Origin of the sequence: Oceanospirillum sediminis (assembly GCF_014164585.1) — a bacterium.
GTDB classification, from domain to species: domain Bacteria; phylum Pseudomonadota; class Gammaproteobacteria; order Pseudomonadales; family Halomonadaceae; genus Oceanospirillum; species Oceanospirillum sediminis.
The window spans coordinates 1-105605 of record NZ_JACJFM010000006.1; the positions used below are offsets into that span (position 1 = coordinate 1).

Below are 105605 nucleotides of genomic sequence, written 5' to 3' on the forward strand. Positions count from 1 at the left end.
CGATCAGTACCGCAAACAGCATAGCCGAGGTGCGAGCTGTATCCGTCAGGATGTCGAACAGGCTGCCAAAGGTCAGACTTTTACGTGCCAGGGCGATAACAAAGGCACCACCAGCGCCGATACCGGCTGCTTCCGTTGGAGTGAAAATCCCCAGATAGATGCCTCCCATCACAATGGTAAATAGGATCAGCACGCCCCAGACACCATTCAGCGCCTTAAGCCGCTCTGGCCAGGACAGCTTCTCACCGCATGGACCGGCCTCAGGGGTGCGCCACACGACATAGCGAACAGCCCCCAGATACAGCAGAATACCCAGAAATCCCGGAATAAAGCCTGCGGCAAACAGCTCACGGATACTGGTTTCGGTCAGCAGACCGTAAATGACCAGGATCACACTGGGTGGAATCAGAATCCCCAGAGTGCCGCCCGCCGCAATAGATGCGGTTGCCAGAGAGTCTGAGTAGCCGTATTTACGCATCGGTGGCATGGCCACTTTAGCCATAGTCGCGGATGTAGCCAGACTGGAACCACAGATTGCGGAGAAGCCACCACAGGCCACAACGGTAGCCATCGATAAACCGCCCTTTTTATGGCCAAGGAAGGCGTTGGAGGCGCGGTATAACTCATGAGACAGCCCGGATTTGGTGACCAGGTTGCCCATCAGAATAAACAGTGGGATCACCGACAGGCTGTACTCCTGTGCAGTATCCACGACGCGTTTTGCCGCCATAGACAGAGCCCCTGCCCAGCGGAAATCCATAAAGTTATCAAAGCTCAGCCCCTGCATAAATGCGAAACCAAAGAAGCCTACGATCCCCATTGCGAAAGCAATAGGCACACGTAACACTACGATGATCAGCAGCAGAATCGCAAAGCCGGTTAATGCAGTAATCATTGGAAATACCTGTGATTTATATCCGTATTTTAATCTTTTGCCAGATTAATCCCGGGATAGAAACAGCAGTCGATATATGCCATAGGTAATCATGGCTCCCGCTGTAATCCAGCTCATAATTGCGATGTATTCAACAATATGACCAACGGGAATTTGTAAATACTCGGTGACTTCGCCTCTGCGCAAAGCGCGTGCTGCCAGATAGTAGATACGATCTGCCAGGAAATAGAGAGACGATGCGATCAGAAATGCAGATAACAGTCCGAGTGCTTTAATCAGAGTGTTGCTCATCCAGCGATCCAGAATATCTACCACCACATGGCCAGCGCGCCAGGTGATTACAGGCATTTCAGCAAAGACAAGAATAGCAATCCCCATCTCTGTCAGCTCTGTTGTGCCGTCGACAGCGTTATCCAGAAAATAACGACCAAATACATCGGCACAGGTCAGTAGCATCAGAAAAAACAGGGTTACAGCAGCGATTAACTCAAGAAAAAAGGCCAGCCACGCGACCGGCCCTTTTTCTTCGTAGTGCGCTGTCAGCCAGGCACTGAAGGTCATAGCCGAAGCTCCTTATTTATCGTAGCTGCGGGCGATCTGACGCAGTTCAGCCAGAGCAGCTTCAGCGTCAACGTTGCGATCCGCAACAGATTTCAGGAAAGCTTCATCCATACCCTTTGTCAGTGCAACAAACTCATTTGCCAGAGCGTCGCCAGTCTTCACTTCTGTAATGTTTACACCCGCATCTTTAGCCGCAGCCAGACCAGCTCCATCGGCTTCATCCCAGGCCTTACCTGCCATAGCCGATAGTTTCTCACCAGATACCCCCATAATTGCCTTACGATCTTTATCGCTCAGATCCGCCAGGAAATCCGGGTTCATAAACATTGCAAAGCTGCCCAGGTACATACCACCAGGCAGAACAATCACATTCTTAGCTACTTCTTTCAGGCGGAGTGTTTTCTGTTCACCCATTGGGATGAATACACCATCAATAACACCCTGCTGCATCATTTCATATACTTTAGGAGCTGGAGCACCGACAGCGGTTACGCCCAAACGATGACCGATTTCACCCTGAACACCACCACCCAGACGGATCTTCTTACCTTCCAGCTCGGCCAGAGATTTAATCGGTTCTGCCATGTGGATCTGGCCTGGTCCGTGGGTAAACAGGCCAATCACTTCCAGGCCATCATGTTCTTGAGCTTTAGCAAAATACTTCTCAAATACACGCCAGTGAGCAACAGAAGCGGCTTCTGCAGATGCCCCCAGCAATGGCTGCTCTACTGCCTGAGTCAGTTTAAAGCGGCCTGGTACATAGCCGTGATAGCTGAAAGACGCATCAACAACACCGTCTTCTACCAGTTCAAACATAGTTTTCGGGTGACCCAGACCGTATTCAACTTCTACTTTTACACGACCTTCTGTGGCTTCTTCTACCCACTTAGACCAGGTGGGCCACACTACAGAATTCTGAGGATGGTTAGGCGGCAGCCAGCTACCGACGCGCAGTGTAGTTTGTGCGCTGGCTGTTAAAGCAACTGAGGTCAGTAATACGCCGGATAGCGTTAACTGTAGCTTTTTGAGCAGTCTGCTTTTCATTTTGGTTCTCCGTCTTGCCTTTAGGGTTTAGTTGTTTTTGTAAGTGTCTGGCGCTTTATCGGAATGGTCATTCCTGATTTGAAAACTCAGCAGTGCTGTCCTGTTTTAACCGGTTCTCTGTTTTAACCGGTTCTTTTCTGAAACCGTAGCTCCGTTTTATCGTTCTCATTATCAAAATTAACATGGACGTAAACGTCAATGGTGCGCCTTGCCTTCACGAATATATTACAAAAAAAAATATATTCAAAGGATTAACGTACCATATTGAGAGGGAGGTAGACGTCAGAATGCGTCCTGAGCCAGGTTAGCGGAAAATGATCTGAGGCAAGAATCAGTATAATTTAATGATAAATGTAGCAGGAATTCTGTGAACTGATGCTTGTGTAGGTCTAATTACTTAATTTGTATATTTCTATAGTGATAAAAACTTAATTTTCTCTTTTGAGCTTGAAGGAACATAAAACTGTTGATTTCAGTTATAAAAAAAATGCTGTGATAACTATTTTAACTATGACAGATGTGTGGTTTGGCTGAGGTTGATCTCCCCCCTGAATAGGGGGGTAAAGTCAGTCAGATTTACACCGTATGATCTGCAAATTAGCTGATTTTATGCTTGTTCTGTTCCGGAGTTCCTTATGCTGACACTGAAATCCTGTATCAATATTGATGACCTTGGCCGGTTAGCGGCCTGGAAAGTTCCATTTCCTGTTAATGATTATGTTGAAGGTGGAGCAGATGACGAAGTCACGCTAAGACGTAATCGTGAAGGATTCGGAGATTACCAGATTGTGCCTCAGGGATTGCAGGATGTCAGTCAGATTTCTACTCACACCCGGATCATGGGGTGTGATTCTGCTTTACCTTTCTATATCTCGGCGACAGGGTTTTCAGGGATGATGTGCCCGAAAGAAGCTGAGCTGGCTGGAGTAAGAGCGGCTGCAAAATTTGCAGTGCCCTATACTGCATCGACTTTTTCAAATCGTTCCCTGGAAGAGATTTCACAGGCTTCAGCAGGCGATAAATTATTTCAGGTCTATGTACTGGACGATGAAAAACTGGCAGCAGAGCTGAATCAGCGAGCCAGACAAGCTGGTTTTAAAGGTATGGTGCTGACCATTGATACCATTGTTGGTGGAAACAGGGAAAGGGACGCTCGTAGTGGCTTAACCATCCCGCCTAAACTCACCATGAAGTCTGTAATGCAGTATATGCTCCGTCCCTGGTGGTTGATCGGTTATCTGCAAAGCGATGGTGCCAGTATGGGGAATTTCCCTCACATGCCAAAGGTATCTCTGAAAGACTCCCAGGCTTTTGTGATCGCTATGAGCAAGCTGTTTAAGAAAGATCTGACCTGGTCTGATGCTGAAGATATGATTCAGAAGTGGGGAGGGCCATTTGCCGTCAAAGGCATTATGTCTGCTTCTGATGCGGTCAGAGCCTGTCAGGCTGGTGCCAGTACCATTATTCTGTCAAATCATGGTGGCAGGCAGCTTGATGGCGTGCCATCTCCTATAGAGCTGGTAGAAGAAGTCAGAGCCGCTGTCGGACCGGATGTTGAAATTATTGTAGATGGGGGCATCCGCCGGGGAACGGATGTTTTTAAGGCGCTGGCATTAGGGGCAAACAGTTGTAGCCTGGGCAGAGCTTATGTCAGAGGTCTGTCAGCAGGAGGTCAGGCGGGTGTAGAAAAAGCACTGTCTATTCTGAAAGCAGAGTTTGAGCGTTGTATGATTCTGGCCGGATGCTCTTCAATTGATCAGATTGGGCCTGAACATATTCGCCGGATCCGATAATTTATACTGATCATATATGTGGTTTGCCAAAAAACTGTCCTGTGTTTTTTGGCAATTACCCGAATAACAACAATTAACGATAACGGGAAGGGTACATACCAACCTTATCCAGGAAGGCCGCCTGTAAACTCTGTATATTCTTAAACCCTGTTTCATCTGCAACCTGCTTCAGGCTGCATAATGTCTCTTCCAGCAAATATTGTGCATGATTCAGACGCGCTTTCTCATGATACTCTTCAGGAGAAAGTCCGAGGTAGTCCATAAATAACCGAGTCAGTTCTTCAGATGTAGTTTCATAAGTAAGAGCCAGCTTTTCCAGATTGATCTCGTCTACGGAACTGGCTTTAATTTGTGCAGCAATATTCCGAAGAATATCAGGGAGCTGAGAATCTATATGCCATGGAATATCCCGATTGATATGACCTGTAGTATTAGCCAGATCAGCATAATCAGGTTGGAGGGGGGGATTATCTGAAAAGCTTGCCATGATATGAACTCCTTTTCTGTAAGCTTCAATTGTTATAACAATATTTTATAGCGCCTTTCATGCTGTTAACAAGATTTCTGACCTGATGATATTTCAGGAGAAAATGAATAAATATGTGAAATGTTTATTTTTAGTCATTATTTGTTGCAATCAGGTAAGCAGTATAATCAATGCTATTTTTCTGTTTACTGTATCAGGATCTGTTTCACATAATTCGTTTTGTTTTACTCCCCATAACTCTCTGAATTAAATACAATAGCGGTTAAATAAACCGGGACGGATGAGAAAACACCCCATGAGCAGAACAGATACTACATACGCTGAAGTCGTTGCAGCAGCAGAAATGCTGATGGCGGATGGAAAGATGCCTGGTGCTAAGCAGGTGTTTCAGCAGTTAGGCAAAAAAACATGTTTAGGTTCAGTCCAGAAACATATGATTTCCTGGCGTGAGGCAAAAGACAACTCTGAACAGGCTGTGGCTATTGAATTATCCCCGGAATTAAAAGCCGCCTGGATAAAAGAAGTTGAAGGGCAGTTGCTTTCAGCCAGAAGAGATATTGCAGATAAGGTTAATTTTTTTGAAGGTGAGCTGAATGATTTGTCAGTTGAACTGGAAGAAAGGAGTCTCCATGAAGAAGAGCTGGCCGCTCAGAATCAGATTCTGGAAGAGCAGCAAAGCCAGTTAAAAGAGCTTCTGGCTGAAAAAGAAAACGATAACGAACGTTTGCAGAATGAACTGGAGCAACAGCGCCAGGCAAATGAAAATTATCGGGTTGAACTGGCCCGTGAACAGCTGAAAATGGATAATCTGAAAGAACTGCTGGAACGTTCAAAAGAAGATCTGCGTGATGCAGAAAGTCAGATTACCGCGGCAGAGAGTGCGCGAAATGATATAAGTCGCAAGCTGAACGAATCTGAAAAGCATCTGGCGGTTGAAGAGGGTCGGGTTCAATCTCTGAATGAGCAGAATAGCTTTAAGGCAGAGCGTGTTAAGCGCCTTGAGGAAGAAAAAGAAGAATTGAAGCAGCAACTCAAAACAATAACAAATGAGCTGAAAGATGCGATGCAGGCTCAGAAATCAGCAGAGATTCAATCTGCTGCCAGTGACGCCAGAGTTAAACACCTGACTGAAGTTCAGGATGAGTTGATTCAGACTAAAAATGAATTGCGCGACCTCAAAAAAGATAATCAAAAACTAAGAGATACGCTGACAGCTCGTTTCAGTTGATTGTTGATGTTGCTATAGAAGGCTTTGCTTATATAAGGCAAGGCCTGTTCTGATATGCCTGCTGAATAGCTTCCGGCGAGTTGCCCTGATTACCATGTATCTATTACGATACTCCGTAAATGTCTTGTATGACTTTTCTGATGTAAATAGTTTTATATGACTTCCAGGGGAGGTCGAATGGCAATGATAAAAAGTGTCGGATGCTGTTTGTAAGGTTAATAGACAGAGTTGTTTACAGGTATGATTTATAGTTAGTGACCGCAGATGTTACCGGTAATTAAATGATGGCAAAAAACAGAATAGCCTTTTCAAGCAGATCGCTTTGTGCAGCATTAAGCTGCACATTGTTGACCTGTGTTAGTAATATCTATCGCCAGATCCATAGCCAGCTGTTCTGATTCAGTATTCAGAATCTCGCGGGCATCAGGCACACACATGCCGCAGCTTATCGCCACGCCCAACTTTTTCCGTAGCGCTTTTAAATCTGTATCACCCGCTGCAATTGCATCACGAATTTGTTGGTCAGTTACGCCAGAGCAAAGACATACGTACATATTGGATCTTCCAGAACAGGTCTTTATTTTTCAATCAATATTAATGATAAGATTTATCATTTGCAAGCGTATTTGCAGATAGAAATGGGTTGCGAGTTGAAAGTTTTTCAGTTTTCAACGCTGAATCACTAAAATAATTGGGCAATGGCTTTTTGTCTGGTCACCGCCCAGAGGTAAAAAGATGCTGTTAAATGTTGTCTGGATCAGATAGCAAGCCTGCCTGGTGTGGTTTGTTAGCCCGTTGCAGTACTTCTTTAACATCAGAGGACTATCCTGGCTCAGAACAGAGCGATATCCATCTCTAATGTACTGTTTGCTCCGTTATTTATTATTTCTGCGTGGGTCAGGTAGCGAGGCAAAACCTGATCCAGATAAAAGCGACAAGTCCGGGTTTTGGCCTGATAGAAATCTGACTCAGGGTTTTCAGTCAGATGACGCCCTGCAATATCAGCAGCCTTAAGCATCTGCCATCCGGTGATGACATAAGACATCATCATCAGATAATCCATGGCCAGTGCGTTCTGAATGGAGCTGTCTTCACAATTCAGCAGAATGCGAGAACAGGTACGCAGCGTCAGAACACTATCGTTAACCCGTTTCAACTGAGCAGCAGACACCTGATCAGAGCTATGCATCTCTGCCAGAGAGGCATCCACATCATCCAGCAGTTCAGATAAACCAAGACCTTTATCGAATACCAGCTTACGGCCGATCAGGTCCATCGCCTGGATACCATTGGTTCCTTCATAAATTGGCAGAATACGGGCGTCCCGATAGAGTTGGGCTGCGCCGGTCTCTTCGATAAAGCCCATGCCACCATGAATCTGTACATTCAGAGAGGTGACTTCCTGAGCGATTTCTGTACACCATGCCTTTACCAGTGGTGTGAGCAGAGCCTGACGGCGTTTATGGCGCATTTTTTCGCCGTCGGTTAACTGACTGGCTTCAGCCATATCGACTTCCCGGCAACCCAGATAAGCCAGTGCACGGGCAGCTTCCGTCAGGCTGCGCATTGTCATCAGCATACGGCGGACATCCGGGTGATGGATGATCGGGCCCGGTGTTTTCAGACCTGGCGTGATGCCCTGTACCCTGTCCCTGGCATAAAGCCGGGCTTGCTGGTAGGCCCTGTCTGCGACAGATACCCCCTGTAAACCAACCGTCAGGCGGGCGTTGTTCATCATCGTGAACATGCAGGCCAGCCCACGATGCTCTTCACCAATGAGATAACCAATCGCACCGTCGTTATCGCCATAACTCATCACACAGGTCGGACTGGCATGGATGCCCAGTTTATGCTCCAGAGAAATGGCCCGGCAGTCATTACGTTGGCCCGGAGAGCCATCATCATTCAGCAGGAACTTTGGTACCAGGAATAATGAAATGCCTTTTACACCTGCCGGTGCATCCGGTAAGCGGGCCAGTACCAGGTGAATGATATTTTCAGCCATGCTGTGTTCACCCCAGGTGATAAAGATCTTCTGGCCGCTGATACGGTAATGATCTCCTTCTGGTACGGCTTTGGCTGTAATGGCAGCAAGATCTGAACCCGCCTGAGGTTCGGTCAGGTTCATGGTGCCGCTCCACTGACCACTGATCAGGCCGGGCAGATAACGGGCTTTCAGGCTTTCGCTGGCGTTAACTGAAATAGCCTCTACTGCGCCCTGGGTCAGTAATGGGCACAGTCCCCAGGACATATTGGCAGCATGCCACATCTCCTGTACCGGAATAGCCAGCGCAAAAGGCAGTCCCTGACCACCGTATTCCGGATCAAACTGCAAAGACCCCCAGCCACCCTTTGCATAGGCCTGCCAGGCTTGTTTGAAGCCATCCGGGGCGATGACATCATGTTGTTCCGTTAATGTAAGCCCAGTCTGATCTCCGCTGCGATTCAAAGGGGCTATCACTTCTGAGGCCAGTTTCCCGGCTTCTTCCAGGATGGCATTAACCAGATCCGGGCTGGCATCCTGACAGTCTGTTCTGGCAATGACCTCAGGTAGCCCTGACAGTTCATTCAGTACAAAAGTCATATCCTGAATCGGTGCAGTGTAATCCGTCATTCTGATCTCCTTGCGGCAGAGGATATTGGCCCTTCATCACTGGTCTGCAGAGAAGGGAGCCCGGCCAGCAGGCCGGGACAGAAGTAAAACATCTGATGAATGGTGGTTATCTGATACTTTGCCGGAACGCAGGAGCTGATATCAGCTCATGTATTGTCCGCCATTGATGGACAGGTTGGTTCCGGTAATGAAACCTGATGCCTCATCAGTCAGAAATGCCACTGCACGGGCAATCTCTTCAGGCTGACCCAGTCGACCTACAGGAATCCCTTCAATAATACTATTCAGTACTTTTTCGGGGACCTGACGTACCATAGGTGTATCAATGTATCCCGGAGATATGGCATTAACCGTAACTCCCTTACGGGCACCTTCCTGAGCGATAGAGCGGGTAAAGCCATAAATTCCGGCTTTTGCGGCAGCGTAGTTAGCCTGACCAAACTGGCCTTTTTCACCATTCAGAGAAGAGATATTAACGATTCGGCCCCAGCCTCTTTCGCACATGCCTTCGAATACCAGCTTACTCATGTTGAAAACAGAGCTCAGATTGGTATCAATAACTGCTTGCCACTGATCGGCTTCCATACGCTTAATCGGTGCGTCACGGGTAATGCCGGCGTTATTGACCAGAATATCTATAGGCCCCAGATCTGTTTCCAGCTGACTGACAAAAGCCTGACAGCCCGCAAAATCAGTGACATCCAGCGGATACAGGGTAATGTCATAGCCCGAGGTCTGTAAGGAAGCCTGTTTATCTTCTGCATAGGCTTTCATCTCATCAGATGGGTAGTAGGTGGCAATGACTTTATGTCCCTGGTCGCACATCGCCTGACACATAGAAATACCCAGACCACCAGTGCCTCCGGTGACAACCGCAATTTTCTGACTCATGTTAATAAGCTCCATATTATTTTTGTTGTGCTGTTCTTGTATGGTTTATTGTTCTGATCAGGCTACAGGTTCAGCCCTTTCAATTGTTTTTTCAGTCGCGGTGACAGGCTGATCTCTCCGAAATCACTGTACTGACGGCTGTTATGTTCTATTTCTGCCAGTTCGTAGAGATAATTCACCATCAATCCTGCCGATTGTTGCAGACCTTTATCTGAGTTATCTGCCCGCCAGTTCAGACGTTCAATGCGAGCACCATTGCTGAGGTGAAAATGAGCTACAGGATTAAGCGCATATTCACTATGATGACGTTTTTCTCTGGCCAGATAATGCAGGGCCAGATCTTCTACAAACGTCTGCTGGTGCTGATCAAACTGCATATACTGAAACTCTGTATCCAGTGTTGATTGCAGCCAGACAGGCAGAGTGATCCCTTCTTGCTCCGGATCGGCCTCTTTCAGTTGTTTCAGCCATTGGCAGAAGCCCGGAACAGGTGACAGAGTTGAAAACTGTTTCAGTTGTGGAAATTCGCTCTGTAGCTCTCTTACAACGCGTTTAATCAGAAAATTTCCGAAACTGATGCCGGCCAGCCCTTTCTGAGCGTTAGATATTGAGTAAAAAATAGCCGTATCTGCCTGACTGATATCCAGTACCGGGACGTCTTCGTCCAGCAGGTGTTGTACATTACCTGCCAGCCCATTCACCAGAGCAACTTCAACAAAAATCAGGGGTTCATCCGGCATGTTCGGGTGGAAAAAGGCAAAGCACCGGCGGTCGGAATCCAGTCGGTTTTTCAGGTCATTCCAGCTTTTGATCTCATGCACGGCTTCATAAGCGATCAGTTTTTCCAGTAACGAGGCTTTTGAGTTCCAGCTGATACGTTCAAGATGCAACAAGCCGACATCGAACCAGGCACTGAGCAGACGTCTCAGATCGCTTTCCAGCGGCTTCAGCTGAGGGTGCTGTTTTCTCAGTGCCAGCAAATCTGCCCGCATATCAACCAGGAACTTAATGCCTTCTGGCAGTTCATTAAACTGGGTTAACAGTTTCATGCGAGCCGGTTCCAGCGCTTCTCTCAGCTGGCTGGCAATGTGCGCCCGTTTTTCCCCTTTGCTGTTTTGCCAGTGCTCGATCAGTTGAGCAATACTGACTTCGTCCGCGCCATAATTTTCAGATAGTAATGTCAGAAAGCGAAGGCGCCCCAGATCATTCAGTTCCATAAAGCTGCGTCCCAGAGCGGCAGCCCGCATACGAGCGGCCACTTCTCCGCCATGATCTGACAGGCAGGCGTCCATCCAGTGTTTCAGTTGTTCGGCATCACCATCATTCAGATCCGGAGTCAGGGATAATTTATCCAGAGAGCGTCGGCCACTGTAGATCTCTCCCCACAGAGGCAAAAGGCGGCTCAGGGTTTTATCCAGAAGACTGCTGGCTTGTTCCTGCATAGTGATTTCTCCGTGGATTTACTATCAATGAATCAGTGTTACTGCTCTTGTTCTACGATGATCCGGCAAAATCAGGTTAACAAAGCTATTTTTAAAAACCAAGGGTTTGTACTTGGTTTTTTGTTTGTTTATATCTATATTGTCTCAACGGTCTGATCACAGGCCTATCTGAATCGGGTGAATCACCACGCCGGAAATCGTCACATAAATAAGGATAAGACAATGACTAATGATCAGATTGAAGCGTTGCATGGTTACTATCTGGAGGATCTGGAACCAGGTATGCAGGCTTGCTATGCAAAAACGGTCACAGAGGCGGATGTCATTCTGTTTGCCGGGGTAACCGGGGATGATAATCCGGTACATATCAATGCTGAATATGCTGAAACCACTATGTTTGAACAGCGGATAGTGCACGGCATGTTCAGTGCTGGATTGATTTCAGCAGTACTGGGCACACGTATGCCCGGACCTGGCGCTATCTATATCGATCAGCAATTATCGTTCAAAGCTCCGGTGCATATTGGTGATACAGTTGTCGCGACAGCAACCGTTCTGGAGGTGGATGAGAAACGTCGCCGGGTTAAGCTGGAAACTGTCTGCCGGGTAAAAGATAAGGTCGTGGCAGAAGGGGTCGCTACCAATATGGTGGATCGTCGCCCTGTTGCTAAGTAAAGACTATCTGTCAATTTTTAAGCAAGGGTTTATACCTGGTTTTAATCTGTTTGCCAGGGATCGTCTGTTTAAAGCTTCTGACTATAGACTTTGCTTAATCACAACTATCTGAATGTTACGACTAAAAGGATTCTTTTATGCTGATCAGCGCTGAAAACTCCGCTTTGCTATTGATTGATGTGCAGGAAAAACTGCTGCCTGGTGTACATAACAGCGAGGCATTAACAGAGAGCTGCCGCTGGCTGATCGAAATGGCAAAGCTGATGCAGGTACCTGTACTGGCTTCAGAGCAATACCCTCAGGGGGTTGGACCAACAACAGGTACTTTAAAGGAATTACTGCCTGAGGCGTGCTTTACGGGTAAAACCGTTTTCTCCTGCGCTGATTCTGAAGAGTGCATGCAGCAAATTACAGCTGCGGACAGAGAGGTTATCGTTATCTGTGGAATGGAAGCTCATGTCTGTGTGCTGCAAACCGCGTTGGGATTGAAGGAAAAGGGGTATAAAGTATTTGTGGTGGCCGACGCCATTTCTGCCCGTAACCCGGTTGATACTGTGTATGCCATTGAGCGCATGCGCGAAGAGGGTATACGGGTTGTGACCAGAGAGATGGTGGGCTTTGAGTGGATTCGTCGCTCTGATGCACCTGAATTCCGTACCTTTAGTAAAGAGTTTCTGCAGCCGGGTTAATCCGGTTATGCCGGAACTGTCAGATCTGTCTTCTCCAGTCTGATCTGATCGTTCCAGGTAAAACGGCCATGGAATACGGGTCAGAGATTTCAGACGCCTGCCGGATAAGATTTTAAGGCGTCTTAATCCCGGGCCTGTGCACTAAGCAGAGGACCAGATATATGAATCACCCGCTATCCCCTGAGTATCAGGGGCAGGACGATGCAATTGATACGCCGGGCAGTGACCAGAGCTATAGCCCTTATGAACAGCTGGCTAAAGTTCCGGCCAATCATATTGCCTTAAGCCCGGTCAATTTCATTACCCGCACTGCAGAAGTATACCCTGATCACACTGCTGTCATTTATCAGGATATTCAGCGAAGCTGGTCGGCTACTTATCAGCGATGCCTGCAATTAGCCTGTGCATTACGGCAAAGAGGTATTGGCAAAAATGATACCGTAGCCGCTATTTTGCCAAATATTCCGGAAATGCTGGAACTGCACTTTGCTGTACCTATGACGGGTGCTGTGCTGAACGCTCAGAACACCCGGCTGGATGCTGAAACCATTGCTTTTATGCTTAATCACAGCAAGGCCCGGATATTATTCACCGATAAAGAACTCTCTGGCCTGGTATCTGAAGCACTGGCGTTATGTGATGCCCGACCTCTGGTGATTGATGTCGATGATCCATATGCAGAGGGGGATTGTATCGGAGAGCTGAACTTTGAGGATTTACTGGCAGAAGGTCTGGATACCGCTCAAAGTTATCTGCCTGAGCCGCCAGAAGATGAGTGGCAGGCGATTACCCTGAATTATACCTCGGGCACAACCGGTAACCCGAAAGGTGTGGTGTATCACCACCGGGGGGCTTATCTGAATGCCATGAGTAATATTATGGGGCAGGGATTGCCCCAGCATGCGGTCTATTTATGGACTCTGCCGATGTTTCACTGTAACGGCTGGTGTTATCCATGGGCTGTCACTGCTGTTGCCGGAACCCATGTCTGTTTGCGTCATGTCAGGCCGGATCAGATTTTTTCTGCTATTAAACGTTTCGGTGTCACTCATTTCTGTGGTGCGCCTGTGGTGCTGAATATGCTGATCAATGCTCCGGAAGAGCAACAATACCGGGCCAGTCATAAAGTCACCGTTACAACCGGTGGTGCCGCGCCTCCGGCGAGTATTATTGAAGGCATGGAAAATCTCGGGGTTCAGGTTGTTCATGCTTATGGGCTGACCGAAACTTACGGTCCCAGTGTGTTCTGTGATCCGCAACAAAGCTGGTCAGAACTGCCATTGGATGAACGTGCCGGAAAGATGGCCCGTCAGGGAGTTCGGGCTCCCGGAGTATACGGCATGATGGTGGCTGATATGGCCAGTGGTCAGGCTGTGGCTAAGGATGGCGTAACCCAGGGGGAAGTGCTGATTCGCAGTAACACCGTGATGAAAGGCTATCTGAGTAATCCAGAGGCGACACAGGAGGCATTTAAAGATGGCTGGTTCCACACCGGAGATATAGCCGTCTGGCATCCCGATGGCTATATCGAAGTAAAAGACCGCTTTAAGGATATTATTATTTCAGGTGGTGAAAATATTTCGACCATTGAAGTAGAAGCGGTTCTGTTCCGTCATCCTGCCATACTGGAGGCTGCCGTTGTTGCCAGAGCAGATGATTTCTGGGGAGAGATACCCTGTGCAGTGGTCACCCTGAAAGAAGGAGTGAATGCTTCAGAACAGGAAATTATCGATTTCTGTCGCGAACATCTGGCTCATTTCAAATGCCCGAAAAAAGTATGTTTTGCTGCTTTACCCAAAACCTCAACCGGTAAAATTCAGAAATTTGCCCTGCGGGATATGGTCCGGCAACTGACCGACTGACCGTTTGTTTACTGAACTTGGGACTGTATGAGGAATCGTGTATGCTGCTGAGCCAGAATCCGGATACAGAACAGATGCTTATGAATCATCAGTCCCAGCCTGATGCCCGATCAGACCCCTTGTCTTCTGAGGCATCAGAACAGCAGTATTCCCCTGTTCTGCAGGCCCAGGATGCTGAACGCTATCGTTTGCTGGCCGAAATGGCAGAACAGTCTACGGATATGATCTCCCGCCATACACCCGGAGACTGGCGTTTTATCTACGCTTCTCCGGCTGTGACGCATCTTCTGGGCTATGATGTGGAAGAAATCATCGGTCTGTCAGCTTATGATTTGTACCATCCGGATGATGTGGCTGACTTTGATAATCGCAGCCCCAGCGTGAGCTATGAACGGGGGTTGTACACTCATACCTATCGTTTTCGCTGTAAAAATGGCCATTACACCTGGCTGGAAAGTACCAGTCGAAGTTTGCGTGATCCGGATACCGGTGAACTGCAGGAAATTCTGGTGGTATCCAGAGATGCTTCCCGACGTATTGAGACGGAGCAGGCGAATCAGCGTCTGGCACGGGTACTGGAGCGTAGCAGTGATCTGGTGATTTTTGTTGACCCGGAAAAGAATGTCACCTATCTGAACGAAGCAGCTCGCAATAACCTGATGTCAGATCATCAGACGCTGGCCGATATTTCTTTGTCGCAACTACTGAGTGCTAATGATTATCAGCGCCTGATGGACGAGGGGTTTACTGCAGTTCATGATGGCCTGCGCTGGCATCAGGAGCTGGAAATGCAGGGAGCTGAGCGAAAAATTCCGGTGTTGCTGGAATTACTGGCCCATCAGTCTTTACCTGAAAAACAGGAATATTATTCTCTGGTCGCCAGAGACCTGAGTGAAATAAGAGCCGCTCAGGCTGAACTGAAGCGCTATCAGGCTGAAATCAGTCATGCCTCTCGCCTGATTGCAATGGGAGAGCTGGCTTCCAGCCTGGCCCATGAACTGAATCAGCCGCTTACTGCCATTGTGAATTACATTGGTGGGATTCGTCGGCGTTTTTCCGGGCAGGCTCAGTTAAGCTGGAAGGATTTACAATTCCCGATGGAGAAGATTGACGGTACAGCCATGCGTGCGGGACAGCTGATTCGTAGCATGATGGACTTTACCCGCAAGCAGGAAGTGCGCAAACAGAGCCTGATACTGAAGGATGTGGTACAGGATCTGATGGAATTTTGCCAGGCCAGTGCAGATAAGCACCATGTGACTCTGCTTAATGAAATAAAAGATCCGGACTGGGTTGTGATGGCTGATCGGATTCAGCTGGAGCAGATTCTGTTGAATCTGGTGATGAATGGTATTGAGGCTTGCAGTCAGCTGAATAACACTTCTGCTCAGGATTCGGTTCCCGCTTCTTATGATGCCCCGGTTTCTGATGGTTCTGATATTGATCATCAGTGTATTAAGTCTGAACCGAAAGCTCAGGTGGTACTCAGTGCTCAGGCTGCCGGTGGTGTGCTGGAGATCTCTGTCTCGGATCTGGGACCCGGATTACCGGTAGATAATCCGGATCAGTTGTTTGAACATTTCTTTACCACTAAGGAAAAAGGGCTGGGCATGGGGCTGGCCATCAGTCGCTCGCTGGCAGAGGCTCAGGGGGGACAATTGACAGCAGAGAACAGAGCAGAGAGAGGGGCCTGTTTCCGGTTTTCTCTGCCGTTATCATCCTGAGCAATAAACAGGTGTGAATAATGGTGCTGAAAACCCGAATAATGTGTCTCATTATTCTCCTGCTAACAGCCGGAGAAGATGGCCGTTTTTAGCAGGAGAACTTTGATTCAGGTGCTCAGGTGTGTTCGTTCAGACCCTGAAGCGATTCATATGACCGGATAGCGCACCTGTAGAATGATGCAGTGAGTTCCCACTGGTTTTTGTTTTTGCAGCCAGGCGGTTAAGTGCTTCGGTATGTTTATTCACATCACTGACGGTTTCACTCATATGCAATGCCACTGAAGACTGCTCTTCTGTAGCGGCAGCGATCTGAGTCGACATATCATTAATACGATTAACACCCTGTACAATTCTGTCCAATGCTTCTGATGCACTTTCAGAACGGGTAACCGTTTCTGCTACCTCACTGTTTGCTTTTTGCATCGCAGATACTGCATTGTTTACACCAGCCTGAAGCCGGTCGATCATTTCCTGGATATCCTGCGTTGATTGCTGGGTTTTGGAAGCCAGGGTTCTGACTTCATCGGCAACAACAGCAAAGCCACGACCTGCTTCTCCGGCTCGTGCCGCTTCAATAGCTGCATTCAATGCCAGTAAGTTGGTCTGTTCTGCAATACCACCAATAACGTCAAGTACAGAAACAATATTCGTGCTTTCTTTTTCCAGTTCACTGATCAGAGCCACTACATTCTGCATATCATCAGACAATGTTGTGATTTGACTGGATGCAGCATGGATAGCCTGGCCAGATGCGCTCACATCCTGGTGAACCTGATTGGCTTCGTTAGAGGATTGCATAGCGTTATCAGCGATTTCGTTAATGGCGTTCTGAAGCTCTGTCACTGCAGTATGTATCTGATTCACCGACTGCTGCTGGTGTTCGGCGCTTTGACTGGTTTCTTCTGCACCCTTGCAGAGATCGTCAACGACGGAATGCATTTCATGGGTATGTATACGGGCTTCTGCGATCATGGTCTGCAGAAACTCAATAAAGCGATTGACCTGCATTGCCAGACTGGCAATCTCATTATCGCCTTCTGCGGGGATACGCTGGGTCAGATCTCCGCCGCCATCAGCCAGGGCTGATAACATCCTTTCCAGCTGTTTAATGGCACTTACAACCATGCGAGGAATATAGATTACGACCAGTAATGATAATACTGAAGCCAGAATCAGGATTGCGACTATTTTAGTCATTTCCTTGTTTTGGGTTGATATTATATTGTCTGCGATTCGTGAAGACTGTTTATCGATACTCTCCCCAAGGGCATCATACTGATCCCTTAAGGCTCCGAAGAGTTTCCCCTCTTCCGTGCGTATGAGAGCCAGAGCATCGGATATTTTTCCCTGATCTGCCAGAGTAAAAACCTGCTGAGCTTTGGTTTTCCATTGGGAAAAATCTGTTCTGAATTGGTTTTCATCTACCATCTCTACACCGACAGACGCTACCAGCTGACGAGCTTTCATCATGCGATCAAATGCCTGTTTAGCATTGTCATCAAAGTCCTGTCTGCTGGCCTGCCTGTCTTCTGACATACTGACATAATCCCTCATGGCCGTTGTAGCCTGATACAGATCACGGTCTGCATTCAGTATGGCGCTGGTGGCCGGTGTCAGGTGACGGGCCATAATGTCGGACTGCTGACTGACGGCTGTAATTCCCAGATAGCCTGACCCCCCCAGGATAACGATAAATATACTCAGTAAAAATACCGGAATGGATATTTGCCAGCGAAGACTCAGGTGTGAATAGCTGTTCATGTATTAATCTCCGGGAAATGAAGCCGTATTAAAAACAGAGCCGGTCCGTTTCAGGTTGTATTTTGTTGGCTCTGATAAAACAATTGTTAATTTAAGTATAAGCATTGTTTCGGCTTTTTGGCTATACGTCCGAAGCCTTGGGTAGGAGATTAATTAGTAGAAAGTGTATTATCAATCTCTTTTGGTTAGGGTATCTTCGTAAATGGCTGATTTGCTGGCATAATCGAAAAGGTTTGTTTTATAAAAAGGCTTGTCTGGTGATGTCTGCTAATCAAAGTTTACCTGTTATATCGGCTTCATCGATGAGGGATGATGTCCGGTCTGAATCTGTTGTCTTTGTCATTGATGATGATCCGGATGTCCGGGATTCACTACAGTGGTTACTGGAATCTGTAGGGCTGGAGGTGATGTGCTTTAATAGTGCCCTGGCTTTCCTGAATGAGGTAAATGAAAAACTCCTTCAGGAGGAAGCCGCCTGCATTGTAATGGATGTGCGTATGCCTGGTTTAAGTGGCATCAATGCTCAGCAAAAGTTTACTGAAGCCCGAATTGATTTACCGGTTATTATGATTTCAGCTCATGGTAATATTGATATGGCAGTAACTGCGATGACGCAAGGGGCAGTTACATTTCTTGAAAAACCTTTTGATGATCAGCGCCTGATAGATCATGTGCAGAGGACTCTGGATAAACAGCGGAGCCAGCAGGCCCGTGAGCGCAAGTTGCAGATATATCAACAGCGCTATGACAGTCTGACACGACGGGAGCGGCAGGTATTTGAACAGGTTGTTAAAGGGCTATCTAATCAGGAAATAGCGGATACGATAGGTATCAATAAAAAAACTGTCGAAGGACACAGGGCCAATATGATGGCGAAAATGTCGGTAGGATCTCTTTCGGAGCTGGTTCAACTGGCAATTGCCATCAGCGTGACGGAAGGGTTGGTTTAAGGGCTGAACAAACGGGTTCCCTGGAAGTTATTGTATTGGCCAGCTTTTGGCTGCAGAGCAAAGCAATACCCAGGTTCAGTTATATAATCTCAGATATACCCGATTTTAAGGCTGAAAGGCCTCATGTTTAGCGCATGGAGTGACCGGGCAAGAGGTAAACTTCCCTTACCCGATAAACTAGATCAGATCAGGCCGGCAAGTTCCAGTGCTGCCTTAACGCGTGCTTTTCCAGCTTCAGACATTTCAACAATTGGCAGACGGGCCTCTTCATCACATAGACCCAGCAGTGAGGCGGCATATTTAACACCTGCAGGGCTTGGTTCTGAGAACAGAGCATTATGCAGAGGTGCCAGTCTGTCCTGAATCTCCAGTGCTGTTGCAAAGTCACCCCGGTCACAGGCTTCGTGTAGTTGAGCGCACAGTGCTGGTGCGACGTTAGCCGTTACAGAGATACAGCCGTGTCCGCCATTAGCGCGGTAAGCCATTGCGGTCAGATCTTCGCCAGACAGGTAGCTGAACTCACCTTTAACAACCAGGCGCTCGTTGCTGATGCGGGATAGATCACCCGTTGCATCTTTCACGCCGCTGATACGAGGCAGTTCTGCCAGGCGAGCCATAGTATCCGGTACTACATCAACGATAGCGCGAGGAGGAATATTGTAAATGATCACCGGAATTTCAATGGCATCATGGATCATTTTAAACTGCTGATACAAACCTTCCTGGTTAGGACGGTTGTAATAACCGGCAACGCTTAATACTGCATCAGCACCAGCTGCCTGAGCATGACGCGAGTACTCAACGGCTTCTGTCGGGTTGTTTGAGCCTGCTCCAGCGACGACAGGGACTCTTCCGGCAGCTTCTTCTACTACAATTTCAATAACCCGCTTATGCTCATTCTCATTCAGTGTAGGGGACTCTCCGGTTGTACCAACAGGTACCAGGCCGTGGGTGCCACTTTCGATTTGCCAGTTAACCATCTTACGCAGTGCTGCTTCATCCAGTTCTCCATTAGCAAAAGGGGTAATCAGAGCGACATAGGATCCGCGGAACATCATGAGTTAACTCCTTAAAAACAATAAAAAACCCGGAAGCATATTCTGCGACCGGGTTTGAAAGATTCTTTAGTAATAAGTATCAGCTACAGGCTACAAACCGGGTCAGTGTGCAGGATTTCGATTGACCTGCTTTCTGTTTAATGAGTTTCACACCGTAGTTCATCTGTCTGTACTTACTTATTCTGGGCGTAATTTCTGAGAAATCTGAAACTTACAGGAAAAATACTATGCACCTGGTTCAGTGTTTCTTGATGACAGGGGTAATCTATAGAATAAAATTTTCTATATCAATATTTTTTTGAATAAAATTCTTAAAAAAATATCAAAACAGAATTATATTTCTGTTCTATGAAATATTATTCTGATAAAACCGAATATTCTTCAAATACTATCCCTCTGAAAATCTGAATAGGCATGTCTCTGTTAAGAGTTGCTGTATTCTCCAGCGGCGGACAGAAAATTTTTTTGCCGGTAATGGCAGATGGATTTTTCGAATTATGGCTGATTATTATTTTTTCTTCTGGTTTATCCTTTTTAATATTGTAGATTTGTCTGATGTGTGACTTTTTTGTGGATTTTTAACCTGCTTTTTGTGTCTTTTTATGGTTGTTGTTCCGGTTTTTTTATACCGATAAGGAGGTATATGTCGGGTATATCCTCTGAAACATCATCATTTTGCTGTAAATTAAGAGTTGTATGGTGAATAGTTCTGATATTTTGTTTTTATAAAGTTACAAATTTTGCTTTTTGGTGTTTAGTATAGCTTTTCTATTGGCTAGTCAGACTCTGGCTAGATGATTTTTCTGTCATAACAATAAAATTGGGGCAGGTTTAGCTATGAAGATTCTGATTCTTGGAAGTGGTGTTATTGGAGTGACTTCAGCCTGGTATCTGGCGCAACAAGGGCATGAAGTAACCGTGGTGGACCGGCAGAGTTCACCGGCTATGGAAACCAGTCATGCTAATGCCGGTCAGGTATCTTTTGGTTATTCATCACCCTGGGCAGCTCCCGGAGTGCCCTTTAAAGCGATGAAATGGCTGACACAAACGCATGCTCCACTCAAGCTGAAACCGACAGCTGATATCCATCAGTGGGGCTGGATGAGTCAGATGCTGGCTAACTGCACTGAAGGCCGTTATGCCGTTAATAAAGCGCGTATGGTAAGGATTTCTGAATATTCCCGAGTCAGTATTGATGAGCTTCGTCAGCAGACGGGTATTCAGTATGAAGACCGGCAGAAGGGTACCCTGCAATTATTCCGTACTCAGCAGCAGGTTGATGCTGTTGATAAAGACATTGAAGTGCTGAAGCAGTTTGATATGAAGTATGAGCAGCTGGATATGGCGGGCTGTATTGCGGCAGAGCCTGCACTGTCCAGAGTGAAGGACAAGTTTGTGGGTGGCTTAAGGCTGCCGGATGATCAGACCGGAGATTGCTTTGCTTTTACCAATAAGCTGGCAGACCTGTGTAAAGAACAGGGTGTTCGCTTTTTGTTTGATACCCACATTCACGGTCTGGAAGATAGCGCAGGCCGGATAACCGGTGTAAAAACCAGCGCAGGCACACTGAAGGCAGATCATTATGTTGTGGCGATGGGAAGTTTCTCCCGTGATCTTTTAAAGCAGATTGGCATGGATGTACCTATTTATCCTGTGAAAGGTTATTCGCTGACTGTGCCGGTTAAAAATGCTGAGGCATCTCCTGTTTCTACCGTTATGGATGAAACTTACAAAGTGGCGATTACCCGCTTTGATGATCGGATCCGGGTCGCCGGAACGGCTGAACTGGCCGGTTTTAATCTGGATCTTCTGCAAAAGCGCAGAGATACCATTTCTATGGTGGTATCTGATGTGTTTCCTGATGGTGGCAATGTTGAAGAGGCAGAATTCTGGACAGGTCTGAGGCCTATGACGCCGGATGGTACCCCGGTTATTGGTAAAACCCGTTTTGATAATTTATCTCTGAATACTGGTCATGGCACCCTGGGCTGGACAATGGCCTGTGGCTCTGGCCGTTTATTGGCCGATCTGGTTAGCGGCAGAAAGCCGGATATTGACCCTTCGGGTCTGGATATCTCTCGTTATCACTGATTTTTCATGCCGTTTCCGATGTATATGGGGAAGCACCTTTAGCCGGCTATATATCTGAAAATCAGATGAGTATTGTCCGGTCTCTGGCCGGATAATATTATTACTGTCAGCACAGATAGTTTCGTTCCTGTATTTGATTGGTGTGCTATTAACACCGCATTATGTCTTTTATTTTGATTCGGCATGTATCAGTGGCACACCGACGGTACAGGTACTCAGCTGTAATCTGTGCTGATCCGTATCTGATCTGACCGGTACAATAAACCCCATCTGTAAGGGTGGGGTTTATTTTTTCCGGTTGCTATACCTGTCCAGCTATTATGATACTTTTATTGGTATACATCTTTGCTGGATAAGGTCTTCTGGCTACATGCCAGCCTTCAGCTTTTGCCAGTATTCTGTCATCAGCTTCATGGCATCATCGCCAATATCGTGGTGGAATTCACCTCTGGCAATATCATCCTGCGATGGGAATACTGCCGGGTTTTTGCGTACATCTTCGTCCATCAGAGGCAGAGCTGCACTATTCGGTGAGGCATAACCTACATATTCTGCGTTGGTTTTTGCTACTTCAGCACGCAGCATAAAGTCGATAAATTTATGAGCATTGTCGATGTTGGCTGCACCGGATGGGATAACAAAACTATCCACCCAGAATACTGCACCTTCTTTCGGGTAAACGTATTTCAGATTCGCACCTTCCTGCTGAGCCATATAGACTTCACCATTCCAGTTCATGCCCAGAGAAACGTCACCAGACAGGAAAGGCTCCCGTGGTGCTTCAGAGTTAAACACCAGTACATTGGGCATCAGGCTTTTCAGGGTTTCGTAGGCCTGTTTAATCTCTTCCGGGTTTTTGCTGTTACCACTATGGCCATTCAGTGTCAGAGCCATATGGAAAACCTCGCGAATATCATCCGTCAGTAACAGCTGTCCTTTCCATTTCGGGTCCCACAGATCTTTCCATGATGTGATTTCTCCCTCTGACAGGGTATCTGCGTCGTAACTGATAGCCGTGCTGCCCCAGAAATAAGGTACGCTGTACTGATTACCTTTATCGTAATCTTTATCCAGCAGATCCACATTCAGATTGCCGAAGTGGCTCAGCTTAGTTTTATCAATGGGTTGCAACATGCCTTCACGGGCCATTTTAGACACGTAATAGGTAGAGGGCACGGCAATATCGTAGCCTTTGCCTTTTTGCAGCTTCAGCTTGGAATACATCACCTCATTGCTGTCAAAAGTGGCATATTCCACTTCGATCCCTGTCTCTTTAGTAAACTGTTCTACCACAGATTCGTCGATATACTCCGACCAGTTGTAAACCACTACCTTTTCCTGGGCCAGAGCCAGATTGGATGCCAGAGCCAGACCGGCTACCAGTAGTTTTTTCATTGGCTTTTTCCTTTTTTCAGTATCAGTTGTGCCAACACAACCAGGGCAACAGAGAAGATCAGCAGGCCTGTAGCCAGCGCATTCACTTCAGGGGACACACCAACCCGTACCATTGAGAAAACACGGATTGGCAGAATTTCATAACCAGGACCTGTGACAAATGAGCTGACGATGACGTCATCCAGAGACAGGGTAAAACTGAGCAGCCAGCCAGATATAATCGCTGGCATCGACATAGGCACGACAACACTGAAAAATGTCCGGGTTTCACTGGCTCCAAGATCTCTGGCCGCTTCAATCAGGTTACCATCAAAACCATTCAATCGGGCATAGACAGTAATGACCACAAAGGGCAAGCAGAATGTCAGGTGGGCAATTAACAGAGACCAGAACCCCAGATGAATACCCAGTGCCATAAAAATCACCAGAAACGTAATCGCCAGTACAATATCCGGTGACATCATCACCACAAACAGTAAACCGCTGGTGGCTTTTTTCAGAGCAAATTTATACCGGTATAAGGCATAGGCCATGAAGGTGCCCAACATGGTCGCAAGAGTTGCTGCAAGTAAGCCAATGGTTAGTGAATGCCAGAAAGCATCCATCAAGTTACCGTTGTTTAGAAGCTTTTCGTACCATTTCCAGGTGAAGCCCCGCCAGCTATGGCCGTATTTGGATGAATTAAATGAATTAACCACCAGCACAGCGATAGGAGCGTACAGATACGCCAGCACGGCGCTAATAAATAAAACGCTGCCCAGTTTTTTAATAGCAGAGCCTTGATAACCTGAGTGATCAGAGGTTTTCATCGTTTAAACCTCCTTTTTTACTGACCAGTTTATTAGCCTGAGCATACATCAGTAGCAATAACGCCATCATCAGCATCATGATGACACTGAACGCTGCTCCCATAGGCCAGTCTCTGGCTACCAGGAACAGGTTTTTAACAACGTTACCCAGCAGCAGGTTTTTTGCCCCACCCAGCAGATCAGCAATATAAAACATACCCATAGCAGGCAGAAAAACGATCAGGCAGCCAGAAATAATCCCTGGCATTGTCAGAGGCAGAATAATGTGCCGGAAGCGCTGAAGTGCGTTGGCTCCCAGATCTTTCCCGGCTTCCAGTAAACTGGTATCCATCTTGTCAAAGCTGGAATATAACGGCAGAACCATAAAGGGCAATAACAGATACACCAGACCAAAAATAACAGCAAACTCGGTGTAAAGTAATTGCACCGGTTCATCGAGAATGCCCATGCTGACCAGAGCAGAATTGATCAGACCTTTTTTACCCAGAATGATTTTAATGGCGTAAGTACGAATCAGACTGTTGGTCCAGAAGGGTAGTATCAGTAAAAACAGTAAAATGGCCTGAGTCCGTTGCTTAAATCCGGATAATAGCCAGGCGAAAGGGTAGGCAACTAATAAACAAACCAGGGTTGCAATGGCCGCCAGCTCCAGACTATGCCAGAACACAGTAAAGTAGACCGGGGTAAAAACTTTCTCAAAATTGGCCAGAGTCGTTGGCCAGACAACCAGATGGTCCGCATCAGGCGACATAAAGCTGGTGCCCACCAGCAGCATGTGAGGCAGAAAAACGAATACCGTCAGCCAGGCCAGGGTGACAGAGATAATCAGACGGCGGAAATCCATCAGCCTGCTACCTCTGGTGAATTGATTAAGTCAGCATCTGTGCCATCTGCCTGCATATCACTGGCTTTGATGACATGCTCCCAGCCATGAACCCAATCTATCCAGACTTTCTGGTTGATCTGGTAATCAAAGTCCGGGTCATCCTCATTAAAAAACTCACTGGTGAGTATTGTCTGGCCATTTGCCAGCTGAATCAGAGAGTCCAGTGTTTTTCCCTTGTAGTTACGTTCCAGTACTTCACCAACAAAACCGGGGCGTTCCGGAGCATCTTCAAGGTATTCCACTCTGAGGTCTTCAGGACGAAGCAGCACTTTAATTTTATCACCGACATTCAGAGTAATATCCGATGTTATTTCTCTGAGGCAGTCATTCAGAGCAAAGCGTACCTGATACCTCAGGGATTGATTATTTCTGGTATCGGAGCGGACTTCAGACAGTGGCTGTTCAACAATGGCATCAAATACATTGATCTCACCAATAAAACGAGCGACAAACTCATTAACCGGTGACTCATAGATATCACGAGGGGCGCCAACCTGCTGGGCCTGGCCATGATTCATCACCAGGATGCGATCCGACATGGAAAGAGCTTCTTCCTGATCGTGTGTTACATAGACAAAGGTAATGCCCAGTTTTCTCTGAATACGTTTTAGCTCAATCTGCATCTGCTGGCGCAGTTTATAATCCAGTGCACTGAGTGATTCGTCCAGCAGTAACAGACGAGGGCGGTTTACTACAGCTCGGGCAATAGCGACTCGTTGTTTCTGGCCGCCAGATAGCTGAGAGGGTTTCCGATTAGCAAACTCAGCGAGCTGTACCATATCCAGGGCTTCATGAACTCGTTGTCTGATATCTGATTTTTCAGTACCTGACATTTTCAGGCCAAAAGCCACATTTTCTGCTACGGTCAGATGTGGGAATAATGCATAGCTCTGAAACACTGTGTTAATTGGACGTTTTTCAGCTGGCAGATCAGCAATATTTTTCCCATCCAGCAGGATTTCACCTTCATCAGCCTGCTCGAAACCGGCAATCAAACGCAGTACTGTCGTTTTGCCACAGCCTGATGGACCCAGCAGAGTAAAAAACTCGCCATCTTTTATTTCCAGGTTAAAGCCTGCCAGTACTTCCTGAGTATCAAACTTCAGGCTGACCCGACGGAATTTCATCAGCGTTTCGGCCAATATATGTCCTTCCCTTTGTGAAAAAATAATAAACAATGATTCGGGGCGTTAGTAAGCCAGTCCGACTCTGAAGGTTACTGCCAGTCGGCAGGTGTTTTCAGAGGCTGTCAGAACGCTGAATGTACAAAAAGCCGACAGCTGATGCCAGAAAAAAAACACGAAAAAATCAATTCGATCTATCCGACGGAAACAGACTGAATATATACTGCTGCTCCTTAATCTTGAAATAACCGGGTTCAGCACCTGAACAAAAGTTTCTTCTTATACTCAGGCATTTTTTGCTAAAAAGCTTTGCCGGTTCTCTATAGTCATTCAGGAGAATGAAATGGCGTACATCTGGTTAATGGTAGCCATTGTTGCAGAGGTGATTGCAACCAGTGCTCTGAAGGCGTCTGAGGGATTCACCCGATTATGGCCGAGTTTACTGACGGTGGTCGGATACGCGATAGCTTTCTATGGGCTTTCAGTTGTGCTCAGAACGATTCCAGTGGGGGTTGCCTATGCTATCTGGTCAGGGGTTGGGGTTGCTCTGATTGCGATTGTTGGCGTAGTAGTCTTCAGACAGAGTCTGGATATGCCAGCTATTATAGGTATTCTGCTGATTGTTTCCGGAGTGATTGTTCTGAACCTGTTTTCCGGGAGTAGTGGCCACTGATACTGAATTCTGTATCTGAAAATAAGAACCGGAGCGAACTCCGGTTTTATATTGCAGTAATACGCAGGATTAAACGGCAGTGCTTACTGACTATCAGTTGCCTGAATTCTGCATATGTGACTGGATATAGTTCTCAATACCTACCATATCAATCAGACGTAGTTGCTGCTCCAGCCAGTAAGCATGATCCATTTCGGTATCATCCAGCAGTTTAACCAGAACCTGACGTGTCACGTAATCCTGTTCTTCTTCACATACGGCAATTGCTTCTTTCAGTGCTGCATCAACGGCATACTCGACAGCCAGATCATTTTTGAACATGGAGACAACATCGGAACCGACATTGCTGTCTTCATGACCATTCATATCTGGTTTAGCTTCCAGGAACAGCATGCGCTCCATCAGAGCTTCAGCGTGCTCCGTTTCCTCTTCCATTTCGTGATGAAGACGTTCGTGTAGCTTATGCAGTCCCCAGTCTTTGAATATATTAGAGTGTGCCAGATACTGGTCTCTGGCCATCAGTTCGTTATTCAGCAGTTTTTGCAGATGCTCAAGAACCTTAGCATTACCTTTCATGTTCTTTCTCCTTAATCTTCCATCCGGGCAGCCAGGTAATTCTGCAGACCACTGTTATCAATCAGCCACTGCTGAGTCTCAATCCAGTCAATCTGCTCTTCTGTTTCTTCCAGCACTTCTGTCAGCATATCGCGGCTGACATAGTCCTGAGCTTTTTCACAGACATCAATAGCGCCGACTAATTGCTGGCGAACCTCCATATGTACAGACATATCACCGGCAAAGACTTCAGGGATATTTTCTCCAATTTGCAGGCGGTTCAGTGCCTGCATACCTGGCAGAGCTTCCAGGAACAGAATACGTTCAATCAGGTCATCAGCCATTTTCATAGCTTTGATGGAGGCTTTGTATTCGTGCTCATTCAGCTCTTCCAGTCCCCAGTTTTTAGCCATACGAGCATGCAGGAAAGTCTGGTTGATAACCGTAAGCTGGCCCTTCAGTGCAGCATTCAGTTCTGTAATGACAGCGCTATCGGCTTTCATTGGTCAATTCCTCGTCAGATTCACAGTTAATTTCTGTACTTGTAATTATGGCGTTTACTTATATCTCGTTATTGTTGATCAGTTGTTACTATTTTTCCAGTTTTATTGGTCTAATAGTATTAATCGAAAATAGTAATGCTTCTTGTTTGTTTGTATTGTCCTGATGCTTTTTTTGTGCTGTTTTACTTTGTAAAAATAAAATGGGTCATAATGATAAGGGTTTGCAATATCATCTTTGTTTGTCTGGATAAAATATTTTATATCAGCATGTTACCAGTATCTCTGACTTTGTTGTCTGAATGTGGTGTGTGAATAAATACCCGGATAGAGTACGAGGTCTTAAGGTTAGGGGGACGCTAATAATACACTTGATGGCAATAACCTGATGATTATGCAGGATAAATAATCATTTGATAAAAGTATTCAGGGTATGGCGCAACAGGTATTATATTTCCATGCGCCACCCTGTTTATATGATGGATATGTGTAGAAGCCCGCATAGAAAGCACGTTGCTATTTTACATAGTAAAGAGGAGACAGACACTGACAGATAGATTTTTAACTATCGTATTCAGTATGGTTGTTTGGGGGGATGCAAGTCAGTTTGCGACAAGAGGCAGGGAAGGTTGTTGATATTCTGAAAAAACGCACCCTTCCGGCATCATTTCTGAGTCGTAGTATATGCATTGGCTGCTGATAAATTGTGCAAGCTTGCAACATTTCGGCATAAACTTACCAGAAGCTGTGTTTGATAAGGTACATTGTTTTGATTAGCCTGATTTTGATCCTTACAGCCGGATAACAAGGGGTAGTTGATGCGGTTAATGAGTAAAGTCATTCTGACCGGGACTCTTTCCGTGCTCCTTATTATAGGAGCGCTGAGCTATTTTTTGTTGTCTGGTATCGAAAAAACACTGTCAGAAGAGTTGGACAACCAGCTGAATGGCAGCCTTAAACTGGCCGCTTCAAAAATTGAGCAGCAGCAGAATGATATTCTGCGTATTAGTTCGCTGGCTTCAAAAAACAGAGGTTTTTCCCGGGCGCTGGATTTGTATGAAAGTCGCGGAGTGAATCAGATACTGAATAACTTGCCCCAGGTTTATCCCTTTATCCATTATGCTCTGATTACGGAACCCGATGGCAGTATTTTCGCTTCCAGTACCAGAAGCCATTCAGGAGATAAACTGGCTGGAGAGCAGTTACTACTGAAAAATGCGTTTGAGAACCCTCGTTTTATTTTACCGATTGGCAGTCATCCTGTTGCAGGTCATTACGGCACCGATACGTTTTTGCAGACAATTGGGTTACAGGCCAGGCTAAGTCAGTGGCTGGTAGCTCCCTTGACTCGCAAGGATCAGACAATAGGTTATCTTATTCTGGCTGTGGACTGGCGAGTGATTCAGCATAATATTCTTAAAACAATTGTAACAGATCTTTTACTGGAGGGGCGCGCCGTAGAAGCGGTGTTGTTGACGGATCAGTCCTATCGGGTAGAGGTCAGCCATTATGCAACGGGTATGGATGGTTCTGAATGGCGACCCTATTTAGTAAAAGAGGGGCAACAGTTTTTTTTTCGGCCAGGAGATGATCTGGTCTGGAAGCACTCTTCTCTTTATGACGGTGATGATACGGTTAAGCTGGTGGTTATTTATAACCAGGAAAGGGCCTTCCGTTTGCTGGGGGCTGCCCGTCAAACCATTATTGAAGGCAGCTTGCTCTGTTTACTGGTACTGATTGGTGTATTTATTGTACTGGTAAGGCTGGGGCTGGTTGCCCGTCTGGAAATTCTGTACCAGGGGGCTGAGAAGATCGGTCAGGGTGACCTGGAACAGCGTTTACCTGAATTAGGTAAAGATGAGATTGGCAATCTGGCGGTTGCTATGAACCGTATGGCCAGCAATCTGCAGAAAACAACGGCTTCCAGAGAACAGCTGGATCATCAGGTACATGAAAAACAGCGTGCTTTATCAGATCTGGCGGATCGGCAGTTTGCCCTGGATCAGCATGCCATTGTGGCGATTACCGATGTCAAAGGTACCATTACTTATGTTAATAAAAAGTTCTGTACTATCAGCGGTTATCACCAGAAAGAACTGGTAGGTCAGAATCACAGAATCCTGAATTCCGGTTATCATGATAGTGAATTCTTTAAAGAGATGTATCGCACCATCGCCAGGGGAGATGTCTGGCATGGGGAGTTAAGAAATAGAAATAAGTCGGGCGAGTTTTACTGGGTTGATACGACTATCGTCCCCTTAATGGGCAGTAATAGTAAACCGATCAGTTATATTTCTATTCGAACGGATATTACTTCCAGAAAACAGGCTGAACTGGCTCAGAAAGAAAGTGCCAGACAGCTGGAGTTAGTGATTGCTTCGACGGAAGTAGGCATGTGGGACTGGAAGGTGCAGACCGGGCAGGTCATCTTTAATGAACGCTGGGCCAATATTATCGGTTATACACTGGCTGAACTGGAACCTGTTTCCATTGATACATGGATGCAATTTGCCCATCCGGATGATCTGGAAGAGTCCGGACGCTTGCTTGAAGCGCACTGGCAAGGAGAATCAGAAAGCTACTGTTTTGAAGCGCGGATGAAACATAAAACCGGGCACTGGGTCTGGGTGCTGGATACCGGTCGAGTGGTGGAATGGGAGGCTGATGGCAAACCCCGGCGTATGATAGGCACTCATCTGGACATCAGCGAACAAAAGGAAGCGGAACAGCGTATCAGAAAAAATATGGCGTTACAGGAGTCTATCCTGAACTCTACTGATAACGGTATTCTGGTGACTGATCTTCAGGGAAACATTATCCGCTTTAACCAGCAGTTTATTCATTTATGGCAGATTCCGGATGACCTGCAACAGGAGAAAAATTTTAAGGCTGTTACCCGGCATGCAAGAAAGCAGCTGAAAACCCCTGAGCTGTTTGAAAATAGCCTGCATAACAAAAAGCAGACCCATGATGCTTCATTTGATATCCTGGAATTTAATGATGGCAGGGTTTATGAGCAGGTTGCCATGCCTATGATGATGGATAATATGCTGACAGGCTGGGTCTGGAGCTTCCGGGATGAAACTGAGCGTATTAAAGCCCAGAACGCCTTGATTCATGCGAAAGAGGCTGCAGAGGCAGCCACCAGGGCTAAGAGTGAGTTCCTCGCCAGTATGAGCCATGAAATTCGCACACCGATGAATGGTGTGATCGGTATGCTGGGGTTGCTGTTAAATACCAATTTGACGGAAGACCAGCAACACAGAGCAAGAATAGCCCAATCCAGTGCCCATTCATTGCTCACTCTGATTAACGATATTCTGGATTATTCTAAAGCTGAAGCAGGTCGTATTGATTTGGAATGTATCGACTTCAATCTGACCAGTATGTTGAGTGAGTTTGCAGAGAGTATGGCTTTTCAGGCTCAGGGCAAAGAGCTGGAGTTGGTACTGGATGCCGGGGAGGTGGAATATGCCGTGGTCAGAGGTGATCCGGAACGCCTGCGCCAAATCCTGACGAACCTGGTCAGTAATGCCATCAAGTTTACTCAGAAAGGTGAAGTAATTATTCGGGCAGGTTTACACGACCATAGTTCCAGTCAGTGGCGTTTTACCTGCGCGGTGATTGATAGTGGTATTGGTATTCCGGCAGATAAACAGGGTGCTCTGTTTGATTCCTTCAGCCAGGTTGATTCTTCCACCACCCGACAATACGGGGGGACAGGACTCGGGCTGGCGATTGTGCGCAAACTCTGTCACCTGATGCAGGGAGAGGTCAGTGTCGACAGTCAGCCGGGACAGGGAAGTTGCTTCGAAATTAATGTGCTATTGGAGAAGAGCGATCTCAGACAAAGAGTGATTCCGGATGTGGATATCAGTCAGCTTGAGCTGCTGATTGTTGATGATAACCCTGTTAACAGAGAAGTACTGACAGGGCAACTGCAACACTGGGGTGCCCATGTGAGTGAAGCGGAAAATGCCCAGCAGGCACTGGCGTTGTGTCAGAAGAAAGCGGAAATCTCAAAGTGTCCGCCTTTTGATGCCGCCTTTCTGGATATGCAGATGCCAGAAATGGATGGTGCCGAGTTAGGTCATATCTTGCAACAGGATGACAGATACCGTGCCATGAAGCTGGTGATGATGACGTCTATGGCACAAAAAGGGGATGCAGAACATTTTCAGAGGCTAGGATTCAGTGGCTATTTCCCAAAACCGGCAACGCCATCTGACCTGATTAATGCGCTGAAACTGATTGTGACAGGGAGCACAGATGCTTCTGATTCTCCGGCGATGTTGACCCGTCATTACGTTCAGTCCATGCCTCAGCCCCGTCTGCATAATGAAACCCTGCTGCTGGTAGAGGATAATCATGTGAATCAGCTGGTCGTGACCGGTATTCTGGAGGAACTGGGCTATCACATTATCACGGCAGGAAATGGGCTTGAGGCGATTGAAACGCTGAATCAGTATGACGATGGCTATTTTGCTCTGATTCTGATGGATTGCCAGATGCCGGAAATGGATGGGTATGAGGCTTGTCGGCAGGTTAGATCTGGTGTGTGTGGTGATCTGGTGGCTGGTTTGCCAATTGTGGCGCTGACCGCTAATGCTATGACCGGAGATAAAGAAAAGTGCCTGGCGGCGGGCATGGATGATTATCTGGCTAAACCCATTGTGCCTGAAGATCTGATCAGCAAGCTGAACCACTGGTTGCCCGAAGCATCCCTGAGTGTTTCTGAAACGACGCTTGCTGAATTTTCTGGCGCTGCGGAAAATACTGATATCAGCGGGTATCGTGTTTTTTCAGATGATGACAAAACAGAGAGCTATCCGATCTGGGACCGTGCTGATTTTGAAAAACGTATTCTGGGTATTGAGTCGGTTTTTAATGAGCTGATAGAAACCTTTCTTGAAGAGCTGCCGGGGAAAATTGCTGAGTTCAGCCAGGTTTACCAGCAACAGGATTTTTATCAGTTAAGAAATCTGGCTCATGCTCTGAAGGGAGAGGCCTCTAATTTAAGTGCCTGCCGTTTACAGCATCTGGCCTATTGTGTGGAGAAAACATCGGAGAGCGTTAATGCTGAGCAAACAGAGAAGGCTCTCGAAGAGCTTCAGGAGGTTGCACAGCAGACCATTTTGCATCTGAATCATATTCTGGAAAAGAATCTCTGATAAAGATGATATTTTCTTGCTGCTGGTTAGCTATTTTCTGGTGACTTTTCAGGTATGTATTATCTGAAATCGTGTTTTTCTTTTATAAGAAAAATCAATACTGATACAACTGACGTAGCAGTTCATATAGCTTCAATAAAAAAAATTGCGCTTTTAATCGAGGACCTCCGTAATGACCCTGAACAGAAAGATTCAGCTTCTGGGTGTCAGCTTGCTCGCTACCGCATTTCTGACCATTTATCTGGTAATGACACTGATTGCTCATCCGGAGCTGGAGCAAGAGGCTATTTCCAGTGCTGAACAGACCGTAGAAAACACCCGGAGTCGTATTGAGACGGCGCTGACTGAAGCGGCTGTTCTGACAAAGGCTCTGGCTGTTTTATCCGAAACACTGGAGTTGGATAAAGCTCAGTTTATTAAAGAACTGGCACCGATTGTAAACGATTATGGCAATACTCTGATTGCCGGGGGCGGTGTCTGGCCTGAGCCTGGAAAACTGTCTTCAGGCGTTAATCGGGATTCTCTGTTCTGGGCGCGAAATGCTCAGGGCAGTCTGGATCTGCTGGACGATTATAATGATCCGAATGGTTCGGGTTACCATAATGAAGGCTGGTATACCGTAGGACGCAATCTGTCACCGGGACAATGTGCCTGGTCTGAAGCTTATGAAGATGCTGTTTCCGGTACCCCAATGGTGACTTGTACCGTAGCGATTCGCCGGGATGGCGCTTTCTGGGGGGTGGCGACCATTGATCTGATGCTGGCTGGTCTTAACAGTCTGTTGGAAAGTCAGAACAGTGCGACTGGTGGTTATAGTCTGGTTGTTGATCAGACAGGGCGTATTGTGTCTTTTCCTGATATCCGTCCACAAAATCTGAATATGAAAACTCTGGAGGAAGTCGTCGGACAAGATCGAAGTCTGGCATCGCTTCAGAATGCATTGAATGATTCCGGGCAGGCTTATTTGCCTCGTGGCGTCGTTGAAGGTGATCGCTCTGTTCTGGTGAAAACACATCTTGAGCAGCAGAACTGGACAGTGGCGATGATTTTGCCTGAATCAGTAGCGTTGGGCGTTTTAAATCGTGTCAGTACGGGGCTGTATATGACTTTACTGCCTTTAATGATGCTGTTTGCTTGCGCGGTGATTCTTTTAGGGCGTAGTCTGCTGAAAAGCATACGAGAAACAACTCAGCAAGTGGAGAGCCTGAGTCATGGTCAGCCAGGTAGTAAGCTGAAAATTGTGCGCCAGGATGAAGTCGGTGAGCTGAGACGGGCCGTCAATCAATATGGGGACCATCTGGTAGGTATTCTGGACCGGATTGCTACGGAGGCGAACAGTGTGAAAGGTGGCGCTGATAATCTGCATGTCCTGAGTGATACGCTGAATAACCGGGCCAGTGATCAGATGAATGAAAATATGACGCTGGCAGCGGCCATTAATGAAATGTCTGCCAGTGCTGCGGAGGTTTCCAATAATACTCATACGGCGGCTGATACAGCTGAACAGGCCACAAATCTGGTTCATCAGGGGCATAAAGTGGTCAGCGAAAATGGTGATGCGATTCGCCAGCTGGCAGAAGCGCTGAGCGAGGCTTCTGCCGTAATGGATAAGCTGGCTGCGGATTCTGAACAGGTGGGTTCTGTGCTGGAGGTCATTAAAGCTATTTCCGAGCAGACCAACTTACTGGCGTTGAATGCGGCGATTGAAGCAGCCCGAGCTGGTGAACAGGGGCGTGGTTTTGCGGTAGTTGCCGACGAAGTACGTTCCCTGGCAGTGAAAACTCAGGAATCGGCTGATGAGATTGATGGTATGATTCATCAGCTACAGGATGCTGCACGTAAAGGTGTAAAAGTGATCGATTCCAGCCGGAGCCTGTCTGATGCCTCTGTTGAAAGAGCGGATCAGGCCCGTGAAAGTTTTGAGCATATTGTTCGTGCATTCGACAATATCAAGGAGCGTACTGTCAGTATTGCCGCCGCTGCGGAGGAGCAGGCTCGGGTGACGGATGAGATCAGTATGCTGGCTGAGCGTATCAGGGGAATTTCTGAACTGAATGCGCAGGATGCCTCAGAGCTGAGAAGCATGAGTTCTGTCTCAACAGAGCTGGCTCAGCGTCTGCTGGATATCAGTAAACACTGATCTGCTTCGGTTCAGAGAGTTATCTCTGGACAACTCATTTATCCGTAAAACTGAATAAGAGTATTCTGATATTCTCCGGCCAGTGGCTGGAGAATACAGTGCTTTCAGTGATTGCTCCCCGCCCGCATTGGGCGAGAGTTTACGTGGTTTTTTCCTCAGGCGCTTTTTCATTTTCTTCGGATTCTTCGTGTTGTTTTACCTTTATCTGCAATGATGACTTTTCTCATTATCGGAAAATATAGTTGATAGGCGTATACTTCAACTTCATGGCTGGTATCCGGTTATCTGATATTCTCTGTCAGTTGCCGTCAGTGATTATGTAAAGGTTGTGCCTGTGTTACAGATTTCCAATCAAGTGTTTATTCCTGATGATGAGCTGGAACTGAATGCGATCCGCTCTCAGGGGGCGGGTGGGCAGAATGTTAATAAAGTATCTTCAGCGATTCATCTGAGATTTGATATTCCGGGATCTTCTCTGCCTGATTTTTATAAAGAGCGTTTACTGGCTCTGAAAGATTCCCGAATCAATAAAGATGGTGTGCTGATCATTAAAGCACAGCAATACCGTACCCAGGAGCAGAACCGGGAAGATGCTCTTGAACGGCTGACACTGCTGATCAGGCAGGCCGGAGTGGTTCAGAAAACCCGCAAAGCAACGCGCCCTACCAGAAATTCTCAGAAAAAGCGTATGGATAAAAAAACTCAGCGTGGGCAGATCAAATCACTACGCGGGCGAGTCCGGGATTAAGATGCACAATCTGAATCTTAATTTGCTCAGGGCGCTGGCTGTTTTACTGGAAACACGTAATGTCTCTCAGTCGGCAGAACGCCTGCATCTTACCCAATCGGCAATGAGCCGCCAGTTAAGTCAGCTCAGAGATTATTTTGATGATCCCTTGCTGATTCGGGAAGGTAATGATTACCTGCTCAGTGCCAGAGCCCGTCTGTTAAGTCCCAGAATTCAGCAGATTCTGGTGGCGATTGATGGTCTGAAGGATGATGAGGGTTTTGATCCTCAGGCCTGCCAGAGGCGTTTTCGTTTTGCCTGTACGGATTATGTCGCACAGCTTATTTTTCCTGAAGTGCTGAATATGTTGCAACAAAAAGCACCCCGTGTGGATATTGTTTATCAGCTGTGGCAGCCTCAGTGGCTGAACCAGATGGCACAGTTACCACTGGATTTCGCATCAACTATGACGCGATCGGTTCCGGAGAATATCAGAAGTATCTGTATGGGACAGGACCGGAGTGTTTGCCTGATGCGTAGCCAGCATCCGCTGGTGTCAGAAAAGGCTCCCGATCTGAAGGCGTTACTGAAGTATTCCTTTGTCCATCTGAACAGTGGAGGGGATAAAGATTCATTTTTTGATAAAGCACTGACTGACAGGAAATTAAAACGACGTATTCTGTTTGAAGTCCCTTTCTTCTCAGCGGCTTTTCAGGTGGTGAGTCAGAGTGATGCCTTGCTGATTGTGCCTGAGCATATCGCTCGTAATGCCGGGCGGTATTATGATCTGAGTTATTGCCCGCTGCCGATTGAATCTCCCGAAAACCATTATCATTTCTGCTGGCATGATATCCATGATGCAGACCCGGCCCATCAGTGGATCAGGGAATGTATTGCGGCTGTTATCGGTGAATCAATCTACTCTCCTCGGGGTATGCAATAAAATCATACCTTAGAATATAAGTTTGCATTTCTATCATGCTGAATTAATCCATAAAATAGCATCAGATTTTTATGTTTCATCCTGAATATCCGGGGATTAAGTATGACTTTGACCGTCTGGTTATCATTAGTTGTTATCTGCTGTTTTGGCGCCATCTCTCCAGGTCCCAGTCTGGCGGTTGTGTTGCGTCACACCGTTGTTAATGGTCGTTTGCACGGTATTTTTACCGCAATAAGCCATGCCGCAGGTGTAGGGTTATGGGCTTTACTGACAATCTGGGGGCTGGCACTTCTGGTAACGGAGTCTCCGTTTATTTACCAGATTATTACCTGGGCGGGAGCGGCTTATCTGGCGTGGATGGGCTGGAAAGCCATACGTTCAACAGGAGGTAGCCAATTAAACCTGAATGCAACCAAAGCGCCACTGATGAATGCTGCTCGTGATGGTTTAATGATCTCTTTGTTAAACCCTAAGCTGGCAGTGTTTTTTCTGGCATTGTTTTCTCAGTTTATTTCAGCGGAGCAAACGCTGACCGATCAGATGATTATGCTGGCGACTGTTGCAGGAATCGATGGCCTATGGTACTGCATTGTTGCAATTGTTCTATCTCATTCCGGCATTATGGATAAGCTACAACAGAGATCAGCACTGATTGATAAAATCAGCGGAGCTATTTTTATTCTGTTAGCGGTACGGGTTGTAACGCTCTGAATCTGTCAACTGATCTGAACGTCAACGACTCCTCTCCTGCTGGTTTTGGCAGGTTGTACTGACCTGCTATCAGTCAATGATATATGACGTTGAGCCGTTGATGGTTTCCAGGGCATCTGGATATACCGGAGCAGCGGCGGGCAGGCCAGGTGCGACTTGTCCATTTTTCAGAAAATACGGTATGCCCGCCGAGCCACCTGCTGCTTTACTTTACTCTGGATCAGAGGCTTTTCTGTTGAGGTGGGTGGGTTATCGGAACAGACAGAGTCAGAGACTGCTCAACTGTTTTATGCTTTTCAGTATGGGTGTGAGTACCCGGACTAAAACAAAGTAGCAGGATAAACAGCAGCAAAAGATTACGTACTGAGAAGCGTCTAACCGGAGTTTCATCCATTAATATCAGATTAGAAGCAGGCATAAGTATCACCTTTTAAATAAAGTGTAAAAAATACATCAAAAGGCTTGAACATAGCACGTCATATATCAGACTACGACAAACCGGAAAATAGCAAATCCTCAGTGTTTATTGTACTTTTATTTCCTGCCTATTCTGAGAAAAGCGTCATACTTTAACCTTTTAGATCATGTACCTTTTTAAATTATATTTAATATTAGTATGTCTTAATAATAGATGTATTTCATTGGAAGAAAAAATATACATATCTGGCAATAAGGAATGATTATGATCCCGGTTTTGATTAAAGCAGATTCTCAGGTTTATTCATCTGCGTTGATTCAGCAGTGCATGTCTTCATGGTACCAGCAATATCAGATGATCTGGGATGAAAGGCAATTTGAGGAAAACTGGGCTGAATGTGATAACTATGAGATATTCATCCAGCAGCAGAGGGTTGGCATATGCCGATTATATTATGACCAGAAATACTGCTACCTGAGAGATTTACACATTGAGACTGAATACAGAAATCAGGGTATTGGGGAACAGGTACTGGGTCTGATTTCCAATCTTTGCCTGGGCAAGGGATTAGACGCGCTCAGACTGCGGGTATTTCTGGATAATCCGGCCAGTCGCCTTTACCTGAGATACGGTTTTATGCCGTTGAAAGCAGACCATAGCACTCGTTATATGGAATACCAGATCCGGTGAGCCTGACATCCCTGTACCGCTTGATTGTACCGGTATGAGTTCTGTAAAAGATCCTCTACCAGGCGCTGCCGTATTTTTCAGCCACTGGCCGAACAATATGGCAGTGTTCTGGCCCAGATATACCCAGCAGAATTACCCCTGGTCGCAAGATTAGTGTCAATATTCTGGAAAGAACAAATAGTGTCGCCTACACTCAAAGGCGTTACGTGAAACGTTCTCACCAGAGGCTGGGTGATTATGAAAATAAGAACAAAGCTTGCGCTGATTATAGCGCTTACGATTATTATGCCGACATTAATCATCTCTTCATATTTTATTTTTGAATCGAGAGATGTAGCCGTTAATCATTTCGATAATATTGCCAGTAGGGAAATCACTCAGATTGATAAAACTTTTACTCTATTTTTTGATAACCTGGAAGAGAATATTAATTATATTTCCGCCAATCCTGTTTTAGCTGGCATTATTCCGGATGCCCCCAAATTTCTGAATGGAGATAAAGACTTCGCTGGTTGGGATAAAATCACCGGACAAACAAAAGAAATACATGATTTTTATAAGCGCTTTGGCGAAAGCCATCCTGGGCTGGCTTATATCTATAGTGGCCGTGAAGATGGCAGTATGATTGAGTGGCCGGGCAGTGCTTATGCTGACCCGTATGATCCCAGATTACGTCCCTGGTATAAGCTGGCGATGGCTAATCCGGGTAAAGCCGTGCGAACGAATGCTTACTACTGGTCTGGCGATGATTCAACTTATGTCGGTACAGCAAAAACCATCACGGATAGAAATAATAATATTATCGGTGTTCAGTCTATGGATGTGACGGTAAAACAACTGACAGAGATTGTGCAGAGAATCAAAATTGGCGAAAGTGGGCATATTGTCCTGATTGAGGATAATAATAATGTTCTGGTTGACCCTTTGATACCCGATAACAATTTTAAACAAGTCGGTGATTTAAAAGTTCCTTTATATAATACCCTGGGTTCTGTCAGTACATCTTTGTTTACGACGGAAAGGCAAGGTGAAGCTTATATGGGGAAAATTTTTCAGTCTCAAAGTCTGGGCTGGCGTTTTGTTGCTTTGGTGCCCGAAAAAGAAGTGTTTGCGGCGGCAAATAAGCAAGCCTGGATTACGGTACTGATTACACTGTGTCTGGTGGTATTGTTTACTCTGATTGGTACTTTCTTCTCTCGTATTATTACGCGGCCAATGGATAAGGTAACTCAGGCTTTGCAGCAAATATCGGTAGGTGAAGGTGATTTGACTGCCAGACTGAGTATCGAGTCAAAAGATGAACTGGGTGTATTGTCTGAGTCTTTTAATGGTTTTGTGGAGAAGCTGCAGAACATCATTCGCGAAGTGGTTAAGTTGAGTGAGCAGCTAAAAGAAACTTCCAGTATTACAGCGCAGAGAGCCCGTGAGTCTCATGATGAAGTGAATCAGCAGCTGGATCAGATCACCCTGGTGGTGACATCTGTGGATGAGATGTCTACTGCCACTGAAGAAATTGCCAGGAATGCGGAGCAGGCTGCAGGCGTTGCAGGCAATAGTGCCGATGCCAGTCTGCAAGGACAAACCGTGGTAGAAGAAACCTGCCTGGCTATTGGTAAACTGGCCGATGAAGTGGGTGAAGCCTCTCTGGTGATTGATCAGCTGGAAAGCAGTACACAGCAGATTAACTCTATTCTGACCACCATTCAGGGTATTGCAGAACAGACCAATTTGCTGGCGTTAAATGCGGCTATTGAAGCGGCCAGGGCGGGAGAGCATGGTAGGGGTTTTGCCGTTGTTGCCGATGAAGTACGTAACTTGTCTCATAAAACATCACTTTCTACAGAAGAAATTCAGCAGATGATAGCTGAGTTGCAGCAAACCTCTCAGAAAGCTGTCGATATTATGCAGCGCAGCCAGGATATGGCGGGTTCTACTGTAGAGCAGGCTAATCAGGCCAGTGAAAGCCTGGGGTTGATTACCGAATCTGTGAATCATATTCGTGATATGGCCGCCCAGATTGCAACCGCCACGGAAGAGCAGAGTTCTGTAACAGCAGGGATTACTGATAATACCACCCGGATCAGCCAGATTGCTTCTCAGATGGCCGCTGATGCCGATCAGCGTCTGGAAAGATCACAGAAGCTAAGTCAGTTGTCCGATAATATGCATAATCTTGTCGGACGCTTTAAAATTTAATCGAATGAGCTGTATTGATTTTATCCGACAGATCGCCCCGGCTCAGGTTATAAACTGAGCCTGGGCTGAATAAAATCAAGAAATGCTGTGATGCGGGCAGCAACAGAAGTATTCCGGTAATACACCGCTTGTACCTGTTCCCTTCTGTTTGGCGATACCAGTTGTTCCTGCATGACAGAAATCAGTCGTCCTTTCTGTATATCTTCAGTTACCATAAAATTAGATAACAATGCCAGTCCATGCCCCTGTAAACATAACTGACGTACCACTTCACCATTACTGGAGCTGATAGCTGGTGTGATTCGCAGTGCTGCCTTAAATGGCCAGAGATTCAGGTGAGGTGAATCTGAGAAGCCGATCAGTTGGTGCCTGGTCAGTGTTTGTGGGGTTTCAGGAATACCATAGTTGTCCAGGTATTCAGGGCTGGCGACAATATGCAAACGACCCCGCCCCAGCATTCGGGCATGAAGATTTGAATCCTCCAGTTCTCCGATACGAATGGCGATATCCGTACGCTTTTCTATAAGATCAATGATCGCCTCGTTGGCAATTAACTCTGGCTGGATAGACGGATAGAGTTGCCGAAACTCAGTCATCAGTGGTACCAGCTGATGAATAATAAAAGGGGAAGCAGCATCTATTCTGAGTCGCCCGGATGGTGCTTCCCGAGCCAGTTTCAGACTTTCTTCCGCCGCAGCCAACTGCTGTAAACTGCTTCTGACCTGTTCGGTAAAAAGTTTTCCTTCCTCGGTTAGTTGCAGGCGACGTGTGGTACGGTTCATCAGGGTTGCATTAAGCTCATGTTCCAGACGACTGATCGCCCGAGAAACTTTCGCGACTTGTATATCCAGTTGACGAGCTGCCGCTGAAAAACCACCACAGTCCACAACCGCCAGTAAAATTTCCAGATCTTCTGTACGAGAGACTATTGTCATTTTTGTAAAAGTAATTTGTTTTTAATACTGTTTTTGCAAAAGATAGCAGGGAGCATACTGCGCGGCAACTGAATCTGTACTGAAATTACTCTGAGGTTGTTTTATGCCTATTGCTCTTTTTGCGCTGACACTCAGCGCATTTGCTATCGGGACAACGGAGTTTGTGATTGTGGGTCTGGTGCCTGTGATTGCTGCTGATTTGTCTGTGTCTTTACCCTCTGCCGGGTTGCTGGTCAGTTTGTATGCGTTGGGAGTGGCGATTGGTGCTCCTGTATTAACCGCGTTGACGGGGCGCTGGCAGCGTAAGCGGGTTTTGCTGACCATTATGGCACTCTTTGTTATTGGCAATCTGCTGGCCTGGGCCTCACCGGATTACAACACATTGATTGCGGCACGTATCCTGACAGGGTTGGCCCATGGCGTGTTCTTTTCTATCGGCTCTACCATTGCCACCAGTCTGGTCTCAAAAGAAAAAGAAGCCAGTGCCATTGCGATTATGTTCACTGGACTAACTGTTGCCCTGGTGACAGGAGTACCTCTGGGGACCTGGATTGGTCAGAACTTTGGCTGGAGAGCGACCTTCATGGTCGTTGCCGGGTTAGGTTTACTGGCACTGGTTGGCAGTGCTTTACTGGTGCCGGACAATCTTAAACAATCCACTCCGGCCAGATTGTCTCAGCAGCTGAGTGTACTGACTCAACCCCGTTTATTGCTGATATATGCTACGACGGCAGTGGGTTATGGCGGAACGTTTGTGGCTTTCACTTTTCTGGCTCCGATTCTGCAACAGGTTTCTGGTTTTGAGTCCGGCTCTGTAGGCCTGATTATGCTGGTCTATGGTGTTTCTGTGGCTGTCGGAAATATCTGGGGAGGACGTCTGGCTGATCGTATGGGGCCGGTAAAAGCGCTGCATATTATTTTTACTCTGTTGGCACTGGTGCTGCTGACTTTTACCTTTACAGCGGGTAATCCGGTGACGGCGGTACTGACAGTGTTAATCTGGGGCGCTTTTGCCTTTGGTAATGTGCCGGGCTTACAGGTCTATGTGGTTCAACTGGCCGAGAAATATGCCCCTCATGCTGTTGATGTGGCTTCAGGACTCAATATTGCAGCGTTTAATGTGGGTATTGCTCTGGGAGCAATTCTGGGGGGCTTTGTCGTAGAGAGTATGTCATTAACGGATCTGCCCTGGATTGGGGCTGTTATTGTGGTGATGGCGCTGCTAATGACGAGGTTGTCCGGTTTTCTGGACCAGAGAGATCAGGTGGCTGAACTGAGTGAGAATGCCTGACGCTGTTGTCTTCTGATGTACTGGCAGCCTGTTTGCGGGCTGCCAGTCCCCGGATTGTGTTTACTGAGACGCTGATTCTGCCGGATGAGGACGCCAGCTGGCGGAGTAATTCAGAAAATTGGCCAGAGGATCATCCCAGCGTTGCTGGTGCTCATCCTGCCATTGGCACAGTGCACGGTGAACCTGTCGGATATCAGGGCTATCATCATAATCCAGCGCTTTCTGGTAATTTTCCAGCAGCTCCAGAAAGGTTTCATGTTGCTGACGATGGCCTTCATAGTTTTCATAATCTGTCATCTGCATAAAGCGCTCTTCCTGATTGAAGTGCTCCTGAGCTTCTTTACGCAGGTTATTGAGTAGTTCAGGGATGGCTGTTTCAGACGCCAGTGGCAGAGCACCCAGAATTGCAGTAAATCTGTGATGTGCTTTATCCATTGCTGGTTGATCGTAATGCTGAATGCGCAGGGCAGATGTCATATCTGTCATGGCTATCTCCTTTATTTCTTATAGACGACTCTGGGGTCGCTTTATGCTGACACGGTAGATTGCTGTAAGCGTTATTGTCAGTAGCAAAAAAGCATTGTATGCCTTGTTGAGAAGCCGATTTTTGTTCTTTGTCAGTGATTGGTACACATTAAGTGTAGTATGGCTGGTAAAAGTGCTTGTGCTGAACTCAGATCTGTCTTGCAGGCAAGGAGTGTGTATCCGAATTTAAGTATTATGGGGCAGGGAACGTCTCACGATCAAACCAGTTTAATAAAAATGTACGGGTTTGCTGAACCGCACTATTTTTGTTATCAGACCGGCGAAACAGAAGATACCAGGTCAGTGGCAGGCCATTTGGTATAACCGGCGTCGCTGTGACCAGTTGCTGGCTCAGAGGGCGTGTTAATGCCCAGCGGGACAGAATACTGACCCCCAGATCAACAGCGATCATTTCGGTAATGGCATCGGTCATTTCAACGATCTGAATATGACGCAGACGAATGCCGGATGGTCGGATAAAGCGTTCATATTCAAAGCCCGGCAGAGTATCCAGACTGTAGGTCAGATAATGCTCATTGACCAGATCCTGCGCCTCAATATGCTCTTTACCGGCTAATGGATGCTGAGGATGAGTGATCAGCATCAGCTCGTCCTGCATTAAAGGCGAAGATATCAGAGCCGGGTGCTCAATATTAAACGGAGAAAGCAGCAGATCTGTCATACCTGATAACAGAGCATGTTCTGCATTCTGAGTGGCAGCGGCTACCAGGTCGATCTGCAGCTTTTCACGTTGCAAGGGTAAAGATTGCAGAAAACCGGGCAGCCAGTGGTAAGCGCTGAAGGCGGCAACACCGATGCGTACCAGATAACTGGCATTGGCGGCGGTGCGTTCAAAATCCTGCTCCGCCCGATGTAATTCTGGCAGAATGCTCTGTGCGGTATCGAGTAATATCTGTCCGGCTGGTGTCGGTTTCAGCCGACGGCCTTCCCTTTCAAAAATAGCATCTCCCAGCCGCCTTTCAGCTTCTGCCAACCGATGACTCAGAGCGGATTGGGTAACGCCAATGGCTTCCGCAGCTTGTCCCAGGCTACCGTGACGTGCAATCGCTTCCAGTAATTGCCAGTGTTTTATATCCAGACGCATAACATATATGAGAGTTATTAATGAACAGGTCGTATTATTCATTAAATATTCTGACATTGTCTCGCTATTATGCACGCAGAATTTTATTAATCGTCTGAATCGGTGATCAGAATAGTGAAGGAGGGAATCGTCTGGGTAATATGATGATGCTGGGTGCTGCTATAGGGTTCGGGTCAGGCCCTGTGTTGTCTCAGTTACTCTTATTGCAAGAGTTCTCTCCTGAAATTATTGCTTTGTACCGTTTTGCCATTCCTGCATTACTGGTTTTACCCTGGTTAGCAAGTTTCAGGTCTTATCCGGCAGAATATCTGAGATGTATGGCGTTAGGGATATTCTCCGCACTGGGTATGCTGGCCTTTCTGTATAGTTTCTCCTGGTTGCCTGCAACCACCGTTATTCTGACGTATTACACCTATCCTCTGTTTGCTATGCTGATTGGCTGGGTATTTTTTGACCATGTTCTGACTCGCAATCGCTTAATTGCCGGAGCCCTGATCGTGCTGGCAGTGGCTATTATGCAAAAGCCAGAGGTTGCCGGGCGCTTATCCTGGCAGGCATTACTGCTCTGTTTTATGGCGCCTGTATCTTATGCGCTGCTGATCAATTATGTTGCCCGTCCGGTGCAGGTGCTGAAAGTGAGTGAACGCATGTCTGCCATACTGGCAGGACATTTGATCATACTGGTTCCGCTATCATTCTGGCAGTTACCGGTTATCTTCATTCCTCAATCTTCCGAGCAGTTGTGGCTTATTCTGGCGCTGGGCATTCTGTCTGCGGCTTTGCCACAATATCTGTTTGCCAGAGGTACGGCCCTGGCAGGAATGGAGCGGTCAGTAATGATCAGTACCTGTGAGGTTGTTTTTGCACTGATTTTTGCTGCTGTGTTACTACAGCAGGATGTGAGTCGTCTGGAGGTGATTGCCTCTGTTCTGATATTGGTATCAGGTCTGATTCGGCCAGAACCGGATCAGCAAAACTCCGGTAATTCAGATAGTCAGAGTAGCCCTGCTGACTCTTTAATTCAGCTGAGTCCTTCTGATTTAAAGAATCAGCTGGATCCTGCTGATAGCAGAACCCCCGTGGTTGCCAGAGACAGAGGTTAATAAGAGCTCTGGCTGTCCTTTACTGCCTGGCGAAAACAGCGAACCAGATGTTCTACTGTGGTTTCATCAATACCTTCGGCATTAATCAGGCACATTTTCAGGACCTGATGACTGCTCAGCATAGTATTGGCGATCATACGTGTCCGGTTATTTCTGATCAGAGATTCAGGTAACAGAGAGATCGCAAAACCCTGTTCAACCGCAGTGGCCAGGTTTTCCATAACCGGGCTGCCAAATACAACCTTATACCTGTGTCCGGTTCTCTTCAGTTCTTCCAGGCAAAGATCCCGGACAATACAGTTATCTTCATACAGGGCGACAGGCAGAGGTGTCTGATCTTCCAGCCGGATAGCACAAGGGGCTGACCAGATCAGCTGTTCTGTCCAGACAACCCGCTCGGTTGAGGAATCAGATTCTGCTGCAACAATGGCCAGATCCAGCTCTCCGGCTGTCAGTCTCTGGCGCAAATTACGACTGCGATCACAGATAATTCGGGTTTCCAGCCCGGGCAGGGTATCGTGTAGGGCGGGCATAAAGTAACTGAGAAAATCCTGCGCGTAATCCGTGGGAATACCTACACTCAGTTTGCCGGTCAGTTCATGGGTAGATAATGCCGAGATCGCGCTCTGGCTGAGCTGAAGCATCTGTTCCCCATAAATAAGCAACGTTTCCCCTGCTTCGGTTAACTGTATGCCACGATTGTTACGTTCCATCAATCGGCTTCCGGTTTGCTCCTCCAGACGTTTAATCTGCATGCTGACCGCGCCCTGTGAGCGACAGACAATTTCAGCTGTTTTTTTAAATTCGCCAGTACGCGCTACGGTAACGAAGGTACGCAGTAAATCCAGATCAAGAACAGGAGGCATTATCACTCCAGAAAATTGGCATAATTCAGATATTCTGAACTATATATTAAGTTTTATTCGTTTGTCTGAATTATGAGGTTCTCATACAGTAAAGTACATCCTGATAACACGAACTATAGATCAGGCTTTGTAATGTTTAATAGCTGAACTCTGACTGTCGCAATGGTTAATTCATATAGGGGAAAACCGATGACGTTCTCAAATCTGCCTGAACAGATGTATGGTGTTGTACTGACCGGCCATGGTGGTCTGGATAAGCTGGAATACCGCACAGATCTGACTGTGCCGCAGCCTCAGTCAGGTGAAGTAGTGATTCAGGTTGCAGCCAGTGGTGTGAATAACACCGATATTAATACCCGAATTGGCTGGTACTCCAAAAGTGTTACCGGTCAGACCAATGCCGGTGCTGAAAGCGGCTTTGATGACTTTAACGATGATGATGCCAGCTAGTCAGGTGAAGCATTGCAGTTTCCGCGTATTCAGGGGGCGGATTGTTGTGGTGAGATTGTCGCTACCGGAGAAGGTGTTGATCTCTCTCGGAGCGGAGAGCGAGTACTGGTGCGGACAATGCAGGGGGTATCGGACGACGATGATTATCGCTGCATCACTATGGGATCAGAGATGGATGGCGGTTTTGCCCAGTATGTTGTTGTTCGCGCCAGTGAAGCTTTTGCTGTACAGAGCGATATGACAGATGCAGAGCTGGCTTCTTTTCCCTGTGCCTATTCAACGGCAGAAAATATGGTAGATCGTGCCGGAGTTAAAGCAGGTGAAACGGTTCTGATTACCGGGGCTTCAGGTGGTGTAGGCTCTGCTGCGGTACAGCTGGTAAAACGGCGTGGTGCCCGGGTGATTGCAGTATGCAGCAAAGATAAAATCCCTCAATTGCTGGAGCTGGGAGCAGATCAGGCTGTTGATCGCAAGCGATCACTAATGGCTGCTCTGGAGTCTTCCAGTGTGGATGTCGTCATTGATCTGGTTGCGGGTGAGCAATGGCGCGAATTACCTGATCTGCTGCGTTATGGCGGACGTTACGCGGTAGCGGGAGCGATCGGTGGTCCTATTGTTGAGATGGATGTGCGCACCCTGTATCTCAAAGATCTGACCTTTCTGGGGTGTACATATCAGCCACGGCATGTGTTTGAAAACCTGATTCGTTATATCGAAGCGGGGGAGTTAAAACCTCTGGTATCAAAAACCTATCCTTTACGTGATATTCGACAGGCACAACAGGACTTTATGGCAAAACAGTTTACCGGCAAGTTAGTGCTGATTAATCGCTGACGCTGTGTGTGAGGTTCTGCCCGGTGTTAAAGCGCTGACGGTATTCGCTGGCTGTTAAGCCCATGATTTTCTGGAAAACTCGTCGAAAAGCGCTACTGTCTTTATAACCGGTTTTCCAGGCTATCTCATCAATACTATTGTTGCTTTGCTCCAGGTATTCTCTGGCCCGGGCAATGCGCAGGTGTTGCAGGTATTCTTTAGGTGTCAGTCCGGTAGCTTGTTTAAAGCGGCGTAAAAAAGTTCTTTCCCCTGAATGTGCCTGCTGAGCCATCTGGCTGACGGTTACTGCTTCATGGTAATGGGCCTGCAGCCAGTGCTGTACCTTCAGGACTGCGCTGTCACCATGTTTTAACGATGGAGAGAACAGGCTGTAAAAGCGCTGCTCTCGTCCACCGGGATCAACCAGAAAATAGCGAGCCAGATGCAGCATCAGGCTGGGGCCCAGAAAACGGGATACCAGACGAAGCCCCAGGTCTGTCCAGGCCATAATGCCTCCGGCGGTAATAATATCGCCGTCATCAATCAGAATTTTATCTGCATCCAGCTGTACTGCAGAAAAGCGTGCCCGGAATTTATCGGCCAGCGCCCAGTGTGTAGTGGCGGCGCGATTGTTTAACAGACCGGCTTCAGCCAGCCAGAAAGCCCCGGCACAAACAGAACACAGTAAAGTCCCCTGTTGATGCTGGTGTCTGAGCCAGGCATATATTCTGGTTTGAGTGTCTGGAGAGGGTAGTGGCTGCAAACTGGATGGCAGAATAATAGCTGAAAAAGTCAGTCCATCATCAATCTCATCAAAGACCATAACTCGAATTTGTGGAGTATCTGGCAGAGGTGCATCAGTATGGTTCTGGTCAGCGGTCTTATCCTGATGATCTGAGTACTCCGGTTGCAAACGTGCAGCAGTATTAAACAGGTCCTGCAGACCATACACCGTTGCAGCCTGTGCCCCCGGATAATTGAAGATACCTATGGTGTAGCCAGCTTCAGTATTTAGTCTGCTATTTTCGTTGTGGAATGACATTTGTCGGATTTGGCCCTTAAAGTGTCAAATTTGCCAATACGATGTTACACAGAATCTTTTTAATCTGTCTACCACGGATTGAGACATGCCGTAAGCGGTATCAATCCTGAAACCTGCATTAAAAACAGTATGGAGACAGACAATGAGTAAACATGCTCTGGTCGTAATTGACATTCAGAATGATTATTTTCCGGATGGGAAATGGCCGCTGTATCAGATTGAACAGGCCGCAGCCAATGCCAGACAGGTGCTGAACTGGTTTCGTCAACAAGCTTTACCTGTCGTTCATGTTTACCATGAATTTGAGACGACAGAAGCCCCGTTTTTTGTTCCCGGCAGTAAAGGGGCTGAAATTCATCCGGATATGGCGCCGGTGGACGGCGAGCACACCGTTCTGAAGCATAAAGTGAACGCGTTTCTTAACACTGAATTGCATGAGTTGTTACAGCAGCAACAGGTTGAAGAGATTACCCTGATAGGGGCCATGAGTCATATGTGTATTGATGGTGCTGCTCGTGCTGCCGCGGATCTGGGGTATAAAGTCAATGTGGTGCAGGATGCCTGTGCATCCCGAGATCTGGAATTGAATGGTAAAGTAGTTCCGGCTGAGCAGGTGCACACTGCCTATATGTCTGCTCTGGGTTTTGCCTATGCTGAGCTGAAAGTTGCTGAGGACTATCAGTAATATTGCGCCAGAGTATCTCCGCCCTTCTATAACGGAGCAGGGATACTCGTCTTAATCCAGTATCATTATTACAGATCAGCCATAATGGGTGGATCAGAAATACCGGATTCTTTCATCGCTTACATCAGGAACTGTCTGGCTTTGATGTTGTTTGGTTGGATGTTCTTGCCTGACTGGTGGGATGGGTGTGATATAAGCCGATATCGCAGAGAAAGGGCGGGTAAATCACGAGTAGAATATAGTGCCTGATACAAGAGATTTCAGGTACAGACCGGGCGGCTTCTGTTATTGAATATCCGCCCTGCTGTTAATGCTTGCGATTGACAAGTTGCTGCTTTCTGAGTTGATTATTTCGGACTCAGTCAGCACTGACCACAAAGGGCTTATCAACGGGCAAGCTGCCTGAATCAACCACTTTGACTTCTTTCAAAGGAGCATCTCTGCGATTAGTCTGGACTTTTTCAATCTTTCTCACCACATCCATACCCTCAATTACTTTACCAAAAACGGTGTGGCGTCCGTCCAGCCATGGCGTAGGAACAAAGGTAATGAAGAACTGGGAGCCGTTGGTATCCGGACCGGCATTAGCCATAGATAAGAAGCCAGGGCCTGTGTGTGGGATGAGGAAGTTTTCATCCGGGAAGGTACGGCCGTAAATAGACTTTCCACCTGTGCCGTTGTAGTTGGTGAAATCACCGCCCTGCATCATAAATTGAGGAATAACCCGGTGAAATAAGGAACCTTTATAGCCAAAGCCCTTTTCATGAGTCGACAGAGCGTGGAAGTTTGCAACGGTTTTGGGCGCTGTTTTACCAAATAAACCAATGACGATTCGTCCTTCAGGTTGACCGCCAATCGAAATATCCATATAGGTTTTTTGGGTAACCAGTAAAAGGTCGTTAGCAAAAGCAGTAGACAGGCTCATGATGAGTGCAAACATCAGGGCTATATGTTTTTTCACTATTGGTTTTCCTTTCTGTTATTACATTTTAATCCTGATAGCGGAGCTACCAGTGTTCATTTTGCTTTTGAATCATCCGGCAGAGATATAGCGTACTTTGTGATTGAATCAAAGATAAAAAGCCATAAAGGTCACATTGAATGGCAGATGAGGAAACTGTTTGTGTCCCGTTGCTTTAAAGCCAAGTTTCAGATACCAGTCTCGCAATGCCCCATGCTCAGCAATGATTCCTATGCTGACAACAGAAATATCTCTGGATTTTGCATAATCAAGGATGAAGTTGACCAGTGCTTCGCCAATACCTTGTTTCTGATGTCGCGGCAGTACTGACAATCTGTTCAGATAACCGGTACCTTTATCTGAAATCTCAAAAGCGACACAGCCAACAGTCTGATTTTCTTGCTGACAAATAAAATATTCTTCGCCACGCTCAAAATCAGATTGAGTCCATTGCTCATTGTAGAAAGAGGGATGTTTAGGATTATTGTCCTGATTGATGCTGAACTGTTTAGCGACAGGTATATTGGCCTGGCTAATAATGTCTGCCAGTAGTAATGAATGCTCTGAATTAGCCTTAACTATTTGCATTGTGAAGTCCTTTGTCATTTTAGTTTCCGTATAACATTGGGTTCCCTTGTGGTTAAAAAGGGGAAGTGGACGGGATCTGATGATTAACACTTCGGACCTATCAGACTGCATAAATAGCGTCAATGGATTAGTGCCGGGCGCATAAATCATCAGATCCGTTCCATTAACTATAATAATGCCAGATGTTTTGCCAGTATTCTTGTGTCAGCTATTGCCTTAGCTCTGGACTCTTCATGTCGTGAATCTCCGAACTCCTGATACTCCGATGCAATTTCATAAAATGCATCAGCTCCGAGATAAGGAGAGAGTTGTTCAATATGGCTGGATAAATGATTAAAAGCGTATTTGGTTTCACCCTTCCTGAAGTTAAATTCTCCCCAGGAGGCCAGCAAAACAAGATGTTTACCACTGAGTACAGGTGCCAGGGGTTCATCACCTCGTGACAAGTCAAAAGAGAAGGTTTTTCCAATGCGAATAATCTGATCAAACCAGGCTTTTAGCACCGCTGGCATTCCGTAGTTATACATAGGGCTTGCCAGGACAATAACGTCGGCTTGTTCAACCTCATTAATTAATAAGTCAGATTCAGTCAGCGCGGCTTGCTGTGCCTGATTCAACTCTCCCTGAGCAAATGATGCTGCAATGAACTCCTGATCAATATAGGCTGGAGGCGATATCGAAAGATCTCTACAGATTACCTCTGTTTGTTTATGATGTTGCTTGAATTCGTGCATGAATGACTCGCCCAGCATTCTTGAAATTGATTGATGCTGTTGTTGATCAGGATGATATTTTCTTGCGCTGGAAATAATATATAAGACAGTTTTCATGATGAGTATACTCCTCAGCAGGTGATTAACTGCCTGTTATTGTTGAGTGTTCAGTGATGACTGACAATTGAGTTCTTTTAGTCTATAGATTAGAAAATATGAACTATCTGGTTGAGAAAAAGAGCCTTTGCTTCAGCTACTGGCTGGAACATATCGAATGCTTCTATTCAGGTATATATTGATATGCTGGAACAAATATCCTCGTTAAATCATCTGAGAACGTTTACTCTGGCTGCACGTTATCTGAGCTTTAAGGATGCAGCCACTGCTCTGAATATCAGTCCAGCTGCGGTATCGCATCAGATAAAAGCTCTGGAATCTCAATTGCGATTATCATTGTTTGAACGACATACCAGGGCAATCAGTCTGACAGCGGCAGGAGCAAAGCTGGCTGAAGCCTGTGAAACTCATTTTTCCCAATTGGATTATGTCTTGTCTGAGCTACGGCAGCCCAGAACAGATATCAATATTTCTTGTTGTAACTCGTTTGCAGCGTTATGGCTAACACCAAGAAGCGGGCAGATAAACGACGCATTTCCGGCTAATGGACTGAAAACCTGTGCCAGTGACAGCCTGGTGGATTTAACTCGCGATAAGCATATTGATTTAGCTCTGCGTTACGGACGGGATGAAAAAATGGATGATGAAACCCTGTTATGTACAGAGAAGATTGCGCTATATCGGACACCGGGTTTTATGCCTGATACAAATAAGAAGCCGGTGTTGTTCGTGACTGAATGGCCTGAAAATGAGCTGTTGGGGAATATCGACTGGCGATCAGAAATCGATATATCGCATTATACGGTCAGAACCTTTCAACAGGAATACTTTGTATTACAGGCGATTATGACGGGCCAGGGGTATGGCTTGTTAAGTAATGTGCTTAGTGCCAGTGCTGTGGAGCAAGGCTGGATTGTAAGAGATCACTCCTTTACACCTTTTAATGGTTATAGCTACTGGATGAGGCTGAACCCTGAACGAAAAGATATTGGCCTGATTCAAAGGTTCAGTCACTGGTTGACACAGGAGTTTTCTCAGTATCGTGTGCAGGGGCTACTCTGATCCAGAGATACCATGTATTCATGACTGTAGCTATAAAAATATCCTGTATTGCACTTATGTTTCATGTATAAAAAAACGGTCAGCCCATGCAAGGCACTGACCGTAAAAACAGTATTCAGGAAATTTCAGAAGCCGATAAAACGGGCCTCTTTTATGGGATATTAACGCTCACTGATATTCCGTGGCAGGAAAGCGTGTTTCTCCCAGATATCATAGCCTTCACGGAAGGCCTTCAGATCGCTCCAGACCTTGTTAAAGAAAGAATCTTTTGCGCTCTGTTCCTCAACCACTTCATTCCAGGTTGTCTGGTACGCGGTAAGGATTTCGTCGCTCCAGTAGCGGATTTCAACACCCCGGTCTTTGGCTGCTGCCAGTACTTCAAACTGGTTGGCTTCACCTTCAGCCAGAGTGTCAGCCACTACAGACTTACAGGCCGTTTCTACCAGTGCCTGTTGCTGTTCGGTCATTTTTTCCCAGGTTCCTTTATTGATCAGGAGTTCCTGCATAGAGGTCTGCTGGTGCCAGCCCGGGAAGTAGTTGTATTTAACAATTTTGTTAAAGCCCAGCATCTGATCAACCTGCGGCAGGGAGAACTCTGCCGCATCAATGGCACCTTTCTCCAGGGCCGGGAAGATTTCTGCGGCTGGCAGCTGAACCGTACCCACGCCCAGCTTATCCATTACGCGGGCACCCAGACCATAAAAGCGCATATTCAGGCCTTTAAGGTCATCGACTGTTTCAATGGGTTTTGCGAACCAGCCGGAGGTTTCTGGCGGAATCATTCCGCACGGAATTGCTTTTACGTTGTAGCCTGATTCATCGTACATTTCCTGATGAAGTTTTCGGCCATTGCCGTAGTACATCCATGCCAGAAATTCACTGGCTTCAGGGCCAAAAGGAACCGAAGTAAAGAAGGCTGCCGCTGGCATTTTGCCCTGCCAGTTGGCTGAAGCAGCGAAGCCTGAGTTCACTTTTCCTGCTGATACTGCATCCAGAATTTCAGAAGGGGCGATCAGCTTGCCCGGATCATACACTTTCATTTTTATTGCGCCGCCACTGGTCTTGTTCAGTGTGTCGGCCAGTTTAGTTACCGGTGTGCCTACTGCAGGCAATTTACTTGGAAAAGCCGTCGGGGTTTTCAGTAGCAGCCTGTCAGCTGCCTGCGCACCTGCAGCGCTGACCAGTGCGATTGCCATAGCGACTGGTGTTAGTGTGGCACTCAGGTTCCTTTTGTTCAGTAACGTCATAGGGTCTCCAGCGTTTTTTTGTTCCGGGTGCTTCATCAGGATGCAGTCCGGAATGCTCTTATATGAATCTGCTTATTCGTTTTGTTATTCAGGTATACCGATCTGTGTCGGCTCCGTGCTTAATCTGTCCGATACTTTCTTTTGATGAGATCAGTCAAACACTTTGCCCGGATTCATAATACAATTCGGGTCCAGTGCTGTTTTAAGAGTCCTCATCAGCTCAACAGCTTCGCCGTGTTCCTGCAGCAGATAATCTTTTTTACCAAAGCCGATGCCATGTTCACCCGTACAGGTTCCACCGGCTTCCAGCGCTTTGCTGACCAGAGTTCTGGACAGTTGTTTAGCCGTGTTTTTTTGTGCTGTGTTGTCTTCATCAAACAGAATCAGCATGTGGAAGTTGCCATCACCAACATGACCAACAATCGGGCATGTCAGCCCGCTGTCTGTAGCGGCTTGCTCAGCAGATAAAATAGCCTCAGCCAGATGGGATACCGGGACACAGACATCTGTGGTCAGAGCTGATGCGCCAGGTTGCAGAGCCAGCGCCGCGAAGTAGGCCTGATGACGGGCTGTCCATAGTGCATTTCTGTCTTCTGTGGTTTCTGCCCAGTTAAAGTGGCTGCTGCCAAGGGAGTCAGCAATTTCCTGCACCATCTCAATTTGTTCCGCGACAGAGGATTCCGTGCCGTGAAATTCAAAAAACAGTGTTGGAACAGGATCGAATCCTTCCAGTTTTGAATAATCAATACAGGCCTGCATCTGAAGATGGTTAAGCAGTTCAATGCGAGCAACAGGAATCGCACATTGCATCACTGAAATAACGGTATCGATGGCACTGGCCAGGTCCTGGAACTGACAGGTTGCGGCTTTAATTACACCCGGAATAGGATGCAATTTAAGATGGACTTCAGTAATAATGCCCAGAGTGCCTTCTGAACCGACATAAAGCCGGGTCAGGTCATAACCGGCGGAGCTTTTCCGGGCCCGTCCACCGGTTTTGATAATGCGTCCATCCGGTGTGACAACCGTCAGGCCGATCACGTTATCTTTCATAGTGCCGTAGCGTACCGCATTGGTACCTGAGGCGCGGGTAGCGCTCATACCGCCAATACTGGCGTTAGCTCCAGGATCTATCGGAAAAAACAGACCTTGGTAGCGCAGTTCCTGATTCAGATATTCACGGGTGACGCCGCTCTGAACCCGACAATCCATATCTTCAGCGTTAATCTCCAGTACCTGATTCATTTCGGACAGATCCAGAGATATCCCACCATGCAAAGCCAGGAGCTGGCCTTCTACTGAGCTGCCTGCACCATAAGGAATCACTGGAACACGAAACTCATTACACAGTCTGACGACTTCAGCTACTTCAACTGTGCTGTGCAGATACGCCACGGCATCAGGCGGGTAGCAACCATAGCTGTCTTCGCCCTGACCATGCTGTTCCCTCATAGGCAAGGATGTATGCAAACGCTCACCCAGAAGGTTTTTCAATAGCTCAATCAGGCGTGCTCTTTCTTCCGCACTGGCATAAATCGCGTCAGAGTCTGTGGCTCCGCTCAGGTTTGTCATTGTGTGCTCCGGTATTGTTGTTATCAGAAAATGACGCTCTGTGAGATGCAGGAAGGTCTTTTCTGTTCAGACATCGGATGATGCACTGAAGTAATGCACCCGATAATAGAGTTTGTTAAAGCGGCAAAAAAATTATTTTTCTGAATCCTATCATTCTTAATTTGAATAATGAGATGTAACTATTTGAGTTTTAAAAAAGAATAAATCACTATAATTCCATGTTTGTGACTAAATATGACGCTAAAATCAGAAAAAATGACTTTTTGATGTGCAAAATATGACAGGCTCCTTTATAGTGCGTTATTCAAAAAAATAATTACTCTGTTAGCGGAACAACGACCTGTCATGAAAGAGAGCCATCCACTCAGTCAGCGTTTAAGCAGGATTAACCTGAATTTACTGGTGGCTTTTCACGCGCTGTATCAGCAAAGACATCTGACAAGAGCAGCAGAGCAGGTGAACCTGAGTCAGCCTGCGATGAGTCATGCGCTGAAAAAACTGAGGTTTCAGTTTGAAGATGAACTGTTTGTTAAGACCGCAGAAGGCATGCAGCCTACCCCTATGGCAGACCGGGTGTTTCAGTTAATAGAGCAAGGGTTATTGCAGCTGGATCAGGCGCTGGCCAGTACGCATAGTTTTGAACCGGAAAAAGCCGTGCGTGAATTCCGGGTGGGCATTATGGACTTTATGATTCATGAACTGGTGCCTCAGCTGGTGAAAACAGTGAATCAGACCGCTCCGGGCATCAGCTTTAATATTCTGTATGCCAAAATATCAAATCCGGATATGGCATATAAGCTATTGCAGGAACAGGAGCTGGATCTGGCGCTGACTCAGTTTGAATATCTGCCTTGTTCCGAATTCTGCGAGCACCTGTATACCGATAATCTGGTATGTGTGGCAGATAAAGATTACTACGGAGATAAGCCTGCTCTGACGCTGGATGAGTTTCTCGATCCCCCTCATGTGGCTCTGTCCCATAGGGAGGATGAGCCTATCCTGGTCAATAAACGTCTGGCAGAGTTGGGCTTTACCCGCAAGGTGATAGTGAAAACCCCCTATGTCACAACATTGCCGACGCTGTTATGCGGCACCAATATGGTGACTGTCATTAATCAGTATGCGGCTGACTTTATTTGTCCGGGCAGTAATCTGCAGGCTTATCAGTTACCGGTAGATTTCTGCACCCTGAAAATTTGCCAGATCTGGGAGGAGCGCAAGGATCATGATCCGGGCATCCGCTGGTTAAGGGAAGTGATTCAGCAAAGTATACGTCAGAACCTGACACAGCAACGGCAGCATGCCCGTAGTGTTCTATCTGGTGACTGACAACCGTTTTCAAAGCAGATGACCTGATATTGAACTGAGTAACTCTATGACAACAATATTATCCGACAGGCGCTTTGACTGGGATAGCCTGGAAAATATCGAACAGTTAAATCAGGCTCTGGATCAGCTGTTAAATAAAATTGGTTATGATACCGGCAGCTTTATTTATGCGCCTGTGGGTGAGCTGCCTAACCGAACGCCAGGTAAGGTATTTGCCTTACTGAACCGGGGGTTCAGGCATGAAACCCTGATCCGTGCCTGGAGTGCAGAAGCCGATCCTGAAGATAACCCACTGAGTCACACGATTTCTCCTACCTGGCGGATGATGCTTAATCAGACATTACCACAGCAGTTTTTTCTGGAGGAGATGCTGGTTTCTGACACCTGTCACTCGATAGCAGAGAAGCGCTGGCTGAAGGCACTGATTGATTTGGGGTTCAGCGAACTTTGTGTGACGCCGGTGCATGCCTCAGATAAAAGCTATTTTGCTCTGTCCTGCCTTAAACGCAGTGACAGTCCGATTGAACGGCAGTACTTTTCTGCTCAGACCCAGGCCAGTCTGCTTTATATGAGTCATCAGTTTGCTCGTATCTGTCAGCAAAGAGATCTGCTGGAGCAGTCCGGTAAACAGAAGAAAATTCTTTCTCCCAGAGAAAGTGAGTGCCTGCTCTGGTCCGCTAAAGGAAAATCAGCGGCTGAAATTGCTGATATTCTCAGCCTGCAGACAGAAACAATTCGTAGTTATATTAAATCTATGCTGAAAAAGCTGAATGCTGATAATAAAGCCCAGGCCATTGCCATTGGCTATGAACTGGGCTTATTGGGAGGCAAGAGCCGTCAGTATGGCCGTTAGCCTGATCTTTTATATCGTAAGATCTTAGCAGGGATCGTCCCTGAACTCTTTTTCAATCTGTCTGGCATAACCTTTTGGTGGCGGTACCCAACCGTGTTCGCTACGGGTATGGCGATCGTAGCGGTCATAGTTTATTGCTTCAGACAGGGCTTTCTCCAGTTCAATAAACAGCCGGGTATACTGATGTGAGAACTTAATATCCTCATCAATCTTCTTCCAGGCTTCATACATCTCTGCCTCGTGACGTTGCTCTTTCTCCAGCATGGCCGCTTTCATCTGCTCGACCCTGAAGGGATGCAGTCCCATAGATTTCAGGGCTTCACCGCCCATTTCAAGTGCTGAGTGATAGGTTTCACTGACAATCCAGTCGGCCCCGGCACGTTTCAGTTCGTAATTGTGGCCCCGGTCAAAGGCCCTGGCCAGAATCTGTACATGAGGGTAGGCTTTTTTCACATGGCGAACCAGAGATATCGCTTTTTCTTTGTCATCGATGGTGACCACCAGCAAGCGGGCGCTTTCGATACCGGCGGTGTGTAACAGGTCGGGACGGGTGGAATCACCGAAGAAGCTTTTAATCTCGAACTGGCGCACGGTTTCTACCTGCGACAGGTTATGGTCCAGGATTACGGTCTGATAGCCATTGGCTGTCAGCATACGGTTGACAATCTGGCCGAAACGTCCGATTCCGGAGATAATCACAGGCCCCTGCTGGTCAATGTCATCTTCCTTTTGCTGCTGATTATTTTTCTGAGTGAATCTGGGTACAATAATCCGGTCAAACAGGATAAACAGTCCCGGAGTCAGGAACATCGAGATTGCGACAACCATTGATAGTATTTGAGCCAGTTCTGTTGGCAGTACGTGATTCTGAGTACTGTAGCCTAACAGAACAAAGCCGAATTCACCGGCCTGAGCCAGACTGAGGGTCAGCAGCCAGCGGTCTGTGCCACGTATTCTGAATATCAGTGCCAGTCCATAGAGTACAGCCGCTTTGAGATGCATGACACAAAGCGTCAGTGCAAGGATGGTTCCGGCATGTTCCAGGAGTAAGCTGAAGCTGATACCTGCACCTACTGTGATAAAGAACAGCCCCAGTAGCAGGCCTTTAAAAGGCTCTATGGTAGATTCCAGTTCATGACGGAATTCACTGTTAGCCAGCACAACACCTGCCAGAAATGCACCCAGGGCCGGGGATAACCCTACCAGACTCATCAGGGCTGCAATACCAATGACCAGCATCAGTGCTGTTGCTGTAAAAACCTCTCGCAGACCGGATTTCACTACATAGCGGAATAATGGATGTGCCAGGTAATGCCCTCCGGCAATCACTCCTACAATGGCTGCAATTACAACAACAGCATGGGTCCAGCCTGACAGGTTAGCCACCAGAGAGAGTTCATCATGGTGCCCGGAGCTATGCGCTGCTCCGGTGTTCACCAGTTCTGGCAGTGCCAGTAGAGGGATGAGAGCCAGCATTGGGATAACGGCAATATCCTGAAACAACAGGATAGAAAATGCGCTGCGACCGCCTTCGGTACGTGATAACTGCTTTTCCTGAAAGGTCTGCAGCACAATGGCTGTTGAAGATAGAGCAAAGATGAGCCCGATAGCCAGTGCAATTGACCAGACCTGTCCCATTGTAATGGCAGCCCAGGCAATCAGAGCCGTAGTAATGGCCACCTGAGCACCGCCTAGCCCTAACAGGCGCGCTTTCATATTCCAGAGCATTTGCGGTTCAAGTTCCATACCGACCACAAACAACATCATCACAACACCAAATTCAGCAAAGTGCTGAATAGTGGCCGTTTCCTGCCCCACCAGGCCCGTTACGGGTCCAATGATCACGCCTGCGACCAGGTAGCCAAGAACAGAGCCCAGCCCCAGGCGTTTTGCCAACGGTACAGCAATGACCGCAGCACACAGATAAATAAAGGCCTGAATAAAATAGGCGGTCATATATCAGCCTCCTGTGAACGAACAAATTCATTCAGTGTGATGAAGTCAGCGGTGCTGATATGGTCGATTTCCCCTGCTTTAAAGTCATCCAGTAACTGAATAAAGCCGGAGATATGCTGATCCAGTCGCTGTTCTTCGACAGCGGTTCTGGCTCCGAACAGGGCATAAGGAGGCAGATAGCGCATACGGGTAATATTAGCCATCTGTTCCATTGGGGAGAGCAGCTCGCGGATCGTAAAGTGATTGTACCCCTCGTGCTGATAACCTTTTTCAGCACCGCCTGCCGTCAGAGCGCAGAAAAACAGTTTGTCCTGCAAGGCTTTTCCTTTTGAGCCGTAGGCAAAGTCATGTTCCAGTACCAGGTCCTGCCATTCTTTAAGCAGTGAAGGCGTTGAATACCAGTACAACGGAAACATAAACACCACTACATCATGGTTTACCAGTCGCTGTTGCTCACGGGATATATCGATATTAAATGTGGGATATTCAGCATAGAGATCAACACAGGTAATGCCAGGGGTATCTTCGCATGCCTGGAATAGCGGCAGATTCACTTCAGAACGGTGAGGGGAGGGGTGGGCAAACAGAATCAGAATGTTTTTCATCAGATATCCTTTTATCCGGGCTCTGTTTTAATTTTTCGTAATAGTCTCAGTATGATGGGATAGCAGCCAATTTTAAATCCCTGAGAGCTATACCAAATCAGGGTAAATACCAGGGCTGAGTCTTTTCGGTCAGCTGGTTATTCCCATAGCTCGGCTATTGGGGTATCAGGGGTGTACCTGTCTGCCACCTGGGCCATGAGTAACTCTGCCGTGGCAAGAGCATCTGTCAGTGCATGATGGGGCGTATAAAACGGCAGGTTATAGCGGGCTCGGCTATCGGCGAGGCGCACGGATGCCGGTTTTTTACCCAGAATCTGACTCCACAGGCTCATAGGTTTACGTCGGTGAATTCTGGCTTCCAGGCCCAGGGTGTCTACCAGTGGAAAGTGAATACCTTCCCCCAGACGTTTTTTCAGCGCCTGATCCAGAAATGGCCTTTCTATTGCCTGGTAATGGACAACAGCTACCCTGCCAGATAATGCTTCCAGCAGAGGCTGAAGTATCCTGGTCAGATCCGGTGCTGAATCCAGATCTGCATGGGTAATCTGATGGATGATAACAGAGGCTGATTTCAGAGGTACGTCCGGTTTTAGCAGCCAGTGGCGCGCTTCCCGGCAGCGAATCCGATTAAGAGTAAAAGGTACCAGGCCAATACTGATAATATCATCCCGTTGAGGGTCCAGGCCTGTGGTTTCAAAATCAATGGCCAGAAACTCAATCTCTGATAACGGGGTCACGGAGGAGGGTATGCCGCTTTGGTAATAGTGTTTCAGTAAAGGGTTCTGGCAGGATATAGACTGTTTCTGGAAGCGATCTGGCCAGTCGATGGGAGCAGACATAGAAGGCATGTCTGTTAAACGGGGAAATAACATAATAGCAACGCCAGTTAACGCCTTGCGAAAATATGACTATGCATACGGACCAGATGTCTGGTCCGTATGGTTTTCCTGAGTAGATTGTTATCCGGTTGAAGTGTTTCAGATAACTACCTGGGTTCTGATGCCAGGCCTTTCAACAAGGATACACTGGCTACCAGCAAAACAATAGTAAATGGAAAGCCCGTTGAAACGGCCATTGCCTGAAGGGCAGCCAGACCACCTCCCAGCATCAGAGCAATGGCAATCAGGCCTTCAAATGTACACCAGAAAATACGTTGTGGTTTAGGTGCATCGACTTTACCTCCGGCAGCGATAGCATCAATAACCAGAGAGCCTGAGTCTGAAGAGGTGATAAAGAATACGACTACCAGCACAATCGCAATCAGAGAGGTGATTTCAGACAATGGTAATGCATCCAGCATCGTAAATAATTTCAGTGGCAAAGTAGACTCAGTAACAGCCTTATAGCCATCATTGACCAGTTGATCAATGGCGGTGCCACCAAAAGTAGTCATCCAGAGTACGCAAGCCAGAGAGGGTACCAGCAGTACAGAGATCATAAACTCTCGCACTGTGCGGCCTCTTGAAACCCTGGCGATAAACATACCGACAAAAGGAGACCAGGAGATCCACCAGGCCCAGTAGAACGCAGTCCAGCCTGAAGCAAAGTTCGTATCCTCCCGGTTAATCGGTACTGATAACGCAGGCAGATACTGGATGTAAGCCCCCAGGTTACTGAAAAAACCAGATATAATCGCCAGCGTCGGGCCGACCAGAATCACAAATATCAGCAGTAATAACGCCAGCGCCATATTGATTTCTGACAGACGTTTCACACCTGAATCCATACCTGCCAGAACAGATATGAGCGCAACGGCAGTAATCGCCAGCACCAGGATAATTTCTGTGGTTGTCCCTGAGGGAATGCCAAACAGATAATTAAGCCCTGCACCAGCCTGGGATGCGCCAATGCCTAATGAGGTTGCCAGACCAAACAGGGTGGAAAAGATCGCCAGGATATCAATGATATGACCTGGCCAGCCCCAGACGCGTTCACCCAGCAAAGGGTAGAATACTGAACGCATAGTCAGAGGCAGACCTTTATTAAAGGCAAATAAAGCCAGCCCCAGAGCCAGTACTGCATAAATAGCCCAGGGATGAAGGCCCCAATGGTAGATAGTGGCTGCCATACCTAAGCGCATGGCGGTTTCTGTATCTCCGGCAGCACCGCCCAGAGGGGCCCAGTCGGTGCGGACTCCTGCCTCTGTACTGGTGCCTGCTAATGAGCTGGAAAAGTGCGACAGGGGTTCTGATACGCCGTAGAACATCAGACCAATTCCCATTCCAGCTGCAAATAGCATGGAGAACCAACCGGCATAAGAGTAGTCGGGTGTTGCTTCCGTGCCACCAATTCGGACTTTGCCCAGCGGGGAGAAAATCAGGAACAGGCAGATCAGTACAAAGATATTTCCAGCACTAAGAAAAAACCAGTCCAGGTTGGTTGTCAGCCAGGATCTCAGATCCCCGAATAGAGGTCCCATATGGTTCTGGAAAGCGAGGGTCAGGAAAACAAAAGCGACGACGGTGAGGCCTGAGATCAAAAATACCCGATTATGGATATCAAGCCCAAAAGGGCCGATTTGAAAAGCGACATTGTCCTGGCCAATCTGGTAATCCGTATTAATCGGATTAACCTGACCGTCCGGTGACATAATGTCGTTATTACTGCTCATAAAAGCAACTCCTGCTGATTCAGGTAAATCATTAACACCATAGATATAATAGCCGGAGCTTCTTACCTGTGTATTGATATTGCAGCGACATATCTGAATGCAGGTATTTCGATATTCACCGGATGGTGGATATGGAATCTATTAGCAGATCAGCTTTTTCAGATATCTATGGGGTTAATGAATTAGCTGAATTTGTTTAGTTATCTTAAGATTGTAGCACGTTTTTAAAGTATTAATCCTTTGTGTTAGAGGTTTTTAAGGTTTTTTTTGCTTATAAGACTAATTATTTTGTTGAAGAGGGCTTTGTGTGCCGGATGATTGAGTCGGCGTATGAGGTGCTGAATCTGGAAACCGGTTGCACATAGCAAACAACCATTTTTTGTAATTGAGGTGATGGTATACGTGTCATAAATGATTCTCTTCCCTGATGCGGTACCAGAGTTTAGCCAGCAGCTGATTAAACTGAATCGCGTCTTTTAAACCGGGAATAAATTCTTCATAGGATAATTCAGAAAAGATGGGTAATGCGGACAAATCACTGGCTGATATTTCAAATTCTGTATACAGCATAGCGATATCAAACCAGGGGTTACCAACACCGGCATATTCCCAGTCAATAATTTTCAGACTGAGTTCATCGCTGTCATCGATCAGCAGATTACCTTTATGCAGGTCGTGATGCACCAGGCAAAAAGAGATGTCGGGTAATTTGCGATACAGTGCCACCAGTTGGTCCAGCTGATTCAGCCAGTAGGCGGCTTCAGGTAGCAGGTTCAGTCTCTGCTGATAAAGGATAAACAGGTCAGGGTAGCTGAATCGCTGAGGGGAGACGATCAGCTGAAAATCTTCTGCCATACTTAACAGGCGATTTTGCAGCAGGCTATGGTGGTGATGTAGTTGCTTATTACTGATAGGCTCGCCATGATCTTTCATCACGCACCAGCCCGCATCCGGGTCGCAGCCCAGTACCTGCATTGACCAGTTAAAAGGCTGAATTGCGGTCAGGACAGAGTGCTCTCTGTACCGATCTGTACCAAAGGTGAGCTCTGATGCACCATTAATGCGAAGAATTAGTGGCATATCATGCCGCATTCCGTGATAAATGTAATTGCTGGTTCCGCCATTTGAGACAGGTGACCAGCGAATATTATCGTGCAGATGCATATTGACCCGTTGAAAAATATCTTCATGCATAGCAGCTTCTCCGGCTTTTAGATATTATGCAGCGCACTTTTTATAGTATTGAGCAAAATTGCCGGGAAATACTGCCAGATTATTAGTTCAGATCACAGTTCCGGCTGCTTAAATGACTGGCATTGTTATTAAAATTGTCCTGATCAGCATATCGAACGGGTTGGGCGGTGTGCTCGTATACACCGATGAAAAATGCCCCGGATTTTCTCCTGTAACAGGCTGGCGCACAGCAACTTCTGTCCAGATATGTTCCCCTGTGACAGGGAGAACATTTTTGGATTACACAGATTAAGTCGGGTGATGTAACAATGACTGCGATTCAGAAACCAAAGGTCGTAATGATGGATTGGAAAAATAAACTGCTATTGTCACTGGCTACGGGCCTGCTGTTGTTCAATAATCTCACTTATGCCGGGATAAAAACGCTTAATATCTATACTTACGACTCTTTCGTTTCAGAGTGGGGGCCAGGACCTCAACTGGAAAAGGCATTTGAGGCTCAGTGTCAGTGTGATATTAAATTTGTGGCAGCAGAAGATGGTGTCAGTATTCTGAATCGCATGCGTATTGAGGGCAAAAAAAGCAAAGCCGATGTATTGCTTGGGCTGGACAATGGGCTGATGGAAGAAACCCGTAGGCTGGGGTTTGTTAAAACCCATGAACTGCCCCTGGATCATCTTAAAGCAGAGCTGAACTGGCAGGATAAGCAGTTTATGCCGTTTGATTACGGTTATTTTGCTTTTATCTATGACAGCCGAAAGATCAGCCAGCCAGCAAATTCTTTATCGGAGCTGATTAACTCTGATGTTCAGGTGATCTATCAGGATCCAAGAACCAGTACGCCTGGACAGGGGCTGATGACCTGGATGAAGGCGGTATACGGCGATAAAACTGCGGAGCAGTGGCAACAGCTAGCGGGGCATACTGTGACGGTCACCAAAGGCTGGTGGGAAGCTTATAGTATGTTTCTGGAAGGTGGCAGTGATTATGTATTAAGTTATACCACATCCCCTGCTTACCATGCTGTGGTTGAAGGACATAACCATTACAAAGCGGCTTTGTTCAGTGAGGGGCATGTGACTCAGACAGAAGTTGCAGCTATCGCTCATACCAGCCAGCAACCAGAGCTGGCACGGGAGTTTATTCGTTTTCTGACCTCTGAAGCAGCTCAGAAAATTATTCCTGTGACCAACTGGATGCTGCCGGTTATCGATCAGGTGGAATTGCCGGATGCATTTGATCAGTTGATCCAGCCTGAACAGATCGGTTTCTCTCCGGCGGAGATTGCTCAACAACGCAAGCAATGGCTGCGTGAGTGGCGTCGTTCCGCCAGTCAGTAAGTTGTTTGTTTCGCCTGTGATGGACCTGCTCGCTTATTGAGCAGGTCTGGCTCTTGTTCTTTACCTTTCAGTCTTCTTCATTGTTAAAAATCGTTTTATGCGCCGGAACCAGGGTTTCTGTGCAGAACCTTGCCATATTATCTGGTTACAGGTTGGCGAATATCGAAATACTTTTGTTCAGGTATGTATTGCGTGAAACCCGGCTCTCTTTTCTTGATCTTTCTGGCATATGGCCTGGTAATGGGGATTACCGGGTTGGCGTTCTACGGACTGGCTGGCTTCAGTCAGGGAGGTACAGATACGCTGATAACACCTGATCTGCAGTTATTGAATGATCCTTATATTATTCAGATTCTGCTGTTTTCCATAAAACAGGCAGGATTAAGTGCTTTACTTTCAGTGTTACTGGCCATTCCTCTGGCACGAGCGATTTACTTTCTGCCCCGGTTGGCCGGGCGTACACTGTTTCTTAAGCTATGCTTACTCAGCTTTGTTATGCCAACTCTGGTGCTGATTACCGGGCTGGTGGCTCTGAGTGGACGTTCCGGATTACTGACCCCCTGGCTGGGAGAGGACTGGAATCTGTATGGTTTACAAGGCATCTTGCTGGCACATATTTATCTGAATATGCCGCTGGCTGTCAGGGTGTTATGTCAGCAACTGAATCATATACCTGATACCAGCTGGCGCCTGGCGCAGCAATTAAAGTTTAATCGCTGGCAGCTGTTTTATCGGGTGGAATGGCCTGCTGTGCAGCAGACTATCTGGCTGTTGCTGGCATTTATCTTTGTACTCTGTTTTAACAGTTTTGCCGTTGTTCTGGCACTGGGTGGCGGCCCTGCATCAACGACACTGGAAGTGGCTATTTATCAGGCACTGAAGTATGACTTTAACCTGAGTGAAGCCCTGACGCTGGCCTGGTTACAGTTTCTGATTGCCGGGCTGATTTTCCTGGTGATGGCACGTATGGGTAAAGTACGCTGGCTGAGTGCTGACACCCATAGCCAGCGTTGGCAACCTCAATGGCCGGTATGGCAGCGGCACGTTTATTCTGCGGGCTATTATCTGAGCTGGCTGGTGCTGTTATTGCCAATGATCGCTTTGCTGCCTTCCGTGATAGATGCCCGTGTTGAGCAAATCTCGCTGGCTGTTATGCTGGACAGTACGCTTTACTCTCTGCTGCTGGCATCGGGCAGCGCCATACTGGCAACCTTACTGGCCTGGTGGCTGTTATTAGCGGTCAGGCATGCTGTGAATGTCCATAAGCCTGGCTGGCGAGTGCTGTTTCAATGGTTAGCGACCCATACTCTGGTGGCTCCGGCGATGGTGCTGTCAACAGGATTGTATATTCTGCTGTTGCCTTTAATTGACCTTGAGCGTTGGGGCATTACCTGGTTGTTGTTGCTGAACAGCGTATTGTTGCTGCCCTTCGTGGTATCCCAGATTCAGCCTCGATTACTGCAGTTTGATCAGCAGTATCATTATCTGGCACAGAACCTGAAGCTGTCGCCTGTTCAGTCTGTACAGGTGATCTGGCCATTTGTCAGGCCTGTGATCAGCAGTGCGTTCTCCCTGGCACTATTGCTGGCTTTAGGGGATGTGGCTGTTTTCTCTATTTTTGGCGGCAGTGAACGTATGACACTGCCGTGGCTGATTTACAGTTATGCCGGAAGTTACCGTATTGCTGAGGCTGCGCTGGTGTCTCTGCTCCTTCTGGCCTTGTGCGCTATTCTGGTCTGGCTGTTTGAGCGCAGCTATCATCGCCCTGTAAAGGGCACAGCGGCTGCGCCTCGTAACTCCACTTCTGAATACAATAAACAGGAAACATGATGTCTGAAGGCCTACTGATTAACCGGCTTATTGTCAACTATGGTGTATCTGACCTGCACTATCAGTTAAACGTTGAGCCTGGAGAGTGCCTGGCGATTCAGGGAGAGAGTGGTGTTGGCAAAACAACCCTGCTATATGTGATTGCCGGATTTCAGGCGGCCTGTCAGGGTGAAGTGCTCTGGCAGGGCAGAGATATACTGATGCTTCAGGCTGATCAGCGACCGGTCAGCATGCTGTTTCAGGAGTATAATTTATTTGAGCATCTTACTGTCTGGCAGAACCTGATATTAGGGTTTCATGATTCCGTACCTGAGCAGGCGCTCAGACAGGCTGCAGAACAATTACTGGTAGCAGAACAATTGAATAAGTTGCCGGGTGAGTTATCTGGAGGGCAACGCCAGCGTATCGGTCTGATACGTACTTTATTACGGCCGGAACCGTTGATTTTACTGGATGAACCGTTTGCGGAGCTGGATGCTAAGACTCGACAGCTAGCGGCTCAGTGGGTGCGTGAAGTGGCGCTTAAAGAGAATAAAACACTTTTGCTAGTTACACACCATCAGGAAGATGTAGAGATCGTAGCGGATCGAAAATGGGTGCTAACGGGTGAAAGCTTCTGAACAAGACAGAGTTGTGTTCCATCATCTGAACAGACCGCCTGAGGCCCCAGGCTTGTCTGATCAGAATAGATTGCTATGGGATAACCAGATTTAATCCGTATTGATAGAACACTGAGGTTCACTGAACAGATAGCCCTGAGAGTAATTGATTCCCAGTGACTCTACCACTTCCTGAACGGCTTCGGAGTGAACAAACTCAGCGACTACCGGAATACCTGCATTCTGGGCAAAGAACACAATGGCCCGTGCAATCTCATAGCTGGTCTTATCCCGGTCAATATTCTTAATGTACTTTGCATCAATTTTTATGCTGTCGACATCCAGTTCCAGAATACGCTCAAAATTAGAGTATTCGGTGCCAAAATCATCAATGGCCAGCTTGTAACCCAGCTGTTTCAGTTCAGTCAGCTGGTCGACATTGTTATCCTTTCCGGATGAGCTGACCCCTTCCAGGATCTCCAGAGTAACCCGGTTAGGCTCGATACCATACTGAGCTGATTTTTTACCCAGATAATCAATCAGAAACTGCTGACTAAGGTCATCTTCGGTAATATTGATGGAGAAAGTGCAGTCATGTCGGGACATGACTTCAAAACTACGATCAATCATCAGGCGCGTAAGAGCGGGTAATAAACCGCTGAGCTTGGCGGCATTCAGGAACTGGAATGGGCCATAAACCTTATCGTCAATGTGCATACGAATCAGGGTTTCGTAGTGGCGAATTTTCCCACTGTGGTTGTCCCGTATACCCTGGAAATAAGGCACCAGGCAGTTCTCATTTAATGCGCGATACAGCAGGGCGTTCCAGTGCATGTATTCCAGACGCTGGTTCTGTTCCACTTCATCGCTTTCATGGGAATAGAGATGGAAGCGTCCGCGGCCAGCCAGTTTAGCCTGTTTGATAGCCAGCAGCGACTTACGCATCAGATCACTGCATCCGTTAGCTCCACCGAAGGTAAAGCTGATATTAAAGCTCAGATCATCTACCTTAATCTGATTCAGGAAAAAGTATTGTCTGACCCGTTTAAACGTTTCGTCCAGAGCGACGTCGCTAAGATAGTGAGCGGCAAATTCGTCAGCGTTAAGGCGATACAACTGCGCGCCTGGCAGTAATACTTTCAGCTGTACAGTAATGGCAACCAGCAGGCGGTCGGCAAAGTCCAGCCCATAAGCAGAGTTGATCAGACTGAAATTATTAACATTCAATACCAGTAACGAGCACTTTTTGTCGCAGCCTGATAAGGCTTCCTGCAAAGCGCTCTTATTGGGTAATCCTGTCAGGCTATCCAACCCCAGAGAGCGTAGCCGTTTGTCCCGCTCTCTTTTCAGTTCGGACAGATCATTAAAAACAGCCACATAGTTCTGTATTTTACCATCCGCGTTACGAATGATACTCAGGCTGAGCCATTGGTGCAGTAGTGATCCATCTTTGCGTCGGTTAACAATTTCGCCACTCCAGGTATCCTGGCTGGATAACTCCTGCCACATCCGCTGATAGAAATTCTTATCCTGCAACCCGGATGAAAAGTGGCTTGGGTTTTTGCCTTCAACATCATCAAAGCAGTAACCCGTTGCTTGTTCAAAATAGCGGTTTACTTCAACAATGCGATTATCCGCATCGGTGATAACCATGCCCTCTGAGGCATTTTCAATGGCTATTCCCAGCAGTTGTAAGCGTTTCTTCTGCTTTTTATACGCACTGATCTGCTTTTGTCTGGACAGAACAATGCTGACAATATCAGATGAAATACCCATTACGCGTTTATGGAATGCAGAAGGTTCTCTGTGTTCAAACGAAGACAGCGCGAATGAGCCTATAGCCTGACCCTCAGAGTCTTTTACTGGCACTGACCAGCAAGAACACAGATTAAAGTCATAGGCAATATCACGCATCTGGCTCCAGCGCTCGTCGGTGTATGTATCTGTGACATAGACGGCTTTATTATGGTAGACCGCAGTGCCGCAGGAGCCCGCTTTGGGACTCGGCACCAGACCATTCAGAGCCTGATGGCCCTCTGTCGGAACAGACGGTGCAGAAAGGACATTCATATTTCCGGTGTCTTTATTCAGCAGCATGATAGAGGCTACTGAGTTGGGCAGGAGTTTTTCTGCCATCTGACAAAGACGATCCAGCACTTCGGTATAGGGACTGTTCTGAGCAACCATGCCGAAAATGGTCTGCTGAATTTCCAGTATCTGTTCCTGCTGATCGGTTGTGACTGGCACATTATTAGCGCTGCTCACGGATTGGTCTGCAGAGTGTCCGGATGCTGAAGAATCAGAGAAGTGCTGAGTTTGAACACCAGAATCAGAAGCCATTAAGTCGTCTTACCTCAGATATGTGCCATTATCCGGAAAATAGTCATCCGGAAATCATAATACTGTCGCAGAAATATACGGCTAATAGTACCACTATACCAGCTGTTAAAGCTCTGGAAAAACTTCGGGTTATGCGAAAAAAGACGTTATTCAGACAAAGAATTCACACTTTGTGGAACATGTCTCATCAATGATCATCGGTTAATTACTGATTTCTGAAAAGGCAAGAGATGTCAATTTTTGTGACTTTTCCTGCATCTTTAGTCTTCTGATTAATATGATATTACAAAATTGTTAAAACAAGCGCTGGACAAAACCATACGAATAGTGAGAACTTTCTGAATATCAACTGGTTACCCGAATGGAGGCATGGGAAGCTCGGGGGCAGTCGTTCTCCCTGTTGTTTTCTGCACTATCTGCATGGTTAAAAAACTTATTTTACCTACAATTTTTGCCTTTCTGGCTTATGGCTTCTGGATCAGCTCAGACTTTAAAGAAATTGCGGCGGGGGTGGCTATTTTCCTGTTCGGAATGCTGGCACTGGAAGAAGGTTTTAAGGCCTTTACCGGAGGTTTGCTGGAAAAAATCCTGAAACGCACTACTGATAAACTCTGGAAAAGCCTGAGCTTTGGTGTCATCAGTACAACGATTATGCAATCCAGTTCTCTGGTTTCCGTAATTACTATTTCGTTTCTTTCTGCCGGATTAATCTCTTTGGCCGCAGGCGTAGGGATCATTTTTGGGGCGAATCTGGGAACTACCACGGGGGCCTGGCTGGTAGCGGGCCTGGGCCTGAAAGTGAAAATATCAACATACGCTATGCCCATGCTGGTGTTTGGTATTATCCTGGTTTTTCAGAAAACCAAAGAGCTTAAGGGCATTGGTTATGTACTGGCCGGTCTGGGTTTTCTTTTTCTGGGTATCCATCACATGAAAGAAGGCTTTGAGGCCTTTAAGGATACCATTGATCTGACCGCTTACGCTGTAGAAGGCTATGCCGGAGTTCTGCTGTTCACGGTTATTGGTTTATTTGCCACTGTGGTGATGCAATCCAGTCATGCGACTCTGGTACTGATCATTACCGCGTTGAGTGCTCAGCAGATAACTTATGAGAATGCGCTGGCATTAGCAATTGGTGCGAATATCGGTACGACCATTACTGCTATTCTGGGGTCTATCAGCGCTAATATTGAAGGAAAACGTCTGGCGGGTGCTCACCTGATTTTTAATATGGCGACCGGTTTTGTTGCCATTGCATTTATCTGGCAACTGACGGGACTGGTTGATAGTGTTAGCGCCTGGCTGGGTATTGCCGACGATAATTACACTCTGAAACTGGCCGTCTTTCATACCATCTTTAATGCTATCGGTGTGGTATTGATGCTGCCGTTTATCGGGCCTATGGTAACGTTCCTGAAGACACGTCTGCCATCTCCTCCTGCTCCTCATGTTTCTGAACCTCGTTATCTGAATCGGGCCGCGTTTGAGATGCCGGATACTATGCTGGCTGCCGTTCGTCAGGAAACTCTGCATCTGTATGATAATGCAGCGAAAATTATTGCCGGAGGACTAAGCCTTAACCTGCAGGATATTCGGGGCGAAAAACCACTGGAAGAGGTGATCCATCAGTCTCGTAGTGTGATTCCAACGGATATTGATCGTCAGTATGAAGATAGCGTCAAAAGCCTGTATGGCAGCATCGTTGATTTTATCAGTAAGGCCCAGGGACGCATGTCATTGTCGCCGGATCATTCTGATGAGTTATTCCGTCTGAGGGCAGCGGGCAGGGATATCGTCGAAGCCATTAAGGATACCAAGCATTTGCAGAAGAATATGTCACAGTATATTCTGGCTGATAATCCTTATATTCAGAGTGAGTACGACACTATTCGTCTTAGGCTGGCTTCGGTGCTGAGAGAGCTTTACAAGGTTAATCTTCAGGGGGATAACTCTGCCATAATTCTGTCACTGGATCGTCTTAAACTGGATATGCAAGAGTACGATCACAGCCTGAATAATAACCTGGGTAGCCTGATTCGCCATGACAGAATCAGCCCTGCCATGTCAGTTTCTTTGATGAATGACAGTGGTTATGCTTATGATGTGACCCGGAATCTGGTACAGATGGGAGAAGTACTCTTCTCCAGTGGTGAACTGAGACTGAAAGCGGCAGAACGCAGCCTGCGGCTGGACGAAGATGAGGTCAGCGCAGTTGCTGAGCAGTAGAGTCAAAGGGATTAATAGATGAATCTGAGAAAACTGATTAACCGCACGGATGAATATCTTCGCACGGAAGAACGCAAACGAAAAGAGAAGAGAAAGTATCTGAAGCAGGTCACCCGTAAGCTCAGAGAGCATGAGAAAAGCCTGAAAGCTCAGCTGGAAGATTGCTCAGATTCAGAGCTTAAAAAGCGACTGAATAAGGAGATTATGCTGGCTCATGCGCAGCGTAAAAAGGGCGTCAAGCTGATTAAATCGCTGAAAAAGAAAAAGTCGAAAAGTAAAACAGAAAAAAACTGATTTGTTGTATCTATCCGGAGCAAAAATAAACAGGTTCGGGTGCGTTGTGTCAGTTCAGATATAAGTGCAGAAGGGGCTGGTTATCAGCCCCTTTTTTTATCTGCCTGATCAGTAGCCGTTTTCAGGTCAATGGTGATCAATCTTCGTCAGAGAATTCCTGCTCATGTAACCAGGCGGCGTGTTTGGGAGCTCGTTTGGTGACAGACCACTCTTCCAGCATCAGAGGAGCCACCTCTTTCAGTTTCTTCATCTGCTCATCTGTGCCATCACGATACGTCAGCTCCAGACGATGACCGTTCGGGTCAAAGAAATAGATTGAGTGGATAATTTCGTGATTAGTCACGCCAATGACATCAATGCCTCGGGCTTCCAGTTCTGCTTTTGCCGATATCAGGGCTTCGCGATCTTCAACTTCGAAAGCGATATGCTGACACCAGGCCGGGGTGTTAGGGTCTTTACCCATTTCTGGCTGAGTCGGTAATTCAAAAAATGCCAGAATATTACCCATACCGGCATCCAGGAAAACGTGCATGTAAGGGTCAGGCTCTTTTGTGGACGGTACCTGATCTTCAGCAATGGCTACCAGAAACTCCATGTTCAGAACATCACGATAAAACTCAACGGTTTCTTTGGCGTCTTTGCAGCGGTATGCCACGTGATGGATCTGTTTGATATTGATCATTGGTGTTCACCTTTCCTGTTTGTCAGCCGCATTCCGGGATCTGTTTGCAACAGAAATGCGGTGGTATTTTCTTGTTTTAACCCGCTTGACCAGAGAGCGCTAATCTCATCCCGTGGATCAGGTTTTATGTTACAGCTTAATAGTAACAAATGTTACCAAATTCAGATTAGTATCATTTGTTACTATTGTCAATTCGTTTTATTATTCGATTGCTGATGTCTTGCATCAGCGCGTATTTTTATGAGTTTCATTCAGGACCAGGTGTTATGAATAATGGCAGGGCAGACAGTGGCAACGCTGGCGATATTCTTGATTTAAGCCATTTTTTTCCGTTTCGTTTATCGATCCTGGAGAAGAGAGTCAGTGAGTCTGTTGCTCAGTATTATGCAGCGCGTTTTAATCTGACGCGTTATGAATGGCGGGTGATGGCGACTCTGGCTATGCATCGGAGTATGTCGGCTAAAGAGGTCGCTAATTTTACCGGGCTGGACAAAATGCAGGTCAGTCGGGCTATCAGTGGGCTTAAGCAGGCTGAGCTGATTAATCAGAGTAAGAGTGAACGGGATCGCAGGACATCGGTGCTAACGCTGACGATACAGGGCGTTGAATTATATAATCAGATTGTACCTCAGGTGATGGCGCAGGAGCAGAAACTGCTGCAGGTACTGTCTGCCGAAGATCAGCAAACACTGCACCGGTTGATGGAAACTCTGAGCAGCCATGCTGAAAGTCTGATAGAGGATTGATTGCTCGTTGCTGCACAGAAACGCTTCTGTATTCTTTGTCTGGCTTGCAATCATTTGAATACTGGCGTTCAACAATGTAGTAATGGGCTATTACCTGGTGAAGGTTTTCTGTCGTTACACTGCTTAAACACTACAAAGACAAGAAAATGTGTTGATACGACAGGAGTGCTACAGATGAGTTCTGCGAAAAAAATTCTGATGCTGGTGGGTGACTTTGCTGAAGATTATGAAACTATGGTGCCCTTCCAGGCGATGATTATGCTGGGTTATCAGGTTGATGCGGTATGTCCGGATAAAAAGGCCGGTGATCAGGTGCGTACCGCAATACACGATTTTGAAGGCGATCAGACCTACACCGAAAAACCCGGACATAACTTTACCCTGAATGCTGCATTTGATGAGATTGATCCGGCTGAATATGCAGGGTTGATTATTCCGGGTGGTCGTGCCCCGGAATATCTGCGGTTGAATGAGAAGGTACTGGATCTGATACGGTACTTTATTGATCAGAGCAAGCCGGTTGCCGCTATTTGTCATGGCGCTCAGTTGCTGGCTGCAGCCGGTGTGATCGAAGGCAAAAATATCTCAGCTTATCCGGCTTGTGCTCCGGAAGTGCAATTTGCTGGTGGTCATTATCAGGATATTGCCCTGGATCAGGCCGTGACGGATGGTAATCTGATTACTGCTCCGGCGTGGCCTGCACATCCTGCCTGGCTGGCACAATTTGCCCGTGCTCTGGGAGCAGAAATTAGTATCTGACAGAGTGTGTTCCGGGAAACGGAATAACTATCCAGAAGCGATGATTTTACATCTTCTGCCGTGATATTTGTCAGAGAGAATCAAATAGAAAATGCTGGTACGGATTATTCTGTATCAGCATTTTCTATTTTATATGAGCGTTAAGCTTCAGCCTGTCTGGCTAAATTTCCAGCTTTTTCATCTTCTCGTATAATGTCGCTCTGGATATGCCCAGTGCTTCAGCCGCTTTAGCTTTATGCCCACTGGTATAGTGGATAGCCTGCTTAATGGCCGCTTTCTCTGCTTCAGCAAGCTGCTGGCTTAATGGAATAGGAGGCAGATCTGATCTGTTGTGCTGTTGTACTGTCTCTGATATGTCGGATCTGGTTTGTGGCCAGAATGTTTCCATAACCGACTCAGATGATGACGGAATACAGACCGTTCCCAGGTCATTATGTAATAAACCGGTTAACAACTGAGCACTGATTTCAACATGATCCTCGGCCATAATCACGGCTCTTTCCAGTACATTCTGCAGCTCTCTGACGTTGCCGGGCCATTGGTAACTACGAAGTACGGGTAAAGCTCCTGTGCTCAGATATTTAGGGGCGATATTCAGACGAGCGCAGGTTTCGTCCAGAATACGTTCAGCGATCAGGTCGATGTCGTCCAGGCGCTGACGTAGTGGTGGCAGGTGTATCGGCATGCCATTCAGACGATAATACAGATCAGCCCTGAACTCGCCGTCCTCAATCATCTGTACCAGATTACGACTGGTTGCAGCGACAATGCGAATATCCGTTTTTTTAATGGTGTCAGAACCCACTGCTTCAAACTCTTTTTCCTGAAGTACTCTGAGTAGTTTGCCCTGAACTTCTAAAGGCATATCGCCGATTTCGTCCAGAAACAGTGTGCCCGTATTAGCCAGTTCCAGTTTGCCTTTTCGTCCTTGTTTACTGGCACCGGTATAGGCTCCTGGTGCAACCCCGAAAAATTCAGCTTCGATCAGATTATCCGGAATCGCTGCTACATTGAGTGAAATAAAAGGCTTGTCTGATCGTGAGGACAGATCATGCAAAGCATGGGCAAACAGCTCTTTACCAGTGCCTGTTTCACCGGTGATGAGCACTGAGATATCAAAACGGGCAGCCTGGCGTACCTGGTTTTTAATTGCCAGTAATTGCTCACTACGCCCTGATATGTGAGATAAACCATATTTGTTCTTACGTGCCTGATTCAGCTGGCTGGTGACACAATCCAGCTGCTGCTGCAGCTTATTGACCCGGTTGGTCAGTGAACTGAATTCTTTCTGATTATCCAGCGCCACAAAGCCAAAAGCGCCAATGATCTCTCCCTCATCAGACTGAAGAGGTATCACACTAACCAGTATCCATCTTTTCTGTAGCCAGAGCAGATCCAGTAGAATTGGTTCACCGGTATCAGCCACTTTAGGCAGATAGCTATTCTGGATATAGCGCGTTATCGGTTGTCCGGCCGGATCGTGGTCAATACCCAGAAATTTTCTGTAACCATCACTAATCCAGGTAATTTTGTGTGTTGTGTCTATGGCGATAGCGTTGCCATAAAAGGTTTCAAAGGAATCAGCCAGTACCTTAAAGGCGTGTTTCCTCGCCAGGTCTGCTGTGGGAGCGGCTTGTTTCATGAGGCTCTCTCTGTGCTGCCTGTCAGTCTCCGTACAGGCATTTTCTTATTGTAAACAGACTTATAACACGAGGAAGAAAGGGATGTGTACTGTTCAATTGTCTGAATTATCAGACAAAAAATTAATAGTATGACAAATTAGCCCGGCCGTCAGGCATATTCTGAATTCAGAAACAGGGACTGCTGAGTAGAAGCATTTTTATACTCTTCCACCTGTTTTGGGTTACAGATAAACGTATTCTCCGATGATTATGCCTGCAGGAGTTCCGGTTTTAACCGGAACTCCCGTGATGAAGGATCATTCAGCTATCCAGTGTCTGATGAGGGCCGAAGGTCTCGTAGTAGATGTGCTCCTGACTGACACCAAGTTGTAGTAGTTGCCGATAAGCAAATTGCATAAAGCCAATTGGGCCGCAAAGATAAAAATCCCCTGTTGTGACCGGGAGCTGCTCCCGAAGGGGTTCAAGGTTCATCAGTCCTGCGTTATAACAAGCCCGGCCTGTACTGTTATTCATGGCTTCTGTTGCAGAGGTTTGCTGGTTATACCAGGTATACTGTTGCAGCGACAGGCATTCAGATAATTCGTGAATACGTCTCTGGAAAGAATGCTGCTGCTGGTTTTCGCAGGCATGTAACCAGAACACTGGCTGAGTTGTTTTCTGGTCAGCCAGTGTTTCCAGCATTGACATCATCGGAGTCAGTCCAACACCGGCGGATATCAGAACGATCGGGCGCTCAGACGGTTGCAGGAAGAATTCTCCAGTAGGGGCAAATAATTCAATCTCATCACCGGGATTCAGCTGATCATGCAGATAGTTTGATACCAGACCTGGTGATTGGCTATTATCGGAGATGGCCTCTCGTTTAACTGAAATTCGGTAAGTACTGCCATTAGGTTTGTCTGAGATAGAATACTGGCGAATGGCTCTGTCATATTCCCCCTGAGGAGTTTCAATGCGCACACCGATATACTGGCCGGGCTGAAAACTGGCGATGGCTGAGTCGTCAACCGGAGCCAGAATCAGGCTGGTTACCAGTTCAGATTCAACATGCTTTTCAAGCAGACGGAAGTTTCTGGCACCACGCCATCCACCTGTCTGTTGGGCGTTGTGGTCATAGATCTGCTTTTCACGTTGAATAAAAACGCTGGCCAGCTGCTGATAAGCGGCCCGCCAGGCATCTTCTACATCCGGTGTGAATTCATTCGGAGCCAGTTCCTTCAGGGTTTCTATCAGGTGATGGCCTACAATATCGTATTGTTCCGGCTGAATATCCATACTGGCGTGTTTTTGTGCAATGCGCTCGACGGCCTGCTGTAGTACCGGCAGGTTATCAATATGTGTGGCATAAGCGGCCAGGGCATTAAACAGAGCCAGTGGCTGTCTGCCTGAGCGCTGATTGCTCATATTAAAAATATTTTTCAGTTCAGGATGCTGGTTGAACATCCTGTTGTAAAAGTAATCCGTCACGTCACGTCCCGCTTCGGATAGTAAAGGCAGAGTACTTTTAACCAGAGAGATCTGTTCAGCAGTTAACATCAGATTTCCTTTTATATTTTCAGTGCGGTACACAAGTACCTGAACAACGTTTCTCTATAAAAAATTGCGGTATTTCTCCTGTTGTTACAGAGGTATATCGCTTTTTCTTTTTAAGACGCTTTTATTCAGATGTTTTGATGTGAGTGGCCGGGTCAATATATGAAGCCGGCATTATGTTGATCTTTATCCGATCTGCTCTAGTGTTAGCATAGAGCGTGCCCGTGTTTTAAAGTTTTTTAAAATCAATTAGTTACGTGTTTTTTGTGGATAAAATATGTCTTAATGACTCTTTTGATTAAATGTCTTTTTGACACGTTAAGGTCTTTTGAACATGATAGGGAGTTATGAAATTTATCTCCCATAATGCTCTGATACAGCTGGCAATTGATATGGCGGACAGCCTGAGTGACCGGGATCGATTTGATCGGCTGTTAACAACGGTACGTAGTCTGATTCCCTGCGATGCGGTTGCCTTGCTGGCTGTTTCTGGTGATACGCTGAAACCTCTGGCCCATAAAGGCCTGAGTGCAGATCTGGATGGCCGTCGCTTTATAACGTCCGAGCACCCCAGGTTCTGGCAGATCTGCCGTTCTGATATTCCTGTCATTTTTCCAGAAGATTCCCGGTTGCCTGATCCTTATGATGGGCTGGTACAAGGGCAGCGGGGGGATTTGCCTGTGCACTCCTGTATGGGAATTCCCCTGCGGGCTGATGATCATCTGATTGGTGTCCTGACGCTGGATAGTCTGGTACCGGGCATGTTTGATGAGATTGAGCCTCATACTCTGGAGCTGATGGCTGCGATGTCAGCCGCATCTCTGAAAACTGCGATCCGGTTGCAACAGCTGGAAGAAGACAGTCACCACTCTCATAGTGTGATTTCCGAGCTGACTCAGGAAGCGTTGTATCGGGACGGCGGAGAAATTATTGGTGATAGTCCTGTCATGCAGAAGCTCAGGCAAGAGCTGAAACTGGTTGCACCCTCTGATTACACGGTATTAGTCGAAGGAGAAACGGGTACCGGTAAGGAGCTGGTGGCGCGTAAATTACATGAATGGTCCCGGCGTTCTGAAGGCCCCCTGGTTTATATCAACTGTGCTGCTATCCCGGAAAATCTGGTTGAAAGCGAATTATTTGGCCATGTAAAAGGTGCTTTTACCGGGGCAGATAAAAAGCGGGAAGGTAAATTCAGTCTGGCGGATGGTGGTACTTTGTTTCTTGATGAAATTGGAGAATTACCTCTTACGATACAAAGTAAGCTATTAAGGGCGTTACAGAGCCAGGAGATTCAGCCCGTGGGGCAGGATAATGTGCGTCATGTCGATGTACGTGTCGTTGCCGCGACGAATCGTTTGTTAAACGATGAAGTGGCAAAAGGCTTATTTCGCGCAGATCTGTACCACAGATTAAGCGTATATCCGGTGCAGGTTCCGCCATTAAGGCAAAGAGAAGGTGATATTACTGTATTAGCCGGCTATTTTGCCGAGCAGGTACGCCGCAGGCTTGGGCTGGCTCAGCTGGTGCTGGATGACCAGGCGATCAGAAAACTGAATCTGTATCACTGGCCGGGAAATGTCCGGGAGCTGGAGCATGTCATCAGCCGGGCAGCATTATTAGCACAAAGCGGTTTGGACGGCTTTCGTTCCGTCAGGTTAAGAGCAGACCATAGAGCCGTCATCCGCATCAAGGCCAGTCACCTGATGGGGCTGGCTTTGACCGATGAGGTCCGACAGGTATCGGGCAACAGGACATTATCGACACATTTGCCGGAACAGATAATACCGCTTCCCGGAATGCAGAACGCTTCTGGGAGGCTGAGCCTTAAGGCTGAAACAGAGCAGTTCCAGAAACAGCTTATTCTTAATACTTTGCAGGATCAGGGGATGAACTGGGCGGCAACTGCTCGTTATCTGGGCACTGATCGGGCAAACCTGGTACGCCTGGCTCGTCGTCTGGGCATTAAGACCGAAAAAAAGATCCGTACTCAGCACTGAGTCTCTTCAAAATCCTATGGAGTCGTTATGACCTCTTCTGTCTCTGATGAATTGCCCGGTGAATGGCGGGTAGTGATTCTGGTCACCCTGATGCAGTTTATTAATATTATTGATTTTATGATGGTGATGCCACTGGGACCTGACTTTGCTCAGGCTCTGGATATTCCTATGTCTGAACTGGGCCTGATTGGTGGCAGCTATACGTTTGCCGCCGCAGCCTCTGGCTTTTTTCTCAGTAAATACCTGGACCGTTTTGATCGACGCTCTGTGGCCATTGTCGCCATGGCTGGTTTATCCCTGAGTACCTTTGCTGCCACTCTGGCTACGGATCAGTTAACGCTTCTGATGGCCAGAGTCTGTGCTGGTTTTTTTGGTGGTCCGGCTGCAGCGATCGGTATGGCTATGATTATCGATGTGGTACCGGAGCAGCGCCGTGGCAGAGCGATGGCAATTGCGATGGGCTCGTTTTCGGTCGCTGCGATTGCAGGTATTCCATTCGGGATGGAGCTGGCAGCATGGTCGGGTTGGCAAGCCCCTTTCAAGGCCATTGCACTGGCCAGTCTGGGGCTTCTTATTGCTTTGTGGTTTTTACTCCCTGTAATGAACAGTCATAAAAACAGGCATAAGGGCAGCCCGGCGACGGGTATTATTCCTCTGCTGAAAGCCCCTCTGACTCGTATGGCGCTGATATTGGTCGTTGTTTCTATGTTTGGTAATTTTTTACTGATTCCGAATCTGTCTGCTTATGTGCAGTTTAATCTGGGCTTCCCTCGGGAGCGCGTTGGCGAGCTTTATATGCTGGGAGGTGTGGTGTCGTTAGTCGGGATGCAGCTGACCGGTTATCTGTCCGATAAATTTGGCAGTGTGCTGACAGGTACGCTGACCTGTTCCGGATTAGCTCTGGTGTTATGGAGTGGTTTTCTGAATACGCCTGAGCTGGCGATGGTCCCCTGGGTTTTTGCCGGATTCATGCTGTTCTCTTCAGCCCGAAGGGTAGCGCAGAATGCCCTGACCAGTCAGACGCCAGAACCTCACGAAAGAGCGGCATATGCTTCGGCGCAATCGGCTTTTCAGCATGTAGCTACAGGCGTCGCAGCTACGGGGAGTTCGTGGTTTCTTACAGCAGATGACCAGGGAGTACTGGATGGTATGACGGCTCTGAGTGTGGTGACATTGCTTTTTGTTCTGGCCCAGCCTGTCATCATGCTGATTCTGAAAAAACGTTTACACTTAAAACGATAAATTGAGTAAATACTTTATGGATACCCCGCATTTTTCCGATTCATTTCAGTCAACAGAGCAAGGAACTTCGGATATGTTGCTGGCAAAATTAGACAGGCAGAAAATTTTGCCTGTACTGGTACTGGAGTCTCAGGAACAGGCTTTACCTCTGGCAGAGTGCATGCTGGAGTTTGATTTTCGGGTGCTGGAGATTACCCTGAGAACCGCGAATGCTCTTGATATTATTCATCTGCTTCATGAGCGATACCCGGAGCTGACTCTTGGTGCTGGGACTGTTTTATGTGCCACTCAGCTGAAGCAAGCTGCTCAGGCCGGAGCTGATTTTGCTGTCTCTCCCGGTGCTACAGAGGCATTGCTGATGGCGGGCGGGCAATCCGAGATTAACTTTATTCCCGGAGTGATGACACCTTCAGAGGTGATGAGAGCACGAGAGTACGGGTTTCGGTTTCAGAAGTTTTTTCCTGCCGGAGTTGCAGGCGGTGTCGCTATGTTAAAAGCGATGTCAGGCCCTTTGTCTGAATTGAACTTTTGTCCAACCGGGGGTATCTCACTGAATAATATGAGAGACTATCTGCAATTAGGTAATGTGCCTGTTGCCGGTGGTACCTGGCTGGCGCCGTCGAACTGCATCCGACAAAGGGATTGGGAGGCTATCAGACAAAACCTGGCTTTACTGCAACAGCACCTGGATGAATTCAGAACGTAGGGTAAACAATGTACAGTAATAACGATCAGTTTAAAGAAAGGCGCATCCGGGCTGTTAAAGAAGATGTGCGCAAGGGAGGTAGTGAGTTGTCCCGCAGTGCGCTGGAGGATCTGCTGGATTATGCTGAGGCCTGTGATGTTGCTGATACCAATGAGCTGAAAAGTGAATTACTGGATCTGGCTATGCAGATGCAATTAGCTCGTCCGAGTATGCTGGTATTGTGGAATATTCTGCAGCGCTGGATTGAGCGTATGTCCGGGATGCCGATGGGTGACCTGGCTGAGGCCCGCCAGTTTGCAGCTGCACAAGCAAGAGATCTGGCCACCAGTTCTGTACAGGCAGTGAAAAAGATTACTCAGCAGGTCAGTCCGCAGATTGTACCGGGCTCAATAATTATGGTGCACAGCTACAGCACTACTGTGATGCAGATTCTGGAGTCTATCGAGGGAATTGAATGTAAAGTGATCATGACAGAATCCCGGCCTGGCATTGAAGGTCGGCGTATGGCCAGGACTTTATCTGAGCTGAAGATTCCGACAACTTATATTACTGAAGCCCAGATCGGAAACTTTATCTATAAAGCTGATCTGGTGCTGATGGGCGCTGATAGCGTACTGGTTGATGGTTCTGTGATTAATAAAGCGGGTACTTACCTGATGGCACTGGCAGCACGGGAAGTCAGAGTGCCTTTCTGGGTGGTTGCTGAGAGTTATAAACACAGCTCCAGAACGGTTAGTGAAACTGAGCTTGAGGAGATGGAGGCCGATGAACTTCAGTTACCTTCCATTGATTTCGTCACGCCCAGAAATGTCTACTTTGATGTGACACCGGCAGAGCTGGTGTCGGCCTGGGTCGATGAAAATGGATACCGTACCAGTTACTCTAAACCATCTGAGCCTATGCCAGCCGGGCTATTGAAAGAGACGTGAACCAATATAACTCAGTATGATTCTGACAGATTACGCCAGTAAGTACCTGTACAACCGTTTTCGATATTTATGCCTTTTCCTCTCCGGCCACTGGCCGTAGAGGAAAGAAATATTGATGCTGAGATTGTTTCTTTGCTGCCAGGCTGAAGGTTATGTACTACTCAGATTTCAGGCAGATAGTTTTCTGGTGGTAAAGGTGTACCTCTGTCTCTGAACTGAAAATGCAGAGCATATCTATTGATCAGAGTGTTAAAGCCGACAGTACCGATAATTTGCCGCTGCTGGACTTTATCTCCTGCTTTTACCTTCAGGGTTTCACAGCTGGCATAAACGGTTTGCTGTTCATCTGCATGTTCAATAATGACGACTTTTCCCAGACTTCTCATTTCCCCGGCAAAACTGACTGTTCCGCCTTTAGAGGCCAGAACTGATTGCCCTTTCTTTGCCGCCAGGTTAACGCCTTTCTGCAGCCCCCAGTCTTTTTTACCAAACCCGTTAAAGATCCTGGGGTTCTGCAGTGGCCAGTTAAAGCCTGTGACTGTCCTTTCTCTGACGGGTATCCATATTTTCTGACCAGGCTTCAGGCGATTGTAATCAATACCGGGGTTGCTGACTTTAAGAGCACTCAGACTGACAGCAAAGTGATTGGCCAGTTTACTCAGCGTGTCTCCTTTCTGAACAGTGTAAGGCACTCTGTCTGCAGCGACTTCTTTTTTGTTTACCGGAATACTCAGCTCTGTCCCTGCTTGTAATCGATGAGGTACGACACGAGGATTATAGCGGGCCAGCAACGGAACACTGACGCCATATTTTCTGGCGATGCCGTAGAAGGTTTCTCCTCTCTGAACAACATGACGGTCACTGACAGAAGGGGGAGAGGCCGGAGTGGTGCTACAAGCTCCCAAAAGGAGTACAAAGCACAGGATAAATGCGGAAGGAAGGCGTTTTAGCATGGCTGAAATTTGTGTCCGGAACTGAAAACATAATCTGATGATGGAATACAGGCCGGTCAGAATAGATAAAAGTGTAAGGTAATTCAAAGTAAATCTATCGATTGTATAGCTGAATACAAAGTATTTCGATATTTTCCTGTCGGTGCTCTGGAGATACATTTATTTTTTGCAGAGATGTTTTTACCCGGCTATCTGAACACAGATCCGGATTTGCCTATTGCTTCATTATTTCGCAAAATTCTCCGGATAAAGCAGATACAGTTCTTTAATTGATTCGGAGTATTTTATGATACAGGATGGCTTGAAATCAGCCGGTGAACTGGTATCGCCTGAAGCATGTGTAATCTGGTTACACGGTTTAGGCGCTACCGCAGATGATTTTGTACCGGCTGTACCCTATCTTAATATTCCGGCTGATCTGAAAGTGAAATTCTTATTTCCTCAGGCTCCTGTCAGACCGGTAACAATTAATGCGGGCTGGGAGATGCCTGCCTGGTATGACATTCTGGAGATGCTGCCAGAAAGAAAAATTGTGCAGGAACATCTGGAAGGTGCTGCGCGTGACCTTCATCGCCTGACACAGGAGCAAATTGCATCAGGGATTCCAGCGTGCCGGATTTTCTGGGCTGGCTTCTCTCAGGGTGGTGCTGTTGTGCTGGAGGCTGCTGTAAATAAAGCAAAATACCCTGATTCAGTGTTACCCGATACCATTTTTGCGTTATCTACCTATCAGGCTTTGCCCGTTGAGCGTTCGTCTGATTTGAGTGGCCTGAATTTCTGGCATGCTCATGGCAGTTATGATGATGTCGTGCCTTTCGGTATGGGTAAAAAAGCTTTTGAGAGTACGGAGGCTATCAGTGGTGAGAGTCAGTGGCATGTCTGGCCTATGAGTCATGAAGTTTGCCTGGCAGAACTGGAGGCGATGGGGCGTTATATGACAGATCGAATCGGATCTGCTGAGAAGGTGGGTTGATACTGTTTTTCTGATACAGAAAAATGGTGAAATACCTGTGTATATGAATAATTATTCATTTTTTTGATGTCGGTCATAAGTCAGATGAGCTTCTGCTAATAAATTTGATCTGGCTCAGGGTTTTCCCCCTGATGGCTTGTTAACCTGTCATCAGTTAATCGGTTTATAACCCGGGTGAGGTGAGAGTCATGTACGTAGATGATGCTGTAATTGCAGGTTTACTGGTTGTTGGTGGTGCTATTGCTTTCTTTGTAGGGCTTGGTTATTTCATCATTAATGACAAGTCAAAGAACTGATCGTTTTCCGGGAATGCTTTCCCGGATTAAAGAAAAGAGCTATATTGAACCCATACCTGTGCCAGTTGTCATAATTGGTATTCGTATGGGTTCAGTCGTCTTTGACTGAATGAATCCCTGGATAGCCTTAAATTTGACTGGAGGTTCGTTATGCCTGAAGCCCTTTCGTCGCAAGCCACTCTGGTGAACCGCCAGCTTGCTGGTACTAATAATGTGGCGCAGCAGAGAACAGACGCTCGTAGTAATACCCGTCGGGAAGAAGCCGGTGATTCTCAGCCTACCTCAACCGCTGGAGTTAATGGACAGAACGCTTTGCAGGATCGGGTGGCGATCAGCTCGCAGCCAACAGATCAGGTCAATCGCACGGCTGAGACGACTGAACGTGCTCCGACCAGAAATACAATCGGAGATATTCCTGATTTGAATGAGAGTCAGTCCAGTGAACTGGCCCGTCGTCAGGCTGAAGTCAGAACCAATCAGGAGTCTCTGGGCAATGTTCTGGATATTGATGCCTGATTAGTTTGCCATTTATTATACTGAAAGGAAGGTCGGTGTTACCTTCCTTTTTTATTCTTTAAAAAATAAAACAAACGTTTGTATTTTTTGGTTTGTTCATCATAATGCCATCCCGGAGAGGGATAGTCATCTGTTTCTGTCCGGAGTAACTGATGGCTACTGCATCTGCGGTTACTGTCTGCTATTCATCAGAGTGTTTAAAGATTAAATCGGGATCAACTATGAGTTTCAGAGCCAGATTGATTAAATGGGGTATTGCTCTGTGGCCTCCTCTGTTGGGGGCTGGAGTGAAAGTAGAGCAGCTGGACAGTGATTTTAGTTATACCCGTGTGCGTATGAAATTGCGCTGGTATAACCGTAATTATATGGGCGTTCATTTTGGCGGCTCGTTATATGCCATGACAGACCCTTTTTATGTGCTGATGCTGGCGGAGAGCCTGGGGAAGGATTTCGTCGTCTGGGATAAATCAGCAACTATTGAGTATATAAAGCCTGGTGAGTCTACTGTCTGGGCTGAGTTTACACTGCCTCAGGGATTTCTGGAAAAAGTACATCAGAAAACCCGTGATGGTTCGAAATTCTTGCCTGAATTCGATGTATTTATAAAAAATGCTGAGGGTGAGGTCGTAGCACGGGTTCGAAGAACATTATATATTCGCCGCAAGCAGAAAGCGGTTTCGCTTTTAGCTGACGATAAAAAAGCAGACACGGCGGTCTGAATGGATGGCCGCCGGTGTGAGAGACTCCAGTATAGTCGGGCCAGAGCGGCCCGGCAAATATGTCGTTTATACTGAAACAGGGTTATCTTTTACATTATTATTAAACAGGATCAGGTGATCCGCTTTGACTTCAATTCGTACCGGGTCACCAATATCATATTCAGCGTGACTATTGAACATGGATTCTACAATCAGTCCTGAAGGCAAGCGCAGACGATAATGGGTAGCTGATCCGGCAAAAGTATACTGATCGACGATTGCTGTAATACTGCCAGACGGATTCTCAATAATATCATCAGGACGCAGAAGCACATCGACATCCGTACCATCAGCCCAGGGGTAGGCTCTGTTACCTTCGATTATTCCCACTTCGGTGCTGACCTTATTATGATCCTGAAGCTGGCCCGGTATCAGGTAACCCTGGCCGACAAAGTTAGCGACAAACTGATTGGCGGGTTCGTGATAAAGATTATATGGCGTATCCCACTGTTGCATACGTCCCTGATTCAGTACACCAACATAGTCTGCCATTGCAAAGGCTTCTGTCTGGTCATGGGTGACCAGAACGCCACTGATATTCTGTGACTTCAGAATCCGGCGTACTTCCAGACCCAGGTGTTTGCGCAGCTCTGAGTCCAGATTAGAGAAGGGTTCATCCAGCAGTATCATCTGGGGGCGAGGGGCAAGGGCTCTTGCCAGAGCAACCCTTTGCTGCTGACCTCCGGAAAGCTCATGAGGGTAACGGTCAATCAAATCTCTCATGTTGACCAGATCCAGCATTTCGGTAACCCGCTCGCCTTTTTCTTGTTTGCTGAGCTTTCTGAGACCAAATGCAATATTTTCCCTGATGGTCAGGTGTGGAAATAAAGCATAATCCTGAAATACCATGCCGATACGGCGTTCTTCTGGTTCAATCAGAGTATCTGGTGAAGATATAATCGATCCATTCAGAGAGATGCTTCCTGAATACACAGGATCGAACCCGGCGATGGTTCTGAGTAGCGTTGTCTTTCCACATCCGCTGGGACCCAGTAAACAGCAGATATCTCCCTGGTTTAAAGAGAAAGATATATCCCGGGTGATCACCAGCTGGTCATAGCGGCATTCAATAGCGTCAACCTGCAGTAATGTGCTCATTCAGAAAGTCCTTATGCCAGATATAAAAAAGCCCAGACAAGCTGGGCTTTATACAACCTTTTAAGATTAATTCTCAATTCTGCCCAGAATCAGGAATTCTAGCAAGGCTTTCTGTGCATGAAGGCGATTTCCAGCTTCCTGCCAGACGACGGAGCGTTCATCGTCCAGCATATCTTCGCTGATTTCCTCTCCACGGTGTGCTGGCAGACAATGCATAAACAGAGCGTCATCTGCTGCAGTGTTCATCAGTGCCGGGCTGATCTGATAGCCGTCAAAGGCTTTTTCTCTTTCAGCCTGTTCTTCTTCATGACCCATTGATGCCCATACATCGGTAACGACCAGGTGAGCGCCTTTTACAGCTTCTTCTGGTGAGCGCACCAGAGTAATACGGTCTTTGTTCGCTTCCATCAGTTCGGCTGCCGGATCAAAACCTTCCGGGCAGGCAATATTGAGATGAAAATCAAACTGACGTGCTGCATTGATATAGGAGTGGCACATGTTGTTTCCATCACCTACCCAGGCCACAGTCTTACCCTTAATGCTTCCGCGTTGCTCAACAAATGTCTGTACATCTGCCAGTAACTGGCAAGGATGGTAGTCATCTGTCAGAGCATTGATGACAGGGACTGAAGAGTACTCGGCAAACCGCTCTATTGTGGCGTGATCGAATGTTCGTATCATCACGGCATCAACCATTTCAGACAGTACACGAGCGCTATCTTCTACGGGCTCACCACGCCCCAGCTGGGTATCGCGAGGAGACAGAAAAATAGCACTGCCACCAAACTGAGTCATACCGGCTTCAAAAGAAACGCGGGTACGGGTCGATGATTTTTCGAAAATCATACCCAGTACTTTATTCTTCAGAGGTTCGTATATCTCACCGGCTTTCAGGCCTTTCTTGATGGTTATTGCCCGATCAATCAGGTAGTTGAGTTCATCCGGTGTCAGGTCCAGCAGAGTTAAAAAATGTCTTGCCATTGGTTTTTCCAGTCAATCCCAGTAAAAATGATGGCCTGTTTCATCAGGCCTGAAACACGGAAGACGAGTCTGTAATCTGATATAAGGTGCTCTTCTTTCCGTTTACGCCCGAACCTGTCAGTTTCCCACTGATGCAGTATCCGGACGGCGTGAGTCTGAAATCCCTGTCTGCTATTTTTCTTATGATGATCGGTTAACCCACAAAACCGACATTGTGCGACAGATTTTTTCAGCCCTGAAACAGAAAACGGCAGCCATAAAATGCTGCCGCTTAAGGACCAAAGATGAAAAGCTATAGATAAAATATTGCGATGTCAATGGTATAAACTTTCGCATAGCAGAGCCTGGCTGGAAACCCGTGGTGTGAGAGGCTGGTAAATTTGTTCTGAACTGAGATGTCGTTTTCAGAAAAAAATAATCATCTTGCCTTGAATTACTGTTGAGGAGGCTGCATTTTATTTTCAGGCGAGTTAAAATTGACTGAATTACCAGGTTAATACCGAAATCGACTTTTTTGCCGTTACATCAAAGGGTTCAAGAATGAGCACAACTATTGACACCATTAAAGAACAGATCAGCAATAACTCAATTCTGCTGTACATGAAAGGCAACCCTCAGATGCCTCAGTGTGGTTTTTCTTCTCAGGCAGTACAGGCCCTGATGGCGTGTGGTGAAAAATTTGCGTTTGTAAATATTCTGGATAACCCTGACATCCGTGCAGAGTTACCTAAGTACGCAAACTGGCCAACGTTCCCGCAACTGTGGGTTAACGGTGAGCTGGTTGGCGGTTGCGATATCATTGTTGAAATGTACCAGTCTGGTGAATTACAGACGCTGATCGCTGAAGCTGCTAAGACAAATCAGTAAAACGGTCTGTTTCATCAGAATGTAATCAGATTTTCCCATGACAGATCAATTGCTCGCTATACTTGAAATCTTTGTTAAGAAGATTCTTAAAATGTGAGCGCCGGTCTGGCAAATTTGTGTGAACTACCCTAACGATTGGAGAATTGAAATGGGCGTATTGGTTGGAAAAAAAGCTCCTGACTTTACTGCTGCTGCGGTTCTGGGCGATGGCCAGATTGTTGATAACTACAACCTGACCGAAGCTCTGAATGGAAAATATGGTCTGGTATTCTTCTACCCACTGGACTTCACTTTTGTATGCCCGTCTGAGCTGATTGCTCTGGATCACCGCATGGAAGAGTTCAAAGCACGTAACGTTGAAGTTATTGCTGTGTCTATTGATTCTCAGTTCTCTCACAATGCATGGCGTAATACTCCGGTTAACGAAGGTGGTATTGGCCCTGTTAAGTACACTCTGGTTGCTGACGTTAAGCATGAGATCTGCCAGGCGTATGATGTAGAGCATGATGCTGGTGTTGCATTCCGTGGCGCATTCCTGATCGATCAGGAAGGTAATGTACGTTCTCAGATTGTTAACGATCTGCCTCTGGGGCGTAACATGGATGAGCTGCTGCGTCTGGTTGATGCTCTGCAGTTCACAGAAGAGCACGGTGAAGTTTGTCCTGCTGGCTGGAACAAAGGTGACAAGGGTATGACTGCTTCTCCTGAAGGTGTTGCAGCTTACCTGTCTGACGAAGCTGATAAACTGTAATCATCCGTTTATTAATGCTTTCGCTGCTATTTAAAAGCGTTGCTTTTAAATCTGGCAGAAAAAAACCCGGCGCTTAAATGCTCCGGGTTTTTTTGTCTTATAGTCGTACCGTGCCGTTGCAACAAAGAGTTGCTCTGTCGCAGCGTAAACAGTACGTAACAGACGGCGATTGCGCGGGTTATTATTAGTCTCTCAGGCGGTGTTGTTCCTGTGCGGCTAATTCCCAGCCACCCAGCTCTTTCCAGCGATTCACAATAGCGCAGAATAGCTCAGCCGTTTTTTCTGTGTCATACCGGGCCGAGTGAGCCTGACTGCCATCAAAATCAATACCGGCAACCTTACAGGCTTTCGCCAGGACGGTTTGTCCATAAGCCAGGCCGGATAGCGTTGCAGTATCAAAGCTTGAGAATGGGTGGAAAGGATTACGTTTTATACCACTTCGTTCCACGGCAGCATTCAGAAAACCCTGATCAAAGCTGGCATTGTGTCCTACCAGTATTGCTCTGGTACAGTCAAACTCTTTCAATGCTTTTCGAACGGGTTTAAATATTTCTCCCAGAGCCTGTTGCTCACTTTTGGCCATACTCTGACGGATAGGGTTATCCAGATCAATTTTGGTAAATTCCAGCGCAGCCTGCTCTATGTTAGCCCCTTCAAAGGGTTCAACATGACAGGAATAGGTATTGTAAGGATGCAGGTAACCATCTTCATCCATGGTCAGGGTTACAGCGGCAATCTCCAGTAAGGCATCCGTTTTCGGGTTAAACCCGGCTGTTTCAACGTCAACCACTACAGGCAGAAAGCCCCGAAACCGGTAGGAAAGCGGATGCTTGTCATAATAGAACTCCGCTTCTGGGGAAAAAGATTCCAAGGCTTGCTCCCTAATTCTTTATCAGAAATAACATATAATGAAAAAACATGGTCGTACCTGCGCCAGATGGTAACTGATTCAAATTCTCCTTCATAGTTCTATAGATAAAGTTTTGAGTTTACTGGCCGAAGTGTCAGAATAGAGTGCTTACAAATCAAGGAGATCAAGGGCAATGTCCGTGTTCAGGCAACTAAAAACTACCTTCGTATCAGCTATGTCTGCACTGGCGCTGATCAGTACGGCATCTGCTGCAGAATATGGAGCGGGTATCGGTGCAAGTAAATGGCAGGCGACTGAACCTTCTCCCTTGTATTGTGAGTTCTGGCATGACATTCCTCATATGGGTCGGGCCAGATTTACCCATCGTTCGGGGGAAGATCTGAAATTCTTTCTTGAACCTCTGGGGCAGCCTCTGAAGCCGGGCAATGCAGAATTGATGGCCTTTGCGCCAGACTGGAAACCAGGGACAGCCCCGCTTGATCTGGGAAAAATCAAAGTCGGTTCAGGTGAAGAGGGCATTAATATTGGTTCAGAACAAGCCCACCTGATGGTTGAGTCTCTCCACCAGGGCATGAATCCTACTTTCCTGCAGCGACCGAAAGATACGCGTTATGATGCGATTCGAGGTTACATCAGTGCGTTGAATTTTAAACCGGCTTATCGTCAGTATGTGTTATGTGCCGGAGAACTTTTGCCTGTGAATTTTGATCAGATTTCCCGCAGGGCGATCTATTTTCCGGGTGGTGGCTATGATATTACCCAGAAAGATAAGGATCTGCTGGACCTGATTGTTCGCTATATTAAAGCGGATCCGGATGTGAAATTTGTTTATCTGGATGGTCACTCTGATAGTTATGGTTCTCGTCGTGATAACCGTAAGCTGTCCAAAGAGAGAACCGATACTGTGCTGAACTATCTGCTGGATCGTGGTTTGGATGAAGCGATGATTACAGCACGATATCATGGTGAGCGTTACCCTATTGTACCGAATAGCTCAAAAGCTAATCGGGCAAAAAACCGCCGTGTGACGATACGTCTGGCGCGAGAAGGGCTGGAACCGGGTGATCTGAACCTGAAGCCATCAAAAATCCTCCGCTGATTCGTCGGGCTGATATCGCTATAGTTCAGGTATCATGGCTTTTGTCGGGGCAGTGCCAGAACAGGTAAAAAAACAGCAGGGTTCATTGATGCCTCTAATAGGTTTATAATGCCCGCTAAAGATTTTAAAAAGAATATTTCATCACCTTGAAATATCTCTCTGATTGATCGAATGAACGGCTATCCTCTGGGTAGCCGTTCATCGTTATCCCGTTTCAAAGATATTTTTCTTTCAGTAGCTGCAGGTTTCAGTTACTGAATTTGAGTCAGCGTGGAGCAACAAATGTCCGATATTAAAAAAGTGGTACTGGCCTACTCCGGTGGTCTGGACACGTCTGTAATCGTGCGTTGGTTACAGGATGAGTACAATGCTGAGGTTGTAACCTTTACAGCCGATCTGGGTCAGGGTGAAGAAGTAGAGCCAGCGCGTGCAAAAGCTGAAGCTCTGGGTGTAAAAGAAATTTACATCGAAGACCTGCGTGAAGAGTTCGTTCGTGACTTCGTTTTCCCGATGTTCCGTGCGAATACCATCTATGAAGGTGAATACCTGCTGGGTACATCTATTGCTCGCCCACTGATCGCTAAGCGTCTGATTGAAATCGCTAACGAAACTGGTGCCGATGCAATTTCTCACGGTGCAACCGGTAAAGGTAATGATCAGGTTCGTTTCGAGCTGGGTGCTTACGCGCTGAAGCCAGGTGTACACGTAATTGCTCCATGGCGTGAGTGGGATCTGACATCCCGTGAAACGCTGATGAAGTACTGTGAAGACCACAACATTCCTGTTGATTTCTCCAGCAGTAAGAAAAAGTCTCCATACTCTATGGATGCTAACCTGCTGCATATCTCTTACGAAGGTGATATCCTGGAAGATCCCTGGCAGGAAGCTGAAGCCGATATGTGGCGCTGGTCTGTATCTCCGGAAGAAGCGCCGGATGAAGCGACTTACCTGGAACTGACCTACGAGAAAGGCGACATCGTAGCCATCAACGGCGAGAAGATGAGTCCTGCGACTGTTCTGGAATACCTGAATAAGGTTGGTGGTGAAAATGGTATCGGTCGTCTGGATATCGTAGAAAACCGCTTTGTAGGCATGAAGTCCCGTGGTTGTTACGAAACTCCGGGAGGCACCATTATGCTACGTGCTCACCGCGCGATCGAGTCCATCACTCTGGACCGTGAAGCGGCACACCTGAAAGACGAGCTGATGCCTCGTTACGCCAAGATCATCTACAATGGCTTCTGGTGGTCTGAAGAGCGTAAGATGCTGCAGAAGATGATTGACGAGTCTCAGCAGGTTGTAAACGGTGATGTTCGTCTGAAACTGTACAAGGGCAACGTAATCGTTGTGGGTCGTCGTTCTGATGATAGTCTGTTCGATGAGAACATTGCGACCTTTGAAGATGATGCCGGTTCTTATGATCAGAAAGATGCTGCTGGCTTTATTAAGCTGAATGCACTGCGTATGCGCATCGCTGCAAGTAAAGGCCGTAATCTGCTGGACGATTAATTCGTCAGATTACTGGCTGTTAAGAAACCGCTGAAGATGTCTCTTTCAGCGGTTTTTTAGTGTTCAAAGGGCACCTGAGCATATATAACCGATTTCATCGGTATGCTGATTATTGCGTTTCAGAACTGATTTAAAGGCAGCTTCAGGTAAGATACGCCGTTATCTTCAGCCTCTGGCAGTAATCCTGCACGAATATTGATCTGGATTGAAGGCAGGATCAGTGCTGGCATATCCAGAGTGCTGTCCCTTTGTTCTCTCATGGCAATAAAATCGGCTTTACTGGTGCCTCTGCCAATATGGATGTTATTCGCTTTCTGCTCTGCGACAGTACACACTTCACGACTATCCCGCCCGTCCGGATAGTCGTGGCACATATACAGATGTGTTTCGTCGGGGAAACTCAGTAATTTATGGATTGAATCGTATAGTGTGGCTGCATCCCCACCTGGAAAATCACATCGCGCAGTGCCTGTATCCGGCATAAACAGAGTATCACCAACAAAGATATTGTCTCCGACTTTATAGCTGATACATGCCGGAGTGTGTCCGGGGGTGTGCATGATTTGAATCTGCATTCCACCCAGAGCCAGAGTACTGTTATCTCTCAGAGTCAGATCAAACTGCTGACCATCAGCGATAAACTCCTCACCGTAATTGAAGACTGTCTTGAAAACTCCCTGAACCAGGTGGATATGATCACCGATAGCGATATCACCGCCACACTGCTGCTGAAAATATTTAGCTGCAGTAATGTGATCGGCATGAGCATGGGTTTCCAGAATCCATTTCAGTTTAAGCCCCTGACTTTCCAGCCATTGAATAACGGTATCTGCTGATTCTGTACTGGTATTACCTGATTTATTATCAAAGTCCAGAACCGGATCAATCACTGCGCATTCGGGGTTCTGACCATCATGTACTACATAAGTAAAGGTGAAGGTCGGAGCATGATAAAAGCTTTTGATCTGAGGTTGCATAGCGATCTCCCGAAAGGCTTATTTCATTATTGTTCAGTATGGACCCGGTTTATTCCTATTGTACGCAGAGTGAGAAGCTGTAGTTGTCTCGTGGTTGTTTTTATCCGGGGGGCAAATTTTTCTGGAATATTAGCATATATTTAAATAATATAACAATATTCTATTTTGCTCTATGCGGGCAAAACGTCTTTATCACAAGCTCCCTTGGCTGAGCTTCGGGTAATTAGTGTCAGGAGGCTACGTGCGCAAAATCTCCGAATCAGAACAGAATAAAACGCTAATCAGTGGGAAAGGAGAGATGCAATCGGATTGGAGTCGTTGGTTTCCTTTAGTTCAATGGTTGAAAGACTATAAAAAAGAAACTCTGATCAGTGATTCTGTAGCAGGAGTTATCGTCGCGGTGATGCTTGTGCCTCAGGGAATGGCTTATGCTTTTCTGGCAGGATTACCCCCGCAAATGGGGCTTTACGCAGGCATCATTCCTTTGTTTATTTATGGTTTGCTGGGCAGTAGTCGTAGCCTGGCCGTTGGGCCGGTTGCCATCGCATCGCTCATGACCGGAGAGGCTGTATCGTCTTTTGCGCAGTCAGGTACAGAGTTGTATATCGCAACCGCTATGGTTCTGGCTCTGTTGACAGGGCTGGTGCTTTTGCTGATGTATCTGCTCAGGCTCAGTGCTCTGGTCAATTTCCTCAGTCACTCCGTTATTACCGGCTTCACCAGTGCTGCTGCTTTGATGATTGCTGTCAGTCAGCTGAAATATGTTTTTGGTCTGGAGGTTGAGCGTGGTGATCATTTTTTCGGGACATTGCTGAACCTGCTGGATGGGCTTCCGGGGACTAACCTGGCCACGGTGCTTATCTCTGTTCTGTCATTTTTATTGCTCTGGTACTGCAAGCAGCATCTGGCACGGGTACTCAGGGTTATCGGGATTTCATCCGGTGTTGCTGATGCTCTGGCGAAAGCCGGGCCTATGTTTGCTATTCTGGGCGGAGTGCTGGTGGTGGCTGTATTCGAACTGAACCAGGGACATGGTGTCAGCATTGTCGGCACTATTCCTGCTGGTTTTCCGGACTTTCAGTTGTTGCCATTTGATCTTCAGTGGTGGCAAAAGTTGCTGCCTGCTGCGGTACTGATTGCGCTGGTTGGTTTCCTGGAAAGTGTCTCGGTCGGCACGGCTCTGGCCAGTAAGCGTCGGGAGCGGATTAAACCAGATCAGGAATTACTGGCACTGGGAGCGGCTAATCTTGGTGCTGCATTTTCCGGTGCTTACCCGGTTGCTGGCGGATTTGGTCGATCAATGGTTAATGATGCATCTGGTGCAAGAACAACCATTGCCTCCTTGATTACAGCGACCGGGATGACACTGACTGTATTGTTTTTTACATCGTGGTTTTATTTTTTACCTAAAGCAGTACTGGGCGTTATTGTCATTATGGCTGTTTTACCGCTGATTGATTTGACCGGTATCCGGAAGACCTGGCGCTTTAATCGTGCCGATGCTCTGACTCTGGCAGTTACTTTTGTCTCTGTTTTGCTGATGGGGGTGGAAGCCGGTCTGATCGCCGGAGTGGTATTGTCAGTTGCTTTACTACTGCACAGAAATAGCCACCCTCATATGGCTGTAGTCGGGCGCGTTGGCGACAGTGAGCATTTCAGAAATATTGAGCGTTTTGATGTACAGACTAATCCTGGGTGTCTGGGACTCAGAATTGATGAAAATCTCTACTTCGCTAATACCCGGTATATTGAAGATGAGGTGATGGTAATTGTATCCCGACAGCCGAATCTGAAACATCTGGTACTGATCTGTAGCGCGATTAACTTTATTGATGCCAGTGCACTGGAAACACTGGAAATGCTTCGGGACAATTTGAAAGAATCAGGCATTACTCTGCACCTGGCTGATGTGAAGGGACCTGTGATGGATCAGTTGCAGGAAACTGATTTTATAGAGCATATGTCACCTGGCAAGGTGTTTCTGAGTACCCATGAAGCAATGCAATCTCTATGTGAGGGGTGAGGGCTAATCTGGCTGATAAAAGTAATTTCAGGTAGTTATCGGATAAGGATGACTACCTGAGATGTTCAGAAAGCACTGCAAGGGTTATCAGCGTAAAATTTCTCTTTCCAGCTGACGCACAAGTCGGGAAGCATTCTCAGCATTCCAGCGGACCTGAGCTAGTCCCTGGCTGAAACCTTCAATAATCATCTGTCTCTCTTCTGAATTTTTACAACTCATACTCAGACGAATAAGTTCTGTGCTGACAATGGATAAAACATGATCCTGGTTATGGGCCAGATCCGGGCTTTCAGTTTTCATTTGCTGATACTGCCCCAGAAATTGTCGGGTTAGTTGCCTTGCCCGAGCTGTCAGATTGTCCTGATATGAGGTCATGCGTTACTTTATCTCTCCAAAAAATTAACCCGCTTAGACTAGCGATAAATCTCTATCGGGTAAAGTCGTGCTAACATACTGATTTGTAAACAAACCCAGATAAATTACTGATCTGAAGGATGGTTTGCTGTGATCGCTTTTATTGCTGATCTGTTTACGCCTGTTTTACTGGTTATGGTGCTTATTCTGTCATTCCAGAATCAGCATTTATGCCGGAACCTGCTCTTTTTACTGGCCAGTCTTCTGATCATTACATTGCATTATCAACTGGATGCATACTGGCAGATATGGGCCCGCTATGACCACGATTACAGCAGTCATACTGCAGTACTTGTACCGCTTGTCATTCTGACTATCGGATTTCGAAAATGGCTGGCGGTGGCAATGTTTCTGTGTCTTGCCTATTTCTGGTTGATGACAAAACTGGGGTATCATACCTTGGTCGATATAGTCAGCACACTGATTTTTGTGACTCCGCAGCTCTGGCTGGTATTTACGGGCTTTAACAGATGGAAACCGGATCAACCACCGGTTGAAAAATAAATCAGCAGCTGTCGCAGGAGAACACTTTATCCTTCTGAGCAGAGGTTGCCTGGCGGTAATGGTGTGAGATGAAATAATGCGTGCCTGTGTGCGATACAGGTAGCGTTCAGAGACTTATGAGAAAGGTTGTTCTAAAGGCTGCTATATTCTCCAGCCATTGACTGGAGAATATCAGAATACTTTATATCCGCTATGGATATGCTTATCAGGGATGAACTGGAGTCATCGGAATCCGGATTAACTGAATTCAGCTGGACGCTTCTGAATATTAGCCTGTACGGCTTCCATCTGGTTAGCACTGAACAGCAGTGTTTTTTGCAGGGCTTCCTCCTGAGCAAGGCTGCTGCTGGCATCAGGATGTTCGGTATTGAATAGTGTTTTGACTGCTTTTACGGCATCAGGGTTACTGGATGCTATTGTTCTGGCCAGTTCGGTTGCTGCAGATTCCGGATGGCTGGCCAGTTGGGTAACCAGCCCCATTGTTCTGGCTTCTTCACCTGATATACGCTGTCCGGTCATTGCCAGTAGTTTCAGATGATCCCGTGCTGCGACAGATGGTCCCATGACTGAGATACCCATATCCGGAATAATTCCCCAGCGGATTTCCATCACCGATAGCTGGCTTTGCGGATGGGCAATGCGGAAATCGGCTCCAAGAGAGATCTGAAACCCGCCTCCGAATACATACCCGTTCAGCGCAGCAATCACAGGGACATTCAGCTGTTGCCAGCCAAGTACAGCCTGCTGAACATAATTGCCTGGCCAGTTTTTATCTTCATTTTTGCTTAACAGGGTTTCTACTGCTGTTGGATCGCTCATGACACCCTGTACATCCAGGCCTGCACAGAAGTGTTCACCGGCAGCGGTCAGGACAACGGCTCTGATATCTGAGTCTGAGGCTATTTTTTCCTGAACCTCCAGCAGAGCGGCAAATGTTGGCATATCCAGAGCATTCATCTTTTCCGGACGGTTAAAACGAACAATTGCGATGTGTTCGTCAGTTACCAGCTCTATACGGTCCTGTATCAACATAGTGTAACTCCCGGTTAAACAGTTGTTTGAATTTTGCTTACCCTAGCAGAGTTTTCTTTGTGTGGCTATGGTTGATTGTTTGTTAGTTCTCCGAAAAAAGCACTACCCTGATAGATACCGTTGGGATTCTTCAGAGGCTGAATAATGGATAGATACCTGAAGAAAAGTATTGCTGTGTTCTCTGGCTGGCGACAGGATCGTACGGTAATTTTTAGCAGAGAAACCGTTGTTACGACGCTCAGAACAATACTGGTTTCATGGGGACGACATTTGCTGTTAGTGCTGTGTATCTGGCCTGTGCTGGTAGTCGCGTCTGAAGAGGTGAGAATTATTAAACCCCAGTCTCAGGAAGATGCCAGTCATCACTATTTTTCACAGCTACTTCAAATGGCGCTGAATAAAAATGCATCAGATTATTCTCATGCTGAAGTACGGCATACTCCATTTGTACTGGAGCAAGGGCGTGCTGAACAGGCGCTGAAAGCAGGTCAGCATATTGATGTTTACTGGATGGGCACTTCTCTTAAACGAGAAAATGAGCTGATTGCTATCAGGATTCCTCTGCTGAAAGGTTTGCTGGGTTTCAGAGGTTTGATTATTCGGGAAAGTGAGCGCGAGTTCTATAAAGCCAGAGTGAACTGGCTAAGATTAAATCATCGTAGTGTCTGTCAGGGCATGCACTGGCCAGACAGTGATATTCTGGAGAGAGGGGGATTTCAGGTTATTCGCAGTGCGAGATTTAACAGTATGTTTGCCATGCTGGAGAATTATCGTTGCGACATGTTTCCCAGAGGTATTCACGAGGGGCCTGCTGAAACAGTAGCGTATCGGCGGCAGTCAGATGCATTGGGCTGGTTTGATCAGTATCTGATCTATTACCCTTTTCCAATGTATTTTTTCACCGGTAAAGAAAATCCTTTGCTGGCACAGAGAATACAGGAGGGGTTGGAGTTAATGATCGATGATGATTCTTTTACCCGGTATATGGAAAATCATCCTGTTACTCAGCATCTGTTTCCTTTAAGCCAGTGGGCTGACAGGGTGGAAGTAAAGCTACTCAATCCTGAGTTACCTGTGGATACGGATATTACGGACCCTCGCTACTGGATTGTCCCTCAGTGAAATAAGGGCTGATTGGTTGTTGCAGGTATCAACATGAGCAACATGGGGATGTTGCTCATTGATTCAGGTTGCAATTATGCAACTGATTTACTGACCAAGGCCTTTACCGGCAAACTTGCTGGCAATCAGTTCGATGGCATAACCATCAGGGTCACGAACAAAGGCGATTTCTGTGGTGCCACCCTTTACCGGGCCGGGTTCGCGTGTGATCTGGCCACCCGCAGTACGAATCTGATCGCAAGCTGAGTAAACATCATCTACCTCAATAGCCAGATGGCCAAATGCAGTGCCCATATCGTAACTATCCGTGCCCCAGTTATAAGTCAGCTCAAGCACAGTGGTATCTGATTCATCGCCATAACCCAGAAATGCCAGAGTATATTTATACTCTTCGTTCTCAGATTGTCTCAGCAGCTTCATACCCAGTACCTGGGTATAAAAATCGATAGATTGTTGCAGGTTTCCAACGCGCAGCATTGTGTGCAGTAAACGCATATTCAGTCTCTTCTTCGTTAAGCTATCACCGGTCGGAGCTTCGCTGGCTCCGTTATAATCCCAGAAGTATATCCTGTACTGATAGCAGACAGGTAACACTCCATTACTACGTTCTGATAAATAGATTATCGGGCGTAAAGTTCACGCTGAATATTCGGAATGTCGACGGTTTGCTTATCAAATTCCCCTTGTTCGGCTTTTTCATGACAGGCATTGCACTGAGTAAAGCTGCCAACATCCGGGTTATTAACTACCCAGTCATCCTGTTGTTGAATCACTTTGTCATGTTTCAGTCGCCAGAAGCGAAGGTCTGTGATGCGATAAGGTGCCGGGCTCTGGATCTGTTTCAGGAAATCCCGGAATTTTCCGGCATTGTCACTGTCGCTGGCATTAGCCGACAGGTGGTTAAGCACAGCATCAGCACTGACTTTATCCGGAGTCGCATCTTCTCCAAAATGATCGTCAAGACCGGCAATCAGCTTGACCCAGCTACGCTTAGGCATCAGCTGAGCGGGATAAGCGATATGACAGGCACCGCATTCATACTGATAATCTTTGTTCTCAGTATTGGTAGCCAGATAGCGCGCCTGCTTCTCTTCCAGATCCCAGAACCAGCTATAAGCCGGTGAAGCGATAAAAATACTTGTCAGAGTAAGGCAAACAGCCAGTATGGATGGTTTAAGCAGAGTATTCACGGTCAGAAAAAGATCCTTGTTGTTCAGGTTATTATATTGTTGTTCAGAGCACATCAGGCTGCGACAAATAAGCGGCCCTTATCGGTATCCAGGCAATGAATCGGGTGCTGATAAAGGGCTTCCAGGTGATCAGGTATCAGCAAATCGACCGTATTTCCTGTTTCTGGTTCCCGGTCCGGATACAGAAGGATGACTTTATCACAGAAGCGCCAGACCAGATTCAGATCGTGCAGACTCATCAGCAGGGTCTGACTGTTCGACCGGACACGATCTGTCAGTAGTTTCAGCAGATTGATCTGATGGGGCAGATCCAGGTGGTTTGTGGGTTCATCTGCCAGCAGAATATCCGGATTCTGTACCAGTAAAGTCGCTATTTTCAGCCGTTGTTTCTCGCCCCCGGAGAGTTGAGTGACATTTTTATCTTTATGTTCTGCCAGATCGGTTTTTATCAGGGCATCCACAGCAATCTGCTCATCTTCTTCTCCTTCCCATTGCCAGAGGCTAAGGTGAGGGTGTCTGCCCTGTAATACGGTCTCCATCACTGTGGCAGGAAACTGACTTTCATCATCCTGCAGAAGAATACCGCACATGCGTGCTTTTTTACGGCTGTTGATACCGGATAATAATTCACTTTTATACAGGATTTGTCCGCTATCAGGTTTTCTCAGTCCGGCCAGGGTATGCAGCAGCGTCGTTTTTCCTGCACCATTGCCTCCTAATAATCCCCATACTTCCCCGGCCTGAATTCCGGCTGAGAGTCCGGTACAGATCTGTTTGTTGCCAATGCGGATATTCAGCTGATGGGTGCTGAGTAGTGTTGTCATACCAGTCCTCTGTTATTTTTCTGTAGCACCCAGAGAAACAGGGGAACGCCGATAAAGGCGGTAATCACTCCGACCGGCAGTTGCTGGGGAGCGAGTATCGTTCGGGCAAAGGTATCAGCTAGTAAGAGCAGGCAGCCTCCACAAAGAACCGACCCCGGAAGCAATATTCTATGGTCTGAGCCAAGCGTTAGCCTGAGTATATGAGGAATAACCAGCCCGAGAAAACCTATACTCCCGGCCTGTGTCACTGCAGAAGCTGTCAGAAGAGAGGCCATAATATACAGGGTGATCTGGATGCTATAGACAGGCACTCCCAGAGCTTTTGCCTGATTATCTCCTCTGAGCATCAGGTTCAGAGAGCGAGCCAGCAATCCGCTGACTATAAGGCTTATAAAGAGTACCCAGATATGATTACCAGGGTGGCCGGCATGGCTCAGATCGCCCATCAACCAGAACAACATGCCTTTCAGGTGGCTATCCGGGCTGATGGATAGCATAAAACTGATAATAGCGCCCCAGCCCGCTGCGGTGACAACGCCAGTTAATAACAGGCGCGTAGGTGACCAGCTGCCTTTGCTATGACTCAGACCAAAAACCAGCATCAGGTTAATCATGGCTCCGGCAAAAGCACTGCCTGAAATCAGAGCACTGCCAGCACCCAGCATCATGGCAAGCAATGCGCCTGTCGCTGCACCTCCGGATACACCCAGAACATAAGGGTCAGCCAGAGGGTTTCTTAGCAGAACCTGCATCAGACAACCGGCTAATGCCAGTTCTGCTCCGGTCAGCCAGGCGGAGAAAGCCCTTGGGATACGAAGCTCTGTGACCACTGTATAGGCAATGCCTGCCTGATTCCCCTGCAGTATCAGCCAGAGTTCCTGCAAACTGACAGGTAAGCTACCGGACGTTATCGCCAGCAGAAAACTGGCTACAGATGCAATCAGCAGAAGCAGCAGGGGGAGAGGCTTATATGTTCTGGCTGCAATCAATGCCATTATCGGTTTTCCTCGGCGGTATCTGATATCGGGTTACCCGACATATCAGATAGATGCTGACGGGTGGTGGCCAGTTGCTGACACATTTGTTCGGCACCTGTCAGTACGCGGAGGGTCTGTCTCTGGATATGATCCGGTGGGATGAAATGCAGCTGGTTATTTTTAACCGCTTTCAGAGAAGGCCAGCGTCGCCACTCATCCAGCCACTCAGGTCGCCGTTTGTCCATGCCGCTGGCAATGATTGCATCAGGGTTTGCTGCCAGTACGGCTTCGATATCGATTCGGGGTGCGATGCTATCCAGCTCAGCAAAGACGTTCTGGCCACCGCATAAACCGATAACCTGTGATATCAGGTTCTGTTGGTTGATAGTGATCAGAGGGCGGTTCCATACCTGATAAAAGACGCGAACCGGTTGTTGTTGCTGGTAAGTGTTCTTAAGTGCTGCCAGTCGGTTGTTGAACTGTAAGGCCGCCTGATCGGCAATAGTCCGGGTATTCATGAGCTGTCCCAGACGTTTTACGGTTTCCGGAATTTGTTCCAGAAAACGGGTTTCAGTCAGATAAACAGGAATGCCCAGAGCTTTCAGATGATGAATGGCTTTCTGATCATTACCGCTTTTCCAGCCAATGACCAGATCGGGTTTCAGTGCCAGAATTTTTTCAAGATCAAAGTGATTGTAGCTACCGATGACAGGGAGCTGAGTCGCGGCTTCAGGATAATTGCTGAAAGTAACGACGCCTACCAGTTTGTTTCCGGCTCCTGCACTGAAAATCAATTCTGTGACACTGGGTGCCAGGCTGATCACTCTGTTAGCCGGAGAACTGAGTTGCAGGAAGGTGCCTGTATCATCCTGAACCCTGATATCGGCTTGCAAGAGTGGTGCACCAATCAGGCTAAGTAAGCCTGAGGTGATCAGATATTTCAGGTAGCGCCCTGTTATCTGTCGAAAAAAATAGCAAATGGGTAACAAAGAAAGCTCTTCCGGATCCGCTGAATCGGTACTGTCTGGTTTATGTAGGCCAGCCTGTTTCTGCGATGGATTTTAACAGCTCACTTCTTCAGTTTCAGTGTTTATCCAGAGAGTTAGTATTCAGAAGGCGCAACGGTTTCTGCCAGAATGTTTGGCCCGGTATAATTGCATATCGGCACTGTTTAACAGCTCGGAAGGTGTATGGTGCTGTTCTGACAGAGTCGCAATACCGACGCTGACAGTGACAGGATGCAGATAACCGGGATACTCTTCTACTGCTCGCCGGAGTTTTTCTGCAGTGACAGCGGCTTGTTGCAGAGTTGTTTCTGGTAGAATAATAACGAATTCTTCTCCGCCAAACCGGGCAATATAATCGCTGTTTCTCAGGCAGCCTCTGCTGGCATCGGCAACCTGCTGCAGTGCTTTATCTCCTTCCAGATGACCATGAGTATCATTAAACATTTTGAAATGATCGATATCGAAAATCAGTACAGATAAAGCTTTGCGATGGCGTCTGGAATAATCAAAAAAGCGTTCCAGGTAACGGGTCAGAGCTCTTTTATTGGGCAGCTGAGTTAATTCATCGGTATTTGCCAGATGGGCCAGACGGATATTCAGATCTTCCAGTTCATTCTGTTTGTTTCTGAGTTGTTGTTCAAAAAATTTACGTTCAGATATATCCCGGACGGCAGATATACGGATGGTTTTGTCTTTGTACTTGTGAGATTTTCCACAAATCTCAACATAAATCTCTTTACCCTGCAGGTTCAGGACTCTGGCTTCGTATATCTCAGACGAATTTGTATCTATATGCTGAATCACATCCTGTTTACTGTCATCTGCGACAAAATCGAGTACGTGTTTGCCCAGAGCTTCTGATCTGGGGCAATTAAACATTCTCTCAAATTCAGGGTTTACATCAATGATCAGACCCTGTTCAGACAATACGATCGCTTCAAAGGCTGCTTCTGCCAGCTGACGGAAGCGCTCATTCATCTCCTTTTCCCGGGCTTCAGCTTTTTTCAGTTCCGTAATATCCCGGCCGATTCCCAGAAAACCGGTTAATTCATTATTTGCATTGTGTATTGCGGTTACGGATAAATAGACGGGGACACGCTTGCCTGTGCGTGTGATATAGGTCCACTCCTTTTCATCTGCGCAGTCTGTTCGGGCTATAGCGACGAAGGTTTCAAAACCAGCGGGAACGGTCTGTCCCAGAGTGCTGGATAACTTTGCAGCGTACTCTTTGACTTCTGCCGGGTCATGGATAATTGCCGGGGTTTGCTTATTGATCAGATCTTCAGCATTGTACTCCAGAAGCTCCAGAGCGTAATGATTGATAAACGTAATGATGCCATCAGGCCTGGTGGCAATGATCGTCATGTTGGCGCTGTTCAGAATCGCCTGGTAAAAAGGGTCCTGCAAAGAGATAAGCTGCATATGGCTTCCCGGACATCAAAGGTCTTTATCTAGCATTGCTTAGTCTTTAATAAAGATCAATATTTGCCACATTACAATAAGATGGTGCTCCAGAATGTTTGTGAAAAAATGATAAAAAAGTATTGCAAGAAAGAGATAAATAGATATAATACGCCGCATCTCTGAAAGAGATCCCTGATAGCTCAGTTGGTAGAGCAGTAGACTGTTAATCTATTGGTCGCAGGTTCGAGTCCTGCTCGGGGAGCCAGA

The 105605-nt window shown here is 47.0% G+C and carries 95 protein-coding genes and 1 tRNA gene; 47 read left to right on the forward strand and 49 right to left on the reverse strand.

Annotated elements, in window-relative coordinates:
• From H4O21_RS06305 to H4O21_RS06315, 3 genes are all read right to left on the reverse strand, one after another.
• Positions 1 to 895: TRAP transporter large permease (locus tag H4O21_RS06305; protein WP_182808006.1), on the reverse strand; the 895-nt coding region annotated here is incomplete at its 3' end.
• A gap of 45 nt (positions 896 to 940) precedes the next feature.
• Positions 941 to 1456 carry a TRAP transporter small permease gene (locus H4O21_RS06310; protein ID WP_182808007.1) on the reverse strand — a complete coding sequence of 172 codons (516 nt, stop codon included), beginning with the start codon at positions 1454 to 1456 and terminating at the stop codon, positions 941 to 943.
• Between the two features lie 12 nt (positions 1457 to 1468).
• Positions 1469 to 2500 carry a TRAP transporter substrate-binding protein gene (locus tag H4O21_RS06315; RefSeq protein ID WP_182808008.1) on the reverse strand — a complete coding sequence of 344 codons (1032 nt, stop codon included), beginning with the start codon at positions 2498 to 2500 and terminating at the stop codon, positions 1469 to 1471.
• A 635-nt stretch (positions 2501 to 3135) separates the two neighbouring features.
• On the opposite strand from H4O21_RS06315, the gene H4O21_RS06320 reads away from it, so the two are divergent.
• Complete coding sequence (locus tag H4O21_RS06320) at positions 3136 to 4293, forward strand: alpha-hydroxy acid oxidase (protein ID WP_182808009.1); 1158 nt, start codon at positions 3136 to 3138, stop codon at positions 4291 to 4293.
• A 73-nt stretch (positions 4294 to 4366) separates the two neighbouring features.
• Here the strand turns inward: H4O21_RS06320 and H4O21_RS06325 are convergent, their stop codons facing one another.
• Positions 4367 to 4780, reverse strand: a complete 414-nt coding sequence (locus tag H4O21_RS06325; RefSeq protein ID WP_182808010.1) for a helix-turn-helix domain-containing protein — start codon at positions 4778 to 4780, stop codon at positions 4367 to 4369.
• A 295-nt stretch (positions 4781 to 5075) separates the two neighbouring features.
• Here H4O21_RS06325 and H4O21_RS06330 point away from each other — a divergent pair, with 295 nt between their 5' ends.
• A complete protein-coding gene (locus tag H4O21_RS06330; RefSeq protein WP_182808011.1) occupies positions 5076 to 6008 on the forward strand; it encodes a DNA-binding protein in 933 nt (310 codons plus the stop codon).
• A gap of 332 nt (positions 6009 to 6340) precedes the next feature.
• Here H4O21_RS06330 and H4O21_RS06335 read toward each other — a convergent pair whose 3' ends face one another.
• The 4 genes from H4O21_RS06335 to H4O21_RS06350 all read right to left on the reverse strand — a co-directional run bounded on the left by H4O21_RS06335 (position 6341) and on the right by H4O21_RS06350 (position 10955).
• Positions 6341 to 6562, reverse strand: coding sequence for a (2Fe-2S)-binding protein (locus tag H4O21_RS06335; RefSeq protein WP_182808012.1), 222 nt, complete (start codon positions 6560 to 6562; stop codon positions 6341 to 6343).
• Positions 6563 to 6840: 278 nt separating this feature from the next.
• Positions 6841 to 8622, reverse strand: coding sequence for an acyl-CoA dehydrogenase (locus tag H4O21_RS06340; RefSeq protein WP_182808013.1), 1782 nt, complete (start codon positions 8620 to 8622; stop codon positions 6841 to 6843).
• 141 nt (positions 8623 to 8763) lie between these two features.
• Positions 8764 to 9513, reverse strand: coding sequence for an acetoacetyl-CoA reductase (phbB, locus tag H4O21_RS06345; protein WP_182808014.1), 750 nt, complete (start codon positions 9511 to 9513; stop codon positions 8764 to 8766).
• 62 nt (positions 9514 to 9575) lie between these two features.
• On the reverse strand, positions 9576 to 10955 hold the full coding sequence (locus H4O21_RS06350) for a malonyl-CoA decarboxylase (RefSeq protein WP_182808015.1): 1380 nt from the start codon (positions 10953 to 10955) through the stop codon (positions 9576 to 9578).
• Positions 10956 to 11177: 222 nt separating this feature from the next.
• Between H4O21_RS06350 and H4O21_RS06355 the strand changes: the two genes are divergently transcribed.
• From H4O21_RS06355 to H4O21_RS06370, 4 genes are all read left to right on the forward strand, one after another.
• The gene (locus H4O21_RS06355) at positions 11178 to 11630 is read left to right on the forward strand and encodes a MaoC family dehydratase (protein ID WP_220495538.1); all 453 of its coding nucleotides are present in this window, start codon (positions 11178 to 11180) and stop codon (positions 11628 to 11630) included.
• A gap of 137 nt (positions 11631 to 11767) precedes the next feature.
• Positions 11768 to 12319 carry a hydrolase gene (locus H4O21_RS06360; protein ID WP_182808016.1) on the forward strand — a complete coding sequence of 184 codons (552 nt, stop codon included), beginning with the start codon at positions 11768 to 11770 and terminating at the stop codon, positions 12317 to 12319.
• 161 nt (positions 12320 to 12480) lie between these two features.
• Positions 12481 to 14181 carry an acyl-CoA synthetase gene (locus H4O21_RS06365; RefSeq protein ID WP_182808017.1) on the forward strand — a complete coding sequence of 567 codons (1701 nt, stop codon included), beginning with the start codon at positions 12481 to 12483 and terminating at the stop codon, positions 14179 to 14181.
• A 41-nt stretch (positions 14182 to 14222) separates the two neighbouring features.
• Entirely contained in the window at positions 14223 to 15905 is a 1683-nt protein-coding gene (locus tag H4O21_RS06370; protein WP_255487169.1) for a PAS domain-containing sensor histidine kinase, read from the forward strand.
• A 129-nt stretch (positions 15906 to 16034) separates the two neighbouring features.
• Here H4O21_RS06370 and H4O21_RS06375 read toward each other — a convergent pair whose 3' ends face one another.
• Positions 16035 to 17666, reverse strand: a complete 1632-nt coding sequence (locus tag H4O21_RS06375; protein ID WP_182808018.1) for a methyl-accepting chemotaxis protein — start codon at positions 17664 to 17666, stop codon at positions 16035 to 16037.
• Between the two features lie 260 nt (positions 17667 to 17926).
• Here H4O21_RS06375 and H4O21_RS06380 point away from each other — a divergent pair, with 260 nt between their 5' ends.
• Positions 17927 to 18616: a response regulator transcription factor gene (locus tag H4O21_RS06380; protein WP_255487170.1), complete on the forward strand. Its 690-nt coding sequence runs from the start codon at positions 17927 to 17929 to the stop codon at positions 18614 to 18616.
• Positions 18617 to 18798: 182 nt separating this feature from the next.
• Here the strand turns inward: H4O21_RS06380 and dapA are convergent, their stop codons facing one another.
• Positions 18799 to 19674 (reverse strand): 4-hydroxy-tetrahydrodipicolinate synthase, encoded by an 876-nt coding sequence (gene dapA, locus H4O21_RS06385; protein ID WP_306667868.1) that lies wholly within the window; start codon positions 19672 to 19674, stop codon positions 18799 to 18801.
• Between the two features lie 837 nt (positions 19675 to 20511).
• On the opposite strand from dapA, the gene H4O21_RS06390 reads away from it, so the two are divergent.
• Entirely contained in the window at positions 20512 to 21765 is a 1254-nt protein-coding gene (locus H4O21_RS06390; protein ID WP_182808019.1) for a D-amino acid dehydrogenase, read from the forward strand.
• A 366-nt stretch (positions 21766 to 22131) separates the two neighbouring features.
• Here H4O21_RS06390 and H4O21_RS06395 read toward each other — a convergent pair whose 3' ends face one another.
• The 4 genes from H4O21_RS06395 to potA are packed head-to-tail and all read right to left on the reverse strand — an operon-like array spanning position 22132 to position 25997.
• Positions 22132 to 23160: an ABC transporter substrate-binding protein gene (locus tag H4O21_RS06395; protein WP_182808020.1), complete on the reverse strand. Its 1029-nt coding sequence runs from the start codon at positions 23158 to 23160 to the stop codon at positions 22132 to 22134.
• Positions 23157 to 23969 carry a spermidine/putrescine ABC transporter permease PotC gene (potC, locus tag H4O21_RS06400; RefSeq protein ID WP_182808021.1) on the reverse strand — a complete coding sequence of 271 codons (813 nt, stop codon included), beginning with the start codon at positions 23967 to 23969 and terminating at the stop codon, positions 23157 to 23159. Before potC ends, H4O21_RS06395 begins: the two co-directional genes overlap by 4 nt.
• Entirely contained in the window at positions 23956 to 24813 is an 858-nt protein-coding gene (potB, locus tag H4O21_RS06405) for a spermidine/putrescine ABC transporter permease PotB (protein WP_182808022.1), read from the reverse strand. Before potB ends, potC begins: the two co-directional genes overlap by 14 nt.
• On the reverse strand, positions 24813 to 25997 hold the full coding sequence (gene potA / locus H4O21_RS06410; RefSeq protein ID WP_305082221.1) for a spermidine/putrescine ABC transporter ATP-binding protein PotA: 1185 nt from the start codon (positions 25995 to 25997) through the stop codon (positions 24813 to 24815). Before potA ends, potB begins: the two co-directional genes overlap by 1 nt.
• 325 nt (positions 25998 to 26322) lie before the next feature.
• Between potA and H4O21_RS06415 the strand changes: the two genes are divergently transcribed.
• A complete protein-coding gene (locus H4O21_RS06415; RefSeq protein ID WP_182808023.1) occupies positions 26323 to 26652 on the forward strand; it encodes a DMT family transporter in 330 nt (109 codons plus the stop codon).
• Between the two features lie 93 nt (positions 26653 to 26745).
• Here H4O21_RS06415 and bfr (H4O21_RS06420) read toward each other — a convergent pair whose 3' ends face one another.
• Together bfr (H4O21_RS06420) and bfr (H4O21_RS06425) are read right to left on the reverse strand one after the other, a co-directional pair.
• On the reverse strand, positions 26746 to 27228 hold the full coding sequence (gene bfr, locus H4O21_RS06420) for a bacterioferritin (RefSeq protein ID WP_182808024.1): 483 nt from the start codon (positions 27226 to 27228) through the stop codon (positions 26746 to 26748).
• A gap of 11 nt (positions 27229 to 27239) precedes the next feature.
• Positions 27240 to 27710 carry a bacterioferritin gene (gene bfr, locus H4O21_RS06425; RefSeq protein ID WP_182808025.1) on the reverse strand — a complete coding sequence of 157 codons (471 nt, stop codon included), beginning with the start codon at positions 27708 to 27710 and terminating at the stop codon, positions 27240 to 27242.
• 815 nt (positions 27711 to 28525) lie between these two features.
• Between bfr (H4O21_RS06425) and H4O21_RS06430 the strand changes: the two genes are divergently transcribed.
• From H4O21_RS06430 to H4O21_RS06450, 5 genes are all read left to right on the forward strand, one after another.
• The gene (locus H4O21_RS06430) at positions 28526 to 32878 is read left to right on the forward strand and encodes a response regulator (protein ID WP_182808026.1); all 4353 of its coding nucleotides are present in this window, start codon (positions 28526 to 28528) and stop codon (positions 32876 to 32878) included.
• Positions 32879 to 33050: 172 nt separating this feature from the next.
• Complete coding sequence (locus tag H4O21_RS06435) at positions 33051 to 35018, forward strand: methyl-accepting chemotaxis protein (RefSeq protein ID WP_182808027.1); 1968 nt, start codon at positions 33051 to 33053, stop codon at positions 35016 to 35018.
• Positions 35019 to 35352: 334 nt separating this feature from the next.
• A complete protein-coding gene (gene arfB, locus H4O21_RS06440) occupies positions 35353 to 35766 on the forward strand; it encodes an alternative ribosome rescue aminoacyl-tRNA hydrolase ArfB (RefSeq protein ID WP_182808028.1) in 414 nt (137 codons plus the stop codon).
• 1 nt (position 35767) lies between these two features.
• A complete protein-coding gene (locus H4O21_RS06445; RefSeq protein WP_182808029.1) occupies positions 35768 to 36688 on the forward strand; it encodes a LysR family transcriptional regulator in 921 nt (306 codons plus the stop codon).
• Positions 36689 to 36790: 102 nt separating this feature from the next.
• Positions 36791 to 37399, forward strand: a complete 609-nt coding sequence (locus tag H4O21_RS06450) for a LysE family translocator (RefSeq protein WP_182808030.1) — start codon at positions 36791 to 36793, stop codon at positions 37397 to 37399.
• Between the two features lie 220 nt (positions 37400 to 37619).
• Here H4O21_RS06450 and H4O21_RS06455 read toward each other — a convergent pair whose 3' ends face one another.
• The gene (locus H4O21_RS06455; RefSeq protein ID WP_182808031.1) at positions 37620 to 37817 is read right to left on the reverse strand and encodes a hypothetical protein; all 198 of its coding nucleotides are present in this window, start codon (positions 37815 to 37817) and stop codon (positions 37620 to 37622) included.
• Between the two features lie 264 nt (positions 37818 to 38081).
• On the opposite strand from H4O21_RS06455, the gene H4O21_RS06460 reads away from it, so the two are divergent.
• A complete protein-coding gene (locus H4O21_RS06460) occupies positions 38082 to 38507 on the forward strand; it encodes a GNAT family N-acetyltransferase (protein WP_182808032.1) in 426 nt (141 codons plus the stop codon).
• A 237-nt stretch (positions 38508 to 38744) separates the two neighbouring features.
• The gene (locus tag H4O21_RS06465; RefSeq protein WP_182808033.1) at positions 38745 to 40703 is read left to right on the forward strand and encodes a methyl-accepting chemotaxis protein; all 1959 of its coding nucleotides are present in this window, start codon (positions 38745 to 38747) and stop codon (positions 40701 to 40703) included.
• A gap of 47 nt (positions 40704 to 40750) precedes the next feature.
• Here the strand turns inward: H4O21_RS06465 and H4O21_RS06470 are convergent, their stop codons facing one another.
• Positions 40751 to 41638 carry a LysR family transcriptional regulator gene (locus tag H4O21_RS06470; protein WP_182808034.1) on the reverse strand — a complete coding sequence of 296 codons (888 nt, stop codon included), beginning with the start codon at positions 41636 to 41638 and terminating at the stop codon, positions 40751 to 40753.
• A gap of 103 nt (positions 41639 to 41741) precedes the next feature.
• Between H4O21_RS06470 and H4O21_RS06475 the strand changes: the two genes are divergently transcribed.
• Positions 41742 to 42929, forward strand: coding sequence for an MFS transporter (locus tag H4O21_RS06475; protein WP_182808035.1), 1188 nt, complete (start codon positions 41742 to 41744; stop codon positions 42927 to 42929).
• 60 nt (positions 42930 to 42989) lie between these two features.
• Here the strand turns inward: H4O21_RS06475 and H4O21_RS06480 are convergent, their stop codons facing one another.
• Entirely contained in the window at positions 42990 to 43415 is a 426-nt protein-coding gene (locus H4O21_RS06480; protein ID WP_182808036.1) for a bacteriohemerythrin, read from the reverse strand.
• A 232-nt stretch (positions 43416 to 43647) separates the two neighbouring features.
• A complete protein-coding gene (locus H4O21_RS06485; RefSeq protein ID WP_220495539.1) occupies positions 43648 to 44601 on the reverse strand; it encodes a LysR family transcriptional regulator in 954 nt (317 codons plus the stop codon).
• Positions 44602 to 44699: 98 nt separating this feature from the next.
• Here H4O21_RS06485 and H4O21_RS06490 point away from each other — a divergent pair, with 98 nt between their 5' ends.
• Complete coding sequence (locus tag H4O21_RS06490; RefSeq protein WP_220495540.1) at positions 44700 to 45662, forward strand: DMT family transporter; 963 nt, start codon at positions 44700 to 44702, stop codon at positions 45660 to 45662.
• On the opposite strand, the gene H4O21_RS06495 is transcribed toward H4O21_RS06490, so the two are convergent.
• Positions 45659 to 46528, reverse strand: coding sequence for a LysR family transcriptional regulator (locus tag H4O21_RS06495; protein WP_182808037.1), 870 nt, complete (start codon positions 46526 to 46528; stop codon positions 45659 to 45661). The genes H4O21_RS06490 and H4O21_RS06495 overlap by 4 nt on opposite strands.
• Before the next feature lie 189 nt (positions 46529 to 46717).
• Between H4O21_RS06495 and H4O21_RS25775 the strand changes: the two genes are divergently transcribed.
• Positions 46718 to 46978, forward strand: a complete 261-nt coding sequence (locus H4O21_RS25775; RefSeq protein WP_255487171.1) for a hypothetical protein — start codon at positions 46718 to 46720, stop codon at positions 46976 to 46978.
• Between the two features lie 12 nt (positions 46979 to 46990).
• A complete protein-coding gene (locus H4O21_RS06500; protein ID WP_255487172.1) occupies positions 46991 to 47812 on the forward strand; it encodes a zinc-binding dehydrogenase in 822 nt (273 codons plus the stop codon).
• On the opposite strand, the gene H4O21_RS06505 is transcribed toward H4O21_RS06500, so the two are convergent.
• Positions 47802 to 48833, reverse strand: a complete 1032-nt coding sequence (locus H4O21_RS06505; protein ID WP_182808038.1) for a GlxA family transcriptional regulator — start codon at positions 48831 to 48833, stop codon at positions 47802 to 47804. The two genes, H4O21_RS06500 and H4O21_RS06505, sit on opposite strands and share 11 nt — an antisense overlap.
• Positions 48834 to 48975: 142 nt before the next feature.
• Between H4O21_RS06505 and H4O21_RS06510 the strand changes: the two genes are divergently transcribed.
• Positions 48976 to 49518 carry a cysteine hydrolase family protein gene (locus H4O21_RS06510; RefSeq protein ID WP_182808039.1) on the forward strand — a complete coding sequence of 181 codons (543 nt, stop codon included), beginning with the start codon at positions 48976 to 48978 and terminating at the stop codon, positions 49516 to 49518.
• 358 nt (positions 49519 to 49876) lie between these two features.
• On the opposite strand, the gene H4O21_RS06515 is transcribed toward H4O21_RS06510, so the two are convergent.
• The 3 genes from H4O21_RS06515 to H4O21_RS06525 form a co-directional block, all read right to left on the reverse strand.
• A complete protein-coding gene (locus tag H4O21_RS06515; RefSeq protein WP_370463911.1) occupies positions 49877 to 50479 on the reverse strand; it encodes a peptidylprolyl isomerase in 603 nt (200 codons plus the stop codon).
• A 108-nt stretch (positions 50480 to 50587) separates the two neighbouring features.
• The gene (locus H4O21_RS06520) at positions 50588 to 51067 is read right to left on the reverse strand and encodes a GNAT family N-acetyltransferase (RefSeq protein ID WP_182808040.1); all 480 of its coding nucleotides are present in this window, start codon (positions 51065 to 51067) and stop codon (positions 50588 to 50590) included.
• Positions 51068 to 51234: 167 nt separating this feature from the next.
• Positions 51235 to 51897, reverse strand: coding sequence for an FMN-dependent NADH-azoreductase (locus H4O21_RS06525; RefSeq protein WP_182808041.1), 663 nt, complete (start codon positions 51895 to 51897; stop codon positions 51235 to 51237).
• Between the two features lie 183 nt (positions 51898 to 52080).
• Between H4O21_RS06525 and H4O21_RS06530 the strand changes: the two genes are divergently transcribed.
• Positions 52081 to 52959, forward strand: a complete 879-nt coding sequence (locus H4O21_RS06530; protein WP_182808042.1) for a LysR family transcriptional regulator — start codon at positions 52081 to 52083, stop codon at positions 52957 to 52959.
• A 161-nt stretch (positions 52960 to 53120) separates the two neighbouring features.
• On the opposite strand, the gene H4O21_RS06535 is transcribed toward H4O21_RS06530, so the two are convergent.
• Together H4O21_RS06535 and H4O21_RS06540 are read right to left on the reverse strand one after the other, a co-directional pair.
• Positions 53121 to 54206 carry a TRAP transporter substrate-binding protein gene (locus H4O21_RS06535; RefSeq protein ID WP_182808043.1) on the reverse strand — a complete coding sequence of 362 codons (1086 nt, stop codon included), beginning with the start codon at positions 54204 to 54206 and terminating at the stop codon, positions 53121 to 53123.
• A gap of 150 nt (positions 54207 to 54356) precedes the next feature.
• Positions 54357 to 55778, reverse strand: a complete 1422-nt coding sequence (locus H4O21_RS06540) for an FAD-binding oxidoreductase (protein ID WP_182808044.1) — start codon at positions 55776 to 55778, stop codon at positions 54357 to 54359.
• A 345-nt stretch (positions 55779 to 56123) separates the two neighbouring features.
• Between H4O21_RS06540 and H4O21_RS06545 the strand changes: the two genes are divergently transcribed.
• A complete protein-coding gene (locus tag H4O21_RS06545; protein ID WP_182808045.1) occupies positions 56124 to 57107 on the forward strand; it encodes a LysR family transcriptional regulator in 984 nt (327 codons plus the stop codon).
• Positions 57108 to 57153: 46 nt separating this feature from the next.
• On the forward strand, positions 57154 to 57960 hold the full coding sequence (locus H4O21_RS06550) for a response regulator transcription factor (RefSeq protein ID WP_182808046.1): 807 nt from the start codon (positions 57154 to 57156) through the stop codon (positions 57958 to 57960).
• Positions 57961 to 57984: 24 nt separating this feature from the next.
• Here H4O21_RS06550 and H4O21_RS06555 read toward each other — a convergent pair whose 3' ends face one another.
• The 5 genes from H4O21_RS06555 to H4O21_RS06575 form a co-directional block, all read right to left on the reverse strand.
• On the reverse strand, positions 57985 to 59916 hold the full coding sequence (locus tag H4O21_RS06555) for a monovalent cation:proton antiporter-2 (CPA2) family protein (RefSeq protein ID WP_182808047.1): 1932 nt from the start codon (positions 59914 to 59916) through the stop codon (positions 57985 to 57987).
• Positions 59913 to 60521, reverse strand: a complete 609-nt coding sequence (locus tag H4O21_RS06560) for an NAD(P)H-dependent oxidoreductase (RefSeq protein ID WP_220495541.1) — start codon at positions 60519 to 60521, stop codon at positions 59913 to 59915. Before H4O21_RS06560 ends, H4O21_RS06555 begins: the two co-directional genes overlap by 4 nt.
• Before the next feature lie 137 nt (positions 60522 to 60658).
• Positions 60659 to 61360: a 3'-5' exonuclease gene (locus H4O21_RS06565; protein ID WP_255487173.1), complete on the reverse strand. Its 702-nt coding sequence runs from the start codon at positions 61358 to 61360 to the stop codon at positions 60659 to 60661.
• 146 nt (positions 61361 to 61506) lie between these two features.
• Entirely contained in the window at positions 61507 to 63132 is a 1626-nt protein-coding gene (locus tag H4O21_RS06570; RefSeq protein WP_182808049.1) for a BCCT family transporter, read from the reverse strand.
• A gap of 405 nt (positions 63133 to 63537) precedes the next feature.
• A complete protein-coding gene (locus H4O21_RS06575) occupies positions 63538 to 64326 on the reverse strand; it encodes a phosphotransferase (RefSeq protein WP_182808050.1) in 789 nt (262 codons plus the stop codon).
• Positions 64327 to 64634: 308 nt separating this feature from the next.
• Here H4O21_RS06575 and thiB point away from each other — a divergent pair, with 308 nt between their 5' ends.
• From thiB to H4O21_RS06590, 3 genes are all read left to right on the forward strand, one after another.
• Entirely contained in the window at positions 64635 to 65666 is a 1032-nt protein-coding gene (thiB, locus tag H4O21_RS06580) for a thiamine ABC transporter substrate binding subunit (RefSeq protein WP_255487174.1), read from the forward strand.
• Between the two features lie 192 nt (positions 65667 to 65858).
• Complete coding sequence (locus tag H4O21_RS06585) at positions 65859 to 67496, forward strand: ABC transporter permease family protein (protein ID WP_368737525.1); 1638 nt, start codon at positions 65859 to 65861, stop codon at positions 67494 to 67496.
• Positions 67493 to 68116, forward strand: coding sequence for an ATP-binding cassette domain-containing protein (locus H4O21_RS06590; protein WP_255487175.1), 624 nt, complete (start codon positions 67493 to 67495; stop codon positions 68114 to 68116). Before H4O21_RS06585 ends, H4O21_RS06590 begins: the two co-directional genes overlap by 4 nt.
• Before the next feature lie 90 nt (positions 68117 to 68206).
• Here the strand turns inward: H4O21_RS06590 and H4O21_RS06595 are convergent, their stop codons facing one another.
• Complete coding sequence (locus H4O21_RS06595) at positions 68207 to 70435, reverse strand: sensor domain-containing diguanylate cyclase (RefSeq protein ID WP_182808053.1); 2229 nt, start codon at positions 70433 to 70435, stop codon at positions 68207 to 68209.
• Between the two features lie 420 nt (positions 70436 to 70855).
• On the opposite strand from H4O21_RS06595, the gene H4O21_RS06600 reads away from it, so the two are divergent.
• Both H4O21_RS06600 and H4O21_RS06605 read left to right on the forward strand, forming a co-directional pair.
• On the forward strand, positions 70856 to 72661 hold the full coding sequence (locus H4O21_RS06600) for a Na/Pi symporter (RefSeq protein ID WP_182808054.1): 1806 nt from the start codon (positions 70856 to 70858) through the stop codon (positions 72659 to 72661).
• Between the two features lie 18 nt (positions 72662 to 72679).
• Positions 72680 to 72955, forward strand: a complete 276-nt coding sequence (locus H4O21_RS06605; protein ID WP_182808055.1) for a hypothetical protein — start codon at positions 72680 to 72682, stop codon at positions 72953 to 72955.
• A 136-nt stretch (positions 72956 to 73091) separates the two neighbouring features.
• Here the strand turns inward: H4O21_RS06605 and H4O21_RS06610 are convergent, their stop codons facing one another.
• Positions 73092 to 73637 carry a VOC family protein gene (locus tag H4O21_RS06610; RefSeq protein ID WP_182808056.1) on the reverse strand — a complete coding sequence of 182 codons (546 nt, stop codon included), beginning with the start codon at positions 73635 to 73637 and terminating at the stop codon, positions 73092 to 73094.
• Between the two features lie 266 nt (positions 73638 to 73903).
• On the opposite strand from H4O21_RS06610, the gene H4O21_RS06615 reads away from it, so the two are divergent.
• Both H4O21_RS06615 and H4O21_RS06620 read left to right on the forward strand, forming a co-directional pair.
• The gene (locus H4O21_RS06615; RefSeq protein WP_182808057.1) at positions 73904 to 74383 is read left to right on the forward strand and encodes a MarR family winged helix-turn-helix transcriptional regulator; all 480 of its coding nucleotides are present in this window, start codon (positions 73904 to 73906) and stop codon (positions 74381 to 74383) included.
• 174 nt (positions 74384 to 74557) lie between these two features.
• Entirely contained in the window at positions 74558 to 75142 is a 585-nt protein-coding gene (locus tag H4O21_RS06620; protein ID WP_182808058.1) for a DJ-1/PfpI family protein, read from the forward strand.
• A gap of 160 nt (positions 75143 to 75302) precedes the next feature.
• Here the strand turns inward: H4O21_RS06620 and H4O21_RS06625 are convergent, their stop codons facing one another.
• Positions 75303 to 76784 (reverse strand): sigma-54 interaction domain-containing protein, encoded by a 1482-nt coding sequence (locus H4O21_RS06625; protein ID WP_182808059.1) that lies wholly within the window; start codon positions 76782 to 76784, stop codon positions 75303 to 75305.
• A 301-nt stretch (positions 76785 to 77085) separates the two neighbouring features.
• A complete protein-coding gene (gene hmpA, locus H4O21_RS06630) occupies positions 77086 to 78321 on the reverse strand; it encodes an NO-inducible flavohemoprotein (protein WP_182808060.1) in 1236 nt (411 codons plus the stop codon).
• Positions 78322 to 78665: 344 nt separating this feature from the next.
• Here hmpA and norR point away from each other — a divergent pair, with 344 nt between their 5' ends.
• From norR to H4O21_RS06650, 4 genes are all read left to right on the forward strand, one after another.
• A complete protein-coding gene (gene norR / locus H4O21_RS06635) occupies positions 78666 to 80315 on the forward strand; it encodes a nitric oxide reductase transcriptional regulator NorR (protein WP_182808061.1) in 1650 nt (549 codons plus the stop codon).
• A 27-nt stretch (positions 80316 to 80342) separates the two neighbouring features.
• On the forward strand, positions 80343 to 81557 hold the full coding sequence (locus H4O21_RS06640; RefSeq protein WP_182808062.1) for an MFS transporter: 1215 nt from the start codon (positions 80343 to 80345) through the stop codon (positions 81555 to 81557).
• 73 nt (positions 81558 to 81630) lie between these two features.
• Positions 81631 to 82263, forward strand: coding sequence for a bifunctional 4-hydroxy-2-oxoglutarate aldolase/2-dehydro-3-deoxy-phosphogluconate aldolase (locus H4O21_RS06645; protein ID WP_182808063.1), 633 nt, complete (start codon positions 81631 to 81633; stop codon positions 82261 to 82263).
• A gap of 8 nt (positions 82264 to 82271) precedes the next feature.
• Positions 82272 to 83192 (forward strand): eIF2B alpha/beta/delta subunit family protein, encoded by a 921-nt coding sequence (locus H4O21_RS06650; protein ID WP_182808064.1) that lies wholly within the window; start codon positions 82272 to 82274, stop codon positions 83190 to 83192.
• Positions 83193 to 83353: 161 nt separating this feature from the next.
• Here H4O21_RS06650 and H4O21_RS06655 read toward each other — a convergent pair whose 3' ends face one another.
• The gene (locus H4O21_RS06655; protein WP_182808065.1) at positions 83354 to 84145 is read right to left on the reverse strand and encodes a LysM peptidoglycan-binding domain-containing protein; all 792 of its coding nucleotides are present in this window, start codon (positions 84143 to 84145) and stop codon (positions 83354 to 83356) included.
• Positions 84146 to 84431: 286 nt separating this feature from the next.
• Here H4O21_RS06655 and H4O21_RS06660 point away from each other — a divergent pair, with 286 nt between their 5' ends.
• The 4 genes from H4O21_RS06660 (at position 84432) to H4O21_RS06670 (ending at position 86649) form a co-directional block, all read left to right on the forward strand.
• Positions 84432 to 85118 (forward strand): alpha/beta hydrolase, encoded by a 687-nt coding sequence (locus H4O21_RS06660; RefSeq protein WP_182808066.1) that lies wholly within the window; start codon positions 84432 to 84434, stop codon positions 85116 to 85118.
• Positions 85119 to 85306: 188 nt separating this feature from the next.
• Complete coding sequence (gene ccoM / locus H4O21_RS26090) at positions 85307 to 85414, forward strand: cytochrome c oxidase subunit CcoM (RefSeq protein ID WP_305082222.1); 108 nt, start codon at positions 85307 to 85309, stop codon at positions 85412 to 85414.
• A gap of 150 nt (positions 85415 to 85564) precedes the next feature.
• Positions 85565 to 85930 carry a hypothetical protein gene (locus tag H4O21_RS06665; RefSeq protein WP_182808067.1) on the forward strand — a complete coding sequence of 122 codons (366 nt, stop codon included), beginning with the start codon at positions 85565 to 85567 and terminating at the stop codon, positions 85928 to 85930.
• A gap of 152 nt (positions 85931 to 86082) precedes the next feature.
• Positions 86083 to 86649 (forward strand): DUF4442 domain-containing protein, encoded by a 567-nt coding sequence (locus H4O21_RS06670; RefSeq protein ID WP_255487176.1) that lies wholly within the window; start codon positions 86083 to 86085, stop codon positions 86647 to 86649.
• Between the two features lie 66 nt (positions 86650 to 86715).
• On the opposite strand, the gene H4O21_RS06675 is transcribed toward H4O21_RS06670, so the two are convergent.
• Both H4O21_RS06675 and argF read right to left on the reverse strand, forming a co-directional pair.
• A complete protein-coding gene (locus H4O21_RS06675; protein WP_182808068.1) occupies positions 86716 to 87786 on the reverse strand; it encodes an ABC transporter ATP-binding protein in 1071 nt (356 codons plus the stop codon).
• Positions 87787 to 87852: 66 nt separating this feature from the next.
• Positions 87853 to 88767, reverse strand: coding sequence for an ornithine carbamoyltransferase (gene argF, locus H4O21_RS06680; RefSeq protein WP_182808069.1), 915 nt, complete (start codon positions 88765 to 88767; stop codon positions 87853 to 87855).
• Between the two features lie 540 nt (positions 88768 to 89307).
• Here argF and grxD point away from each other — a divergent pair.
• Together grxD and H4O21_RS06690 are read left to right on the forward strand one after the other, a co-directional pair.
• A complete protein-coding gene (grxD, locus tag H4O21_RS06685) occupies positions 89308 to 89634 on the forward strand; it encodes a Grx4 family monothiol glutaredoxin (RefSeq protein ID WP_182808070.1) in 327 nt (108 codons plus the stop codon).
• Between the two features lie 148 nt (positions 89635 to 89782).
• Complete coding sequence (locus H4O21_RS06690; RefSeq protein ID WP_182808171.1) at positions 89783 to 90385, forward strand: peroxiredoxin; 603 nt, start codon at positions 89783 to 89785, stop codon at positions 90383 to 90385.
• A gap of 184 nt (positions 90386 to 90569) precedes the next feature.
• Here H4O21_RS06690 and rnt read toward each other — a convergent pair whose 3' ends face one another.
• On the reverse strand, positions 90570 to 91256 hold the full coding sequence (rnt, locus tag H4O21_RS06695; protein ID WP_182808071.1) for a ribonuclease T: 687 nt from the start codon (positions 91254 to 91256) through the stop codon (positions 90570 to 90572).
• A gap of 172 nt (positions 91257 to 91428) precedes the next feature.
• Here rnt and H4O21_RS06700 point away from each other — a divergent pair, with 172 nt between their 5' ends.
• Both H4O21_RS06700 and H4O21_RS06705 read left to right on the forward strand, forming a co-directional pair.
• Entirely contained in the window at positions 91429 to 92355 is a 927-nt protein-coding gene (locus H4O21_RS06700) for a flagellar protein MotY (RefSeq protein ID WP_182808072.1), read from the forward strand.
• A 270-nt stretch (positions 92356 to 92625) separates the two neighbouring features.
• Positions 92626 to 93864 (forward strand): argininosuccinate synthase, encoded by a 1239-nt coding sequence (locus H4O21_RS06705; RefSeq protein ID WP_368737526.1) that lies wholly within the window; start codon positions 92626 to 92628, stop codon positions 93862 to 93864.
• Positions 93865 to 93983: 119 nt separating this feature from the next.
• On the opposite strand, the gene H4O21_RS06710 is transcribed toward H4O21_RS06705, so the two are convergent.
• On the reverse strand, positions 93984 to 94841 hold the full coding sequence (locus H4O21_RS06710) for an MBL fold metallo-hydrolase (protein ID WP_182808074.1): 858 nt from the start codon (positions 94839 to 94841) through the stop codon (positions 93984 to 93986).
• 241 nt (positions 94842 to 95082) lie between these two features.
• On the opposite strand from H4O21_RS06710, the gene H4O21_RS06715 reads away from it, so the two are divergent.
• A complete protein-coding gene (locus tag H4O21_RS06715) occupies positions 95083 to 96864 on the forward strand; it encodes a SulP family inorganic anion transporter (RefSeq protein WP_368737527.1) in 1782 nt (593 codons plus the stop codon).
• 87 nt (positions 96865 to 96951) lie between these two features.
• Here H4O21_RS06715 and H4O21_RS06720 read toward each other — a convergent pair whose 3' ends face one another.
• Positions 96952 to 97239, reverse strand: a complete 288-nt coding sequence (locus H4O21_RS06720) for a hypothetical protein (RefSeq protein WP_182808075.1) — start codon at positions 97237 to 97239, stop codon at positions 96952 to 96954.
• 129 nt (positions 97240 to 97368) lie between these two features.
• Between H4O21_RS06720 and H4O21_RS06725 the strand changes: the two genes are divergently transcribed.
• Positions 97369 to 97782, forward strand: a complete 414-nt coding sequence (locus H4O21_RS06725; protein ID WP_182808076.1) for a hypothetical protein — start codon at positions 97369 to 97371, stop codon at positions 97780 to 97782.
• Positions 97783 to 98019: 237 nt separating this feature from the next.
• Here H4O21_RS06725 and H4O21_RS06730 read toward each other — a convergent pair whose 3' ends face one another.
• Positions 98020 to 98814 (reverse strand): crotonase/enoyl-CoA hydratase family protein, encoded by a 795-nt coding sequence (locus tag H4O21_RS06730; RefSeq protein WP_182808077.1) that lies wholly within the window; start codon positions 98812 to 98814, stop codon positions 98020 to 98022.
• A gap of 144 nt (positions 98815 to 98958) precedes the next feature.
• Here H4O21_RS06730 and H4O21_RS06735 point away from each other — a divergent pair, with 144 nt between their 5' ends.
• A complete protein-coding gene (locus H4O21_RS06735; RefSeq protein ID WP_182808078.1) occupies positions 98959 to 99936 on the forward strand; it encodes a transporter substrate-binding domain-containing protein in 978 nt (325 codons plus the stop codon).
• A gap of 87 nt (positions 99937 to 100023) precedes the next feature.
• On the opposite strand, the gene gloA is transcribed toward H4O21_RS06735, so the two are convergent.
• The 6 genes from gloA to H4O21_RS06765 form a co-directional block, all read right to left on the reverse strand.
• Complete coding sequence (gloA, locus tag H4O21_RS06740; protein ID WP_182808079.1) at positions 100024 to 100431, reverse strand: lactoylglutathione lyase; 408 nt, start codon at positions 100429 to 100431, stop codon at positions 100024 to 100026.
• A gap of 125 nt (positions 100432 to 100556) precedes the next feature.
• Positions 100557 to 101126: a cytochrome C gene (locus tag H4O21_RS06745; protein ID WP_182808080.1), complete on the reverse strand. Its 570-nt coding sequence runs from the start codon at positions 101124 to 101126 to the stop codon at positions 100557 to 100559.
• A 53-nt stretch (positions 101127 to 101179) separates the two neighbouring features.
• Positions 101180 to 101950 (reverse strand): ABC transporter ATP-binding protein, encoded by a 771-nt coding sequence (locus H4O21_RS06750; RefSeq protein WP_182808081.1) that lies wholly within the window; start codon positions 101948 to 101950, stop codon positions 101180 to 101182.
• On the reverse strand, positions 101947 to 102945 hold the full coding sequence (locus tag H4O21_RS06755; protein ID WP_182808082.1) for a FecCD family ABC transporter permease: 999 nt from the start codon (positions 102943 to 102945) through the stop codon (positions 101947 to 101949). Before H4O21_RS06755 ends, H4O21_RS06750 begins: the two co-directional genes overlap by 4 nt.
• The gene (locus H4O21_RS06760; protein WP_220495542.1) at positions 102945 to 103916 is read right to left on the reverse strand and encodes a cobalamin-binding protein; all 972 of its coding nucleotides are present in this window, start codon (positions 103914 to 103916) and stop codon (positions 102945 to 102947) included. The genes H4O21_RS06755 and H4O21_RS06760 overlap by 1 nt, the downstream gene beginning before the upstream one ends.
• Before the next feature lie 120 nt (positions 103917 to 104036).
• Positions 104037 to 105356 (reverse strand): sensor domain-containing diguanylate cyclase, encoded by a 1320-nt coding sequence (locus tag H4O21_RS06765; RefSeq protein WP_182808083.1) that lies wholly within the window; start codon positions 105354 to 105356, stop codon positions 104037 to 104039.
• 171 nt (positions 105357 to 105527) lie between these two features.
• On the opposite strand from H4O21_RS06765, the gene H4O21_RS06770 reads away from it, so the two are divergent.
• A tRNA-Asn gene (locus tag H4O21_RS06770) sits at positions 105528 to 105603 on the forward strand.
• Positions 105604 to 105605: the final 2 nt, after the last annotated feature.

What these genes read in the sequence shown, in the direction of transcription:
- H4O21_RS06525 (WP_182808041.1), bottom strand. Translation starts at nt 51,897, where the DNA reads ATGAAAACTGTCTTATATATTATTTCCAGCGCAAGAAAATATCATCCT.
- dapA (WP_306667868.1), bottom strand. Translation starts at nt 19,674, where the DNA reads ATGATGTTCCGCGGATCCTATGTCGCTCTGATTACCCCTTTTGCTAAT.
- H4O21_RS06360 (WP_182808016.1), top strand. Translation starts at nt 11,768, where the DNA reads ATGCTGATCAGCGCTGAAAACTCCGCTTTGCTATTGATTGATGTGCAG.
- H4O21_RS06700 (WP_182808072.1), top strand. Translation starts at nt 91,429, where the DNA reads ATGTCCGTGTTCAGGCAACTAAAAACTACCTTCGTATCAGCTATGTCT.
- H4O21_RS06380 (WP_255487170.1), top strand. Translation starts at nt 17,927, where the DNA reads ATGTCTGCTAATCAAAGTTTACCTGTTATATCGGCTTCATCGATGAGG.
- H4O21_RS06470 (WP_182808034.1), bottom strand. Translation starts at nt 41,638, where the DNA reads ATGACAATAGTCTCTCGTACAGAAGATCTGGAAATTTTACTGGCGGTT.
- H4O21_RS06460 (WP_182808032.1), top strand. Translation starts at nt 38,082, where the DNA reads ATGATCCCGGTTTTGATTAAAGCAGATTCTCAGGTTTATTCATCTGCG.
- H4O21_RS06620 (WP_182808058.1), top strand. Translation starts at nt 74,558, where the DNA reads ATGAGTTCTGCGAAAAAAATTCTGATGCTGGTGGGTGACTTTGCTGAA.
- H4O21_RS06595 (WP_182808053.1), bottom strand. Translation starts at nt 70,435, where the DNA reads ATGGCTTCTGATTCTGGTGTTCAAACTCAGCACTTCTCTGATTCTTCA.
- H4O21_RS06690 (WP_182808171.1), top strand. Translation starts at nt 89,783, where the DNA reads ATGGGCGTATTGGTTGGAAAAAAAGCTCCTGACTTTACTGCTGCTGCG.
- H4O21_RS06320 (WP_182808009.1), top strand. Translation starts at nt 3,136, where the DNA reads ATGCTGACACTGAAATCCTGTATCAATATTGATGACCTTGGCCGGTTA.
- H4O21_RS06475 (WP_182808035.1), top strand. Translation starts at nt 41,742, where the DNA reads ATGCCTATTGCTCTTTTTGCGCTGACACTCAGCGCATTTGCTATCGGG.
- H4O21_RS06375 (WP_182808018.1), bottom strand. Translation starts at nt 17,666, where the DNA reads ATGAACAGCTATTCACACCTGAGTCTTCGCTGGCAAATATCCATTCCG.
- H4O21_RS06340 (WP_182808013.1), bottom strand. Translation starts at nt 8,622, where the DNA reads ATGACGGATTACACTGCACCGATTCAGGATATGACTTTTGTACTGAAT.
- potC (WP_182808021.1), bottom strand. Translation starts at nt 23,969, where the DNA reads ATGAAAACCTCTGATCACTCAGGTTATCAAGGCTCTGCTATTAAAAAA.
- H4O21_RS06615 (WP_182808057.1), top strand. Translation starts at nt 73,904, where the DNA reads ATGAATAATGGCAGGGCAGACAGTGGCAACGCTGGCGATATTCTTGAT.
- hmpA (WP_182808060.1), bottom strand. Translation starts at nt 78,321, where the DNA reads ATGTTAACTGCTGAACAGATCTCTCTGGTTAAAAGTACTCTGCCTTTA.
- H4O21_RS06465 (WP_182808033.1), top strand. Translation starts at nt 38,745, where the DNA reads ATGAAAATAAGAACAAAGCTTGCGCTGATTATAGCGCTTACGATTATT.
- H4O21_RS06535 (WP_182808043.1), bottom strand. Translation starts at nt 54,206, where the DNA reads ATGACGTTACTGAACAAAAGGAACCTGAGTGCCACACTAACACCAGTC.
- H4O21_RS06330 (WP_182808011.1), top strand. Translation starts at nt 5,076, where the DNA reads ATGAGCAGAACAGATACTACATACGCTGAAGTCGTTGCAGCAGCAGAA.
- argF (WP_182808069.1), bottom strand. Translation starts at nt 88,767, where the DNA reads ATGGCAAGACATTTTTTAACTCTGCTGGACCTGACACCGGATGAACTC.
- H4O21_RS06455 (WP_182808031.1), bottom strand. Translation starts at nt 37,817, where the DNA reads ATGCCTGCTTCTAATCTGATATTAATGGATGAAACTCCGGTTAGACGC.
- H4O21_RS06530 (WP_182808042.1), top strand. Translation starts at nt 52,081, where the DNA reads ATGCTGGAACAAATATCCTCGTTAAATCATCTGAGAACGTTTACTCTG.
- H4O21_RS06730 (WP_182808077.1), bottom strand. Translation starts at nt 98,814, where the DNA reads ATGTTGATACAGGACCGTATAGAGCTGGTAACTGACGAACACATCGCA.
- H4O21_RS06720 (WP_182808075.1), bottom strand. Translation starts at nt 97,239, where the DNA reads ATGACCTCATATCAGGACAATCTGACAGCTCGGGCAAGGCAACTAACC.
- H4O21_RS06480 (WP_182808036.1), bottom strand. Translation starts at nt 43,415, where the DNA reads ATGACAGATATGACATCTGCCCTGCGCATTCAGCATTACGATCAACCA.
- H4O21_RS06445 (WP_182808029.1), top strand. Translation starts at nt 35,768, where the DNA reads ATGCACAATCTGAATCTTAATTTGCTCAGGGCGCTGGCTGTTTTACTG.
- H4O21_RS06710 (WP_182808074.1), bottom strand. Translation starts at nt 94,841, where the DNA reads ATGCAACCTCAGATCAAAAGCTTTTATCATGCTCCGACCTTCACCTTT.
- H4O21_RS06670 (WP_255487176.1), top strand. Translation starts at nt 86,083, where the DNA reads ATGGCTACTGCATCTGCGGTTACTGTCTGCTATTCATCAGAGTGTTTA.
- potB (WP_182808022.1), bottom strand. Translation starts at nt 24,813, where the DNA reads ATGGATTTCCGCCGTCTGATTATCTCTGTCACCCTGGCCTGGCTGACG.
- H4O21_RS06735 (WP_182808078.1), top strand. Translation starts at nt 98,959, where the DNA reads ATGGATAGATACCTGAAGAAAAGTATTGCTGTGTTCTCTGGCTGGCGA.
- H4O21_RS06350 (WP_182808015.1), bottom strand. Translation starts at nt 10,955, where the DNA reads ATGCAGGAACAAGCCAGCAGTCTTCTGGATAAAACCCTGAGCCGCCTT.
- H4O21_RS06520 (WP_182808040.1), bottom strand. Translation starts at nt 51,067, where the DNA reads ATGCAAATAGTTAAGGCTAATTCAGAGCATTCATTACTACTGGCAGAC.
- thiB (WP_255487174.1), top strand. Translation starts at nt 64,635, where the DNA reads ATGACTGCGATTCAGAAACCAAAGGTCGTAATGATGGATTGGAAAAAT.
- H4O21_RS06505 (WP_182808038.1), bottom strand. Translation starts at nt 48,833, where the DNA reads ATGTCATTCCACAACGAAAATAGCAGACTAAATACTGAAGCTGGCTAC.
- H4O21_RS06510 (WP_182808039.1), top strand. Translation starts at nt 48,976, where the DNA reads ATGAGTAAACATGCTCTGGTCGTAATTGACATTCAGAATGATTATTTT.
- H4O21_RS06565 (WP_255487173.1), bottom strand. Translation starts at nt 61,360, where the DNA reads ATGTCTGCTCCCATCGACTGGCCAGATCGCTTCCAGAAACAGTCTATA.
- H4O21_RS06555 (WP_182808047.1), bottom strand. Translation starts at nt 59,916, where the DNA reads ATGACCGCCTATTTTATTCAGGCCTTTATTTATCTGTGTGCTGCGGTC.
- gloA (WP_182808079.1), bottom strand. Translation starts at nt 100,431, where the DNA reads ATGCGTTTACTGCACACAATGCTGCGCGTTGGAAACCTGCAACAATCT.
- H4O21_RS06485 (WP_220495539.1), bottom strand. Translation starts at nt 44,601, where the DNA reads ATGAATAATACGACCTGTTCATTAATAACTCTCATATATGTTATGCGT.
- H4O21_RS06365 (WP_182808017.1), top strand. Translation starts at nt 12,481, where the DNA reads ATGAATCACCCGCTATCCCCTGAGTATCAGGGGCAGGACGATGCAATT.
- H4O21_RS06450 (WP_182808030.1), top strand. Translation starts at nt 36,791, where the DNA reads ATGACTTTGACCGTCTGGTTATCATTAGTTGTTATCTGCTGTTTTGGC.
- H4O21_RS06540 (WP_182808044.1), bottom strand. Translation starts at nt 55,778, where the DNA reads ATGACAAACCTGAGCGGAGCCACAGACTCTGACGCGATTTATGCCAGT.
- H4O21_RS06310 (WP_182808007.1), bottom strand. Translation starts at nt 1,456, where the DNA reads ATGACCTTCAGTGCCTGGCTGACAGCGCACTACGAAGAAAAAGGGCCG.
- ccoM (WP_305082222.1), top strand. Translation starts at nt 85,307, where the DNA reads ATGTACGTAGATGATGCTGTAATTGCAGGTTTACTGGTTGTTGGTGGT.
- H4O21_RS06605 (WP_182808055.1), top strand. Translation starts at nt 72,680, where the DNA reads ATGAATCTGAGAAAACTGATTAACCGCACGGATGAATATCTTCGCACG.
- H4O21_RS06560 (WP_220495541.1), bottom strand. Translation starts at nt 60,521, where the DNA reads ATGAAAAACATTCTGATTCTGTTTGCCCACCCCTCCCCTCACCGTTCT.
- H4O21_RS06650 (WP_182808064.1), top strand. Translation starts at nt 82,272, where the DNA reads ATGTACAGTAATAACGATCAGTTTAAAGAAAGGCGCATCCGGGCTGTT.
- H4O21_RS06430 (WP_182808026.1), top strand. Translation starts at nt 28,526, where the DNA reads ATGCGGTTAATGAGTAAAGTCATTCTGACCGGGACTCTTTCCGTGCTC.
- H4O21_RS06610 (WP_182808056.1), bottom strand. Translation starts at nt 73,637, where the DNA reads ATGATCAATATCAAACAGATCCATCACGTGGCATACCGCTGCAAAGAC.
- H4O21_RS06550 (WP_182808046.1), top strand. Translation starts at nt 57,154, where the DNA reads ATGACAACAATATTATCCGACAGGCGCTTTGACTGGGATAGCCTGGAA.
- bfr (WP_182808025.1), bottom strand. Translation starts at nt 27,710, where the DNA reads ATGAAAGCCGATAGCGCTGTCATTACAGAACTGAATGCTGCACTGAAG.
- H4O21_RS06590 (WP_255487175.1), top strand. Translation starts at nt 67,493, where the DNA reads ATGATGTCTGAAGGCCTACTGATTAACCGGCTTATTGTCAACTATGGT.
- norR (WP_182808061.1), top strand. Translation starts at nt 78,666, where the DNA reads ATGAAATTTATCTCCCATAATGCTCTGATACAGCTGGCAATTGATATG.
- H4O21_RS06415 (WP_182808023.1), top strand. Translation starts at nt 26,323, where the DNA reads ATGGCGTACATCTGGTTAATGGTAGCCATTGTTGCAGAGGTGATTGCA.
- H4O21_RS06545 (WP_182808045.1), top strand. Translation starts at nt 56,124, where the DNA reads ATGAAAGAGAGCCATCCACTCAGTCAGCGTTTAAGCAGGATTAACCTG.
- H4O21_RS06765 (WP_182808083.1), bottom strand. Translation starts at nt 105,356, where the DNA reads ATGCAGCTTATCTCTTTGCAGGACCCTTTTTACCAGGCGATTCTGAAC.
- H4O21_RS06435 (WP_182808027.1), top strand. Translation starts at nt 33,051, where the DNA reads ATGACCCTGAACAGAAAGATTCAGCTTCTGGGTGTCAGCTTGCTCGCT.
- H4O21_RS06570 (WP_182808049.1), bottom strand. Translation starts at nt 63,132, where the DNA reads ATGAGCAGTAATAACGACATTATGTCACCGGACGGTCAGGTTAATCCG.
- H4O21_RS06625 (WP_182808059.1), bottom strand. Translation starts at nt 76,784, where the DNA reads ATGAAACAAGCCGCTCCCACAGCAGACCTGGCGAGGAAACACGCCTTT.
- H4O21_RS06750 (WP_182808081.1), bottom strand. Translation starts at nt 101,950, where the DNA reads ATGACAACACTACTCAGCACCCATCAGCTGAATATCCGCATTGGCAAC.
- phbB (WP_182808014.1), bottom strand. Translation starts at nt 9,513, where the DNA reads ATGAGTCAGAAAATTGCGGTTGTCACCGGAGGCACTGGTGGTCTGGGT.
- H4O21_RS06490 (WP_220495540.1), top strand. Translation starts at nt 44,700, where the DNA reads ATGATGATGCTGGGTGCTGCTATAGGGTTCGGGTCAGGCCCTGTGTTG.
- H4O21_RS06390 (WP_182808019.1), top strand. Translation starts at nt 20,512, where the DNA reads ATGAAGATTCTGATTCTTGGAAGTGGTGTTATTGGAGTGACTTCAGCC.
- H4O21_RS06370 (WP_255487169.1), top strand. Translation starts at nt 14,223, where the DNA reads ATGCTGCTGAGCCAGAATCCGGATACAGAACAGATGCTTATGAATCAT.
- H4O21_RS06315 (WP_182808008.1), bottom strand. Translation starts at nt 2,500, where the DNA reads ATGAAAAGCAGACTGCTCAAAAAGCTACAGTTAACGCTATCCGGCGTA.
- H4O21_RS06575 (WP_182808050.1), bottom strand. Translation starts at nt 64,326, where the DNA reads ATGCATGAAGATATTTTTCAACGGGTCAATATGCATCTGCACGATAAT.
- H4O21_RS06355 (WP_220495538.1), top strand. Translation starts at nt 11,178, where the DNA reads ATGACTAATGATCAGATTGAAGCGTTGCATGGTTACTATCTGGAGGAT.
- H4O21_RS06325 (WP_182808010.1), bottom strand. Translation starts at nt 4,780, where the DNA reads ATGGCAAGCTTTTCAGATAATCCCCCCCTCCAACCTGATTATGCTGAT.
- H4O21_RS06600 (WP_182808054.1), top strand. Translation starts at nt 70,856, where the DNA reads ATGGTTAAAAAACTTATTTTACCTACAATTTTTGCCTTTCTGGCTTAT.
- H4O21_RS06660 (WP_182808066.1), top strand. Translation starts at nt 84,432, where the DNA reads ATGATACAGGATGGCTTGAAATCAGCCGGTGAACTGGTATCGCCTGAA.
- H4O21_RS06675 (WP_182808068.1), bottom strand. Translation starts at nt 87,786, where the DNA reads ATGAGCACATTACTGCAGGTTGACGCTATTGAATGCCGCTATGACCAG.
- H4O21_RS06395 (WP_182808020.1), bottom strand. Translation starts at nt 23,160, where the DNA reads ATGAAAAAACTACTGGTAGCCGGTCTGGCTCTGGCATCCAATCTGGCT.
- H4O21_RS06335 (WP_182808012.1), bottom strand. Translation starts at nt 6,562, where the DNA reads ATGTACGTATGTCTTTGCTCTGGCGTAACTGACCAACAAATTCGTGAT.
- bfr (WP_182808024.1), bottom strand. Translation starts at nt 27,228, where the DNA reads ATGAAAGGTAATGCTAAGGTTCTTGAGCATCTGCAAAAACTGCTGAAT.
- H4O21_RS06640 (WP_182808062.1), top strand. Translation starts at nt 80,343, where the DNA reads ATGACCTCTTCTGTCTCTGATGAATTGCCCGGTGAATGGCGGGTAGTG.
- H4O21_RS06645 (WP_182808063.1), top strand. Translation starts at nt 81,631, where the DNA reads ATGTTGCTGGCAAAATTAGACAGGCAGAAAATTTTGCCTGTACTGGTA.
- H4O21_RS06495 (WP_182808037.1), bottom strand. Translation starts at nt 46,528, where the DNA reads ATGCCTCCTGTTCTTGATCTGGATTTACTGCGTACCTTCGTTACCGTA.
- H4O21_RS06655 (WP_182808065.1), bottom strand. Translation starts at nt 84,145, where the DNA reads ATGCTAAAACGCCTTCCTTCCGCATTTATCCTGTGCTTTGTACTCCTT.
- H4O21_RS06755 (WP_182808082.1), bottom strand. Translation starts at nt 102,945, where the DNA reads ATGGCATTGATTGCAGCCAGAACATATAAGCCTCTCCCCCTGCTGCTT.
- H4O21_RS06665 (WP_182808067.1), top strand. Translation starts at nt 85,565, where the DNA reads ATGCCTGAAGCCCTTTCGTCGCAAGCCACTCTGGTGAACCGCCAGCTT.
- H4O21_RS25775 (WP_255487171.1), top strand. Translation starts at nt 46,718, where the DNA reads ATGACGTTCTCAAATCTGCCTGAACAGATGTATGGTGTTGTACTGACC.
- grxD (WP_182808070.1), top strand. Translation starts at nt 89,308, where the DNA reads ATGAGCACAACTATTGACACCATTAAAGAACAGATCAGCAATAACTCA.